We start from the raw sequence: 114,444 nt of genomic DNA, 5'->3' as shown, positions 1-114,444 counted from the left end.
CCCTGTTCTGCTGGAAACCGAAGCGCGCACCCTGGCGCCTGACGAGATTGCACAATGACGTTTACTGCGATAATCCCCGCCCGGTTTGCCTCGACCCGTCTGCCCGGCAAGCCGCTGGCGGATATCAATGGCAAGCCGATGGTCGTGCACGTCATGGAGCGTGCGCGCGAATCCGGCGCCAGCCGCGTCATTGTGGCGACCGATCATCCCGATGTGGCGCAGGCGATTGCGCAGGTCGGCGGCGAAGTGTGTCTGACCAGCCCGGATCACGCCTCCGGTACGGAGCGACTGGCTGAAGTCATTGAGCGTTACGCCTTCGCCGACGATGAAATCATCGTGAATGTACAGGGCGATGAGCCGATGATCCCGCCGTCGATTGTGCGTCAGGTGGCGGAGAACCTGGCCGCCAGCCGGGCCGGGATGGCGACGCTGGCGGTGCCGATTACCACCAGTGAAGAAGCGTTCAACCCGAATGCGGTAAAAGTGGTGACGGACGCTGAAGGGTATGCGCTCTATTTTTCTCGGGCGACCATTCCCTGGGAGCGCGACCGTTTTGCGGTCAATCGCGATACGATCGGCGATCATTTTCTGCGCCATATCGGTATCTATGCTTATCGCGCCGGCTTTATCCGCCGCTATGTCGGTTGGGCGCCGAGCCAACTGGAGAAAATCGAGATGCTGGAGCAACTGCGGGTGCTCTGGTACGGCGAGAAAATCCATGTGGCGGTCGCGCAGGAAGTGCCGAGCGTCGGTGTGGATACCCCGGAAGATCTGGCGCGTGTCAGGGCGGCGATGACGCGGCGTTAATCCATCACGACCTTTACTCTGTCGATAACGGGCGATTGCTGCAAGAATCGCCCGTTTTTTATGGCGTGATGAGACGCCGGCCATGAAGGCCCGACCTACGCGGCGTGCGAGGCGTTATCGACGGTGCCGGCAGAAGGCTGATGCGGTGTGGTTCCGCGTAACTCTTATGGCATAAATTATTACCCATCGGGCTAACATTTTTATCAGTCTCTCCTTTTTGAAACGGTATTTCATATGTCAATGTTAACGGTGGCTTATCATTTGGCCGTCTGACGTTTACGGTTGTTTCACTAAGGATGGAGTTACGCAATGAAAATGAACACACAAGTCGTACCGGTTGTGTTGGGATTGATGGCGGCGGGGTATGCCGCCGAAGGGCTGGCGGCGGAGTATTACTTGTCCGCCAGCGGCAGCGACAGTGCCAGCGGCAGCAAGAGCGCACCCTGGAAGACGTTTGCCCGAGCGCAGGAAACCCTGAGTGCAGGGGATACGTTATGGATAAGAGGGGGAACCTACGCCATCACCGCCGGGCTGAACACCTGCAGTAGCCAAACCGATACGGTGAACGCGATCACGCTTAGCAAGAGCGGTTCTTCCGGTAAACCTATCGTGTATCAGGCATACAGCGGCGAAACCCCAATAGTTGATTTCAGCGGTATGACGGATGATTGCCGCGTCAAAGGGTTCAACGTGGTCGCCAGCTGGATCACGCTAAAAGGGCTGGAAATCAAAGGCGTTCCGCAAAATAACAACAAGAACCACGAATCTTGGGGGGTGTGGATCAACGGCAGTCACAACATTTTCGAGCGGCTGAATATCCATCACATCATGGGAACCGGCCTGTTTTTGAAAAACGGTTCCTATAACACCATTCTCAACAGTGACTCCCACCACAATTACGATCCCCTTACCTCCAATGGCGCTGGTCAGAGCGGTGACGGCTTTGGCGCGCATGTTTCCGCCAATATGCCGGGTAATATTTTCAGCGGTTGCCGGGCGTGGTGGAATTCGGATGACGGCTTTGATCTGATCAACGCTTATTCGTCGGTGACGATTGAAAATTCCTGGGCCTGGTTGCATGGCTATCTGCCGGGCACGACCACCTCTCTGGCGGCCGGCAACGGCAATGGTTTTAAGGCGGGCGGCTATGCCGGCGTGTATGTCAGCAACGGCGTGAAGCACACGGTGCGTAATTCGGTGGCGTTCCTTAACAAAGCCTCCGGTTTTTATGCCAACCACCACACGGTCGCTAACGACTTTTTCAACAACACTGCGTACAAGAACAAGATTAATTTCAACATGTTGGGGATAGATTCCAGCGGCAGCGATACCAACCTGGGGACGCTGCGTAACAATATCTCCTACGCGGCGACGTCCAGTTCGTTGTCCAATACCAGCGGCGCCAACCTGCGCTACAACTCGTGGAACTTCAGCAACGTACTGTCTGATACCGAATTCCAGAGCGTTTCCACCAGCGGGTGGGATGCCGCGCGGCAGTCCGACGGCAGTTTGCCGGTGCTGAAAAGCCTGCATCTGGCTTCCGGCAGCTGGATGATCGACAAGGGCGGCGATGTGAAAATCGCCTATCAGGGCTCGGCGCCTGATTTGGGCGCATTTGAATTGAAATAACGACCACGGCCCCGTCGCGCGTGATAGCGATGGGGCATCTGGCGTGCCTGAGCTGCCGGTGTTATCTCCCGTCTTATCCCACTTTCCATACGTCAACCGCTCGGAACGGCGTCCATCCCGGTATTTTTTGATCTGCATTGAAGAAATCAGCAGGGCATCGCCGCATGATGATTCAGGCTGTATCCGTAATAGCGCGTGGCTGAAAGTCACGTAACCCGCAGTACAGCACGCTGCCTGACACCGTGACCAATAGCACCATCCTGTGTCGTGCGGTGTAAGCAAAACTCCGCTGCGTGTCGTTGGCTGTCTTGATGGCGGGAACGATAGCGCCAGCGACATCACTACAGCGAGCACAACTACAGCGAGCACAACTACAGCGAGCACAGCCAGGGGATCCTGACTGGCCTGTGACTCAGGATTGCGCCGGAGTCAGGCCGTGATGGTGATGAGCCGGGCCCGATGTCGTGCGTGTTAATCAGCGAGGTAAGCCGCCAATGGAATTGTTGAAAGCGGAATTGAGTACGGTGCTGGGAGAGTCGCTCAGTCGGCTTGAGCGCATTAGCGAACAACCCTACGCGCACTTATATGCGTTGTACGATGGCGCCGGCAATGCGATGCCATTGTTAGCTAAAAGCTATGTTTGTCAGGGGGTTGCGGCACAGGAAGCCTACAAGCTCAGTATGCTGGCCCGTGAAGGCGAGGTACGGCTGCCGACGGTATACGGCGTGGTGCTGACCCATCAGGCGCCGTACAAGGAACTGCTGCTGCTTGAGCGGTTGCGCGGCGTATCGGTGGAAGCGCCGTCGCGATCGCCGCAGCGCTGGGAATTGTTGATGGATCAAATTCTGGAGAGCATCACCGCCTGGCATCGTATCGACAGTCACGGCTGCGTCGGCACCGTCGACAGCACGCAGGAGAACCTCTGGCCGCACTGGTATCGGCAGCGGCTGGAGGTCTTGTGGTCGACGTTGCAGAAGGTCAGCGCGCCGTTGCTGACGATGGAGGATCGCGCGCTACTGTTTCGCACCCGTCAGAACCTGCCGGCATTGTTCGCCGATTTTGACAACAACTGCGTGCTGGTGCACGGCAACCTCACGCTGCGCAGCATGCTGAAAGACCCGCGCACCGACCAACTGTTGGCGATGCTCAACCCTGGCATGATGCTGTGGGCGCCCCGCGAATACGACCTGTTCCGGCTGTGCGAAGAGCCCGGCATGGCGGAACAACTGCTCTATCGCTATCTGAGCCGCGAGCCGGTTTCCGAATCGTTTGTTTACCGGCGTTGGCTGTATATCCTGTGGGCGGCGATTGCCCGCTATATCCACACCGGCCAGCTTGATCGTGAGTTGTTCGATAATGCCGCCAGACAGTTACAACCCTGGCTGGAATGACCCCCTCCGCGCCGATGTCAGGATGATGGCGGCGGCGCGATGCCTTTAAGCCGTTGCCACAGTAACCCTAATTCCTCGTACCAGGCGCGCTCGGCATGTGAGAGATACAGCGGCGAGGGGAAAATGCGCTCCCACAGATTCAGCGGCGAGGTGATGGCCAACTGGTTGGCGGGCGCGGGAATCGGATGCAGCCCCTGGCTGAGAAAGAAATTCATCGCGCGCGGCAGATGGTTGGCCGACGTCACCAGCAGAAACGGTTGTTGGCCCACCAGCCGCGCCGCGTCCCTCGCCTCCTCCTCGGTATCGTGCGCCTGATCCAGCAGCAGGATATCTTGCGCCGGCACGCCCAGACTTTCCGCCACCCTGGCCGCGGTACGCGCGCTACTCACGGTGTTGCCCTGTGCCGCCGCGCCGGTAAAGATCAGTTTTGCGCCGGGGTTGGCGCGATACAGTCGGATCCCTTCCGTCACGCGGGGCAGGCTGTTGCTGAGCAGGTTAGCGCTGGGCGCCCAGTCGGGATTGAAGGTATAACCACCGCCCAGCACCACGATGTAGTTCACCGCCGGAAATGAAGGGTTCCAGGTGGGATAGCGCGACTCTAACGGTTGCAGCAGGCGGTCGGCGACGGGTTGCAGACTCAGCAGCAACAGCAGCAGCCAACTGCCGGTCAACATCAGCCGGGCGGTTTTTTGCCAGCGGGAGAACCACAACAGCGCGAGAGCAACACCTGCGACCAACATGATCAACGGCAATGGCAGCAGCAGGCTACCGATGTATTTTTTGGCGGCAAACAGCATAAAATAGCGTCCGTATTGGGTGAAAAAACACCATATGGGCAAAAATCGCGTTGTCAGACCATTTATTCCGGGCCTGCCTGTGACAGAATATCAGGTTCAGAGAAAAACAGCCGTTTATGTTGTTTCGACGTTCGGTAAACCGCTGGTTGGAACAACCGGGCGGCTGTTAGCCATCACGCGGAATGTGGAATGCAGGATCGTAATTTTAACGACATCGCCGATAAGTTCGCCCGTAACATTTACGGCACCACCAAGGGAAAGCTGCGACAGGCGGTACTCTGGCAGGATCTGGAAACCTTGTTGCCGACATTGCCGCAACGCCCGCTGTACATTCTGGACGCCGGCGGCGGCGAGGGCGCAATGTCGCGTCGGCTGGCGGCGCTGGGGCATCAGGTGTTGTTGTGCGACCTGTCCGATGCGATGATCCAGCGCGCTCAGGCCGCCGCCGAGGAAGACGGCGTCGCGCAGAATATGCGTTTTGTGCGTTGCGCGGTGCAGGACGTCGGGCCCCATCTGGCGCGCCCGGCGGATCTGATCCTGTTTCATGCGGTGCTGGAGTGGGTGGCGGATCCGTTGCAGGCGTTGCAGGCGTTGAGCGCCTGTCTGGCGCCGGGCGGCGCGTTATCGCTGATGTTCTACAACCATGACGCGCTGTTGATGCGCAATATGGTGTTGGGAAACTTCGGCTTTGTCGATGCCGGCATGCCCAAACGCAAACGTCGCTCGCTCTCGCCCGATCATCCGCTTAATCCGCCGCAGGTCTACCAGTGGCTGGCGTCGTTGGGGTTGGAACTCGGCGGCAAGACCGGCGTGCGGGTGTTTCATGACTATTTACAAAACAAGCAACAACAGATTGACGATTTCGACATACTGCTGGCGCTGGAGCAGCGCTACTGCCGTCAGGAACCGTTTGTCAGCCTGGGGCGTTACATCCACGTCATGGCGCACAAGCCCTCTTTGAAGGATGCATTATGAGTGATTTTTCCCAGACCGTACCCGAACTGGTTGCCTGGGCGAGAAAAAATGACTTCTCCATTGCGTTGCCGACCGAACGTCTGGCGTTTTTGCTGGCCATCGCCACCCTGAACGGCGAACGCATGGATGGGGAGATGAGCGAAGGGGAGCTGGTGGACGCATTTCGTCACGTCAGCCAGGGGTTTGAGCAAACCCACGAAACCATACCGGTGCGCGCCAACAACGCCATCAACGACTTGGTGCGGCAACGGTTGATCAACCGTTTCACCAGCGAACTGGCGGACGGCAACGCCATCTATCGCCTGACGCCGCTCGGTATTGGCATTACCGATTACTATATTCGCCAGCGCGAGTTCTCCGCGCTGCGTCTTTCCATGCAGCTCTCGATGGTGGCTCAGGAACTGGGCCGGGCGGCGGAGGCGGCGGAAGAGGGCGGCGACGAGTTTCACTGGCACCGCAACGTGTTCGCGCCGCTCAAATACTCGGTGGCGGAAATCTTCGACAGCATCGACCTGTCCCAACGTAGCATGGACGAGCAACAGCAATGCGTGAAAGACGATATCGCCGCGCTGCTGAATCAGGACTGGCGCGCCGCCATCGCCAACTGCGAACGCCTGCTCAGCGAAACCTCCGACACGCTGCGGGAGTTGCAGGACACGCTGGAAGCGGCGGGGGATAAACTGCAGGCCAGTTTATTGCGCATTCAGGACGCCACGCTCGGCAAAGATGAACTCGCCTTCGTGGACAATCTGGTGTTCGATTTGCAAGGCAAGCTGGATCGCATCATCAGTTGGGGGCAGCAGACTATCGATCTGTGGATCGGTTACGACCGGCATGTCCACAAGTTTATCCGTACCGCGATCGACATGGACAAGAACCGGGTGTTTGCCCAGCGCTTGCGCCAGTCGGTGCAGAGCTATTTCGAGGCGCCGTGGGCGTTGACCTACGCCAACGCCGAGCGGCTGCTGGATATGCGCGACGAGGAACTGGCGCTGCGCACCGAGGAAGTTACCGGCGAGCTGCCGCCGGATCTGGAGTACGAAGCCTTCAGCGAAATCCGCGAGCAGATCGCCGCGAGGGTGGAACAGGCGCTGGAAAAATATAAACAGCAACATATTCCGCTTAATCTGAGTGAGGTGATACGTGACTATCTGACACAGTATCCCCGCTCGCAACATTTTGATGTTGCCCGAATTGTGGTCGACCAGGCGGTACGTCTGGGGGTGGCCGACGCTGATTTCACCGGATTGCCGGCCCTGTGGCAGGCAATCAATGAGTACGGAGCCAAGGTGCAGGCCCATGTCATCGATAAATATTGATCAAAACATTTCCGCCCGGCTGATGAACGCGCTGGCCAACACGCTGTTTCCCGCGCTGGACAGCCAACTGCGCGCCGGGCGTCACATTGGCGTGGAAGAGCTGGAAAACCACGCATTTCTGATGGATTTTCAGGACGAACTGGAACACTTCTACGGCCGTTACAACGTCGAGCTGATCCGCGCGCCGGAAGGCTTTTTCTACCTGCGGCCGCGCTCCACCACGCTGATCCCGCGTTCGGTGCTGTCCGAGCTGGACATGATGGTGGGCAAAATCCTCTGCTATCTCTACTTAAGCCCGGAGCGCCTGGCGCACGAGGGCATTTTCAGCCAGCAGGAGCTGTATGAAGAGCTGCTGAGCCTGGCGGACGAGAGCAAGCTGCTCAAGTTGGTGAACCAGCGCTCCACCGGCTCCGATCTCGACCGGCAAAAATTGCAGGAAAAAGTGCGCACTTCGCTTAACCGCCTGCGGCGCTTGGGGATGATCTATTTTATGGGCGCCGACGGCAGTAAGTTCCGCATTACCGAGGCGGTGTTTCGCTTCGGCGCCGATGTGCGCAGCGGGGATGACCCGCGTGAAGCGCAGTTGCGGATGATTCGCGACGGCGAGGCGATGCCGGTGGACGGCAGTCTGTCGCTGGACGACAGCGATGATGGCGCGAGCGGTGATGACCCACGAGTTGAGGATGAACAGGAATGATTGAACGCGGAAAATTTCGCTCGCTGACGTTGGTCAACTGGAACGGTTTCTTTGCCCGCACCTTTGATCTCGACGAACTGGTCACGACGCTGTCCGGGGGCAACGGCGCCGGAAAATCCACCACCATGGCGGCGTTCATCACCGCGATGATCCCGGATTTGACGCTGCTGCACTTCCGTAATACCACCGAGGCCGGCGCCACCAGCGGTTCCCGCGACAAAGGGTTGCACGGCAAACTGCGCGCCGGGGTGTGTTATTCGGTACTGGACGTGGTCAACTCTCGCCATCAGCGTGTGCTGGTGGGGGTGCGGCTGCAACAAGTGGCCGGGCGCGATCGCAAGGTCGATATCAAACCGTTCTGTATTCAGGGATTGCCGATTGCGACCTCGCCGACCCAGTTGCTGACCCAGTCGGTGGGCGACCGTCAGGCGCGCGTGCTGTCGTTGCAGGACGTCAAAGACCGGGTCGACCAGATCGAAGGCGTGCAGTTCAAACAGTTCAACTCGATTACCGACTACCACGCCTTAATGTTCGATCTCGGCGTGGTGCCGCGCCGGTTGCGCTCCTCGTCCGATCGCAACAAGTTCTACCGCCTGATTGAGGCCTCGCTGTACGGCGGGATCTCCAGCGCCATCACCCGTTCGCTGCGCGACTATCTGCTGCCGGAAAACAGCGGCGTGCGCAAGGCGTTCCAGGATATGGAAGCGGCGCTGCGGGAAAACCGCATGACGCTGGAGGCGATCCGCGTGACCCAGTCGGATCGCGACTTGTTCAAGCATTTGATTTCCGAAGCGACGTCCTACGTGGCGGCGGATTACATGCGCCACGCCAATGAACGCCGCATCCATCTCGATGGCGCGCTGGAGCTGCGCCGCGACCTGTTCGGCAGCCGTAAACAGCTGATTGCGGAGCAGACCCGCCATGTGGAAATGGCGCGCGAGTTGCAGGAGCAAGCCGCAGCGGAAAGCGATTTGGAAACCGATTATCAGGCCGCCAGCGATCACCTCAATCTGGTGCAGACGGCGATGCGTCAGCAGGAGAAGATCGAACGTTACAGCGCCGATCTGGACGCGCTGAACTACCGGCTGGAAGAGCAGAATGAGGTGGTGGAGGAAGCGCGCGAGCAGTTGGAAGAGCGCGAAGCCCGCGCCGATGCCGCCGAACAGGAAGTGGATGAACTGAAAAGCCAGCTGGCCGACTACCAGCAGGCGCTGGACGTACAGCAAACGCGCGCGATTCAGTACAACCAGGCACAGCAGGCGCTGGAACGCGCCCGGTCGTTGTGCCAATTGCCGGCGCTGACGGCGGATAACGCCGAACAGTGGCTCGATAACTTCCGCGCCAAAGAACAGGAAATCACCGAACTGTTGCTGGAGATGGAGCAGAAACTGAGCGTGGCGGACGCCGCCAACAGCCAGTTCGAGCAGGCGTATCAACTGGTGTGCCAGATAGCCGGCGCGGTCAGCCGCAATGACGCCTGGAGCACCGCGCGGGAACTGCTGCGCGACAGCGCGTCCCAGCGCTATCTGGCCGAACAGGTGCAGCCGCTGCGGCTGCGGTTGTCCGAACTGGCGCAGCGCCTGCGGGAGCAGCAGGAGGTACAGCGGCAGTTCCAGGAATTCGCCAAACGTTGCGGCCAAACCTATGAGCCGGAAGATTTGGAAGCGTTGCAGGCGGAACTGGAGGCGCGCATCGAGGATTTGTCCGAGCGGGTGGCCGCCGCCGGCGAACAGCGTCTGGCGCTGCGTCAGGAACTGGAGCAGGTGCAACAGCGTATCCGCGAGCTGACGGCGCGGGCGCCGGGTTGGCTGGCGGCGCAGGAAGCGCTGTCGCAGCTTGGCGAACAGAGCAGCGAATCATTTGGCGATAGCCAGCAAGTGACTGAATTTATGCAGCAATTGCTGGAGCGTGAACGCGAAACCACGGTTGAGCGCGACGAGGTCGCCAGCCGTAAACGTCAGGTTGATGAGCAGATTGAGCGCCTCAGCCAGCCGGGCGGTTCGGAAGACCCGCGCCTGAATGCGCTGGCGGAGCGTTTCGGCGGCGTGCTGTTGTCGGAGATTTACGACGACGTCACGCTCGATGACGCGCCATACTTCTCCGCGCTGTACGGGCCGTCGCGTCACGCCATCGTGGTGGCGGATTTGTCGCTGGTGCGCGAACAACTGGCCGGTCTGGACGACTGCCCGGAAGACCTGTACCTGATCGAGGGGGACCCGCAGTCGTTCGACGACAGCGTGTTTGCAACCGAGGAGCTGGAAAAAGCGGTGGTGGTGAAGATCGCCGATCGCCAGTGGCGTTACTCCCGCTTCCCGGAGGTGCCGCTGTTTGGCCGCGCCGCCCGCGAGCAACGGCTGGAAGGCCTGCGTGAAGAGCGCGAAGCGCTGGCCGAACGTTACGCCACGCTCTCCTTCGACGTGCAGAAGATTCAACGTTTGCATCAGGCGTTCAGCCGCTTTATCGGCAGCCACCTGGCGGTAGCGTTCGAGGACGACCCGGAAGCGGATCTGCGCCAGTGCAACAGCCGCCGTGGCGAGCTGGAGCGCGCTATCGGCAATTTCGACAGCGAAAATCAGCAGCAACGCCAGCAGTATGAACAGGCCAAAGAGCAGATGACGCTGCTCAATCGCTTGATGCCGCGCATCGGCCTGTTGTGCGACGACGGGTTGGAAGACCGGGTGGATGCGCTGCGCGCCGAACAGGACGAGGCGGAAGAGGCCGCCCGGTTTGTGCAGCGGCACGGCGCATCGCTGGTGAAATTGGAGCCGCTGGCGTCGGTGCTGCAAAACGATCCGCAACAGCATGAGCAACTGCGGGAAGAGTATGCGCAGGCGCAGGCCGGCCAGCGCACGGCCAAGCAACAGACCTTCGCGCTGACGGAGGTGGTGCAGCGGCGCGCCCACTTCAGTTATACCGATTCGGCGGGCATGCTCAACGCCAACGCCGATCTGAACGATAAACTGCGCCAGCGCCTGGATCAGGCGGAGCAGGAGCGTACCCGCGCCCGCGAGCAGTTGCGCCAGCATCAGGCGCAATTGACCCAGTACAGCCAGTTGCAGGCGTCGCTGAAAAGTTCCTATGACGCCAAGCGCGACATGCTCAAAGAGCTGACGCAGGAGTTGGCGGATATCGGCGTGCGCGCCGATGCGGACGCCGAAGCCCGCGCCCGCACGCGACGCGATGAGCTGCACGCGGCGCTGAGCGCCAATCGCGCCCGCCGCAATCAACTGGAAAAACAGATCACCTTCTGCGAAGCGGAAATGGACGGTTTGCAGAAGAAATTGCGCAAGGTGGAGCGCGACTACCACACCATCCGCGAGCAGGTGGTGACGGCGAAAGCCGGCTGGTGCGCGGTGATGCGTCTGGTGAAGGACAACGGCGTCGAACGCCGCCTGCATCGCCGCGAGCTGGCGTACCTGAGCGGCGACGAGCTGCGCTCTATGTCGGATAAGGCGCTGGGGGCGTTGCGCCAGGCGGTGGCGGACAACGAACACCTGCGCGATGTGCTGCGCCTGTCGGAAGATCCGAAGCGGCCGGAGCGCAAAGTGCAGTTCTATATTGCGGTCTACCAGCATCTGCGCGAGCGTATCCGTCAGGATATCATCCGTACCGACGACCCGGTGGAAGCCATCGAGCAGATGGAAATCGAACTCAACCGGCTGACCGAAGAGCTGACCGCGCGCGAGCAGACGCTGGCGATCAGTTCGCGTAGCGTGGCAAACATTATTCGCAAGACCATCCAGCGCGAACAGAACCGCATCCGCATGCTTAACCAGGGCTTGCAAGCGGTGGCGTTCGGGCAGGTGAAGAGCGTGCGGCTCAACGTCAACGTGCGGGAAACCCATACCACGCTGCTGAACGTGTTGTCCGAACAGCAGGAACTGCATCAGGATCTGTTCAACAGCAATCGCCTGACCTTCTCCGAAGCGTTGGCGAAGCTCTATCAGCGCCTCAATCCGGAAATCGACATGGGCCAGCGCGCGCCGCAGACCATCGGCGAGGAGTTGCTGGACTACCGCAACTATCTGGAGATGGAAGTGGAGGTTAACCGCGGCGCCGACGGCTGGCTGCGGGCGGAGAGCGGCGCGCTGTCCACCGGCGAGGCCATCGGTACCGGGATGTCGATTCTGGTGATGGTGGTGCAGAGCTGGGAGGAAGAGTCCCGGCGGCTGCGCGGCAAGGACATTTCGCCGTGTCGTTTGCTGTTCCTCGATGAAGCGGCGCGGCTGGACGCCAAATCCATCGCCACGCTGTTCGAGCTGTGCGAGCGGCTGGAGATGCAGTTGATTATCGCCGCACCCGAGAACATCAGCCCGGAGAAAGGCACCACCTACAAGCTGGTGCGTAAGGTGTACCAGAACCACGAGCATGTGCATGTGGTCGGCCTGCGCGGCTTTGCCACCGACACGCAGGACAGCCCGACGCACTAATCTCTGCGCCGTATGACATGCGCCCTTGCTAGACAGGGCGCATGGTCAAACATCCCACGGTGTGTTGTGCTAACGCTCGTGCCCATGTTGAACCCCTCTTGACCATCTTGTGCCGATACGGCGGCTGCCTTTGTCGTTGCCGTGTGGGCCTATCCATGCGCGTTTTCCCCTGTGAGGCGCCGTGTTTCGCCGAGCCATCCCCGCCCGCATAACGTAATTTCCCGATGGACGCCCGCGTGGCGATGGTTGTTCCCGCGCCATGCCGGTAAGGCTATTCCGATAGGCAAATTCCTGGAGAAGACGATGGTAGACAGACTGATACCTTATGCACTGACGTCACAAGCGAGTGATGCGGAAGTGTCGAGTTATGTGAAGAACGTCAGCAATTATGTGATGAGCCACAACCCCGATGCTGGCGGCTATATCGCCCAGCACAAGTCGGGTATTTTGTTGCAGACGCATGCGCAGAAACTGTTTGGTCACACGGGCATTTCCGCCAACAAAACCGTGGGTACGATCCTGATCATTTCCAACCAACTGATGAGCGGCTTGGCAACCATGAAAGCCTGGGCGAAGACGCTGAGTGATGCCGCGACGTCGAATGCGGTGAAATTTCAGAACGTGGAATGGCTGATTCATCTTCACCTGAATTCGCCCCTGATGACCGACTGGGTGATCACGACCGGGGCGGCCAATCTGATCAAAGAGCTGGATGCGCAGGGGAAGGGCGCGGTAAAAATCCGTTTTGCCATTGATTGCAGCGCCTGGTTGATGAACCAGGAACATCAGAAATTGTCTGATGCCGCCGTCCCCGCCGACGTTGATTCCTCGCCAGTGAAAGGCCAGTTGGCGCTGAGAGCGAGCCGGTTGAAAACCATTCCTTATGGGTTGCTGCGATCGTTCGGGTTACATAAAGCGCTGCGGCTGAATCAGTTGAGTGCCGACACCAAAAAAGACCTGTATCTGGTTGTCGATGTGGAGCCGGGGGAGGCATTGGTGCCCACGAAGGAGACGCCGGATAAAGACATCGCCAGTAATCGGGCGAAATGCTTTCTGGCCACCTGGGAGATGCTGAACAGTGGTAAAAAAGTGGTTTATAACTGTCTGCAATGGCTGCCGCACTATGCCGGTACCATGGCGTCGGAATGGTACAACATCAAATACCCTGACGGTGCGCCGATGGATAAGGTGGATGGCAAAGATGTCCGGGTTATCAAGACCGATGAAACCAAGCTGAAAGTGGAGCTGGCGGTGACAACCTGCATGGACAAGCTGACGGCGTATCTGAATACCGCCGGCAAAGACAGCCCGTATCCCAGTGAACCTATGCTGGGCTTCAGCATGAAGGATTACGTATCCCCCCAGTTGATCAGCGTGATGCCGGGAGCCATCAACTCGTCGAAAATCGGCGGCGAACGGGAGTTCCTGCTGGGCGGCAAAAAAGTCGCTTATGTGGAAGTGTGCGATGTCATGGGGATCGGCGCCGGTGAGGGCGCGTCGCTGAAGTCACATGTGGGAAACAATAACGCGGATAAGACCAACACCCGGGTCTGGACCTCTTCGTGGGGAGCCTTAAAGGATATTGTCGGCAACAAGCTGAATCTGGTGCGCTCGACCAGCGGCGCGGTCAGCTATACGCCCAAAGCGAAGATCACCGTGCAGGATCTGAAAGATATGGGCGGGGTGTATGTGGGCAATGAGGCGGGAACAACCGTCATCGTCGAGTTCTGACTGACACCTGCCGTCGATGAAGCGGTAGGCGGCGGATAACAAACCTGGCGGGCTGTGTGATGCAGCCCGTTTTTCATGGTGCAAAGGGTTGTTATGAGGATGAGCGCGGTGATGGTCATGATTGTTGTGATGCGATGATTACCGTGATGCCGGTTGCGGCTCCACCCGGTTTGCACGGCATCGGGTGGCACATGCGCCTCCAGCGGTCACATTTTTCCATGCCGGGACGGAAAGGCTTGACCTTACGGCTACTGGAAGGTCAGCCTGACAGCCTGAACGCAGAGGAGGAATCCTGAAATGTATCGTCGCGACTTTCTGAAATATACCGCCCTGCTTGGCGCTGCCAGCGCGCTGCCAGGGTGGATCGGCCGGGCATGGGCGGCAGCACCGGTGGCGTTGCCCATTCCGCCGTTGTTAAAACCGGATGCCGCCGGGCATATCGCTCTGCACATTCAGGCTGGCGTGATGCGCTGGTTGCCGGGCATAGACACGACGACCTGGGGCATCAACGGCCCATTGCTGGGGCCGGCGTTGCAACTGGAGCAGGGGCAGTCGGTCTCGGTAACAGTGACCAACCGGTTAGCTGAAACCACCACCGTGCACTGGCACGGCATGGAAGTTCCGGGCGACGCCGACGGCGGCCCGCAGGCGACGATCGCCCCTGGCGCTAGCTGGGATGCGCGCTTTACGGTCGACCAGCCCGCGACGACCGCCTGGTTTCATCCGCATACGCACGGCGTCACCGGGCGTCAGGTGGCGATGGGGCTCGGTGGGCTGATTTTGGTGCAGGATGCCCCCAGCCGTGCCTTGCCGCTCCCCAATCAATGGGGGGTGAATGATATTCCTTTGATTTTGCAGGATAAACGGCTGAACGCTAGCGGCCAGATTGACTATCAACTGGATGTGATGACGGCGGCGGTGGGTTGGTTCGGCGATCGTATGTTGACCAACGGCGTTGTCGCACCACAGCATATCGCGCCGCGTGGCTGGTTGCGCCTGCGCGTGCTGAACGGCTGCAACGCCCGCTCGTTGACGTTGGCGGCCAGCGATGGCCGAACACTGTATGTGATTGGTAGCGACGGCGGCCTGCTGGCGGAACCGGTGGCGGTGCAGCAGTTGCCGATGCTGATGGGGGAACGCTTCGAGGTGTTGGTGGACGTGCGCGACGGCAAACCGTTTGATGTGGTGACGCTGCCGGTTAGCCAGATGGGGATGCTGCTGCCGCCGTTCGATCAGCCTTTGCCGGTGTTGCATATCCAGCCGGGAACGGAAATGGGTGCTGGAACGCTGCCGGATCGGCTGGCGACGCTGCCGCCGTTGCCTGCGACGGATGGGCTGAAATGGCGTCGATTGCAATTGTCGATGGATCCCCAATTGGATAGGCAAGGCATGCAACTGCTGATGCAACGCTATGGCATGCAGGCGATGGCCGGCATGATGATGGGGGGCAACGGCGCGATGACGGGCATGTCACACGGAAATATGCCGCATGGGAACGGCGCCATGCCGATGTCGTCGCCGAGCGGTATGAATCACGGCAACATGAACCACAGCGGTATGAATCATGGCGGCATGGCGACGCCGGCACCGAGTGGAACATCGTCGAGCGCCGGCGGGCTGGACATCATGACCAGTAATCGCATCAACGGCGTCGCGTTCGAGATGGGCAAACCGTTGTTTGACGTCAAACGCGGCGAGGAGGAGGTCTGGGAGATCTCCGGTCAGGGCGACATGATGTTGCACCCGTTCCATATTCACGGTACGCGGTTTCGTATCCTGTCGGAAAACGGCGCTGCGCCTGCCGCGCATCGGCAAGGGTGGAAGGACACCGTGCGGGTGGAAGGCGGCGTCAGCCGGGTGTTGGTGCGGTTCAATCACCTGGCGCCGGCGCAACGGGCCTATATGGCCCACTGCCATCTGCTGGAGCACGAAGATACCGGCATGATGATGGCGTTTACCGTGTCGTAGCGCGTATTCGGCATCGGCGATGCCGGCTTTGCTGGCGGGGAGCGGCGCTCACAGTGCCGTTTCGAGCGTGTCGACCGCTTCCTGCTCGCCGGCCGCGCGCCGATCGAAATCCTCCCGCGCTTTTTCCACCTGCGGCAGATACTCCACCGTCCAACGATAAAGCGCCTGAAATGGCTCTTTCAACGTGTGCCCCAGCTCCGTGGTGTGATATTCCACAGCGATGGGAGAAGCGGTCAGCACCCGACGTTCAACGATGCCGTTGCGCTCCAGTTTGCGCAGGCACTGCGTCAGCGCCTTCTGGGTGATGCCATCCAGCCGACGTTTGATCTCGTTAAATCTCAGCGGGTGTTCGCACAGCGTCGCCAGCACCAGCACTGACCATTTGTCGGCAATCTGCTCCAGCAGAAAACGGCTGGGGGAGTTGGCATGGCAAAAAGGGGAAAGACGGGGTTTGGTCATTGTGGTTTCCTGTAGGCTACCTGGTTGCATTAAAGTGCCTGATTGACACCAGGTTTACATTGTATACCATCAAGTCATCATACCCAAGGAGATGAATGGCATGGCTAATATTGATGTCCTGTTTCGCCCGTTTTCACTCAAAACGCTGACCCTGAAAAACCGTATCGTGATGGCGCCGATGACCCGTACCTTTTCCCCTGACGGCATCCCCGGCGACGATGTTGCGGCCTATTACCGGCGCCGTGCCGAAGGTGACGTCGGGTTGATTTTGTCGGAAGGTACCGTGGTCGATCGCCCCGGCGCGCGTAATCATCCCGGTATTCCGGTGTTTCATGGCGATGCGGCGTTGCAGGGCTGGCAGAACGTGATCGATGAAGTACACGCGGCGGGCGGGCGGATGGGGCCGCAGATATGGCACGTTGGCTCGGTACCGCTGCGAGATGTGACATGGGAGCCTGACTATATCGAAAGCCCGTCCGGGTTGGTTATGCCGGATGTGGAGCGCGGCCACGCCATGACGGACGAGGATATCGCCGATACCATCGCGGCGTTTGCCCGCGCGGCGGCCGACGCCAAACGCCTGGGGTTCGATACGCTGGAACTGCACGGGGCGCACGGCTATCTGATCGACCAGTTCTTCTGGGGTGAAACCAACCAGCGCACCGATGCTTTCGGCGGCGCGACCATCAAACAGCGCGCCCGCTTCGCCGCCGAAATCGTCAAAAGCGTGCGTCAGGCGGTGGGGCCGGACTTCCCGCTGATCTTGCGCGTTAGCCAATGGAAACCGCAGGACTACAACGCACGTCTGGCGCCGACGCCGCTGGCGTTGGAAGACTGGCTGGCGCCGCTGGTGGCGGCGGGTGTGGATATTCTGCACTGCTCCCAGCGTCGTTTCTGGGAACCGGAATTCCCGGAAGTGGATGGCGAAAACGGGCTGAACTTTGCGGGATGGACCAAGAAAGTCACCGGCGCGGCCACCATCAGCGTGGGTTCCGTTGGGCTATCGGATGAGTTTATCAGCACGTTCTCCGGCAAGAGCGCCGGGGTAGCCAGCCTGGACAACCTGCTGGAGCGGCTGGAGCGTGATGAGTTTGATTTGATCGCGGTAGGGCGTGCGCTGTTGAGTAACCCGGACTGGGCGGCAAAAGTGCATCGACAAGAACTGGATAGCCTGCACGGTTTCGACCCGGCGTCGCTCGGACAGTTGGTTTAACACGCACAAATGCCTGCTGACGGCGGGCTGATGGCGTGCCATCAGCCCGTCTGTCGCGAGGTGAAATTACAACAGCCGGATGGCTGAACTCACCACAAAGCGGCTTTCTTCGCTAATCGGCCAGTCGTCGGGGATCTCCGATGACTGGCGCACAATTTGCCAGGCATCGTGCTCTTGCGGGCACAGGCAGATCGCTTCCGGCGCCACATCCACCAGGAAATTCCACTGCCGCACTTTTTCCGGCTTGCCCGCTTGGTTCGTCGTTTCCAGCGAATAGTCAAAAAAACCCAGATAATGGCGGATGTAGCTCAAACGCAGCCCGGTTTCTTCATGCAATTCGCGCATCAACGTCGCCAACAGATTGTGGTCGTTGGGGGTGCGGCCGCCACCGGGTATTTCCCAATATCCCGGTAGCCTCGGGTCATTGGCGCTACGCCGTACCAGCAGTATCCCACCGTTAAACACCACGGCGGCGCCAAGTGTCTGACGAGTAATCCCTTCCTGCTGAGCCTGTGATTCAAACTGCCGCAACATCTTGCTGTATGCACTGTCCTGGGGTGAAAACAAAAACATGTCATTACCTGTCTGTGTCGAGTTCGGCGCTAACCCGGCCGCTGGTGAGGCCTCTCTCGTCATTACTTGTCCGCGCTCGTCGCGAGAAGACCGCGTAATGGCGGACATAGCCTAGTTGTTATCGATGACACTGATATTTCATCTTGTTAATAAATACAAATATGATTTTTTCATATAAAAATACTTTCGATTGGGTATCAATCTGCTACATCAAAACTACAAAAAAGGTAACTAAATGTAATTTATTCTGAGGCGGGGACGCCTGCGTCAGTGATCGGGCACAGGACGAAGGCGTCAGATGGGGTTAGCGGACGTTCGGGATCCGAATATCGCCGGCAGGACAATTGGATGTGATGTTGGAGGCGCAGGACTGGAATTTCAGTTGCTTATCCAGACAAACGCGGACTTCCGACAGTTCTTTCTTGTTACAGGCCACGACCAGGCCGTCGGCCGGAATATCGGGATTGCTCTGGCGGAATGCAGCCAGGATCTTGTCGGCGGAGAGGAATAGCGGTTTGTGCGGCGCCTGGAGTTCGGGCGGTACTTTGACGTGGCTTAGGGCCTGGTCGGCCGCATCCAGATAGCCTTTAGCGCCGAGCCCGCTACAGGTGCCGTGTTTTTCCCACTCATGGGTCAGTAAGTCATCTGAGGGAAAAATCATATCGCCTTGTCGGCGCTCTTCCGGCGTCAGTGCCGTGATGGGCGGACAGTTTTCCGGCCATCCGCCCTTGGTGTACTGGGGCCACAGGCCATGCAGGACGAAACCGTAGCCTTTGGTACATTGCGGGTTGTCTTTGTGGGTCAGGCAAAATGTGGGCGACCATGACAGCGTCAGCAGATAGTAGTCAAACACGCCGGCCTGGTTTTTATTCTGTGCCAGAGACGGCGCGCTCAGTAAGCTGCCTGCCAGCAGCAGAGTGACCAGTATTGAGAAGACTTTGCTCATAAAACACCTCGAAAAGTAGGATATACCCACCATATTTCAAGTTGCAGGTATATCGGCTGCGTGACTCGGCCCATCAATGGGCCTTGCCCTAAAGGGCCAACGCGCCAGCCGGTTGTCCCGTAACTCGAATTATTTTGGGGATATGACCTCAAAATATGTGCCTAACATCGGCTCGTGATGTTATTGCGCCCGCAGTTTCCGCCATCGTGTACGCAATTTCCAGGCAGAAAAAATAAGGAATGTGATCTTCGTGCGGCAGGCGCCACGGTGCAGCCCGCCGCGTCGGGATCGGTAATCAGGCTAACGATGTCTTGCGAGATCATCAGGCGGTATACCGACGGAGCCTATTAAGCGATAGCGCGAGTCGGTGAAAAGTCAAACCGGGAGCAGGTTTCCCGGCGCGGTGTAAGGCGATGCCGACCGCGCCGGAATGGTCGGGTTTTCCCCATCAAATGCTATCGTTGTCAACACGTTGCCGCAGCGCGACGTATTGCACCAGCATGATGGTTTTGGCATCGGCCAGTCGGCCGGTTTCAATGGCATGCAGCGCCTCCGGCAGCGTCATTTCCAGTGTTTCCACATCTTCCCCTTCTTCGTGCAGACCGCCGCCGGCGCCGACACGCGAGGTATCGTCGTATTCGCCCACAAAGAAATGCAGTTTTTCAGTCACCGAGCCGGGGCTCATGTAGCACTCCATGACTTTTTGCACGTTGAATACCCGGTAGCCGGTTTCTTCTTCCGCTTCGGCACGAATGCGTACCTCGGGGTCGGCGTTGTCCAGCAGACCGGCGGCGGTTTCAATCAACATGCCATCGTGGCCGTTGATGAACACCGGAAAGCGAAACTGCCGCGTGAACAGCAGTGTCTGTTTTTGTCGATTAAACAGCAGGATAGTTGCGCCATTGCCGCGGTCGTAGGTTTCGCGGCTTTGTCGCTGCCAGGAGCCATCGCGACGCAGAAAGTCAAAGGTGGTTTTTTTCAACAGATACCAGTCGTTAGCGAGGACAACGCTGTCGATAATGCGAACCCGATCTTTGGTGGTATGCATGATGATGCTCCTGGTGGTGAAGGGAGTCTGCATCCTAAAATAGGTCATCGTGCGATATCAAGTCATTTCATGCATTTTCGTGTAATCAGTGGCGAGTGAATCTGCACGTTTTTGGTCGGTTTTCACTAAAAATGACAATGAAATGACGGATGACGGACTTTTCGTGTAAATTCATGCATATTCAATCATGAGAAAACGGGCGGAAATGTGGAGCCAACATGCTGACGACAAAACGTAAACAACAGATTCTGGCGCAGTTGGCGGCAGAGGGGCAGGTGCTGGCAAAAGCGCTCAGCGAACAGTTTGGCGTCTCTGAAGACACCATCCGCCGGGATCTGCGCGAGCTGGCGCGTGAAGGCCGTTTGCTGCGGGTACATGGCGGCGCGCTGCCGGCATCGGACACGGTGGTGAATTTCGCCGCCCGCAGCCAGATAGCGATGGATGAAAAACAGCGTCTCGCCCGTACCGCGGCGGCGATGATTGCGCCGGGACAGGTGGTGATGATCGATGGCGGCACCACCAGCGGCGAGCTGGTGAACGCCCTGCCGGCGGATCTGGCGATCACGGTGGTGACGCACAGCCCCAGCGTGGCGGTGGAGTTGGTGAATTATCCGGCCATCGACGTCGTATTGATTGGCGGCAAACTGTACAAGCATTCGCTGGTGACGGTGGGGGCGGCGGCGGTAGAAGCGATGTCGCATATTCGCGCCGACCTGTTTTTTATGGGCGTGACCGGCGTTCACCCACAGGCGGGGTTTAGCACCGGCGATTTGGAAGAGGCGTACATCAAACGGGCGTTGGCCGCACGGGCGGCGGAAACTATCGTGATGGCGACGCGAGACAAGCTGAATGTCGCATCACAATACGCCATTGGCGATCTGTCGCTGGCCAATACGCTGATTGTGGACGACGACGTGCCGGACACATTGACGTCGTCGTTCGAACAGAGAGGGTTGGCCGTGGTGCGACATAGCCGATGAAATGACCTTGGATCCAACCTGCCATCCTGGTTGATATGCCGCTGCCGTGGCCTTCGGCATGGGGGTTGCCTCGCTGGGCAAATGTGCGTAATGTTAGTTGTACTATGCAACTATTTGGGGTCGCGATGACTGATATCTCGCCTGATCTGCTGATTACGCCTATTCGAGAAGCTTCTCGCCGGTTAGTGCGGGAGCTGGGGTTTATGAAACCTTCGCTGGCAGATACGACGATGCCGCCGTCGTTCGTCCACGCGCTGATTGAAATTGGCGCGTCGGAAGGCCTGACGGCATCGGTACTGTGTGAACGGCTTAATCTGGAGAAATCCACGGTCAGCCGGATGGTGAGTAAATTGGTCGCCGCCGGGCTGGTGCAGGACAGCGCACAAGAGGACGATGGCCGGTGTAAACCCTTATCGCTTACCGATGCCGGGGAGCAGGTGCTGGAGGGTATCAATGCTTTCGCCAAAGGGCAGGTTTCCTCGGCATTGAACCGGCTGACGCCTGCGGCGCAGCGTAGCATTGTCACCGGCCTGAACCACTATGCCGGCGCGCTGGAGGCATGCCGTACCGGCGTCAATGCCGCGCTGCCCGCCGTCAGTATTGTGGCCGGTTATCGACCGGGACTGATCGGCCGGGTGGTCGAGATGCACGCCAGTTACTATACGCGCGCCGTCGGATTCGGCGCATTTTTTGAAAGCAAGGTGGCTGCGGGCCTGGCGGATTTCATGCCTCGCCTGACGCAAGGCGGCAACGCCGTCTGGCTGGCGCTCGATGGGGAACGCATTATCGGCTCGGTGGCGATTGATACGGAGGATTTGGGCGAAGGCCGCGCACATTTGCGCTGGTTCATCGTCGAAGATGGCTGGCGTGGCGCCGGGGTTGGCCGTCGTCTGTTGGCGGAAGCCGTCGCGCACTGCGACCATCTCAAGCTGGCGGAAACCCACCTTTGGACATTGCGGGGGCTGGATGCTGCCCTTCGCCTGTATGAGCAGGCGGGCTTTCAACTGGCCGAGGAGTATGCCGGCCAGCAGTGGGGGGCGGAAATGGTGGAGCAGCGTCTGGTGCGGGCGCTGCCGCAATGACCCGCTCGCGGGGGGAAACGCCATGCCGGCAGTGAGGTTCGCGACGGGATCGTGAAAGATTCAGCACCTGGTTATGTCAGGTGCAGAATTTCTTGCAGTTCGTCGCGGTCAATACAGGTAGCGTCACGTTCAAACAGTTGCGGTATCGCGTGCTTAAGTTTTGTTTTCAACGTATTCAGTTCGAACGGGCGTTGATACCGATTCCGGCGATACGAATAGAGGAAGTGGCGCCCCTCGCTGTAAATAATTCTATCGAATGTATAAAAATCGATATAACTTCCACGGTGATTGGCGCAAAGCACCACATCGCCCTGTTGGAAGGGCAGTTCATCTTGCTTGGCGTCGTATGTGAAAAAATCCCTCAGCAGGGGGGGATCCGCTTCCGCCGATTCTGCTTGCAACAGCTGAGTGGCTTTGGTTTTGGTTTCCGCTGAATGGCGCTTACACCAAAGGAACAACGGTAGCGTCTGATTGCTTTCATCTAATAACCATGCCTCGGCGCTGGAATAATGCCGAGACCGTGCCAATCCCGCCTGGGTTTTATTATGGTTGCGACGATAATGATTAAAGGCGAATTGGAATGCTGATGATTTATCTGCTTTGATGACCGATTTCGCGGTTAATAATTGTCTAAAACGCCGCACGTATTCAGTATACAGACCGATATTTTCCATGACCACGCAAGTATCTCGCCGAAGGGATAAGCCAGTTTTTGTAAAATTGGCGCTGCCAATGACAACAATATCCGGTTCGATTAAATACAACTTCCAATGAATACTTGATTCATAACCAAAATCCACGAAAGTGCGAAAATTATTCCGGTTGTGCTCGGCGCAATATTCAATGAATTTTGGCGCAGTGAAAGCATTAATTGTCCCAACTAATAATTCAATGGTGTTGTTATTATCCAATAATGCGGAAAGGATCTCTTCTGTACCGCTGGCAAAGGCGGTAATGATGTTAATCTTCTTTCCCCGGTGTGATTTTAAATAATCTTCCAGGCATGAGGTGTCATCAAGTATGTTCATATTTTCTCGTGGTAAATACCCTAAATAATTGGGTGCCCACGCAATGATGGTGGGCACTCACAGTGTTGATACCGGTAAGTTTGATACCGGTTGCCTGTCATGACATCACTGCGCATCAGGGGAGGATGCCACAACCGCCGTGCCGTCCATCATACAGAGGCAGTTTTCGCTGATAAAATCAGTGAACACCGTCATCCGTGCTGGATAATGGCCATCGGTGAAAAACTCGCGGAAAACGTCCCGAACCGCGGGGAAATCCTGGCGATGCTTGAGATACAGCGTTAATTGAACCATGTCATTGAGGCTTGCATCGACAGATTGTAACGTTCGACTCAGGGCTTTCAGAGACGCTCTTGCCTGAAACACCGCATCCGCTTTTTCATGACCGCCGCTGTGGTGTGCCAGGAAAATAAATCCGCCAGCGACGACGCATGCCGGGCAAGTATCATCTTTTGTGTGTGGTGCCGCTCTCATAATCATCATAATATCCTCATCATTAGTGGTGTTTTTACTGTATTCCCATACAGTGGTCGTGACAAGCCTGATCGGTATCAGGTTATTTGCGAACAGTCACATTTATTAAAAATGAGGGGGGCGCGGCGTGAATATACTCTTTGATCTGGACGGAACCATCATTAATTCTCTCCCCGGCATCAGCGCGAGTTTAGTGTATGCCATTCGCCAGCAAGGCCATGCCGTTGATGAAAATAGGGATATCACCGCGCTGGTTGGCCCGCCCATGAATAGTATTGTCCGTACCTTACTGGCGCCGTATGGCGATAACCGCGTGGCTGAAACGGTGAATATCTATCGGGAGCATTATGGCCAACACGGGCTTTATAATAGCGTGCCTTATCCGGAAATTCAGGCATCGCTTAGCCAGTTAAAAAGTAATGGGCATCATTTATTTGTGGCGACGTCGAAGAGACAGATGTTTGCAGAGAAGATACTGGTGAATTTAAAACTTGATTCGTTTTTTACCGATATTATGGGCACGCTCGCAGACGGTAGTTTAGATGATAAAAGCCAATTGTTATCGGCCCTGATAAATAAACATACGTTGGATAGAAAAAAGACCGTCATGATAGGGGACAGGAAAGAGGATATTATCAGTGCGCATAATAATGGTTTATTCGCCATCGGTGTGCTGTGGGGGTATGGTTCCTATGATGAGTTGCGGGATCATGGCGCGGATATGTATTGCCAGTCACCTTCACAGTTATGCGCGCAGTTGGAGGAACGGGGGCGTGGTCGGCAGAACCATTAACGGCGGCGATGCCCTTGATGACCTCGAGTGACGTTGAGGGTCGTTACCACTATGGGCAAACCGGTATGGATGTAAAAAATGCCGAAAATGGGATGCTGTAAACCGCGAGGGCGCTGCATCATTTATGCGTGAATGCGTGAATGCGTGAATGCGTGAATGCGTGAATGCGTGAATGCGTGAATGCGTGAATGCGTGAATGCGTGAATGCGTGAATGCGTGAATGCGTGAATGTGTGAATGTGTGAATGCGTGAATGCGCTCTGACGACGCGACGCCGGTTTTTCCACCACCCATCACCGGTTAAAAAACAAAAACCCCAGACCTAAGCCTGGGGTTTTTGTTGTTAATCTGGCGGTGAGGGAGGGATTCGAACCCTCGATACGTTTTCACGTATACACACTTTCCAGGCGTGCTCCTTCAGCCACTCGGACACCTCACCGTAGCCGCTGTCTCAGCGACGGGCGCTACTGTAGGGAAATTCCGTTGTAGCGTCAACAAACTTCTTTTATAAAAACGCGCGTTTAGCCAAACTTCAAGCAATCTGCTGCTTTGCTCGCCAACGGGGAGGGTGTCGCAATGTGCGCGGTTGAGAATATGTCGGCTGCGTTAATTTAATGTTATTGATTCTCATCGCCGCTGTGCCACGGAGGGATAAATGCTATGCTTGCTTATCAATGCCACACCAGGAGAAATCATGTATCCCGTTGATTTGCACATGCACACCGTCGCCAGTACCCACGCCTACAGTACGCTGCATGACTATGTTGCCGAAGCGAAAAAGAAAAACATTCGTCTGTTCGCCATTACCGACCACGGCCCCGATATGGCGGATGCGCCGCACTACTGGCACTTCATTAATATGCGTGTCTGGCCGCGAGTGGTTGACGGCATCGGCATTCTTCGCGGGATCGAATCCAATATCAAAAATCTGGATGGCGACATCGACTGTACTGGCCAGATGCTGGAGACGATGGATCTGATCATCGCCGGGTTTCACGAACCGGTCTTCCCGCCGCAAAATCAGGCCGTTCACACCACGGCAATGATTGCTGCCATGGCGCAGGGGAATGTGCACATGATAAGCCACCCCGGCAACCCCAAATTTCCCATTGATATCCGCGCCGTGGCGCAGGCCGCCGCCGAGTACAACGTGGCGCTGGAGCTGAACAATTCCTCGTTTGAACACTCCCGCCGGGGCAGCGGGCCGAATTGTCGGGCGATTGCCGAAGCGGTCCGTGACGCGGGCGGTTATCTGGCGCTGGGGTCTGATTCGCATATCGCCTGGTCGATGGGGGAGTTTCCCCACTGTGAGCGCATATTGCAGGAAGTTGATTTTCCGCAGGATCGTGTGTTGAATGTCAGCCCGCGCCGGGTGCTGGATTTTCTGCAATTACGCGGTAAGCCTGCTATTCCCGAATTTGCGGATTTGTGACACCGTCACTCATTATTCACAAGGTAATAACATGAATGAATTCTCCGTGGTGTGCCGCATCCTCGGTTCACTGTTTTATCGTCAGCCGCAGGATCCGCTGCTGGCGCCGTTATTGACGCTGATCCAGCAAGGCAAAATGCCGCAGCACTGGCCGCTGGAGCAGGATGACCTGCTGGCGCGCTTAGAGAAAAGCGTCGATTTGCCGGCGCTGACGGCGGATTACGTCTCGTTGTTCGGTGATGACCCGGCGGTGGCGCCGTGGGGATCGGCCTGGGAAGAGGGCGTGCCGGAGGCGGAAGTGCGGGCATTTTTACAGCAGCGAGGTATGCCGTTGGGCGAAGGCCCGGCCGACCATTTCGGTGGGTTGCTGCTGGCGGCGTCCTGGCTGGAAGATCAGGCGCAGGACGATGAAACCGCCGCGCAGATTGCGTTGTTCGACAACTACTTGCTGCCCTGGAGCGGACGTTTTCTGGGGAAAGTCGAGAGCCACGCCGTCACGCCGTTCTACCGCACATTGGCGATAATTTGCCGTGAGGCGCTGGATGCGATGCGAGATGAGCTGGCGGAGACAGACGACGATAACCGTCAGCAAGATGCCTAATCGCCGTTATCGTGTCAGCCTGGGCATGTCGGTGACTGACATGCCCGGAATGAGCGCGACGGCATCAGTCGGTGAGCAGGATCACCAATTGCCCGGGTTTAACCTCAATACCTTTCGCCAGTTTTTTCGCCAGCGCTTCCTTGTTGCTGTGCTCCGGGTTCAGCACATAGGCGGGTTTCTGGTCGAAGTAATTCTTCAGCGACTGATTCAGATAGGGCGTCAGCGTCTGCAACAGCGACTGTAATTTTTCCGGTTCGACCTGGTAGTTCACCAATTCCAGATCTTTCAGATAGATGGCACCTTGCTCTTTATTGAACACCGGCTGGGCTTTCAACGTCAGTTTCATGTCGGCGGTCTGGTTGCCGAGCAGCGAGGCGATATTCACTTTGGCGTTGCCGCTCAGCGTCACTTTGCCGGGCTCGGTGCGGCCGATTTGGCTATTGAGTTCGGTCAGCACGATGTTGGCGTCGATCACGCCGGGGACACCGAGCTGTTTCTGATAATCATTATGCTGTTGCAGGTATTGGTTGATTTCCTGCTCGCTCAGGGAATATTGCGTCAGCGGCCCGCAGCCGCTCAATAATAACGAGCCAAGCAGCGCCAATGCGGCCAGTCCTGAAAATTTCATCCTATAACCTCTTGTTTTTAAAGTGCTCCGAACCACCGAAGCCTGCTGGCAGGGTGCGACAATCGGGGGATATCGCCAATCGGAATGTACTGAAACGCGCCTGCCCGCAGGCAGGCGGCGTGATTACTGCGCCTGACCGGCCAGCAAGCTGATGTTGCTCAGCCGCGCCATGGCGTCACGGTAGGCGGCGACCTGGGGAGGAACGGCGACATTGGCGACAATGCTCAGCGAACGCAGCAGCGGGAACAGGTTGATATCGTCCAGCGACAGCGCGCCGTTGCAGGCGTCGGCGCTGACGATCAGCGGTTCCAGCGCCAGCAGGTCATGCTCCAGCCGGGCGACCAGCGCCTCGGTTTGGGCGAAGTGCCCGGCAAAGCTGCCGATCTGGCCCTCTTTTTTGTGGATGAAGTAGTTGCGGCCAGCCTCGGTGGCGAACTCTTCAAATCGAGCGCGGGAAAAACGGGGGATCAGCAACTGGCCCGCGTACAGGTAAACCTGACGGATCCAGTCATCAATGGCCGGGTTAACCGCGCCGTTCAGTACCGGTTTGCCATCCAGCCCGTCGACGTATCTCACGATATCCAGACTTTCCGGCATATAGCCGCCATCCGCTTTTTGCAGAATCGGCACCATCTTCTGTCCCACCATGGAAATGGGCGTCGCTTCGTCGTCATTGGACAGTACGGTCACGTCTACCGGCAGAGACTTCAGGCCGAAAATCATGCGGGCCTTCACGCAAAACGGGCAGTGTTCATAGATAAAAAGCTTCATACCAGATCTCCTGTAGTGCGCATGACCTCAGCCTGCGCGTGACTGTTCCAGCGCCGGATTATCCATGGTCGTGGTGTGGTACGTCCATGCTGTTTGTGCCGGTAAATGTAACGAAATCGCCTCCGTCGCTGGTCGGCAGGCAATACGTGCAACCACCTATGCGGCGGGTGGGCGCTAGGGCGGCGGGAGAAAGCGTGGTGGATAACTCGGGGTCAGTGCCATGCCGTCAGGAAGAGACTTGGCGGGGAGAACAGTGGCGCCCATGACGGGCGCCGGTGAAATCAGTGGTCGCGCAAGATGGCGGGTTCGAGACGTTTCAGGTGGAACTGCCAGTAGAGCGCCGCCAGCGTCAGCATGCCGACAATGCCGAGCATACACCAGGGCAATGCCGGTTGGTTGAGCGATTTGCCCATATCGAACAGCCAACCGCCGCCGCTGTAACCCAGCGCGCCGCCCAGCGCCAGCCCCATCCGGCTAAACCCCATATAGCTGCCGCGGGCGCGGGCGTCGGACAACGACGCGCTCAGGGTTTCCCGCGCCGGTTCGGCGATGATCGAGCCCAGGTAAAAAATACCGATCAACAGCAATAGCAACCGGATATGCGTCACCATGCCCATCGGCAGCAGGCTCAGGGTCATGATGAACAGACCTAACATCAAACGTTGTTCCAGGCGGTAGCGTTTTTCGCTCCAGCGGGCGATGGGATACAGCAGCGACAGCGACAGCACCGCCTCGATGGCGTACATCCACTTGACGGCCGAAGGCGTCCCCGCCAACTCATTGACCATGATCGGCATCATCAGCAGTACCTGTACGCTCAGCATGTAGTAGCCGGTCAGCGTCAGGACGTAAGTCACAAAGCGCCGATCGCGCAGTACCCGCGACATACCTTCCAGAATCGGCGTGCGGGTGGTGGAAATCCGGTAGGCGGGCAGAAGCCATGCATTCAATAGGCCGATCAGCACGAAAATGGCCGCGCCGGTCCAGCACACCACATTGAAATTGTATTGCATCAACCAACTGCCCAGTAGCGCGCCCAGCACCGCGCCGGCGTTATCCTGCATCATCAACAGCGAGTAGAACCGGCTGCGCTCGTGCGGGCGGGTGAGTTTGATGACGATGGCATTACGCGGCGGCTCGAACAGCGTGCCGCCCAGGGCGGATAAAATGCAGGATAGCATCAGCAAGAGCGGTGTTTCCGCCAATGCCATCAGTACGAAGCCGGACGCGCGCAGCAACATGCCGGCGACGATCATCGGTTTGGCGCCGAACCGGTCGGCGATCGCGCCGCCGAAAATCCCCAGCCCTTGTTGGGTAAACTGCCGCAGGCCAAGCGCTATCCCTACCGTCAGGGCCGCCCAGCCCATCTGATCGACAAAACGGATGGAAATCAACGGGAAAACAACAAAGAAACCTAAAATTACCAGCATGTTGTCCAGCAGCAGGAAGTATTTTCCCAGGCTGCGGGCTTGCGTCATCAACGGCATGTTTCACCACAAAGGAAGCAGAGGAAGGCGTATGGATCTGATGAAGGACAGCCGGCGAAATGTGCGTCAGCGCAATGTGTGTGGCGGGTTTTTCGCATCCCTGCCGGTCGGCGGCTGGCTGACTTCAGATCTCTCGTCGGCGCTATTGTCTCGCCTCTTGATGAAATGTGATAGGGCGCGCGCTAATAATTTTTTTTCATTAAACAACTGTTATCTGGGCGACAGTTTGAGAAAAAAAGCCGGCAGGATGACGTGATTGCACAATAACTCGGCGCCGGCGATTTTACGGCGTGGAAGCGATGTGGTTATAGTAGATTGTAAAATCATGGCTTTCGGCGGGGCATTTCCGCCGGTGCAATACATTTGACTTATCGACAATCTGTCCGCCTGGGGGGGAGACATGTTTGGCTACCGTTCCGCGTCAACGAAAGTCCGTCTGGTGACAGACCGGCTTGTAGTCCGTCTGGCACATGAGCGAGATGCCTGGCGTCTGGCTGAATACTATGCGGAGAATCGGGAATTTCTGAAGCCCTGGGAGCCGGTGCGTGACGCCAGTCACTGCTATCCTTCCGGCTGGCAGGCGCGCTTGAGCGTGATTACCGACATGCATAAACAGGGCAGCGCTTACTATTTTTTGCTGCTCGACCCGGATGAAAACGAAGTACGCGGCGTGGCTAATTACAGCAATGTGTTGCGCGGCGCGTTTCACGCCTGCTATCTCGGCTACTCGCTGTCGGCGAAGTGGCAGGGGCAGGGGCTGATGTATGAAGCGTTGCAGGCGTCATTGCGTTACATGCTGCGCCAGCAGCATATGCACCGCATCATGGCCAACTACATGCCGCATAACCACCGTAGCGGCGATCTGCTGGCACGGCTGGGTTTTGAAAAAGAAGGTTACGCCAAAAACTATTTGCTGATTGACGGCAAATGGCAGGATCACGTACTGACCGCCCTGACCAATACCGAGTGGACACCTATGCGTTAGGCTGCGCCCCGCCCCGGTTTCCCGACGAGTCGCGATAGCGTCGACGCGCCGTCCGGCGTCGGCGGATCCTGAACCTCGCCCCGATAATGCACAAGGAGCACGCGAATGAAATACGAGTTGAACACCCGTGAAGCCAGAGTGATCGGCTGCATGCTGGAGAAACAGATCACCACGCCGGAGCAGTATCCGCTGTCGCTGAACAGCCTGACGGCCGCCTGCAACCAGAAAACCAACCGCGAACCGGTGATGGATTTGAGCGAAACCGAGGTGCAGCAAACGCTGGACGTGTTGGTGAAACGGCATTTCCTGCGCACGGTAAGCGGCTTCGGCAACCGGGTGATGAAATATGAGCATCGGTTCTGCAACTCGGAATTCGGCGATCTGAAATTCTCGGCGGCGCAAGTGGCGTTGGTCGCCACCCTGCTGCTGCGCGGCGCGCAAACGCCGGGCGAACTGCGTACCCGGGCGGCGCGGTTGTATGAATTCAGCGACGTGTCGGACGTGGAGAACACGCTGCAACAACTGTCCGCACGCGAGGACGGGCCGTTCGTGGTGCGGCTGGCGCGGGAAGCCGGCAAGCGCGAAAGCCGGTTTATGCACCTGTTCAGCGGCGACGTGAGCGGCGATCCCGAGCCCGAGGTGGAAAGCGCGCCGGAAAGCGCGTCCTTGCTGGCGCGGGTGGAGACGCTTGAACAGGAAGTGGCGGCGTTACGCCAGCAACTGGCGGCACTGCGCCAACCATCGGACGCCTGAGCGCGTCGGCCGTTAACCGAATAATCACTGAGGATCGCCGATGTCATCGCTACGTATCGGGATGGTGGGGCTGGGCGATATCGCCCGCAAGGCGTATTTGCCGGTGCTGTCGCAGCAGCTGAACTGGACGCTGGCGGGCGCGTATTCGCCCAATCAGCAGAAGGCACACTCGATCTGTGAGCAGTATCGCATGCCGTGCGCCGCCAGTTTGTCCACGCTGGCCGAACAGTGCGATGCGGTGTTCGTGCACAGCAGCACCGCGACCCATTACGAGGTGGTGCACGCCTTGCTGATGGCGGGCGTGCATGTGTATGTCGATAAACCGCTGGCGGAAACGTTGGCGCAGGCCGAGGCGCTGGTGGCGCTGGCGGCGAAGCGCCGCCTGACGCTGATGGTCGGTTTTAATCGACGGTTCGCGCCGCTGTATCGGCAATTGGCGGCGCTGGCGCCGTCGCCGGACAGCCTGCGGATGGAGAAACACCGCATCGACCACGTCGGCCCGCAGCCGGCGGCGTTTACCCTGTTGGATGATTATCTGCATGTGGTGGATACCGCGCTGTGGCTGGCGGGATCGTCAGACGCATCGCTGAGCGGCGGCACGCTGCGCTGTACGCCGCAGGGCGCGCTGATCTACGCAGAGCATCACTTCCGGGCGGGCGACTGTCTGGTGACGACCAGTATGCACCGGCAGGCGGGTACCGGCCGCGAAGCGGTGCAGTGGGTGGGCGCGGGCGGCTGGTATCAGGTGGACAATCTGCACGACTGGAAAGAGGAGCGGGACGGCGTGATCGTACAGCGCCCGGCGCCGTCCTGGCAGAGCACGCTGGAACAGCGGGGGTTCGCGGGGGCGATTGCGCATTTCGTCAACGCGGTGGTATCGCAGACGCCGCCGTTAACCAGCGGCGATCAGGCGCTGCGCGCGCAGCGGGTGGTGGACAGCCTGCTGGGAAAATGCTGAAAAAGAACGCAGTTGCGCGTTTGTTCGGTAGCTATTGAACACGCAATGCGTAGACTAGGCGCACACTATCAGGCGGGAGCGCGGTTTGTTTCCGTCTGCGACGCAGCGATACCGGTGGCGTCCGGCGGGGCGACCGCCGGCAGTCCTTAAGCCGCGCCGCCCGTGATGTTGCGGCGGCGTCCGGTATCCCCGATTTTCCCTATCCAGAAAAAGCGAATGAATTTACTGAAATCACTGGCCGCGGTCAGTTCCATGACCATGGTTTCCCGAGTGCTGGGGTTTGTGCGCGACGCGATCGTCGCCCGCGTGTTTGGCGCCGGTATGGCGACCGATGCGTTTTTCGTGGCCTTCAAACTGCCTAACCTACTGCGGCGTATTTTTGCCGAAGGCGCGTTTTCCCAGGCGTTTGTTCCCATTTTGGCGGAATACAAGAACCAACAAGGTGAAGAGGCGACCCGTACCTTTTTAGCCTACATCGCCGGTATGTTGACGCTGGTGCTGGCGTTGGTGACGGTGGCGGGGATGTTGGCTGCGCCCTGGGTGATCATGATTACCGCGCCGGGATTTGCCGATACGCCGGATCGTTTTGCGCTCACCGCGGCGCTGTTGCGCGTCACCTTTCCTTATATTTTGCTGATCTCGCTGACGTCGATGGTGGGGTCGGTGTTGAATACCTGGAACCGGTTTTCCGTGCCGGCGTTTGCGCCGACGCTGCTCAACGTCAGCATGATCGCTTTTGCGCTGTTCGGCGCGCCGTTGTTTCATCCGCCGGTGATGGCGTTGGGGTGGGCGGTGGTGGTCGGCGGCGTGCTGCAACTGGGTTATCAACTGCCGCATCTGAAGAAAATCGGCATGCTGGTACTGCCGCGCATCAAGTGGCGCGAGCCTGGCGTCGCCCGGGTGATGAAGCTGATGGCGCCCGCCATCCTTGGCGTCTCCGTCAGCCAGATTTCGTTGATCATCAATACGATATTCGCCTCTTTCCTCAGTCAGGGCGCGGTGTCCTGGATGTATTACGCCGACCGGCTGATGGAGTTCCCCTCCGGCGTGTTGGGCGTGGCGTTGGGCACCATTCTGTTGCCGTCGTTGTCGAAAAGCGTCGCCAGCGGCGATCAGGTGGAGTATTCGCGTTTGCTGGACTGGGGGCTGCGGCTGTGCTTTTTGCTGGCGTTGCCCGCGACGGTAGCGCTTGGCGTGTTGGCGCAGCCGCTGACGGTGGCGCTGTTCCAATATGGCAAGTTCAGCGCCTTTGACGCGCTGATGACCCAGCGCGCGCTGGTCGCTTACTCCGTCGGCTTGATGGGATTGATTCTGGTTAAAGTGCTGGTGCCGGGGTTCTATGCGCGGCAGGACATCAAAACGCCGGTGAAAATCGCGATGGTGACGCTGGCCATGACCCAGTTGATGAACCTGGTGTTTATCGGGCCGTTGCAGCATGCCGGGCTGGCGCTTTCCATCGGGCTGGCGTCCTGCATCAACGCCGCACTGCTGTACTGGCAGCTGCGCCGTCAGCGGTTATTTCAACCGCAGCCGGGGTGGGCGGCATTTCTGGCGAAACAGGCGATCGCCGTGGTGAGTATGGCGCTGGTGCTGGTGCTGATGTGCTACTGGATGCCCGCCTGGGATCAGGGCGGCATGGCGGCGCGTCTGCTACGGCTGATGGCGGTGGTGGCGGCCGGCGGCGGCAGTTATTTCGCCGTGCTGGCGCTACTGGGATTCCGCCCGCGAGATTTCGCCCGCCGCAGCGTCTAAGCCTGTTCTGTTACCCGTTTTCTCCTTTCCCGCGTTGCCTTCATATCCCGCCGTCGGCCTTATCGGTCGTCAGCGGGATGAGTTGCCGTTTGTTTTCCTCTTTTTGTCCTCTTGTTTCCTGAAAAAACAGCACATCGCCTGATAATAGGCAGTTTGTTTAGCATTACTGATCAGTGCTACACGAAGTTGTACAAGTCAATCGCAGAATATAGGCCCGGAATTATGCGTTGTTTGGACGAATGAATTGCGGTTATGTGACTGTTTTATGAGTTCATTTAACTAATTAAGTGCAATGTTTTGTCGATAATAAGTTATCAGTGCATACATTACTGATGCTTTAAATAAGAAACACAATAACCGTATGTAAATAAAGGAAAAGAAGATGACGATTTTCCAGAAATTAACAATAGCTATCACCATTTTCGTACTGTCGCTCATCGGTGTGGGCGGGTATGGCATTAAAGCGCTCGGGGAGTCAAAGGATCGGGTTGAATACGTCACGGGAAATACGTTGCCCAGTCTTACTTTATTGTCTAACTCGAACATCAATGTACGTGAAGTACGGGCATCGCTCAGCTCGCTGAGCAACATGGAGGATCAGGGGCAACGTGTGGCGCTGTTGAAATCCACGCTGGACAAGCTGACAAGCGTGGACAAGTTCATGGCGGACTACAAGCAGAACTATATTGCCGATGCTCACGACGCGCAGATGACCGATTACATCATTCAACAACTGACGTTGTACCGTCAGGCTATTGATAATGTTTATAAAGGCGGAACCCAGCAGAGCACCACGGACACCGCAGCGGAAAATACTAAAAAGCAGGTTGAGCAGGCATTGATTAAAGCGTTGCAGGATCAACGTGATTACAACCTGAAGCTGGCCGATACACAGGAAAAATCTAATGAGGCGAGTTATCGCGCCGCGCTGTATACCTTTGTCGGCCTGATCGTTGCCTCGGTGGCGGTGGCCGGTACGCTGGCGTTGATGATTTTGTTGTATGTCCGTCGCAGCCTGAATCATCTGCAACATACCTTGCTGACGATCAGCGACAATCTCGATCTCACGCTGAGAGCAGACGACAGCCGTCATGATGAAATCGGCAAGACTGCGCAGGCGCTCAACAACCTGACCGACCGTTTCGCCACCGTACTGGCGGATGTGCGGATGTCCAGCGAGAGTGTGGCGACCGCATCCAGCGAGATTGCCGCAGCGAATATTGATCTGTCGTCCCGCACCGAAGAACAGGCCGCGTCGCTGGCGCAAACCGCCGCCAGCATGCATGAAATCTCCTCCACCGTGGAAAGCAACGTCGAAAATGCCCGGCAGGCCAACCAGCTTGGCCAGAAGGCGGCGGAAGCCGTGACCCACGGCGATGTGTCGGTTGAACGCATGATGCAGGCGATGAAAGGCATTGCTTCCGGGTCGGAAAAAGTGGCGGAGATCACCAACCTGATCGAAGGCATCGCTTTCCAGACCAATATTCTGGCGTTGAACGCGGCGGTGGAAGCAGCGCGCGCCGGCGAGCATGGCCGCGGCTTCGCCGTGGTGGCAGGCGAAGTGCGCACGTTGTCGCAACGTTCCTCTTCCGCCGCCAGAGAAATCAAAACGTTGATAGACAATGCCATTGCGGCCGTGAGAAACGGCTCGCAGCAGGCGGATGATGTGCGCGAGGCCATCGGTAATGTCAAAACCCTGATCACAAACACGTCATCGCTGGTGGGTGAAATGTCGCTGGCGTCGGAAGAGCAGAGCCGCGGCATCAGCCAGATCAACGTAGCGATCAACCAGATGGAGGCGGTAACGCAGCAGAACGCCGCGATGGTGGAACAGGCGTCGTCGGCGGCGGAATCGCTGAACGATCAGGCGACGAGATTGCGTCAGTTGGTGGAAACGTTCCGGCTGAGAGAGGGGGGCGCGCACGCATCGTCGGATGACGCTTTGTCGTCTCGGTTGGCGTTAGGGATGAAATAACCGACTAACGTCGGAGACGCGGCGGTAACGTCGCGTTTCTGGCGTGGATGGGGCAGCAATTTCATCACTATTGTTCGTGAATAACGCCAAGTTATTGGTTGAATGATTGAGCAATTGTTTCAACAATGTGCGATTAGCGTCAAAATATAAGTTCTTATTATTCAGGTATGGATAATGCGGGATTATCTGGCTATAGTTTACAAGGTAAATTAATGCATTCAGAAAATAAAACGTGATAATAAATATCATTTTTATAGCGCAGCGTGAGTGAATAACATAATGATGAGTTGGGTATAAAGAGAAATTAATTTCGGCCGTGATAAATAAAACAAGAAGGTATGATGATAACTATTTTCTCTTACGCATGTGCGTTCTTCCGCATGCAATATAACCAATAATCGGGGGGCATATGTATTCATTCGTTGCGCGGCAGCCTATATTTGACAGGCACCTGAATACGGTAGCCTATGAAATTTTTTTTAGAAATGGCTTGACCAACGCCTTTCCCAATGTGTCCTCCGAGTATGCGACGGCCCAGATCATTTCGGATCAGTTCCTGTGTGCGGCGCCGTCCCACCTGGTTGGGCATTATTCCGCATTCGTTAATTTTCCCTATCAATTGATTGTTAACGGCGTCGCGCATGCGTTGCCGCGTAGCAAAGTGGTGATTGAAGTATTAGAGCAGGCGACACCTGATGACGACTTATTGAAGGCGGTGCGAAAACTACATGATGATGGGTTTCGCATCGCACTGGATGACTTTTCTTTAGACAGTGCCTGGGATCGGTTCATCCCCTACATTCACATCATCAAATTTGATGTGCAGAATACTGAGTTTAGTGATATCGACCGCTATCTCAGTAAACAGGGTAAAAAATGAACCATGTGACGCTGTTGGCTGAAAAAATAGAGTCGCATGTCGATTTTGAACGATATAAAAAATATGGCTTTGATCTTTTTCAAGGCTATTTTTTTAGCAAGCCGGAAGTGATCAAAAATCGCAGGTTATCACAGAATGAGATCGCCACGTTCCAATTGGTAAAAGCGGTAAGCGACGAAGAGATTGATTTTAAAAAAGTGGAGATGTTGATTAAGGGTGATGTCTCTCTTTCCTATAAAGTCATGCGCTACGCAAAAAATATTTTATACCGGACGGTCGGCGCCAGTAATTTTAAATGCCTGTCGTTGAAAGATATCGCCATGTACCTCGGTAAGAATGAACTGCGCCGTTTTGTGGCGATTGCCTGTTTATCCGCTGCGGGTGATATCGAGGTGGAGGAACTCTATCAAGTGAGTTTGACCCGCGGGCGGTTCTGCGAACTGGCGGCGGAAAAAATGGGCTGTCAATCGTCAATGCCGGATGCGTTTTTATGCGGGTTGTTCTCACTGCTGGACGTGATCCTCGATCTCCCGCTGAAAGATATTTTTAGGCATATCACCCTGTCTGAAGCGGTAGCCAGGGCCTTGCTCCAGCATGAAGGTAAACTTTATGCGCTATTACGGCTGTCGCAACTGTATGAGCAAGGCTTATGGGAAGGCGTTGGCGAGATGGCGAAATCGATGCAACTGTCGGAGCGCAGTGTCATTACGGCAATGGACAGCGCCACCCGGTGGGCGGATGAATTCAGTATTTAGCCGTTGCGAAGGGTGACAACCGCGAGTGAGGGATTCGGGCCGACGGCAATGGCATCGGCCCGGTGACGATTACATCTTCTCGACGGTCTGGATACCCAGCGTGTCCAACCCGGTTTTCAACGTCATCGCCGTGAGCTGCGCCAGCTTCAGGCGGCTTTGACGCACGCTGTCGCTGTCGGCGTTGAGGATCGGGCAGTGTTCATAGAAACTCGAGAACAGCCCGGCCAGATCGTACAGGTAGGCGCACATGACGTGCGGCGTGCCTTCACGGGCCACGGTAGTGATGGTTTCTTCAAATTGCAGCAGGCGGGTCGCCAACGCCAGCTCGCGTTCATCATCCAGTATGATCGGCTGCGTCAGGCTGCCGTCGTCCACCCCGGCGCGTTTGAAAATGGACGCCACGCGGGTATAGGCATATTGCATATACGGCGCGGTGTTGCCTTCGAACGCCAGCATGTTATCCCAGTCAAATACATAGTCGGTGGTGCGGTTTTTGGATAAGTCGGCGTATTTCACCGCGCCGACGGAAACCACCTGCGCCAGTTGTTCCAGCTCGGCGCGCGCCATCTGCGGGTTTTTCTCGGCAATCAGCGCCAGGGCGCGGTCGTAGGCTTCATCCAGTAACTCGGACAGCTTGATGGTGCCGCCGGCGCGGGTTTTGAACGGCTTGCCGTCTTTGCCCAGCATCATGCCGAACATGTGGTGTTCCAGGCTGACGGCATCCGGAACGTAACCGGCTTTGCGCACGATAGTCCAGGCCTGCATCAGATGCTGATGCTGACGGGAGTCGATGTAATACAGCACGCGGTTGGCGTTCAGCGTTTCGTACCGGTATTTGGCGCAGGCGATGTCGGTGGTGGTGTAAAGGTAGCCGCCGTCCTTTTTCTGGATGATGACGCCCATCGGCTCGCCTTCCTTGTTCCGGAACTCTTCCAGATAGACCACGGTAGCGCCTTCGCTTTCCACCGCCAGACCTTTGGCTTTCAGATCAGCGACGATGCCCGGCAGCATGTCGTTGTACAGGCTTTCGCCCATGACATCGTCTTTGGTCAGCGTGACGTTGAGGCGATCGTAATTGCGCTGGTTCTGGCTCATGGTGATATCCACCAGCCGGCGCCACAGGGTGCGACAGTATTCATCGCCGCCTTGCAGTTTCACCACGTAGCCGCGCGCGCGCTCGGCGAAGGCGGCATCGTCGTCGTAATGCTTTTTCGCTTCCCGATAGAAGGCTTCCAGATCGGAGAGTTCCAGATCGCCGGCGTGCTCGTTCTGCACTTTTTCCAGATAGGCGATCAGCATGCCGAACTGGGTGCCCCAGTCGCCGACGTGGTTGGCGCGGATCACCTTGTGGCCGAGGAATGCTAACGTGCGTACCGCCGCATCGCCGATGATGGTGGAGCGCAGATGGCCGACGTGCATCTCTTTGGCGACGTTGGGGGCGGAATAGTCGATGACGATGGTTTGCGGTTCAACGCCGGCGATGCCCAGCTTCGGCGCGCTCAGCGCGTGCTCCAGCTGCGCGGACAGCCACTGGCGGTCGAGGAAAATATTGATAAAGCCGGGCCCGGCGATTTCCGTTTTGGCGGCGATGCCGTCCAGTTGCAGCAGCTGCACCACCTGTTCGGCCAACTGGCGCGGCGGCATGCCCAGTTTTTTAGCCACAGCCATGATGCCATTGGCCTGATAATCGCCAAACTGTGCCTTGGCCGACTGGCGAACCATCGCTTCGCAGTCAGCGCCCGCGCCCGCCGCAACCATGGCCTGACGGACTTTTTCGGAAAGAAGAGCCTGAATATTCACCGGGGTACCTTAATTGACAAAATAAGCTGCCTTTTATATCACAAAGAGGTTGGCTCGTCAGCAGCACAACCCCGGCCGGGCGCGGCTGTACAGGGAATAAAGATGGCGGCGTTCGGGGGGAATGTGTAGATTGGCGCCCATATTTTTTTACCCGGATGAGAACCCCATGACCGCACTGCTACCCGCATCATTACGCGACGATCTTTCCCGCTTTGAAAACGAACTCTGGCAGTTGGCGGCGCAACTGCAACTGAATCTGGCGGATTTTCAGGCGGATCACCTTGCGCTGCGTTGTCACCAATACAGCACGGCGGAGCGCTGGCGCGAAGCGCTGCTGACGAGCGGAACCTTGCTGTCAGAAAAGACCATTAACGGACGTCCCATCTGCCTGTTCACTTTGCACCAGCCGCTCACGGTCGGGCCGTGGCGGATCGACTGCGTGGAACTGCCGTGGCCCGGCAACCGTCACTATCCGCACGAAGGCTGGGAGCATGTGGAACTGGTGTTGCCCGGCGATCCGGCCACGCTGCATCAGCGCGCGCTGGCATGCTTGTCGGACGAGGCGCTGCAAGCGCCGGGTATCAAACTGAAATTCAGCCATCCGCAGGGGGAACAGGAACGTTTACCCAATCCTACGCTGGCGGTGACGAACGGCAGCATCACGCTCAAGTTTCATCCGTATAGGATCCAGGACGTCGTCGCCAGCGAGCAGGATGAAGACGCGGCGGGTGAGAAATAAGCGCGCTGCTTTCAGGCTTAACTGCATGGTATGGCTGATAAATTGTGTCGTGGCTCATATTTTGCCGCGAAATGCCCGAACCAGTGTGATGCGGCTCTCTTCCTCAGGCCGGGGCCGATGCCATAGTGAGCCGGGACAGATTCCCTGCTATCAAAAACATTCCCGATAGCCTGCGACCGTGGGAACGCCCGCCGCGTCGCCGCCTTGCGCCTGTGTTGCGCGCAAGCGGGACGCCCGGTTTTTTTATCATGTTGATTTTCTGGCGGATACAGCGGTCGGCCACCATGCTTCACGCGAGGATGCGCGTGGTGATCACCGCTGTAAATGGCCATATTTGTGGGAGGAAGGTATGCCAAAACTGGAGGTGTGTTGTTACAGCATTGATTGCGCGTTGACGGCCGAGCAGGCTGGCGCGGATCGGATTGAACTGTGCGCCGGATTGCGGGAAGGCGGTCTGACGCCCGGTTACGGCGTACTACGCCAGGCGCGGGAAACGCTGAGTATTCCGGTTCATCCGATGGTGCGTCCGCGCGGCGGCGATTTCTGCTACAGCAGCCGTGAGTTCGCCGCGATGCTTTATGACATCGACCAAATCCGTGAAATGGGGTTCCCCGGTTTGGTGGTTGGGGTGCTGGATGAGGAAGGCCACATCGATCTGCTGCGGATGCGGCGGGTGATGGCGCATTGCAGCGGGCTGGCGGTGACGTTTCACCGTGCATTCGATATGTGCCTCAATCCTCGTCATGCGATTGATCAATTGGCGGATTTGGGCGTGGCGCGCGTGCTGACTTCCGGCCAACAACCCAGCGCCGAAAACGGATTGCGGCTATTACGGGAACTTAATGATGTCAGCCGGAGTCCAATCATTATGGCTGGCTCCGGCGTGCGCTTGACCAACCTGCACAAGTTCCGCGATTGCGGTATTCAGGAGGTGCACAGCTCGGCCGGGCGCTGGTTGCCGTCACCGATGCGTTACCGCAAAGTCGGGGTGACGTTGTGTAGTGAAGGCGATATGGACGAGTTCCAGCACTATTGCGTGGATGGCGACATGGTCGCAGCGATGAAGAATGCGCTGAGCCCGTCATCCATTGATGTTCCGCTTTCCAGCGGGTGATCGCGGTCGGTGTCGTTGCGGCGAATCATCAGCCACAAACAGGCGGCGGTGATGCCGTCGCGCAGGCCGTTGAGACGGAAAACGTTTGCCGCGCAGCATTCCCCTTACGGTCTGCTTGCGAGTACCAGGCCCCGGCGTGTTGCCGGGGCTTTTTTTCACTACCGCGGCGGCGGTTTTTCAGCTTCGCGGCAATCGGTAATTGCCGGAAGAACGCAACAGAACCAGGGCATAAGCATGAATTGTTATGCACTTAGCGTTTATTTCCGCTGGCAGGTGCTATGCTCAACACTCTCACTGTGGAATAAGGAATCCTGCTATGCGTGGAATCGTTGTGCATCATGAACATCGCATTGGTTTCATCGTTATCCGCGATCCTGATGGCGCGTTTATCGTCGCCAAATTAAAGGAGAACTACGATATTGAGCGGGGTGATGCGGTCTCCGGCGAATTGCATACCGCCGGGCACACCGTGTTATTAAATGAAACCAACGGTGAAGAGATCCCGGCTGATATTCAGCAGGGAACGATGACCGAAGAAGAGGCCATCAACCTCATCGTTAAAACCGCTAACGCATAAGTCGCAACAGTATTCTGCGTATGGCGCAGGAGTAGCGCCTTTTTCACCGGTCTGGCCGCCATTTACCGATGACGGCCAGCATTTTTTATGGCTTCTGCGCCACCAGCACCGCTCGCAACGGTGCCGGGTAGCCTTCCACCGTTTTGCTGTGGTCAGCGGGGTCGAGAAAATCGGCCAGCGACTCGCTGATCATCCAGTCGGTGCGGCGCTGTTCCTGCACGGTGGTTACGCCTTGATCCACGACGCGGATATTGCAAAAACCACATTTCTCCAGCCACTGAGTGAGTGCCGCCGCCGACGGCAGGAAATAGACGTTGCGCATTTGGGCGTAACGTTCGCCCGGCACCAGCACGCAATGCTCGTCACCTTCCACCACCAGTGTTTCCAGCACCAATTCGCCGCCGGAGACCAATTGGTTTTTCAATTGCCAGAGATGATCGAGCGGCGAACGGCGGTGATAGAGCACGCCCATGGAAAACACGGTGTCGAACGCATTGAGCGCCGGCAACTGCTCGATACCAAGCGGCAGCAGGTGCGCACGCGGGTCATCGCCCAGCAATTTACGCACCGCTTCAAATTGGCACAGGAACAGTTGGGTGGGATCGATACCCACGGCCATGCGGGCGCCGGCGCCAATCATGCGCCACAGGTGATAGCCGCTGCCGCAGCCGACATCCAGAATCAGCCGATCCTGTAGCGGGCTGATGTGCGGCGCAACGCGATCCCATTTCCAATCGGAACGCCATTCGGTATCGATATCGACGCCATAGAGCGAAAACGGGCCTTTGCGCCATGGCATCAGGTTGCGCAGCAAGCGCTCGATGCCCAGACGTTGCCCTTCGGACAGCGGCGTATCCATGGCGGCGCTAACGCCATCGACCAGCTCGAGCCGATCTGGCGTTAAGGCCGGCAGATGTTCCACGGAATTGAGCCACTGCCTGAACCCGCCGTGCAGTGAGGACTGCTGCCACTCGCTGATTTGGGCAGGCAGCGTATTCAGCCAATGGCTGAGCGGCCCGATGGCGATCTGCTGATAGAAACGGCCGAAATCGATCATGCGGCGTCCTCGGGTTTTATCGCCACCAGCGAGCCGAAGTTAAAGCACTGGAACCAGACTTCGCTGTGGGCGAAACCGGCTTCCCGCAACCGGGCTTTGTGGGTTTCCACCGAGTCGGTGATCATGACGTTTTCCAGCATGCTGCGTTTTTGGCTGATCTCCAGCTCGCTGTAGCCGTTAGCGCGTTTGAAATCCAGGTGCATATTGAACAGCAGTTCGCCGATGGCGGCGTCTTCAAAGCTGAATTTTTCCGACAGCACCAGCGCGCCGCCGGGGCGCAACCCTTGCCAGATACGGCGCAGCAGAAGCAAACGCTGCTCCGGCGTGATGAATTGCAAGGTGAAGTTAAGCACCACCAGCGAGGCATTATGGATGTCGGTGTCGAGGATATCGGCTTCGCACACATCCACCGGGGTGTCGGCGCGAAAGGCTTCGATATGGCGACGGCAACGCTCCACCATGGCGGGCGAGTTGTCGACGGCGATAATCCGACAGCCGGGGACATGAATGTTGCGGCGCATTGACAGTGTCGCGGCGCCCAGCGAGCAGCCCAGATCGTAAACCCGGCTATCCGGGCGGACGAAGCGTTCCGCCAGCATGCCGATCATGGAAATAATATTCGAGTAGCCGGGCACGGAGCGCTGAATCATGTCGGGGAAGACTTCAGCGACGCGCTCATCAAAAGTCCAGTCGCCCAGGTTGGCGATGGGGGCGGAAAAAAGCATATCGCGGTTTGACATAGCGGAAACAAGCACACAGGAAAAGAACAGGGGCGCATTCTAGCAGAAAGTGCGGCGGTTGATGAACGAAAGACGGTAAGGGGGGGCGCCCTTACCGTCGCAGATGTTGCGTATTCCTGCTGCTGGCGAACGCGGTTATCGCAGCGTAAACACCAGCTCCCAGGGCAAATAATAGAGATTGAACACCACCATCAGCACCAACGACACATAGGTGGCCGCCATACCGGAACGCCGCCAACCGAACTCCCGATGCCGCAAACCATAGTAATGACACAGCCGACCCAGCATCAGCAGAATGCCGCACAGATGAACCATGGCGTTTAAGGCGCCGTTCATCTCCATCAGCACCAGCATAATGGCGCCGATAGGGATGTATTCCACTGCGTTACCGTGGACGCGGATCGCGGTTTGCAGTTCATAAAAACCGCCATCGCCATACGCCACACGGTACTGCATCCGCAGCTTCACCACATCTATCGACAATTTGATTAACAAGATTGCGCCGAGTACCACATAGAGCGCACTGACCATATTACACTCCACTCCCTGACCAAACATGTCCGCAGCGCCGAAAGCCGGGGCGTCGGACTGACACCGCATAAAACAGGCGCGCACATTGTAGGTGATTTTTCGTGGAGAAAGGAGTCATCCCGGCGGCTCTGGCGTAATAAAAATCGACATGCTCAAACAGGCGGCCCGCGCATCTGCAATGCGAAATATGGCGGATATCAATGCCGGCTAACCCGCCTCTCGATGCCATTTTTATCTTCGTTTAGAAATAACATTATTCACCGACAGGTGGATTCACCGGGGTAAATTCAGAATGACGTTGTTAATGATGAAAAGGAGATTTTTATTTTATTGTTAATTCTGTTGTGATCATGTTGGGAAATAATGGCTGTAATATCATGCAATAAAAATAAGAAAATCCTATGGTAATAAATAAACTATTCATCACGAATAAACGCGCAATGTTTAAAAAACGACATGATAAATAAAATATTGCTGCTTTTAATGCGAGTAATACCCAGATGCTTATTGTGATTTATTGATTATACGGGATGGAATAAATAGACGCCTAAGTAATGATTAATGACGAATGTATGAATTATAAAAATACGCTTGACTCGTTTTTTGAATAAGAGTATCAAATTCAGGCTGGTAATATGCGTATTGGATGGCTATTTTTATTCAGTGATTTTTACGTGATGATTTCTTATGCGATGAGTGTTTTTGCGTGATCATCGTTTTTATTTAACAGCCATTTTTATTAAATGGCTATGTTCGTTAAATGGCTGTATTTATCAAATGGCCATTAAATGGCTGTGGTTATTAAATAGCTGTAGTTATTAAATAGCTGTGGTTATTAAATGGATGGTTATCTTTCATCTTTCGTCTTGATTTATTAGGAATGGTTGCATGAAATTGTGCGATATAGGAAATACGGCACTAGTGGAACTATCAAATTTAGCGTTCAATGGGAATAGGTTGTTTGCTAAATGTGAATTCCAGAATCCGACCGGTAGTCATAAAGACAGGACGTTTCTGCATATTATTAATACGCTTGAACGCGAAAATAAAATCGCCCCAGGAATGACGCTGGTTGATTGCTCCACGGGAAATGGCGGCGCAGCGTTAGCGTGGATAGGGCAGCAGAAAGGCTATCGTGTGGTTGTGTTCATGCCTGAAGGTATGACGGCGGAACGGCTTGAACAGATCAGAATGTTTGGCGGCACCGTCGTAGAAACCCCCAAGGAGAAATTTCTGAATGGGTCGGTTGAAGCCGCCCTTAACTATGTTGAGACCAACCAGAATACGTTTTATCTCAATCAGGCTGGGACGACGTTAAATATGAAAGCATGGTTTTCCTGCGGCCAGGAAATTATTGCTCAGTTACGAGAAAAAGACGTAAGCCCTGATTATTTTGTCTGCTCAATTGGCACCGGGGGAACATTCTCCGGCATCGCTAAGGTTTTAAAACAAGCATACCCTGATATTAAAACGATAGGGATTGAAGTGGATAAATCAGCCCCTGTCTATGCGAAAAGGAAGGGCATCACGTTTAAGCACCATAGCCACAATTTAATGGGGTTGGGCGCGGGGGTATTATCGATAAATACCGATTTGGATTTAATCGATGAAATTAAAGTGGTTAATGGCGAGCTTGCCTGGGAGAGAATGCGGGCGTTTATCGACAGCAATGGATTGGGTATCGGCCCTACGTGTGGTTCGAATATTGTGATGAGCGAAAGCTTGATGGAAGATATCCATAATAAAATCATAGTTACATTATTTTTTGACAGCGCCTGGAAGTATAAGAGCCGCTGGGATGGTATTTATCCGGAATATTCAAAGTAAGGACGATGGCATGTTATTAAAGGAAATTTATACCCAAGCCAGAGTGGTGAATTCAGGGAAGTCGTTGACGACGGTGAATGAGTTTACTGACCAACTCCCGGCATTAAGGCCACAGGTGCTTATGGAAGTGGCGTATGAGATATTAAAACACCTCAATATCGATTTTGACAAAATCATTACGGAAGAAGATAAAGGCGCACCTTTAGCGACCACTCTATCATTGCTGACCGGGAAGCCGTTAGCCATGGCGAGATGGTATCCCTATAGTCTTAGCGAGCTTAATAATAATGTCGTTGAGATTAAATCAGAATATTTTGAAGGGAAAATGTATTTGAATGGTATTAATCAAGGCGACCGCGTTATTGTGATTGATGATACCTTAAGTACAGGGGGCGCCGTGATCTCATTAGTCAATGCGGTCGAAAATGCAGGCGGGAAAATTGAAAAGATCATTTGTGCGGTAGAAAAAATACAAAACCACGGGCGGGAAAAAGTCAGAACACAAACCGGTCATGAGATTACGTCTATTTTGAAGATCCATGTCACAGCAGATAAAGTCACTGTGGTGAAATGATGAAGTATAGCAATGAGGAAGCATTAGATAACTATCTGGGAATCAAAGCGTCGGTTGAGGCGGTTTCCAGAGCGGCGAGGTTGTTGGTGGTGTCTAAATTCCACACCATGGATAAAATACAGCCATTAATCCATGCAGGCCACCGCTGTTTTGGGGAAAGCCGGGTTGATGAAGCGATAAATAAATGGGACGCACTCAGAAATCAATATGAGGATCTGGAGTTACATTTTATTGGTGGTTTACAATCGAGAAAAGTCGCCAAAATTGTAGAGTTTTTTGATGTGATTCAATCTGTCGATAGAGCGTCGTTAGCTGACAAGATCTCATCCTGCGCAAAATCGCTGGGTAAAACGCAAAAAATATTTATCCAGATAAATATCGGCGATGAGCCACAAAAAAGCGGCGTCAGTGTTAATGACTTTGACGATGTGTTTGCTCATGTCTCCCGTCTGGATAATATCTGTATTGAAGGGGTAATGTGTATACCGCCTAACGAAAAGGATGTCAGTGTCTATTTCAGTCAGATGAGCGCTATTACTGAGAAATACCATTTCCCACAATTAAGTATGGGAATGAGTAATGATTATAAACTCGCGTTGTGCTATAACTCGACGATGGTTCGGGTTGGTAGCGCCATATTTGGCGAAAGGTCATAACGCATGAATAAGAATAGCGTGCTCATCGGGGTGGTTTTTGGGGTGGTCTTTTGCATCATTAGTGCGGCTTTTGATGTTTTCGTGGCGAATATCACCCAGCGCCTGAATCCAGCTGTATTCATTGTTTATTGTTTTATATTGTCAATGGCGTTTTTTATTACGCTGTCGGTGGTAAAGAACCGCCAGGGTTATCTCCAAAAAGTCAAAACCAGCATTCCGCTCCTGTTGTGGGTGAATGTTGCCGTGTTGCTTAATTGGGGCGGGTTGATTATTTCGCTGAAATACCTTGAACCGGCGGTGGTCGGGATCGCTTCCGTTGCCTGTGGGCCGGCATTAACCATTATTATTTCACGCTATTTCATCACCGGGGCCTCGACGCCAACCAAGCTGGAATCCGTTGTCGCATGGGCGGTGATGGCCGGTGTCATTGCGATGCTTCTCAATTCCTATCTGGGAAAAAGCGGGGTGACGAATACGACGCATCTTGAACGAACCATCGGGATTATCTGTGTGATATCCAGCGCAATCGGCACGGTTCTGTATACCTTTTTCTCAAAAGATTTAAGTCAAAAGCGCTGGAAATCCTATGAGATATTAGGGTTTAGAAATGTGTTAATGCTATTTTCCGCGTTGGTTTATTGCTCGGTGAGTCAAATTTCACTATGGCCAGGCACTGATCTCTTTATGATCGTCCTGGCGTTGTCGGTTATCGGGCATATTATTCCTATCTTTTTGATACAGAGCTCCATCAGTGTTCTGGATCCGATACATGTGTCTTTATTGTTGTTGCTGCTGCCGGTCTTTACATTAGCCTTTCAGTTTATTGATCAACGTATTTTTATCTCCTGGGAAAGTATTACTGCGGTCGTCGGCATCCTTATTTTACTGGTGGTGTTAGGGGCAAGTAAATTTCAGATGGGCAATAAACAGGAGGCAAAATGAAAAAAGTGGCGGTGGTCGATGGTTTTTCATCGGGAAAATTTATTGCTAAAGAATTACACCATAGAGGCTGTGAGCTGGTTCATATTTCATCCAGCGCGCAGCTGGATGATTATTATTATAATGGTTTTGATTTTTCTATTTATGAAAACGCACTGGTTCATGATGTTATGGATCAAACGCTGGCCTTTATTAAGAAATTCGGCGCCGAGGTTATTATCGCTGGCGCTGAAAGCGGCGTGATGTTAGCAGACCAATTAAATCATGCGTTGGCGCTGCCTTATCAAAATGATTTTGCCAAAACGTCGGCGCGACGCAATAAATTCGATATGATCGAAACACTCCGGGCGGGCGGCCTGAAAGCGGCGCAGCAAATAGCCGTCAGTACATGGCAAGATGCACAAGCATGGCTTGATGCTCAACATTATCCGGTCGTGTTAAAACCGCTGGAAAGTGCAGGTTCGGACGGCGTGTTTATTTGTAATAGCCGTGAAGAGACACAACGCGCATTTGAGCAAATATCCAAAAAGAAAAATAAGCTTAATATTATTAATGAGGCAGTTCTTTTTCAGGAATATCTGAAGGGGACTGAATATGTGGTGAATTTTGTGTCGCTCGCCGGGAATATTCTGGTGACGGAAATGGTTAAGTATCATAAGAAAAAGCTGGATTCAGGCAATATTGTTTACGATATCGATGAAATTATTGATGCGTCTTATCCGGAATTCAACGCGCTGGCGGACTATACCCGAGGTGTGTGCGCGTGTCTGGGGATTAAAAACGGCCCCAGCCATGCCGAAGTCATGCTAACGGCCGATGGGCCTTGTCTGGTTGAAATTGCGGCCAGAAGCGACGGCATCTTACGGCCCGATGTCGCGTGCGTCACCACGGGGCTTGGTCAACTCCTCGCAACCGCGATAGCGATTACCGACCCTGAAAAATTTATGGCGCTGACGGTTGCGCCCTATTATCGGCTGAAAAACCATTCCTTTAATGTCTGCCTGATCAGCCCTGAACAGGCTGTTTTCGCACCGGATGGGTCTGTGTCGCAGTTGCAGACATTGGGCTCGTTCAAAAAAGTGGAAATGTATGTCGCTGACGGCAATAACGTCGAGCAGACTAAAGATGTTTTCAGCCAGCCTGGCACCGTCTACTTAGTCAGCCACCAAAAAGAGCAACTCTGGCAGGATTACGCAACCATTCGCGGGCTGGAATCCGCCGGGGCTTATTATCAACACGCCTGAGATGACAAGCCTGGAACGACATGTCTGATACTACGCACCTGGGACTACGCGCCTGATATCACCACGGCCTGATATCACCACCGCTTGAATGTGACGGGTGGCAACCCGGCATGAATATACGGAGAACGGCGTGGCGGGCATGTTGCTCCGACGCCGCTCGGTTTCCCCGTGAAGCCCCTTCGCAAGCCGACCGGGAGGGCGCGAAATCCTGCATTGTGGCGCCGTTGCGTCGCTACCGGTCAAAACAGCGACGACTGCTGCGGCCAGTCCGGGCAGGGCGGCAGGCCGGGAATGGCGGCATCGAGCTGCGGCCATAACGCTTGCGCCAATGCCGGCGCGCTGGCGGTACCGGCGGTATGGATGAACAGATAGGGGGAATGCGCCCGCCATGCTGCCAGTTTGTCGATCCAGGGCGTGAACCAGCGCAGGTTGTCCGCCGGGTCTTCATTGCCGATAAAACGGATCAGCGGTTCGTCGGCGGTACGAACCACATGCAACGGCACCTTCGGTTTTTTACGCTGGGCGTCCCGCAACGCATCGCTGGTGGGTTGCGCGTGATGAACCGGTCTGCTGTCCATGATCACCCGGTTGATACCACGCTGATGCAATCCCTGATTCAGGTGCCTTTCGGCATCCCCCTTGGCGAAAAACAGCGGATGACGCACCTCCACGCCGTAGCTGAACCCCGTCGGCAACGCCGCCATAAATTGCCACAGCACCTCTAGCTGATCCGGGCCGAACGCCGCCGGTAACTGAAGCCAGAGCTGCCCCAGCCTTGGGCCGAGCGGTTCGATGCAGCGGAAAAACTCCGCCACCGGCTGCTGGCAGTGGCGCAGCGCGGCCTGATGGCTGATAACGGCGGGGAATTTGAAACAGAAGCGGAATGCATCGTGCGTCATGTCACGCCAGCGCAGTACCGACTCGGCGGCGGGCAGGGCGTAAAAGGTGGTGTTGCCTTCGACGCAGTTGAAATAACGGGCGTAATCCGCCAGGTCGTGCAAACCCAGTCGGCTCCATGCCGGGTGCTGCCATTGCGGTAAACCGATGTACATAACGTTCCGTTCCGAGGGTTTCTGAGGTGTTGCTCGAATGTAACAGGTTGATGGCATCATACCCCGCAATTGTGTAGCCGGCAGCCAAACGCAGGAAAAAAACAAAAAAGTGTGTGCGGGGCGGCGTACAGACCGCTACCATCGTATTTATTGCGAGGGGGAAATGCCTTTATAATGTTCCCCTTTTTTTATTGGACACAACTCCAGAAAAATCATGCCGACCAGCCTGACAGCCTCAATTCGCCGCCGACAGGCGCGCGTGATGGGATCGGCGGCGGTGTAAAAGGACATCGTAATGCGTACTGAATATTGCGGGCAGTTGAATTTGTCCCACGTGGGCCAGGAAGTAACGCTGTGCGGCTGGGTTAACCGCCGCCGTGATCTGGGTGGTTTGATCTTCATTGACATGCGCGACCGCGAAGGTCTGGTGCAGGTGTTCTTCGACCCGGATCGTCAGGATGCGTTCACGCTGGCTTCCGAGCTACGCAACGAATTCTGCATCCAACTGACCGGCACCGTGCGTGCTCGTCCTGATAGCCAAATCAATAAAGACATGGCCACCGGCGAGGTGGAAGTGTTTGCCTCCGCGCTGAGCATCATCAACCGCGCCGAGCCGCTGCCGCTGGACTCCAACCAGAACAACACCGAAGAAGCGCGGCTGAAATACCGCTACCTGGATCTGCGCCGTCCGGAAATGGCCCAGCGCCTGAAAACCCGCGCCCGCATCACCAGCTTCGTGCGCCGTTTTATGGACAGCCACGGTTTCCTTGATATCGAAACCCCGATGCTGACCAAAGCCACGCCGGAAGGCGCCCGCGACTATCTGGTGCCGAGCCGCGTGCACAAAGGCAAATTCTATGCGCTGCCGCAGTCGCCGCAGCTGTTCAAACAGTTGCTGATGATGTCCGGTTTTGACCGCTACTACCAGATCGTCAAATGTTTCCGCGACGAAGACCTGCGCGCCGACCGTCAGCCGGAATTTACCCAGATCGACGTGGAAACCTCGTTCATGACCGCGCCGCAGGTGCGTGAAGTGATGGAAAAACTGGTGCGCGAACTGTGGCTGGAGATCAACGGTGTGGATCTGGGCGACTTCCCGATCATGACCTTCGCCGAAGCCATGCGTCGCTTTGGTTCCGACAAACCGGACTTGCGTAACCCGCTGGAACTGGTGGACGTCGCTGACCTGCTCAACGATGTCGATTTCAAAGTGTTCTCCGGCCCGGCCAACGATCCAAAAGGCCGTGTGGCGGCGATTCGCGTGCCGGGCGGCGGCCAGCTGAGCCGTAAGCAGATCGACGAATACGCCAAGTTCATCGAAATCTACGGCGCCAAGGGGCTGGCTTATATCAAGGTCAACGAGAAGGCCAAAGGGCTGGAAGGCGTGCAGAGCCCGGTCGCCAAGTTCCTCAGTGAGGCGGTTCTGGCGGCGTTGCTGGATCGCACCGCGGCGCAGGACGGGGATATCCTGTTCTTCGGCGCCGACAGCGCCAAAGTGGTGACGGATGCATTGGGCGCGCTGCGTCTGAAACTGGGGCGCGACCTGAAAATTACCAACGAAAACAGCTGGCAGCCGCTGTGGGTCATCGACTTCCCGATGTTTGAAGACGACGGCGAAGGCGGCCTGGCGGCGATGCACCATCCGTTTACCGCCCCGCGCGATATGGCGCCGTCCGAGCTGGCGGCCAACCCGACCGCCGCTATCGCCAACGCCTACGACATGGTGCTGAACGGCTACGAAGTCGGCGGCGGTTCAGTGCGTATTCATCACGGTGAGATGCAGCAGACGGTGTTCCGCATTCTCGGCATCGACGAACACCAGCAGCGCGAAAAATTCGGCTTCCTGCTGGACGCGCTCAAGTTCGGTACCCCGCCGCACGCCGGTCTGGCTTTCGGGCTGGATCGTCTGGTGATGCTGCTGACCGGCACCGACAACATTCGCGATGTTATCGCCTTCCCGAAAACCACCGCGGCTGCCTGTCTGATGACCGAAGCGCCGAGCTTCGCCAATCCGGCGGCGTTGGAAGAGCTCTCCATCGCGGTGGTGGGCAAGGGCAAAGCGGCGCAGGATGCCGCCGAGAATGGCTCAGAGAATCATTGAGATGAACTATAAGCGCCCCGTATCGGTTCTGGTGGTGATTTACGCCCGTGATACCGGCAGGGTGCTGATGCTTCAGCGCCGTGATGACCCAAGCTTCTGGCAATCGGTCACTGGCAGTCTGGAGGCGGGCGAAACCGCAAGGTGTGCCGCGCTGCGTGAAGTAAAGGAAGAAGTCGATATCGATATCGCCGCCGAGGCGTTGCCGCTGATTGACTGCCATCGCAGTGTGGAATTCGAGCTTTTTGCTCATTTAAGACGTCGCTACGCGCCGGGCGTAACGCACAATCTGGAGCACTGGTTCTGTCTGGCGTTGCCAACAGAACGTGAGGTGATCATCAGTGAACACCTTGCTTACCAGTGGCTGGATGCCCCGGCGGCGGCTCGGTTGACCATATCCTGGAGCAACCGGCAGGCGATTGAAGAATTTGTTATTTGTCCAGCCTGACCTTCGTGGCACCCGCGTGATGTTAAGGCGGCGACCGGGCGGAACGTCGGTGGTTTATCAAAACACACCGGGGTAAGCGACGGAACCGACGCAACAATCGCGTGGGGGATCACGGGGATACAGGCCTTTTTCGGAGATTTTTATGGCAGGTCATAGTAAGTGGGCCAACACCAAACATCGTAAAGCGGCGCAGGATGCCAAGCGCGGCAAGATTTTCACCAAAATTATTCGTGAGCTGGTGACGGCGGCCAGGCTGGGCGGCGGCGATCCCGGCTCCAACCCGCGCCTGCGCGCCGCTGTCGATAAAGCGCTGACCAACAACATGACGCGCGACACCCTGAACCGCGCCATCGCCCGCGGCGTGGGCGGCGATGATGACGCCAACATGGAAACCATCATTTATGAAGGCTACGGCCCCGGCGGTACCGCCGTGATGGTGGAATGTCTGAGCGATAACCGTAACCGTACCGTGTCCGAAGTGCGTCATGCGTTTACCAAATGCGGCGGCAACCTCGGTACCGACGGCTCGGTAGCCTATCTGTTCAGCAAGAAGGGCGTGATCTCCTACGCACCGGGCCTGGACGAAGACACCCTGATGGATGCGGCGCTGGAAGCGGGCGCTGACGACGTGCTCTCCTTCGACGACGGCGCGATCGATGTCTTCACGCCGTGGGAAACCTTCGGCCAGGTGAAGGATGCGCTGGACGCCGCCGGGTTTGTGGCTGAATCCGCCGAAGTCTCCATGATCCCGTCCACAAGGGCGGATATGGATGCGGAAACCGCACCGAAACTGATGCGGCTGATCGATATGCTGGAAGACTGCGACGACGTGCAGGAGGTTTACCACAACGGTGAGATCTCCGACGAGGTAGCGGCGCTGCTGTAATGGCGTGCGATCCCTGCCACGGTGAACCGGGAGCGTGACGATGAGTATTATTCTCGGCATTGATCCCGGTTCGCGCATCACGGGGTATGGCGTGGTGCGTCAACAAGGCCGGCAAATCAGCTACCTTGGTAGCGGTTGTATCCGCACGGTGGTGGACGACATCCCCGGCCGGTTAAAGCTGATTTTTGCCGGCGTCAGCGAAATCATTACCCAATTCCAGCCGGACTGCGTGGCGATTGAACAAGTGTTCATGGCGCGTAACGCCGACTCGGCGCTCAAGCTGGGCCAGGCGCGCGGCGCGGCGATAGTCGCGGCGGTTAACCAGTCGTTACCGGTGTTTGAATACGCCGCCCGGCAGGTGAAGCAGACGGTGGTCGGCACCGGGGCGGCGGAGAAAAGCCAGGTGCAGCACATGGTGCGCTCGTTGCTGAAACTGCCCGCCAACCCGCAGGCGGACGCAGCGGATGCGCTGGCCATCGCCATCACCCATTGCCATTTCAGCCAAAACCTCACCCGTATCGGTAGCGACCGGCTGACGCTGGCGCGCGGTCGATTGCGTTGATAGTCGATGGCGTTGACGGTCGATGTTCCTCGCTATCCCCTCGGCGCCGTGGGCGTCGCTCGTCAGGTCAGGGGCGAGGCCCGATCATCGGTTTCCCATCGGCCGCCATGCGCGGCCGCTTTTCAGCAGCGCTATTTCGCCTGTTCCAGGTTCAGCACCGTGCGGGCATTGCTGGCGCTGGTGGCGATCACATCGATAATCCCGGAGCGTAAAGCCGCCAGTATCGCGGTGGCCTTGGTATTCTCGGCGGCGATGGCGATGACGCAGGGGATTTTGCGCAACTGTTCCGGGCTGAGCCCAATCACCCGGTCGTTCATCACGGTGTCCACCGGCGTGCCCTGCATATCGAGGAAAGAATAACCGGCGATATCGCCGACAACGCCCTGTTCCTGGCGTGCGGTGATGATCTCCTGCGAGGTAAACCAGCCCAGTTGCACCATAAAACTGTTTTCGTTCATGTCCCCCAACCCCACCAGCGCGATGTCCGCCTTGCTGGCGCGATCCAGCGTTTCGCTAATCAAGCGGTTCTGCATGAAGGCGGCTTTCATCGCTGAGTTTTCCACGTAGGCCGGGGCGTACAGGGTTTCGCTGCTGGCGTTGAACTTGCGCGCCAGATGCCGGCTGATGTGGTCGGCGTCGATCAGCTCGCCGTCGCGTTTGGTGCCGCCGATGCCGCAAATGAACCTGCACTGCCGTTCGGGAAAGACGCCGACATGGCTGGCGACGGCGGCGACGTTGCGGCCTTGCCCCACCGCAACCGTCATGCCGTTTTTGATGATGCTGGACAGGTAGGTGGAAACCAACGACGCCACCTGCTGACGTTGTTCTTCTTCATCGTGATGGTCGAGGGCGATCAGCGCGCGTTTGATGCCGAAACTCCGGATGAACTGCTGTTCGATCTGCGAACTGAAAACCGGGTGGTAGCGCACATTGATTTCGACGATACCTTCCGCGCGCGCGCGTTTCAGCAGGCGCCCGACCTTGATGCGGGAGATACCGAAACGGCTGGCGATCTCTTCTTGCGTCTGTTCGTTTTCGTAATAGGCGACGGCAATTTCCGTCAGCAGTTCGCTGTCTGAATCGAATTCACTCATGGGTTAACTCGCCATTGTAGGGTTGCAGTGAGGCACCAGGTCGTGTCTCGCCATTATTCCTTCGCCGACCGCCATCGACAGGGGCCGGCGTGCAGGATCCTTCTGACTGAATGTGGGCTGCGGCTCACGCGGGCGACGACATGTGCAATGACGCCGGTGCAGCGCCAACGCAGGCGCGACGGTAGGTTTAACGTTCCCGCCACGTCGCGGCGTTGTGCGCCAATCGACAAAAACCCTCAGCGTCCCATGCCGAGCGGCCGATGAATAATCCATCGATATCAGGGCATTGGATCAGCGCCGAACTATTATGCGGATTTACGCTGCCACCGTACAGCAACGTCACGTTTTCCGCCGTGTCCGGGCCGTAGGTATCCGCCAGCGCCTGCCGCAGGGCGCGGTGTATGGTTTGCGCTTCATCGGCCGTCGCCGGGGTGCCGCCGTCGCCGATCGCCCACACGGGTTCATACGCGATGATCACCTGTTCAACCTGCGGGCGCGCCAGCCCGGCCAGGGCGATTTTCATCTGACGCACGACGGTTTCAATCGAGACCCCCCAGCCTTTTTCCTGCGCGCTGTCACCGACGCACACCAGCGGCCGTAGCTGATAGCGTAGCGCGGCCTGTACTTTTTTTCTGAATATCCGCGTCATTTTCGGCAAAGTCGCGCCGCCGTTCCGAATGGCCCAGCTCCACCAGCGTCGCACCGCAGTCGCGCACCATGGCCGGTGAGATTTCCCCGGTCCAGGCGCCGGCATCGGCATAGTGCATGTTCTGGGCGCCGGTCAGGCAGTTGACGCCGCCCTGACGCAAGCGCGTCGTCACCTCACGAATCAGGGTAAAAGGGGGGATGACGAATGGCTGGATGTGGGGGCCGGCCGCCGCATTGAGCCGATTAACCAACACATCGCAATAGGCGTTGGCCTCTTCCAGGGTTTTGTTCATTTTCCAACTGGTGCCCAGCATCAGGTTTCTCATTAATCACTCCCGTTATCACTATTCGTCTGCGGTGAGGGTAACAAAAGTCCTTATCGCGTTACTTATAATCATGACCAAAACAAATGTTCGATCACACATTTCTCCGGTCAAGGATATTTCTGTATGAAACGTGACCTTATTCAAGGTTATTTGTTTTTCTTACCGTAAACTGCCACCTAACAAAAGTTATTTAAGTGAACATATGAACATTTGGTTGTTCTGGCCATATGAAAAAGGTGAAAAATATGTCGGTTGATAACAAACCTGTTGTTGATAACAAACCTGTCGTAGCCCTTACCATCGGCGACCCGGCGGGCATTGGCCCGGAAATCTCCGTCGCCACCATGATGAATCAAGCGGTGTATGAGGAGTGCCGGCCGTTTTTGATCGGTTCAGTGCCGATCATCCAACGGGCGATGGCCATCTGGAACTGCGACTTCGCCATCAACGTGATTCACTCGCCGGCCGAAGCCCGCTTCACCTGGGGAACGCTGGATGTGCTGGAGACCGGCGACTACGACTGCGACAGCATCGTCTGGGGGAAAGTGCAGAAACTGGCCGGCCAGATGTCGCTGGATTACGTGATGAAATCCATCGCGCTGGGCATGGCCGGCGAGATTGACGTGGTCTCCACCGCGCCGATCCATAAAGAAGCCATCAAACTGGCGGGCTGCAAGCTGCCCGGCCATACCGAGATCTATCAGGTGGAAACCGGCTCCGATTACGGTCTGACCATGTTCCATGTGCAGAAACTGCGCGTGTTCTTCGTCAGCCGTCATATGGCGCTGAAAGACGCCTGCGACTATGCCAACAAAGAACGGGTACTGGCCTGCGTACAGCAGATCCACCATGAATTCACCGCGCTGAATATCCCGCAACCACGCATCGCGGTCGCCGCGCTCAACCCCCATGCGTCTGACAACGGGCTGTTCGGGCATGAGGAGAAAGACAACCTCATTCCGGCGGTTCAGGCGGCGCAGGCGCTCGGTATCAATGCGATCGGGCCGGTTCCGGCCGACTCGGTTTTCCACCAGGGCAAACTGGGGCATTACGACGCGATCCTTTCTCTCTACCACGATCAGGGGCATATCGCCTGCAAGACGCTGGACTTCGAGCGCTCGGTCACTATCACCTTCGGCCTGCCGTTTATGCGCAGCTCGGTTGACCACGGCACGGCGTTTGATATCGCCGGTACCGGCAAGGCCGGCACCGTCAGCATGCTGGAGTCAACGCTGGTGGCGGCACGCTACTGGAAGATGAAACACCGATAACCGCAGGCAGGTACCCGCAAGCCGGGTACACGCCTTCCTGAGCAAGGAGAACCGCATGAAACGTTATCTGGAAATTACCCGCGGCAGCAAAGGCTGGGGCGGGCCCTTGAGCCTTGAAGTAACGGCGGGGAAAAAGATTGCCTATATCACCGGAGGTATTCGCCCGGCGGTGGTGGATCGCTTGATGGAGTTGACCGGCTGGGACGCGGTGGACGTGTTTAAGCACGGCGAACCGGAGGAGCAGGAGATCGGGCTGGTGGTGATCGATTGCGGCGGCACGCTGCGCTGCGGCCTGTACCCCAAACGCGGCATTCCCACCATCAACCTGCACCCCACCGGCAAAACCGGGCCGCTGGCGGCGTTTATCCGTGACGATATTTACGTGTCCGGCGTCACGCCGGCCGGGGTGCAACTGCGCAGCGAAGGCGGGCAGGGCGACCGGCTGGGCATCGTGGCGGATGACCTGACCGGCGCGACCACCGTCGGGGTGTTGCTGGCGCGCAGCGGCATCAGAACCGCGGCCTTTTTTGACGCGGATTCCTTCGACGCCTGCGATTCAGACTGGCAGGCGATGGTGATCAGCAGCAATAGCCGGCCACTGCCGAAAGCGGAAGCGCAACAATTGGTGCGCCAGGCCACGCTGTCGTTGCAGGCGCGCGGGGCGCGCTACTTCACCAAGCGCGTCGATACCACGCTGCGCGGCGGCATTGGCTATGAAATCGATGCCATGCTGGAGGTGTTGCCGCAGGAAACCGTGGCGGTCGTCGTGCCGGCGATGCCGCAATCGCGTCGGATTCTGGTGGGCGGCTACTCGGTCATCGACTCGGTGGCGCTGTCGTGCACCGATGTGGCTAAAGACGTGCGCACCCCGGTGACGGAAACCTTTGTGCCGGAACTGCTGGCCGCGCAGACGCACCACCACGTCGGCCACATCGCGTTATCCTGCGTGCTCAAGGGGTACGACGCGGTCAGCCAGGCGCTGAGCCAGTTGCAGCAAAACGGCTCGCGCATCATGGTGGTGGATGCCATCTCATTGGCGGATGTCGAAACCATCGCCCGGGCGGTGACGCTGCTGAACTGGAACGTACTGGCGGTGGATCCGGGGCCGTTTACCGAACGGCTGGCCTGGGCGCGGGAGATGATCCGCGATGAACCGCGCCCGGAAGCAACGCCGGTGCCGGTGAGCCAACAGCAAGGGTCGGTGGTGGTGGTGGCGGGCAGCGCCACGCCCGTGACCAAACGCCAGCTAACCCGGCTGATCGAACAGGACGCGCGCGTGTGCCATATCCCGGTGGATGCGGAACTGCTGATTGACCGGGAACACTCGGCCGAGATTGAAGTGCAGCGGGTGGTGCGTCAGGCGCAGGAGTGCGTGCGCACACATCGCAATGCCATTTTCGTGTTCGAATCGGCGCTGACCGGGCGGTTGCTGGATTTAGCACAGGAGGAGCAACGCTTTGGGCTGGCGCACGGGCAGGCGGCCGACAATATCAACCGTGGGCTGGGGGATATCGTCCGGGCGGTGCTGGATGCCGGCGGCGGCGAAATTCGCGGGTTGTACATGACCGGGGGCGACACCATGGTGAACGTGCTCAGACGATTGGGCGCCAGCGGCATCGAAATGGTGGATTACGTGATACCGCAGACCGATTTGGTCAGGATCATCGGCGGTGATTACAACGGGTTGGTGTGCGTCGGCAAAGGCGGGCTGACCGGCTCGGATGAGGTGATTCATACCATCGTTGAACATATTTATCGCGAAGCGACGCAGTAACATAGCTGAAAAATAACCTATCCGCGGGTGAATAGTTCGGTATTGATTCAGTGCGCGGATACCCTGAGCCTATTTTTCGCTATGCGTATTATTCAGGATATGGGCCGAATCTATTTAATAAAAATAGGCCTGATGTGACTCTACCCTACAAAAGAGAAACACCATGAAAAATATAAATCTGTTTGACAAGATGAATAAGTTCCCCGGCGGGTTGATTATTATTCCATTAATCCTTGCCATATTAATTAATACCTTTTTCCCGTCGATGTTAAAAATAGGCGGCCCGACGACGGCATTATTTAAAGCCGGTTCCAGCGCGATGATGGGGATATTCCTGCTGATTTGCGGCGCGTCGATCAATATTCGCCAAGCCGGGCTGCCGTTATATAAAGGCGCAGTCTTGTTGATGCTGAAATTTGCCGCCGGCGCGCTGGCGGTGTGGATTATGGGCGCCATGTTCGGGCCGGCGGGCTTCGTCGGTATTTCTACGCTGGCGTTGGTGGCCTGTATTACCAGCTCCAACAGCTCGTTGTATATCGCGCTGTGCAGCAACTATGGCGACGCCAGCGACGCCGGGGCCATTTCCGTGTTCTGCATCAAGGATGGGCCGTTCGTCACCATGGTGGTATTGGGGGTCAGCGGGTTGGCCAATATTCCGTTCGAGGCGTTGCTGTCGATGCTGGTGCCGCTGCTGGTCGGGATGATGTGGGGCAATATTGATGAGAAATTCAAACAGTTGTGCGCCGCCTCCCAGCCGCTGATCATCATCATCATGTCGTTTGCGATCGGCGCCAACTCCAGCATGAATACGGTGTTCAGCGCCGGGCTGTCCGGCATCCTGTTAGGCGGCATTTCCGCCCTGACCGCGATTGTCTTCTACTTCTTGTACAACCTGTTTTTGAAGAAGAAAACCGCACTCGGCGCGGCGCTCGGCACCACGGCGGCCAGTTCGGCCTTGACGCCGGCGATGGTGGCCCAGGCAGACCCGACGCTACAGGCATTCGTTGATGCCGCCACCGCGCAACTGGCGACCGCCAGCATCATCACCATGCTCACCGCGCCGGTGCTGGTGGCCTGGTTTGACAAGCGCCTGCGTAAAACCGATGCCGAAGCGCCGGCAACGCAAGCGGCGGGGCAGCCGTTCAACTCGCCGGCGGATAAAGCGAAATGAGGGGGCAGGAATGAGACATGTCGTGTGGCAAGCGACGATCCGCGCCGTCGGTCAGGAGGCGGAGGCGATGCGGCAGGACAATCGCGTGATTCTGTTCAGCGATTGCGTGCCGCCGGATCTGGGGGCGTACTGCCTGCTGCATCAGGATGATGAATGGTTCCAGCCGCTGGCGGTGGATCAGCAGTTGGAATTAGACGGCAAGAATTATGTGATTACCGCCGTCGGCGATGTCGCCAACCATAATTTACGCGAGCTGGGACATATCACGCTGTTATTCGACGGCAGTGCCACGGCGGAATTACCGGGGACGGTACATGTTAAGGGGAATATACCGGATAAATTACCGGGTTCAGGAAATATCATTATTTCTGAACCGTGCTGAAAATTCGACTGAATTAAAATTTCATTAATCTGAAGTAAGGATGTTAATCATGAAACCAATCGCCATTGGTGCGGATGACGCTGCGTATGAATTACGCAGTACCATTACGAATTATCTCGATTCGCTCAATATTCCCTGGGTGGATTTCAGCAGCGATAAAAATGCGGATAACCGTTATTACCCGGATGTGGCGCACGCCGTCGCCATGTCGATTAAAGCCGGTCAGCAGGATCGCGGCATTTTAATCTGCGGCACCGGCATTGGGATGAGCATTGTGGCGAACAAAGTGCCGGGCATTCGTGCCGCGCAGTGCCACGATACGTTCTCGGCGGAGCGGGCGCGGAAAAGCAACAACGCGCAGATCGTCACGTTGGGCGCCCGGGTGATCGGCGCTGAACTGGGCAAGCAGATTATTCGCGCCTGGCTGAATGCCGAGTATGAAGGCGGCGGCTCGGCGGCGAAGGTGGAACGTATCGATTACTATCAAAATCAACATATTGCCGAATAGTCCGTCGCAAGACCTGGCGTAGGGGAATAACCATGAACCAACTGGATGCTTTAAAACAGTACACGGTAGTGGTGGCGGATACCGGCGATATCGACGCCATCCGGCAGTTCGCGCCGCAGGACGCTACTACCAATCCCTCTTTAATCCTCAAGGCGGCGCAATTGCCCCAATATCAGAGCCTAATCCGCGATGCGGTCGGGCAGGCGCAGCGGCAGGGCGGCAGTGACGCCACCCGGTTGCTCAATGCGTGTGATCAGGTGGCGGTCAACATCGGCGCGGAAGTGCTGCGGCAGGTGCCCGGCCGGGTATCGACCGAGGTGGACGCCCGCTTGTCTTGGGATCGCGGTCTGTGCGTCGCCAGAGCGCGGCGGCTGATCGCGCTGTATCAGGAACAGGGCATCGACCGCTCGCGTATTCTGATCAAACTGGCGGCGACCTGGGAAGGGATCCGCGCCTCCGAAGAGTTGGAGCAGGAGGGCATTCAATGCAACCTGACGCTGCTGTTCTCCTTTGCGCAGGCACGAGCCTGTGCGGAAGCCGGCGTCTACTTGATCTCGCCGTTCGTCGGGCGCATCTATGACTGGTATCAGGCCCACCCCGCGCAAACGTCGGCGGAGCCCGGCGACGATCCGGGGGTGGCCTCGGTGCGGCGCATTTACCAGTATTACAAAACGCACGGTTACGACACCGTGGTGATGGGGGCCAGTTTCCGCAAGAAATCGCAGGTGACGGCGCTGGCGGGCTGCGACCGGCTGACCATCTCCCCGGCGCTGCTCAACGAGCTGAAGGCGTGCGATGAACCGCTGCCGCGCCAATTGTCCGTCGAGGCGGTCAGCGAAACACGCCCCAGCCCGATGACGCAGGCGGAGTTCCTGTGGCAGCACCACGACGACCCGATGGCGGTAGACAAACTGGCGGAAGGTATCCGGCTGTTCGCCGCCGATCAGATTCGGCTGGAAAATATGCTGCATAGCCTGATGTAACGCGCCGGGAGACAAACGATGACGCACTCTGATTACACCGCACGGCCATTAGCCAATGCGGTTCGCGCACTGAGTATGGACGCGGTACAGCAGGCCAATTCCGGCCACCCCGGCGCGCCGATGGGCATGGCGGATATGGCCACCGTGCTGTGGCGCGAGTTTCTGCACCATAACCCCGCCAACCCCGATTGGCCTAACCGCGACCGGTTTGTGCTCTCCAACGGCCACGCCTCGATGCTGCTTTACAGCCTGCTGCATCTGACCGGCTATGCGCTACCGCTGGAGGAGCTGAAAAATTTCCGGCAGATGCACAGCAAAAACGCCGGGACACCCGGAGGTGGACGTCACGCCCGGCGTGGAAACCACAACCGGGCCGTTGGGGCAGGGCATCGCCAACGCCGTCGGGATGGCGCTGGCCGAACGTACTCTGGCGGCGCAGTTCAACCGGCCGGGGCATACCCTGGTCGACCACTACACCTATGTGTTTCTGGGCGACGGTTGCATGATGGAGGGCATTTCCCACGAGGTGTGCTCGCTGGCGGGGACGCTGAAGCTAGGCAAGCTGGTGGCGTTTTACGACGACAACGGCATCTCCATCGATGGTCATGTCGACGGTTGGTTTACCGACGACACCGCCGCCCGGTTTGAGGCTTACGGTTGGCATGTAGTGCGCGGCATTGACGGGCACGACGAGGCGGCGATCCGTGCGGCGATCAACGCCGCGCGCGCAGTCGGCGATAAGCCGTCGCTGCTGATGTGCAAAACCGTGATTGGCTTCGGTTCGCCCAACAAGGCCGGCAGCCACGAGTCCCACGGCGCGCCGCTGGGGCCTGCGGAGGTGGCGGCGGCCCGCGAAGCGCTGGGCTGGCCATACCCGCCGTTCGTGATCCCGCCGGAAATCCGTGCGCAGTGGGATGCGCGGGAGGTTGGTCAGGCAAGGGAAAACGCCTGGGCGGCGCGGTTTGCGGATTATGCGCGCGCGTTTCCCGCGCTGGCGGCGGCGTTTACCCGCCGTATGCGCGGCGAGTTGCCGTCAACATTCGCGGATGACGCGCAGGCGTTCATCGCCGGCTTGCAGGCTAACCCGGCGGAGATTGCCAGCCGCAAGGCCTCGCAGAACGCCCTGAATGCCTTTGGCCCGCTGTTGCCGGAGCTGGTGGGCGGCTCCGCCGATCTGGCGCCGAGCAACCTGACGCTGTGGTCCGGCTCCCGGCCGTTGAATGAAGATCCGGCCGGCAACTATGTGCACTACGGCGTGCGGGAGTTCGGCATGACCGCCATCGCCAATGGGATGGCGTTGCACGGCGGTTTCCTGCCGTATACCGCCACCTTCCTGATGTTCGTCGAATACGCCCGTAACGCGGTGCGCATGGCGGCGCTGATGAAGCAACGTCAGGTGCTGGTCTACACCCACGACTCTATCGGGCTCGGGGAGGATGGCCCGACCCACCAGCCGGTGGAACAGCTGGCGATGCTGCGGGTGACGCCGAATCTCAGCGTGTGGCGCCCGTGCGATCAGGTGGAAACCGCGGTGGCCTGGCAACAGGCGGTGCAGCGGCATGACGGCCCGACGGCGCTGATCTTGTCGCGCCAGAATCTGGCGCAACAGCCGCGCAACGACGCGCAACTGGCGGCGATCGCGCGGGGCGGCTATGTATTGAAAGACGGTACGCTGCCGCCCAGGCTGATTGTGATCGCCACCGGGTCGGAAGTCGCGCTGGCGGTGGCCGCGTGGGAAGTGCTGTCGGCGCGCGGGGTGGCGGTTCGGGTGGTGTCGATGCCGTCTTGCGACGTGTTCGACCAGCAGGATGCCGCTTACCGCGAAGCGGTGCTGCCCTCAGCGGTAAGCGCACGCATCGCGGTCGAGGCGAGCATCGCCGACTACTGGTACAAGTATGTCGGGTTGCACGGCGCCGTGGTGGGGATGCGCGACTTCGGTGAATCGGCCCCGGCCGGGCAACTGTTTGCGCGCTATGGCTTTACCCTCGACAACCTGCTGCATCAGGCGGAAGCGCTGCTGGCGCGCTAACGCTATTTCACTGCAATAGACCGGGCTCCCGTCAGTCGGCGGGGGTCGGTTTTCCTTGATTGCCCCCATGCCGCCCGAATGGCGTGATGCCTCGGGTGGTGGGCCCGGTTTTCCCTTATCGGGCGCCGTGCGGGTCGAACGGTTTGACGCACCGGGCGGCGGCCCGGCTTTCCTGCGGCGGGGAAGCGGTGTTTATCTTGCCGGTGCCGACGTTCCACCCGAAAATTCCGCCCGTCTTTGATCTGCGACAACATGCGGTTGTATGAAAAATCCATAAACTTTCATACTCACTGTTTCCCCGACGACACCTGCCGCCGGATCGATTGGAAGGGTTCTCATGTTGTCTTCGTTACTGCGGAAAAACCCGCGCGCTGTGGTTATTTTAGGCTGTCTGGTTGTTATCAATGTGGCGGTATGGCTGCTGGCCGTGGCGATGTTTCACGACAATGCTGCGCTGGTGGCGACCTGCCTGCTGGCCTGGTGTTTTGGGCTGCGTCATGCGGTGGATGCGGATCATATCGCCGCCATCGACAGCGTGACCCGCAAAATGATGCAGGAAGGGAAGCGTCCGCTGGGCGTCGGCACCTGGTTCTCGCTCGGCCACTCCACCATCGTGGTGCTGGCGTCGCTGGCGCTGGCGGCAACGGCGACGGCGTTTCAGGACGATATGACTTGGTTCCACGACGTGGGCGGCGTGATCGGCACCTCGGTGTCCGCCGCTTTCCTGTTGCTGATGGCGGTAGTGAATCTGGTGATCCTGCGTAGCGTCTGGCGCAATTTCCAGCGCTTCAAACAAGGTCAGCGCCTGACGCCGGAAGTGATAGCGGCGGCGCCGGCCTCCGGCGTGCTGGGGTGGTTGTTCCGTTCCACATTCCGGCTGGTGAACAAAAGCTGGCACATGTACCTGGTGGGGTTCCTGTTCGGGTTGGGGTTTGATACCGCGACGGAAATCGGCGTGCTGGGCCTCTCGGCGGCGGGCGCCTCGCAGGGCATGTCGATCTGGTCGATCATGCTGTTTCCCGCGCTGTTCACCTGCGGCATGGCGTTGGTGGATACGCTCGATAACGTGCTGATGGTGGGCGCCTACGGCTGGGCGTTCAGCAAGCCGCAGCGCAAGCTTTACTACAACATGACCATTACCGCGTCGTCGGTGGTGGTGGCGGTGTTTATCGGCGGGCTGGAGGCGCTCGGCCTGTTGGCGGACAAGTTTGACCTGCATGCCGGCGCGTGGCGTCTGGTGGATGACATGAACGACCAACTGGGCAACGCCGGTTTTTACGTGATCGCGCTGTTTATCGCCTGCTGGGTGATTTCGCTGTGTAACTACCGCTGGAAAAAGTACGACGCGCTGGATAATCAGGCCGCCTGACGCCGTCGGTTCGGCGCTGGCCGTATAGCTTGACTCACCGGGCGACGCGCCCGGTTTTCCCTCATCGGGGGTGGCGCTGGCCGAGCGGTCGGATTGACGGCGCGGCGCCCCCTTGTTCGGCTTCCCCCATCCTGTGCAACGCCCGTCATTCGGGCCTTTAAACGGCGAGCGGCATCGCAATCTGGATATGCATACAGCTTTTGTGTATGCGCCACTTTTTTTGTGTTATAAGCTATACGCCAACATTTAGTGCTATTGGAAAGAGGAAAAACCGCGTGATAGGTCGTCTGAGAGGCATCGTATTGGAAAAGCAGCCGCCGCTGGTGCTGATTGAAGCCGCCGGGGTGGGCTATGAAGTGCATATGCCGATGACCTGCTTCTACGAGCTGCCGGAGCTCGGTCAGGAAAGCGTGATTTTTACTCATTTCGTGGTGCGGGAAGACGCGCAACTGCTGTTCGGTTTCAACAATAAGCAGGAGCGTTCTCTGTTTCGCGAGCTGATCAAGGTCAATGGCGTCGGGCCGAAGCTGGCGCTGGCGATCCTCTCGGGGATGTCGGCGCAGCAGTTCGTTTTCGCCGTGGAGCGTGAAGAGATCGGCGCGCTGGTAAAACTGCCAGGCGTCGGCAAGAAAACCGCCGAACGTCTGGTGGTGGAGATGAAAGATCGCTTCAAAGGGTTGAATGGCGATCTGTTTACCGCCGCCAGTGATATCTCGCTGCCGGCGACGGCCGGCAAGGCCGACGAACCGGATCCGCAGGCGGAAGCCGAGGCCGCGCTGGTGGCGCTGGGCTACAAACCGCAGGAGGCGGCGCGGATGGTCAGCAAGGTGGCGCGTCCGGACGCCGATTGTGAAACCCTGATCAGGGAAGCGCTGCGCGCCGCGTTGTGAGGTAAACATGATTGAAGCCGACCGTCTGATTTCACCCAGCGTCATCGCCGAAGAGGAAGTACAGGATCGCGCCATTCGCCCCAAGACGCTGGCTGAGTACGTCGGGCAACCGAAAGTGTGCGAGCAGATGGAGATTTTTATTCAGGCGGCCCGCAAACGCGGCGACGCGCTTGACCATCTGCTGATTTTTGGCCCGCCGGGGTTGGGCAAAACCACGCTGGCGAATATCGTCGCCAACGAAATGGGGGTGAATTTGCGCACCACTTCCGGCCCGGTGCTGGAGAAAGCAGGCGATCTGGCGGCGCTGCTCACCAACCTTGAACCGCATGACGTGCTGTTCATCGACGAGATTCATCGTCTTTCGCCGGTGGTGGAGGAGGTGCTCTACCCGGCGATGGAGGATTACCAGCTTGATATCATGATCGGCGAAGGCCCGGCGGCGCGATCCATCAAACTGGATTTGCCGCCGTTCACGCTGGTCGGGGCCACCACCCGCGCCGGTTCGCTGACCTCGCCGCTGCGCGATCGCTTCGGCATCGTGCAGCGTCTTGAGTTCTATCAGGTGGCCGACTTGCAGCACATCGTGCAGCGCAGCGCCCAGTGTCTGGGGCTGGAGATGACGGACGAAGGCGCGCTGGAAGTCGCCCGCCGTTCCCGCGGCACGCCGCGTATCGCCAACCGCCTGTTGCGGCGGGTGCGCGATTTCTCCGAAGTGAAATCCGACGGCGTCATCACGATGGAGGTGGCGATGCAGGCATTGGATATGCTGGCGGTGGATGCGGAAGGTTTCGACTATATGGATCGCAAACTGCTGCTGGCGGTGATCGACAAATTCATGGGCGGGCCGGTGGGGCTGGATAATCTGGCCGCTGCGATCGGCGAAGAACGTGAAACCATCGAAGATGTGCTGGAGCCCTACCTGATTCAGCAGGGCTTTTTGCAGCGCACCCCGCGTGGACGCATCGCCACGCAGCACGCCTATCGTCATTTCGGCCTGAGCCGGGAAGAGTAGGTTCAGCCGCTACCCGCAGGAAAAATAGCCGTCCGCCTTTCCTTGTTCCCGCCTTGTTCCCGCCGGCCCATCGGCTGACGGGAAACCCGCCAAGGTTAAAACACACCGATACTGATTTGCTCTTCATGCATTGAGGGCCGGACGGGCTGCGTCAGGCCGATTGTTTTTTCAGCAGGCTGAGTATGAACAGCAGCGATGCGCACAGTACCACCGACGGGCCCGCTGGCGTGTTGGCGTCGGCGGAAAAGGCCAGCCCGCCAGTGACCGCCAGCATCCCGACGGCGATGGCGAGCAGCGCCATCTGTTCCGGCGTGCGCGCGAAGCGGCGGGCGGTGGCCGCAGGAATGATCAGCAATGAGGTGATGATCAACGCGCCGACGAATTTCATCGCCAGGCCGATAGTGAGCGCGGTGATCAGCATCAACAGCAGTTTGGTTCGCTGGATCGAGACGCCGTCTACGTGCGCCAGCTCCGGGCTGATGGTCATGGACAGCAGCGAACGCCATTGCCAGCACAGAACCATCACCACCAGCAATACGCCGGGGCCAATCATCCACAGATCGTCCGTCGTGACGGACAACAGGTCGCCGAACAGGTACGCCATCAGATCAATCCGGATAGTGTTCATCAGACTGACCACCACCAGCCCCAGCGATAGTGCGCTGTGCGCCATGATCCCCAACAGGGTGTCGATCGCCAGCCAGGGGCGGCGCTCCAGCCAGACCAGCCCGCAGGCCAGCATCAGCGTGACGGTTATCACCGCATAAAACAGATTGATGTCCAGCAACAGCCCCAGAGCGATGCCCAGCAGCGAGGCATGCGCCAGCGTATCGCCGAAGTAGGACATGCGTCGCCAGACCACAAAGGAACCGAGCGGGCCCGCCGCGATGGACAAAAACATCCCCGCCAGCCAGCCGGGCAGCAGTAGTTCAATCATGCGTTGTTTCCGTCCTGTCGTTTCAGAATGATTTTGCCGTTCAGGTCATGCCGGTGGTTGTGGTGATGACGGTAGATGGCCAGCTGTTCAGCCCCCCGATGCCCGAACATGGCGAGGAATTCCGGATGCAGCGAAACCACTTCCGGCGCGCCGGAGCAGCAGACATGCTGATTGAGGCACAGCACTTCGTCGGTTTTGGCCATCACCAGATGCAGATCATGGGAGACCATCAATACGCCGCACTGGTACTCCTGCCGCAGCTGGTTGATCAGTTCGTACAGCGCCAGTTGGCCGTTGACGTCGACACCCTGGGTCGGTTCGTCCAGCACCAGCAATTGCGGCTGGTTGAGAATGGCGCGTGCGAGCAGAACGCGCTGGGTTTCGCCGCCGGAGAGTTTTTGCATCGGTTGTTCCAGCAGGTGCCCCGCCTGTACGCGCTTGAGGGCGGGCATGATGTCGTCGCGTTTGACGCCGGGGCGCAGCCGCATAAAGCGATTGACGGTCAGCGGCAGCGTGACGTCAAGATGCAGTTTCTGCGGGACATAACCGATGCGCAGGTGGGGCGCGCGCTCAAGACGGCCGCTGGTGGGGGGCAATAATCCCAACACCACGCGCACCAGCGTGGATTTGCCCGCGCCGTTGGGGCCCAGTAGCGTCAGAATGCGGCCGGCCTGTAGCCGGAGGGTGATATCGGTGAGTATCGGACGGTTGCCGAACTGTACGCCGATATTATCCAGTGAAACGAGTGTTGCCATAGATTTTGGGTTGCAGAGAATACGTGACGTTATAATATAACCGTTTTTCGTATAAAAATCGATGGATGAAGGGTTATGCTGCGCTCTACTCATGATAAATGGCTGAAAACCATACTCGCCGCCGGCGTGTTGCTGACCGGGGTATGCGCCTCGTCGGCGGCGTCCTCCGCGGTGTTGACGTCAATTCGCCCGTTGGGGTTTATTGCGGCGGCCATCACCGATGGCGTGACCACAACCGACGTACTGCTGCCGGATGGCGCGTCGCCGCACGATTATGCGCTGCGTCCGGCGGATGTTCAGCGGTTACAACGCGCCGATCTGGTGGTGTGGATTGGGCCGGAGATGGAAGCGTTTTTACAAAAAGCCCTGCAACCGCTGCCTGCCGAGCGCAATCTGGCGCTGAGCTCGCTTCCTGCGGTGCGTGATAATTTGTTGCGCGAATCACATCACGACGATGATGAAGAAGAAAACACGGCTTCCCATGACGTTGATCATGATATGCACGCCAAAGACGGGCATTCTCATGATGTCGGCCAGAATTCGCATGATAATGAAGCAGATGAGCATCATCATGGCGAATTCAATATGCACATCTGGCTGTCGCCGGAGATGGCGCAGGCTGTCGCTGTGGCGATCCACGACCGATTGCTGGAACGCATGCCGCAGAATAAAGACAAACTGGACGTAAATCTGCGTAATTTCACTGAGAAACTTGCGCAGGTAGATAAAAATGTTGTTAATATGCTGACGCCTGTGCGAGGCAAGGGCTATGTTGTGTTTCATGATGCATACAGCTATTTCGAGCAGCATTATGGACTACGCCCGTCGGGATATTTCACTATCAACCCGATCATTCAGCCCGGTGCACAGCGCTTACACCAAATTCGAACACAGTTGGTTGAGCATAAAGCGGTTTGTATTTTTGCTGAACCACAATTCAGGCCAGCGGTCATCAATGCTGTCGCCAAGGGAACTGACGTGCGCATCGGCGTGCTGGATCCATTGGGAAGTGACATCACCCTGGATAAGGACGGTTACGTAAACTTTTTACGCCATTTGTCCGAGCAGTATCTGAGCTGCCTGAATGAAAGGAGATGAGGATAGGAACAAGTGCAGCAGATAGTCCGAACTATCACTCTGGCGTATAACAGTCTGCCCCGACCCCATCGCGTGATGCTGGGGTCGTTGACTTTTATCACACTGGCTGCCGCAGTCTGGCGGCCAGTGACATATCCGCCGGTTAACGATGCGCCCGCCATGGTGAAAGACATCGACGGCGACATCAATCATTACCAGACGCTCAATCCTCCCGCCAGCGAACCGCTGGATACCACGCCGGTTCCGCCGCTGGGCGAGGGGCGCAGCGCCTCCACGCCGAACATTAACACCGCGCCCGAGGCCACTGCGTCAGGCGCCGCTGCCAGCGTCAGCGCGTCGGCTGCCGCGCCGATGGCCGACAGCGAACCGCTGGATCAGCCCTCCACTACGCAAGGCATCCCGGACGGGAAGTCGGAAGAAGAAGACGATGGCAGTCATGAATATGTCGTGACGTCCGGCGATACGCTGAGCAGCATCCTGACCCAGTATGGTATTGATATGTCGGATATTTCCGCGCTGGCGGATCGGCATACTTCGTTGCGTAACCTCAAGATCGGCCAGCAATTGTCCTGGACGCTTGATGACGACGGCGCGTTGCAGACCCTCAGCTGGCAGGTCTCCCGCCGTGAAAGCCGCACGTATACTCGTAAAGGCAATATCTTCACTGAAGAAGTGGAAAATATTGAGGGCGACTGGCAGGACAAGGTCTTTACCGGTCGGATGAACGGCAGTTTTGTCAGTAGCGCGCAGTCCGCCGGCTTGACCGCCAATGAGGCCCGGGAAGTGATTCGTGCCTTGCAGTGGCAACTGGATTTGCACAAGGTGCGCAAAGACGACGAGTTTTCCGTCCTGACGTCCCGCGAAATGCTGGATGGCCACACCGAACAAACCGAATTGCAGGCGGTGCGTCTGCGTACCGGCGGCAAGAATTACTATGCATTCCGTGCCGACGACGGCAAATTTTACGATCGTGAAGGCGCCGGATTATCGCGGGGTTTCCTGCGTTTCCCGACGATGAAGCAGTTCAAAATCTCCTCCAACTTTAACCCGCGCCGCCTGAATCCGGTGACGGGGCGAATCGCACCGCATCGCGGCGTCGATTTCTCCATGCCGGTGGGGACGCCGGTGTTGGCTGCCGGTGATGGCGAAGTGGTGGTGGCCGAGCGTGATAGCGAAGCCGGCAATTACATTGCGATTCGCCACGGCCGCCAATATACCACCCGTTATATGCATATGACGCGGTTGCTGGTGAAACCGGGTCAGCGGGTGAAGCGCGGTGATCGTATCGGCCTTTCCGGCAATACCGGCCGTTCGACCGGCCCGCATCTGCATTATGAAATCTGGATCAATCAGCAGGCCGTGAACCCGCTGACGGCCAAGTTGCCGCGCTCCGAAGGGCTGGTGGGTAAAGACCGCCGCGAGTATCTGGCGCGCGTCAAAGATTACCTGCCGCAGTTGAAGTTTGATGATTAACGGTATTGCCTCTGATAACAGCCGGTAGCCAGTGCTGCCGGCTGTTTTTTTTGCCGATGGAAAAATACGCTCCAGAGGTTCAGCCGTGTAAATTGCAAACCCCCTCTCAGCCATTATGATTGGCGGAGGCAGTAACAAAGAGTCGTCGCATGGAACAGGAAAAGAAAGAAAGAAAAAGCAACGCCGAATTTATCCCCAGCTTCAAGCCGGCTTTTTTACACCCGCGCTACTGGGGTGTCTGGCTGGGGGCCGGTGTGATGGCCGCAGTGGCCTGCGTTCCGCCGCGGTGGCGCGACCCGGTGTTGGGCGCGTTAGGCCGGCTGGTCGGGCGCTTATCCGGCGGGGCGCGTCGGCGGGCGCGCATTAATTATTGCTGTGTATGCCGGATCTGTCGGAGGCGCAGCGCGAGCGGATTATCGATGACATGTTCGCTACCGCGACACAGTCGATGGTGTTGATGGTGGAGCTGGCTATTCTGCCCGGCAGGCTTGCGGGCGAGCGGGTGCGTTGGCATGGCATGGAGATGATCGAACAGTTGCGTGAGCAGCAGCGCAATATCATTTTTCTGGTGCCGCACGGGTGGGCGATAGACATTCCGGCGATGCTGATGAGCCAGCGCGGGCATCAAATCGCCGCCATGATGCACAACCAGAAAAATGCGTTGGTCGACTATCTGTGGAATAAGCTGCGTCTGCGGTTCGGCGGGCGTCTGCATACGCGCAACGATGGCATCAAACCCTTTGTCGGGTCAGTCAGGGATGGCTTTTTGGGCTACTATCTGCCTGATGAAGATCACGGCGCGGAGCACAGCGAATTTGTTGATTTTTTCGCTACCTACAAGGCGACCTTACCGGCGATTGGCCGGCTGATGAAGGTGTGTCGGGCGGAGATCGTGCCGCTGTTTCCGGTGTATGACAGCAAGACGTCGCGGCTGGATATCTTGGTGCGCCCGGCGATGCGGGATCTGGCTGGCGCCGAGGATAGCTACATTGCCCGGCGCATGAATGAAGAAGTTGAAGCATTGGTCGGCCCGAATCCGGAACAGTACACCTGGATCCTCAAATTGCTGAAAACACGCCAACCGGGCGAAACCGAGCCTTATCTGCGCAACGATCTCTACCCGCGCTAAGCGATGCAATCCGGGTGTCCCGCACCGCTCCCTCGCCGGGACACCCGCCAACCGTTTTGCCAAACCGCCCGGTACGCGGCAATTGGCCTCCCTCCGTGTAGCACCGCGGTATCCTCCCCGATTTAGCGCCGATAGCGCGACGCGAGCAGCTTGCCTGAAGTGAGGTGAGGGCGGCGTTTACGCCATGATGCCGCGCTGTAATGCGCGAACGGGTAACGTTTATTTTGCAGCGCGACCAAGGGGGCAACGATTTGCGACAAGCATTTGTGGATAACTTTTCGGTTTTCAACCCACTGAAGCAGAATTAATACCTATTCATGAAATTTAAAATAACCTGTAATAGTTAAATTTGATCACCCAAACGAGGAAGTGGAACTTATAAAAAATCCGATAAACAGGGTTTTTATCCCCGGTATTTATTCTAGGAATATTCCCTGTTCTTTTTATTTTTCATTTTGATTTAATAGCCACGAAGCCAAGCGATACCGGCTTCAATCATTAGCCAGGACAAATAACGCAACGTATTCAGACGGCTTATTTGGTGGGGCTAATAAAAAAAGATTCTCTTTTAAAGGATATTCACAATGAATATGAAACCACTGTTTTTAGGCGTTTTACTGGCAACAGCGTATGTCTCTGCCAATGCTGCAACCACCACGGTGGAAAAAAGCGCGAATGACGCCGTAGCAGCCACCAGTGCAAAACCGGCATCTGCTGAATCCGCATTGGGCAAAGCGGTGGATAAAGCCAATACGAGCGCGGCGGCTAAGCCCGAAACCGATGCCGCCGTCATCAAAACCCCGGTTGGCGCCGCCGGCAAGATGAAGGCGGAGAAAACTGTCGGCACGATGGAAAACACGGCAGCGAAGACCACCGCAGCGAAGAAAGAGCAAAGCGAACATAAAAACCCCATGAAACAACATCAGGCGGAAAAAGAGAGTCAGTCGGCGGTTAAAGACAGCGTGGCTGAAAAATCCAGCCCGGTCAAAAATGAAGGCGTCACCACGCCGAAGAGTAGCGTACAGTAATATTCCCGGCTAAAAGCGAATCGGAAAAATTATTTTAACGAAATAATGGTTTTTATATAAATAACCATGCGCGGGCGGAAAGGATGCCGCCGCTATTATTCTGAATGACTCGAACCGTTAGGCGCTCAATAATTTTAATTGAGAGGGCAGCGAATTTCCGTTATTAACTAAGCCAGGTCATCGTCGTTACCAAACGATGTTATTGTGACCGATGTTATTGCGGTAAAACGACGGTGCCATAGCGGTAAACAACAGTGCCATAGAGCAGCATGGCATAGCCTTGGTTGCAGCCCTGAGAATACGTCATCGGGACAACACACCGGCAATGTGAAATTCGGCGGATATAACATAAAAAAGCGGGGCATATATCACCCCGCTTTTTCTTTGTCGGCGTCCCGCAATGGAACCGCCGGCGTATCGGCCTTATTCGACGCGCAGAATACGGACGGTATTGGTGGTGCCTACCGTGCCCATCACGTCGCCTTGGGTGACGATCACCAGATCGCCGGACATCAGGAAGCCTTTGTCGCGCAGTAACAGCACCGCATCATTGGCGGCGGCGACGCCGTCCGTGTAGCTGGAGAACTGCACCGGCGTTACGCCGCGGTACAGTGCCGTCAGGTTCAGCGTGTGCTCGTGGCGGGACATCGCGAAGATCGGCAGGCCGGAACTGATGCGGGACATCATCAGCGCGGTGCGGCCGGATTCGGTCATCGCAATGATGGCCGTTACCCCTTTCAGGTGGTTGGCCGCGTACATGGCGGACATGGCGACGGATTCTTCAACATTGTCGAACTGGATATCAAGGCGGTGTTTGGAGACGTTGATGCTGGGGATTTTTTCCGCGCCGACACAGACTTTGGCCATCGCCGCTACGGTTTCCGCCGGGTATTGCCCCGCTGCGGTTTCCGCCGACAGCATGACGGCGTCGGTGCCATCCAATACCGCGTTGGCCACGTCCATGACTTCGGCGCGGGTCGGCATCGGATTAGTGATCATCGATTCCATCATCTGGGTGGCGGTGATGACCGCACGGTTCAGCTTACGGGCGCGACGGATCAGTTTTTTCTGAATACCGACCAGTTCCGGGTCGCCGATTTCCACGCCCAGATCGCCGCGCGCCACCATGACGACGTCAGAGGCCAGGATGATGTCGTCCATGGCGTCATCGGTGCTTACCGCTTCGGCGCGCTCCACTTTGGAAACAATCTTGGCCTGGCAGCCGGCTTCGCGAGCCAGCCGACGGGCATAATGCAAGTCTTCGCCGGTACGGGGGAACGAGACCGCCAGGTAATCGACGCCGATTTTGGCGGCGATGATGATGTCGGCCTTGTCTTTTTCCGTCAACGCTTCCGCCGACAAGCCGCCGCCCAGTTTGTTGATGCCCTTGTTGTTAGACAACGGGCCGCCTACCGTCACCTCGGTGTAGACTTTCATGCCGTCCACGCCCAGGACTTTCAGTTGCACACGGCCATCATCCAGCAGCAGGATATCGCCGGGAACCACGTCGTCCGGCAAGCCTTTGTAGTCGATGCCGACTTTTTCTTTATCGCCTTCACCTTTGCCGAGGTTGGCATCCAGCAGGAATTTATCGCCCACATTGAGGAAAATCTTTCCTTCCCTGAACGTGGATACACGGATTTTCGGCCCCTGCAAGTCGCCCAAAATGGCGACATGACGACCCAGTTTCGCTGCGACTTCGCGCACCCGGTCAGCGCGCAGCTGATGGTCTTCCTGAGTGCCGTGGGAGAAGTTCAGGCGGACTACGTTAGCGCCTGCGGCGATAATCTTTTCCAGATTATTGTCGCGGTCGGTAGCCGGCCCCAGTGTGGTAACGATTTTGGTTCTTCTGAGCCGTCTGGACATGTATAACTCCGTTGACTGGTGAAGCGTGTTTGTAATGTGGTAACGGCAGGAGGAGGGGAAAGGCGATGCTTGCCTGTACGCGCCCCCGGCCGGATGCCGTGCCTGGTTTTAAGGTAACGGGCTGGCGCTCCATTCCGGGGAGCGGCGCCGCAGTCACCCGATATTACGACAAACTAGTTAAAAGGACTGCTGAATCGTTCTTCCTTATCAAAACGCGATTCTTTTAATGCTTCTTTGACGCGCTTCAAGTTATCCCGGAATTTCGCGCCGCGCCGCAGCGTAAATCCGGTGGCCAGCACATCGATCAGCGTCAACTGCGCAATGCGCGACACCATCGGCATATACATGTCGGTGTCTTCCGGCACTTCGACCTGCAACGTGAGCGATGCTTCCCGCGCCAGCGGCGAACCGCCGGAGGTGATGGCGATGACGGTGGCGTCGTTCTCCCGCGCCAGCCGCGCCATTTCAACCATGTTCTTGGTGCGACCGGTGTGGGAAATCAGCACCACCACGTCGCCTTCGCTGGAGTTCATGCAACCCATGCGCTGCATCACCAGATCGTCAAAGTACACCACGGGAATATTGAAGCGAAAGAACTTGTTCATGGCGTCATGGGCGACAGCCGCCGAGGCGCCGAAACCGAAGAAGGAAATTTTCCGCGCCTGGGTCAGCAAATCGACCGCCCGGTTGACCGCCTGAACGTCGATGTTGGATTTGGCGTATTCAAGACCCGCCATCGCCGACTCGAAGATTTTGCTGGTATAGGACTCCACCGAATCGCTCTCTTCCACATTACGGTTCACGTAAGGCGTGCCGTTGGCCAGGCTCTGCGCCAGATGGAGTTTGAAATCGGGGAAACCTTTGGTGTCGAGACGACGGCAGAAACGGTTGACGGTGGGCTCACTCACTTCCGCCAAGCCGGCGAGGGCGGCGATACTGGCATGGATGGCTGTCTGCGGCGAGGCGAGAATGACTTCCGCCACTTTTCTTTCCGATTTACTCAACAGCTCTAGATGACTCTGGATTTTTTTCCAGCATATTCATATAACAGTGACCATCTATGGTATTTTCATTGGCTGCCTTGGGGTAAACCAATGCGGAATGGATGAAATATACTACGGGCGTCCGGCCGTTGCAGAGGGCTGAGTAACACGCCGCCGGCTTTTTTTGTCAGAATATGACTTGTGTCTAACTTTCAAAATAGTAATTCATTGTCAGAAAAGACAGAAAATTTCTTTTTTGGGCAGATGCCAGATAGGTTTTGCTGCGGTGCCCAATGACATCTTAAGCCTTGTCGTACCAGCAAATAAGCAGAATGTGGTTTTTTTTCAGGTTTACTGGGTAAAGTCAAAAAGAGTACATTAGTTCTGTAATAAAATTACAGTGCCCTGCAATGAGGAGATTGAAAATGGCGGTAACGTCAACGGCTCAGGCGTGTGACCTGGTGATTTTCGGTGCGAAGGGCGACCTGGCGCGCCGTAAGTTGTTGCCTTCACTGTATCAACTGGAAAAGGCAGGCCATATTCATCCGGAAACCCGCATCATCGGGGTGGGACGTGCGGACTGGAGTAAAGCCGATTACGTTAAAGTAGTGCAGGATGCGCTGGACACCTTCCTCAAGGAGCCGGTGGATGCAACATTGTGGAGCACCCTGAGCGAGCGGCTTGACTTCTGCAATCTGGATGTGGAGGACACCGCCGGTTTTGCCCGTCTCGGCGCCATGCTTGACCAACAAAACCGTGTCACCATCAACTATTTCGCCATGCCGCCGAGCACGTTCGGCGCCATTTGTCGCGGGTTGGGCGAAGCCGGGCTGAACAAAGAGCCGACCCGGGTCGTGATGGAAAAACCGCTGGGCACCGATCTGAACTCCTCCCGCGCCATCAACAATCAGGTGGCCAAATATTTCGACGAATGTCAGGTCTACCGTATCGACCACTATCTGGGCAAAGAGACGGTGCTCAACCTGCTGGCGCTGCGGTTTGCCAACTCGCTGTTCGCCAACAATTGGGATAATCGCACCATTGATCATGTGCAGATCACCGTGGCGGAAGAAGTCGGCATCGAGGGGCGCTGGGGTTACTTCGATAAGGCCGGACAGATGCGCGATATGATCCAGAACCATTTGTTGCAGATTCTGACCATGATCGCCATGTCGCCGCCGGCGGATCTCTCGACCGACCGTATCCGCGATGAAAAAGTAAAAGTGCTGCGCTCGCTGCGCCGTATCGATCGCTCCAACGTGCACGACGTCACGGTGCGCGGCCAGTACACCAGCGGTTTCGTGCAGGGTAAAAAAGTGCCGGGTTATCTGGAAGAAGAGGGCGCCAACAAAACCAGCAACACCGAAACGTTTGTGGCGATCCGCGTCGATATCGACGACTGGCGCTGGTCGGGCGTGCCGTTTTATCTGCGCACCGGCAAACGCCTGCCGAGCAAGTGTTCGGAAGTGGTGGTGTATTTCAAAAACCCGGCGCTCAACCTGTTCAGCGATTCTTATCAGCAACTGCCGCAGAACAAACTGATTATCCGCCTGCAACCGGATGAAGGGGTGGAGATTCAGATTCTGAACAAGATCCCGGGGCTGGATCACAAGCACCGGCTGCAAACCACCAAACTGGATTTGAGTTTTTCGGAAACGTTCAATCAGCAGCATCTGGCCGATGCCTATGAGCGTTTGCTGCTGGAAACCATGCGCGGGATTCAGGCGTTGTTCGTCCGGCGCGATGAAGTGGAAGAAGCCTGGAAATGGGTGGATTCCATTATGGATGCCTGGTCGATGGATAACGACTCGCCGAAGCCGTATCAGGCGGGAACCTGGGGGCCGGTGGCGTCGGTGGCGATGATCACCCGTGACGGCCGCTCCTGGAACGAAGTGGAATAAGCGGTTTTGCCCCGTCGCTGTGGCGGGGAAAACCGTTAGCAATAAACAGGCGAATCGCCTGGGCTGACGGTGCGGTCGGACGTTCGCGGGTCTCCGCGGATCCCTGTGGCAGGGGCGCGCCAGATCATTAATTGATGCCCATTGGGCATGACTGGAGAAGATTCTCAATGAAAAACTGGAAAACCAGTGCGGAAAGCATTCTGACAGCCGGTCCTGTTGTTCCTGTCATCGTGATCAACAAACTGGAGCACGCGGTACCGATGGCGAAAGCGCTGGTCGCGGGCGGAGTGCGCGTGCTGGAGCTGACGTTGCGTACCGACTGCGCCGTCGAGGCTATTCGCCTGATCGCCAACGAAGTGCCGGACGCCATCGTGGGCGCGGGGACGGTGCTGAACCCGCAGCAACTGGCCGAAGTGACCGACGCCGGCGCGCAATTCGCCATCAGCCCAGGCCTGACCGAGCCGCTGCTGAAAGCCGCCGTCGCGGGCACCATCCCGTTGATTCCGGGTATCAGCACGGTGTCCGAATTGATGCTGGGCCTGGATTACGGCCTGAATGAATTTAAATTCTTCCCGGCGGAAGCCAACGGCGGCGTCAAGGCATTGCAGGCGATCGCCGGCCCGTTCGGCAAAGTGCGCTTCTGCCCAACCGGCGGCATTACGCCGAAAAACTACCGCGACTATCTGGCGCTGAAAAGCGTGCTGTGCGTAGGCGGTTCCTGGCTGGTGCCGACGGATGCATTGGAAAGCGGCGAATATGCCCGCATTACCGATCTGGCGCGCGAAGCCGTGGCCGGCGCAACCGCGTAAGCGACGTCAACCTGGCTGACACCACGATATTCATACTATCGTTTCAGGGTGTCGTATTATCACCGCAGGTATCCCCTGCGGTTTTTTTATTTCAGCGTATTCGGGGGGCGATGTTTTCTGGCGAGTCGCGTTGGCGATATTGCGGGTCGCGTTGGCGGCGTTGTTCATTCCAATCACTTGCCGCAGTCAATTTATCGGTATTTACCTCTCTGTCCTAAAGCGCCAATACCTGGCGTTGTTTAACACGTCAGCCGGTTATTCGGCAATGCGAATTATTTAGGGGATAGATCTTTAATCTTTAGATAAAATAATTATAGGTCTGAGCTGGAAAACAATATAGAAATGAAATATAAATGAGCTGCCATTTCAATTTACCATGAGATGGTTTTATGTTTTATTTTTATCGTTTTTTAGGAATGAATAAATTCATTATTTCCTGTTTTTTCCAATAATCATGTTATTAAGGATGAATACGATGAATGGAAAGGTAAATGACTGGGTACGTCATTGTTTACGTGCGACGGTTCTGGTTTCGGCCACCACCATCGCACTGTCTGTGCATGCGGCAACAGTAAGTATTGATGCGGATGTTAATTATCAGACAATTCAAGGGTTTGGTGGGATGAATGGCGTTGGGTGGATTAACGACCTGACGACAGATCAAATTAATACTGCCTTCGGGAATGATACCGGGCAAATCGGGCTCTCTATTATGCGCATACGCATAGATCCGGATTCCAATAAATGGAATAAGCAGGTATCGAGCGCACGTCAGGTGTCTACGTTGGGCGCAAAAATAATGGCGACGCCCTGGACACCGCCGGCATATATGAAAAGTAACAATAGCCTGATCAATGGCGGGCGTTTACTGACAGAGCATTACTCCGGCTATACCTCGCATCTTTTAGATTTTTCAAATTATATGCAAAATCAGGGTGCGCCTATTTATGCTATTTCTATACAAAACGAACCTGACTGGAAACCTGATTATGAATCGTGTGAATGGAGTGGTGATGATTTTAAAAATTATCTCAAATCACAGGGCGCTAAATTCGGTTCCCTTAAGGTTATTGTCGGCGAGTCATTAAATTTTAACCATAATTTAACCGACCCGACATTAAATGACAGCGATGCGTCACAATACGTAGCAATCGTCGGTGGGCATTTATATGGCACAACGCCTAAATCTTACCCGTTAGCGCAAAATGCCGGTAAACAACTTTGGATGACGGAGCATTATGTTGATTCAAAGCAATCTGCCAATAACTGGTCATCGGCGCTTGATGTCGCCACTGAACTGAATGCCAGCATGGTCGCCAATTATAATGCGTATGTCTGGTGGTATATCCGCCGCTCCTATGGGTTATTGACCGAGGATGGCAACGTCAGTAAACGTGGTTATGTGATGGCGCAATATGCCAAATTTGTTCGCCCTGGGTTCCAGCGTATTCAAGCCACGGAAAACCCCCAGACAAATGTTCACCTTACTGCCTATAAGAACGCAGAAGGGAAGATGGTTATTGTGGCAGTCAACACGAACGACTCAGATCAACTGTTAACACTGAACATTAGCCACGCGGATGTCGGTAAATTTGCAAAATACAGCACATCAGAGACGTTGAATGTGGGATATGGCGGGTCATATCAGGTTGATAACAGTGGAAAAACAAACGTATGGCTCAATCCGCTGAGTGTGACAACCTTTGTGAGTCAATGACGATGTAATGAGGGTTTATTCTTGCGCCGCAATCGACTTGCGGCGTTTTTAATGTTAGCAAGCTGCCTCTTCACGGCTATCCGGGCGGGCAGGCGGTTCCTTTCCGGGGTTGGGGCGTAGAGGCGCGTCGCGCGCGCCTGGGTTGGCGGCGTATTCGTAATCCCGGCGGTAGTCCGAGCCTTCGCCCAGATGCTGGCTGAGAAAGTCGATGAACACCCGCACTTTAGCCGGCAGGTGGCGCCGTTCCGGGTAAACCGCGTAGATACTGTGTTCCGGCAGGCGGTACTGCGGCAGCACCTCCACCAGCCGGCCTTCGCTCAACGCCGGCCCGACGATGAATTTGGGTACCTGGCAAATACCGACGCCCGCCAGCAGCGCATCGAACAACGCTTCGCTGTTATTAGCGCGATAATTGCCATGAGGCTGAAAGCGCACCGGGCCGTCCGGGCCCTCGAAACTCCATTCAACCCCACCTTTGAAATAGAGATAAAACAAACAATTGTGGTGCTTCAGCGCATCGATATGCTGAGGGACGTCGGTACGTTGCAGGTAATCCGGCGCGGCGCACAGCACACTGAAACACGGGGCGAGCCGACGGGCTATCAGGCTGGAATCCGGCAACTGGCCGATACGTACCGCTAAATCGAACCCTTCGCCCACCAAATCCACCACCCGATCATCCATCAAGAGATCGACACTGACCTCGGGATAACGGTGCAGAAATATCGGCAACAGGGGAGAAATATGACGCAGCCCGAACGCCATCGGCGCGCTGACGCGCAATGTTCCCTGAGGCCGTTCTTGCAACTGTGTAACCGCGTCTTCCGCCTGCTGCGCCAGTTGCAGTGCCCGTTGCGCGTAATCGTAGTAATCGCTGCCCGCCTCCGTCAGGCTGAGCTGCCGGGTGGTGCGATGCAGCAGGCGAACGCCCAGCCGCTCTTCCAGCTGGCTCAGGCGTTTACTGACCGCTGATTTTGACAGATTCAGCCGTTTGCCCGCCGCTGAAAAACTGCCGCTTTCCACCACGGCGACGAACACCGGCAGAGAAGAAAAATCGTTCATAGGATTGTTGCCTATAGATAAACAATCAGTTTCGTATGGGATGGATTATAGAGGATGTCGTCACCCGCTAAAATGCCTGCCGAAATCCATAACGAGGATCATGTATGCGTATGAATATTGGGTCAGGCGGGCTGGCGATCGGCGCCGGCGCATTGCTTTCCGCCATGATTGGCCTTAACAGTCAACTGGCGGTTTACAGCTCACCGGCCGCGGCGTCCTGGGTTGCTCATGGCATCGGTACGCTTGCTGCGGGCGTACTGTTGCGAGGATTGTGTTTTTTGGGGCAACAATCGGCTGTGTCGTCGGGCCAGCCTGCGCCCTGGTGGGCATGGTTAGGCGGCATTCCCGGCGCGATGACGGTTCTGCTGGCGGCCATCACCGTCAATAGCCCGTTGGCGCTGTCCGGATCGCTGGCGCTGATGTTGCTGGGGCAGATGCTGTTCGGTATGGCGACGGACGTGTGCGGCGGGTTCGGCATGGCTAAACGCCGGCTGACGCCGCGTGATGGCGGCGCATTGCTGTGCGTGTTGGCGGGGACGCTGCTGCTGATCATGGCGGGACGGTGACATGGCTATCATGATGATACTGGCGGTGCTTAACGGGGGATGCATCGCCTTGAGCCGGTTGTTGAATGGACGACTGGGTATGGCCCGAAGCGCGTTTTTTGCGTCGTTTTGGAATCATCTACTGGGGTTTTTATTCCTGACGCTGACGTTGTGTTTGTCCGGCGATCTGCGCAGCGCGGTGCCGAGCGGCGCCCCTGCCTTCGCCTGGTTGGGGGGCGTCATCGGCGCATTGTTTGTCGCCGTCAACAGCTACGTATTGCCGCGGTTGGGCGCGATGAAGGCCACGCTGCTGGTGATTGGCGGCCAAATGCTGACCGGTGTGTTGGCCGACGCATTCAGTCATGCGACGACGGCGCCGTGGGTGCAGATAGGGGGCGTCGTGCTGATTCTGGCGGGGCTGTTTCTCTCCAAAACGCCGGCGACAACGTCGGGTGAACATCGGCGGGAGCAACGACAGGTGTGGTGGTGGAAGCGCTAGGCGGCGCCTTTAATCACGGATGGCGTGGGTATCGCGCCACGGTTTCATGCGGTGGCACGGGCCGATAGCCATCACTAGCGGCCCGCTGCGGTATTAGCCGCTGACGTTGACGGCGGCAGCGACGGCTTTAGCCAGCGCGACGGCTGCGTCGGTGCTGTCGGCGACGGCGAGCGCCACGCCCATCCGGCGTTTGCCGGCGATGTCCGGTTTACCGAACAAACGGATTTGCGTATGCGGTTGCAGCGCCTGTTCAAGCCCCTGATAACGCACGTCGCTGCTGGTCAGTTCAGGGAGGATCACCGCAGAGGCCGACGGGCCGTACTGACGAATGGCGCCGATCGGCAGCCCAAGGAATGCGCGCACATGCAGCGCGAACTCGGACAGCTCCTGGGAAATCAGCGTAACCATGCCGGTATCGTGCGGGCGCGGCGACACTTCGCTGAAAATCACCTCATCGCCGCACACAAACAACTCCACGCCGAACAGGCCGTAACCGCCGAGCGCGCTGACCACCTTGCCGGCGATCGCTTTGGCGCGCTCCAGCGCCAGCGGGCTCATCTGCTGCGGCTGCCAGGACTCACGGTAGTCGCCATCTTCCTGCCGGTGGCCGATCGGGTCGCAAAAATGCAGGCCGTCGGCGGCATGGATAGTGAGCAGGGTGATTTCGACGTCGAATTTGACCACCCCTTCAACAATCACCTTGCCGCCGCCGGCACGGCCGCCTTCTTGCGCGTAGCGCCAGGCATTTTCAAGCTGATCGGCGCAGCGAATCAGGCTTTGCCCCTTGCCGGAAGAGCTCATCACCGGCTTGACGATGCAGGGATAACCCAGCTCGTCGGCGGCCTGACGAAACGCACGCTCATCGGCGGCGAAACGGTAGGTGGAGGTCGGCAAACCAAGGGTTTCAGCCGCCAGCCGCCGAATGCCTTCCCGGTTCATGGTCAGACGGGTAGCTTCGGCACAGGGCACCACTTTTTGCCCCTGTTGCTCCAGCGCCACCAGGGTTTCCGTGGCGATAGCTTCGATTTCAGGCACGATGTAGTCAGGGCGCTCCAGCGCCACCAGCTGCGTCAGCGCGTCGCCGTCCAGCATATTGATGACATGGCTGCGGTGGGCGACCTGCATGGCAGGCGCATCGGCGTAGCGATCGACCGCGATCACCTCAATCCCCAGACGTTGACACTCAATCGCCACTTCTTTTCCCAGCTCGCCCGAACCCAGCAGCATAACGCGGGTAGCGCCGGGGCGCAGGGCTGTTCCCATTGTTAACATAAGCCTGATACCTGATGGTGTTGTGAAAAAATCAAAACGGGTAATCCGAACCGCCCGAAGTATAAGCGAAAACGTTTGCGTGCGCATCCGCTCAGGAATCTGGCGCAAGCCTCGCGATACCGGCAGGACAAGTGCGGTGCCATAACCGGAGCAGAAACATCCGCCATCCGCTGGGATGCGTATCGTAAACGCGGAGTAGAACGGTTAAACAGCGGATAAAAAATGCGGAGCCGCTTCAGGAAAATCAACGGACAGCCCGGGCAGGCTGGATCCAGCGATTGATCCGTGGCACGCTTGCGCCCAATCCAAACCGGCGCGTCAGCACAGGAGTCCCCTCATGAAAGCCCCCATCGCCGAGAAACGTCCCCATGCTTTAACCCTGCACGGCGATACCCGTATCGATAACTATTACTGGATGCGTGATAACGATCGCGAAGACCCCGCCGTGTTGGCCTGGTTGCAGGAGGAGAATCGCTACAGCGAGCAGGTGATGGCGCCGTTCGCCGCCGTGCGGCAATCGCTGTATGACGAAATGGTGGCGCGCGTACCGCCGGCGGATTGGTTGGTGCCTTATGTGAAACGCGGCTACCGTTACCAAAGCCGGTTCGAGCCGGGTAAAGAGTACGCCATTCACCAACGTCAGCCGGAGTCGGAAAGCGACGCCTGGCAGATTTTGCTGGATGGCAACCAGCGGGCCGCAGGGCATGAATTTTATCAGTTGGGGGCGCTGGCCATCAGCCCGAACACCCGTCTGATGGCAGTGGCGGAGGATGTGCTGTCGCGCCGTCAGTACCGTGTCACGGTGCGCGATCTTGCCAGCGGCGAATGGCTGGCGGACACGTTGGAGAATGTCTCTTCCGCCGTCGAGTGGAGCGCGGATTCGCAGACGTTGTATTACGTTCGCAAGCATCCGCAGACGCTGTTGCCTTATCAGGTCTACCGTCACCGGCTGGGGGATGACCCGGCGCGGGATGTGCTGGTGTATGAAGAGGCGGACGATGCGTTCTATTTAAGCCTGGATAAAACCTTTTCCGAGCGCTATATCCTGATCTATCTCAGCAGCACCACCAGCACGGAAATCCTGCTGTTGGATGCGGACGACCCGCATGCGGTACCGCAGGTCTTTGTGCCCCGCCGGCCTGATCACGAGTACGAACTCGACCACCTTCACGATCGCTTCTATGTCCGCTCCAACCGCGGCGGCAAAACGTTTGGGCTGTATCGCGCCCTCGATGCCGGAGAGGATGCCTGGGAAACGCTGGTGCCGCCGCGGGCCGAGCGGGTGCTGGAAGGGTTCGTGCTGTTTGATGACTGGTATGTGCTGGAAGAGCGGGAACAGGGGTTGACGCATCTGCGTTATGTGAACTGGCAGACGGGGAGTGATCGGGCGATCGCCTTCAACGATCCGACATACGTCGCCTGGCTGACGTTTAATCCGACGCCCGAGACATCGCGGTTGCGCTATGGCTACTCGTCCATGACGACGCCGTCCACCGTGTATGAGCTGGATATGGCTACCGGCAACCAGCAGGTGTTGAAACAATCGGACGTCAAGGGGTTTAGCGCGGATGACTATTGCAGCGAGCGGTTGTGGATCGCCGCCCGCGACGGCGAGCCGATCCCGGTATCGCTGGTGTATCACCGTCAGCACTGTCAGTTGGGCAAAAATCCGTTGTTGGTTTACGGCTATGGCGCCTACGGCAGCAGTATGGATCCGGAGTTCAGCATCAGCCGGTTGAGTTTGCTGGATCGTGGTTTCGTCTTCGCGCTGGCGCATATTCGCGGCGGCGGCGAGTTGGGGCAGCGCTGGCATGACGGCGGGCGTCTGCTTAACAAGATGAATACGTTCACGGATTTCATCGATGTGACGCAGGCGCTGGTGGCGCAGGGGTATGGCGACGCCGGGCAGGTGTTCGCCATGGGCGGCAGTGCCGGCGGTTTACTGATGGGGGCGGTGGCCAATATGGCGCCGTCACTGTACCGGGGAATGGTGGCGCAGGTGCCGTTTGTGGATGTCGTGACCACCATGCTTGATGAGTCGATTCCGTTGACCACCGGGGAATATGACGAGTGGGGCAACCCCAATGAAGAAGCCAGCTATCGCTATATTCTCCAGTACAGCCCGTATGACGGCGTGACGTCGCAGGCGTATCCGCATGTGCTGGTCACGACCGGGCTGCATGATTCCCAGGTGCAGTATTGGGAACCTGCCAAATGGGTGGCGAAACTGCGCGAATTGAAAACGGATGATAACCTGCTGCTGCTCTGCACCGATATGCGAGCCGGTCATGGTGGTAAATCTGGCCGTTTTGCTGCTTTCGAGGATATTGCGCTGGAGTATGCTTTCTTGCTGATGGTGCGCGGGCAGGATGCGGCGGGGGCTGGCGGGCCGGCCTGACACTATAGCGGAGCCGGGCGGTGCATCAAACCCGACACGGCGTGTCAGGCGGATTCGCCGTCCGGCCCCTCACTGCATGAGGCGATACAGGGATAGCATAATGCAGGTTCCGCAATTTGACTGACGCACACGGGTGCTGGTGGTTGTCTCGATCAGTCAGCGCCATTCAGCGGCAGGGCAGGTCATTCGGGCACCGAAGTGCGGGGAGGGCGCTGTCGTCGCCGGGTGACGGCCGGTTACGCAGGGAACTCAGTTGCTGTCGGGTTGCGGCTGAGCTCGTTTGGCACGCTTTTCCGCCCGCTTTTCTGCGGCGGTTTTCAACGGTTTTTTCTTGCCGTCTCGCTTGCGATCCATTCCTTTACTCATTTTCGTTGCCTCGCTTGATAAAAGGTAGGTTTGCCCGTTTATTAACCTCCTGTTCGTTGGGCGATGCAAGTAAAAAAATGCGCTTTACCGGCGCGGAATATTCTGGAATGACAGGGTGTTTGTAGTGATTTAATCCTGCGGATGAAGGATGAAGGATGAAGGATGAAGGATGAAGGATGAAGGATGAAGGATGAAGGATGAAGGATGAAGGATGAAGGATGAGGGATGAGGGATGAGGGATGAGAGATGAGGGATGAAAATACGCCCGCTCGGGCTGGTGAAAAAGGCGTTGGCTATCAATGGGGCCGTAAACAGTGTGTCGGCGACGGCGCTTTCATCCGCCGGTGAGCGCCGTCGTGAGGAGGAGCCCGCCGACGGCGCCGGGTGTTAAGCGGATTATTTCGCTTCAGGATCGTAGGGCAGGGTCGAGAACTGATGGGAGATTTCCCGATAATGGGCAAGCCGTTCGCGGAAATAAGCGCGCAATGCTTCGGGCTGTTGTTGTTCTATCTCTGCCGCAATCACCGGCATATTGTAGCGCTCGCGAAAAGCAATACCGGATGCCGCCAGATCCACATTCACTCTCTCCATCTCTTCGAAAGAAAGCTCGGCCAGATTTTGTGTCATGATCTCCTCCTGTCGGTTGCGCCACAAGGTAATGCAGAACGTGGAGGTTGGCAAATGCTGCGTCGACACACCAGAGAGAAGTGCGTATGCTGCGCCGTTAATGATGATGCCTCCCCCGAAGAACAGACAATGCCGAAGCCTACGTTTTCTTTCTGGATGAACGACGCCGGGCGGCGTCGCCAGCGTGTATTAACGGCCGGTGATGCCCTGGCCGTCGTTGTGATGTGAAGTGAACCATGACGCCGGAATGGTTTTATGTGCTGTTGCGCTGGGTGCACGTTGTCGCGCTGATGTTGCTGGCTGGTGGTGCCTGCTATGGCGCCCTGTTGGCCCCGCCGGCGTATCGCGCTCGTCTGCAATATCAGTTGCGGTTCCTGCTGATGATCTGTTGCGGCGTCACCTTGTTGAGCGCCGGGGCATTGCTGGCGCTGCAACTGGTGTTGATGAGCGGCGACTGGCTGAATCTGCGTGATCTTGCGGTGTGGCAGGCGGTGCTGGATACCCGGTTCGGTCAGGCATGGCGCTGGCAGCCGATCGCCGCGCTGCTGGGCTGCCTGTCGCTCTTGTCGCCGGGAATGATGCGGCAGCGGCTGGTGTTGCTGGCGGCGCTGGCGCAGCTGGTCGGCATGGCGTTCACCGGGCATGCCGCCGTGCTGGAGGGCGGGCCGGGGATGTTGCAGCGCGCCAATCAGGCGTTACATCTGATCTTTACTGCGTTCTGGGTCGGCGGGTTGCCGCCATTGTTCTGGCTGGTAAGGGCGTCAACGCATCCGCAATGGCGGGCTATGGCGATCCGCACCATGTTGCATTTTTCCTGCGTGGCGCACTTCGCCGTGGCGGGCTCGATCTTGACCGGGATGATAAACGTCGGCTTTATTGCTGGCTGGCCGCTGGATTTTTCTTTGCGGTATAACCAGTTACTGGCGCTTAAAGTCGTGCTGGTGGCGTTGATGGTCGGCATAGCACTGTTTAACCGCTACCGGGTTGTACCCCGATTTCGTGGCTGTACTCGCTGGGCGGAGCGTTGGTTTTTCCGCCTGACGAGTACAGGCATGCTCCTGGCGTTACTGGTGTTGTTGCTGGTTAGCGATTTTGCCACCCGTTCTCCCGGCTAAGTCGCCGTCGCGTTTCCTGCCTGCTGCTGTATGTGGTGGCATCGCGACTGAATAATCCGGAGAGGTTTTTTTATCAATGGGCGACTCCCGCAATAACAATAATTACCACCGGGCAAGATGCGTCAAATATAGCCGTCATACTGCACATTGCAGGCGTATTGGTTGCGTTCGTTCACCCGAATCTTTTATCCGGGGGAGTTCATCGGGATTCACTCTCTGGTTGACTTCCGGCAGCCAGAATTATTTTGGGGATAAATGATGAGGGATCAGAAAAATGAAAATAATTATCAATGAAAAGTGATAACGTTTTGAATTTAAGTTGAATTGCTTGATGCTTTGGTTAATTTTTGTTTGTGGTTTTGTTGTTTCAATGCATAATTTCCCGTGTCAATCACCTGCCAGTAAAATAAGGAACGGCTATGTTAAAAAAAGAAATGATCCAAAAGTTGAATGAACAACTTAATCTGGAGTTTTATTCAGCCAATTTATATTTGCAAATGAGCGCCTGGTGCGGCGACAAAGGGTTTGAAGGCGCCTCCGGTTTCTTGAAAAGTCATTCCCGTGAAGAAATGGAACATATGCAGCGCCTGTTCGATTACCTGGATGACACGGGGAGTTTACCGGTGCTGGGCGCTATTGCCGCGCCGCCGGTGGATTTCGCCTCATTGCAGGAGGTTTTCACATTGACTTATGAGCATGAACAGTTGATTACCAGCAAGATTAATGAACTGGCCCATGCCGCCATCACGTTGCAGGACTACTCCACCTTCAATTTCCTACAGTGGTACGTCGCCGAACAGCACGAAGAAGAGAAACTGTTCAAATCGATCCTCGACAAACTGGGTATGGTCAACGCCAACGAAGGCGGGCTGTTCTTTATCGATCAGGATCTGAAAAAGATGGCGACGCCATCAGCATAACCGTGTCGTGCGGCAATACCGTCGGTGGTCGTCGGTATTGCCCTGTTTGCGCCATGACGTCGCCGTGCCGTAAGTTTTCCCCTCCCGCCTTGTCGTCCATGCTGTCCATGTCGCCGTTGGCTCGACTTCCCCCGTAGCTGCCGCTATCATCCGCGAAAACCGTATACATGGAATGAATGATGAAAAAGTTCGTATTGAAAAGGTTCGTGATGAAAAGGTTCGTCTTGTCACTGGTGCTGACGACGCTGTCCGCCAGCGTGTGGGCTGCGCCCAGGATTGCCAATCTCAGTAAACTGGAATATGGCGCCCGTTGGGCGTTCAATCGGGAAGAGGTGCAGTTGATATGCCGCCCCGGTAATGCGTTGTATGTGATAAACCCCAGTACGCTGATGCAGTATCCGCTCAACGACATCGCACGCGAGCAGGTTCGCTCAGGCAAGGTCAACGCCGCCGCATTGGATGTGATACAGCTGGACGACCCGGCGCAACCTGGCCGAAAAATCAGCCTGCAGCCCTTTATTGAGCGTGCGCAGATGCTGTGCCAGTGAAAGCAACGCCCCTGTTTCAGTATATGCCAAACACGAGATCCGCAGAATGCGAGCCTGAAATGGCAATCATTTCAGCTTTGCGCGTGTTGTCACAGAGTGTACTGAATGTTGCGGAAAGGTGCGGGGGGAATAATGGGAAACTGGAAATTGGAAACGAGTCGTCTACGCTTAAGGAGCGGGTCAGAACATGGCCTGCACAAATGCCAACTTTTAGCGCACGGCTCTCTCCTAAGAGCCATTTCCCTAGACCGGATACAGGAATCGTATTCGGTCTTTTTTTTATCCATTGATTCTTAAACTAAAAAGAATCATTCCCGCCTCTGGACGGAAATGCTGCCTCTGGGCTAAAGGGTGATTTATTTTTTTCACGAAGATCGGGAGAGTCATCCTCCACCTGCATAGCGTTATCACCGACCAATTTTGGCATGCATCCGTTTTTCGCATTCATTTCTGCCGGCGACCCGGCTGGCCATGGCGTCATGAAACGTAGATAAATAGGCTAATGCTAACCTGCAATTTTTCCTAAACCCTGTTGAAATGCAAGGAGAATAATGCCGAACAATATCCCGAAGGCGGTAAAAACGGATCGTGCCGTTATTGCATTTTTAATTAAAATAAAAAGAAATCTTGCTAAAAATAATTATACATGCGTTAATGCTGCGTCGGTTTGATATACAGACATTAAAGCACGTTAGTAAAGCAGCCATAATTCAAGAGTTATCCATAGATACCCCTTCTTTTTGTGCCTCCTATATTTAAAACGCTAATTAAAATCTGTCATGCAGGCCATATCGCCGGAAGGCTCTATATATTAAAGGTAATCTCTATGTCTAATAAAATGACTGGTTTGGTAAAATGGTTTGATGCGGGTAAAGGCTTCGGTTTTATTACTCCGGATAACGGTAGCAAAGATGTATTCGTACATTTTTCCGCTATCCAGTCTGATGACTACAAAACGCTGTACGAAGGCCAGAAAGTGGAGTTCGTGATTCAGCAAGGCCAGAAAGGGCCTGCGGCTGGCAACGTTACCGTACTGTAACACTGAGCAATGAGGCTTAACTTGCGATAGCGATGAGGGTTTAAACCGGAGCAGTCAAGATAAGTTTTCTATTAAACCCTGGCGTAAAGCCGGGGTTTTTTGTTGTCTATTTACAGTGTAATGAAACAGTGAAATCGAAAATGATGACTTCCTGCAAGGGTAATTGCGATTTTCGTCAACCGAGCATATTTTTCGCGATGAGTAGAGAAACTAAAAATAACGGGAAATTCGGTTACGATCCGGTTTTCGGGACGACATGATATGCGGTTAAACGGGGCGGATTTATTATGACAAATAATTCGATTGAGCGTTCAGACTGACATTGTCTAAGCAACCGGATATTGGTGTAACCAACAATATTTTCATGACCGAAGGCGGCTATTCGCAACGTGTCGGTGGTCATCATCGCTATAACAATAATGCTATTAGACGCATTGAGCTCCAAATGCCGTTATCACAAGAAGAGCCCGGTACCGTCGGCCAACAACGTTTTTGCCATTCGGTCGCCTGGCTGGCGGCATGACCGGCGCATCGTGCACCGGTAGCTGCACCCGGAAGTCATCATCCCGGTATGAACTTATGCATACAGCGATTTTTCGCCCACCGGCCGGGTTTTAAAACGCCGGTGAATCCACAGGTATTGCGCCGGTGCGCGCAGGATTTCTTTTTCAATCACTCGATTTATATACGCCGCGGCGGCGGATTCGTCATTCTTGGGATAATCCATCAGTTCCGGTTCGATGAATAGCCGATAGCCGCTGTTGTCCGATTTTCGAATCAGCGTGATGGTCAAAATGGCGGCATTCGAGAGCCGGGAGAGCACATAGGTGCCGTTGGTGGTGGCTACGCTGTTGACGGCGAAAAACGGCGCGAAGGTGCTGCCTTTAGGGCCATAGTCCTGATCGGGCGCAAACCAGACTGCTTCGCCCTGTTTGAGGGCGTTGACCATTTCTTTCAGATTGCGTCGGTCAATCATCGCTTTATTCGAACGCATCCGGCCGCGTGTCTGCACCCATTCCAACAACGGGTTATTGTGCGGGCGGTACATGGCCATCATGGGTTGACACAGCCCCATCACCCGGCCGCCGAGATCCAGCGACATAAAATGCACGCCGACGACCATCACACCGCGCTTATTCTGCTGCGCGTCACACAGGTTGCCGTAACCCTGCACATCGAACCAACGACGGATGCGGCGATCCGGCCAGAACCAGGCCATGCCTGTCTCCACCAGCGCCATGCCGAGAGAAACGAAATTTTCATCGATCAGTTTTTCCTTTGCGGCGTCGGAATAGGTTGGGAAACACAGATCGATATTCCGCCTGGCGATGCGTTCCCGCCTTTTCAGCAAGGGGCGTGCCGCTTTTCCGGAATATTTACCCACGCGCACCAACCAGGGGTAAGGAAGCTGAACCAGCAGAAACAGAACGATAAGCCCGCACCAGAGCAGCCAGTAACGGGGGTGGAAGAAAGCGCCTGAAAAACGAACCGCTTTGTTCATGGTATTCCTTGTATCATCAATGAGGTATGACATGAAAAGCTATACAGCATGGTGAGTTATGTTGGGTGTTAGAGTATGCCTGTCGCATAAGATTCCATGGTGCAATGTGGAGAATTAAGAAAGAGGGATTGGGATGTGCTGAATGAATCCAACGTGCTTTGATTTTCCGTGCGCACGATAGCACAAAATGCGTATTCGGCGATAAGTCCGGAGCGGGCGATTACGTGAAATTTACATTGGCTCTGCAGCGCGTTGGGTGGCGCGTATCGCGGCTGTTCGCTGGAGTGGCGCTGGGTGGAATACTCCCAAATAGGGCGGGGTACACATTTTTTCCGGGAGGAATCGACTAGGCTTTATTCTGTTGCTTGTTGATGTCAACGCGGTAGGCAACACGTTTGCGGTTAACCATGACTAACCAGAGGACGTTTCATGTTTCCAGAATATCGCGAGTTGATCTCTCGTCTTAAACTCGAGCACCCCCGCTTTATGCTGTTGTTTGAACAACATAACCAGCTTGACCATGATATCGCCCGGCTTGAAGGGGCTAACCGTCAGGGGTACGGCGATGAAGTCGTCAGGCTCAAAAAAGAGAAGCTGCATCTGAAAGATGAAATTTACAAGATCTTGCAGGAGGAAAGTGTTCATCCTACGGCCTGATTTTGTTGGCTTTTGGGTTTATTGATAATGAAACCGCCGCGTTGCCCAGCCTGCGGCGGTTTTTTATGGCCCACTCAACCGCCTTGTGGGCGTGGTCATCAACAGGTTTCGGCGCGGCCTGATTGTCGTTGGCGTTAAATCAAACAGAATGTCAGCGGTTTCTTTTTAACGTATTAACTATACCCCTTGAGACGCAATCAACATCGCCTTCGGTGACGGCGGAATGCTTGTCATCACTCTTGTTCGTGTAAATATTCGAATTGCTATTCGCCTTATCAATACTTATTAATCATGCCTGACTATTGATTGTTTTTTGAGAAATATCACGGCAGGTGGTCGGTATTATTACTTTTAATATAATGGCAATTATTTTGCCGTACAGGCTAATACTATTTTCTTCTGGAGGATGAAATGAGACGAATTATGCTCACGATAATGTTTGCGGTGACTGCTTTTCTTTTCCTGAATCAGGCTGAGGCGCGAAATATGCGACTCAGTGATGATCAGGTTAAACAAAAAATAATCGATGAATCGATAGCCGGGTATTCCGGCACATGCGCCTGCCCGTATAATTCAGCCAGGAACGGCAGCACCTGCGGCGGTCGCAGCGCCTGGAGCCGCAAAGGTGGCGCCGCGCCGACGTGTTATAAAAATGAAGTGACAAAAGAGCGCGTAACCCGATGGCGCCAGCAAAATAACGCCGCACCGCAGTGATACCGATACCCCTGTTATCCCGCACCTGGCACGGTAAATCTGCACGGAGTAATGATGACAGTGATCGTTATTCGCCTGCTATGTCATGGATAATGCGAGTTGCAGGCAATGACGCCGAATCCCTGTTGCTTACGGCGATAAGCGACAGGGACGCCTGAGTAACATCCGCGTATTAGCAACGTGAACCCCGTGAATAACATGATGAGCAAAACAATCCGATGGGGCAGGCGTTAACATCATCGTCATGTCGGCCAGATCGAGTATGAGGCGTTATCAATCTGAAATGTCGGATATATTATCGGGTCAATAGCATTGATGGATTGCATAAATAGGTACGGCGTTGTGATTTTTTGATTATTCAGTGATATTACTTTAAGAGGATATATTTAATATCATGCTAATTATTCATTATACCCGTCATACTTCACGTTGCCGGTGTGTTGGCGGCGTTTGCTCACCCGAATCACTTACCTGAGTAAGCGCATCGGGATTCGCTCTCTTGCCGCGTTACAAGGCTCTTACGAGCCTTGCCCTAAAGGGCCAACGCGTGGCGTTGTTCAACACGCGAGCGTGTTGTCCTGCAACTCGAATTATTTTAGGTATAGATCAATATTTATCGTTAATTGTCATCGTCTGGAATAACTGTCCGTCGGAATAACGACAATACCATTCATGGATGAAGGAAATAACATGGATTATTATTCGCTGAAAAAGATATTCTCTGGGCTTCCTCATGCTGATGAACCAAATTTCAAAGAATTAGAAAAATTTTATGACCACCACAAAGTCAGTATTCTCTCCACATTGCCCTGGATGATTTCCGAACTGATTGAGAATGACGGTTTCGATTGTATGTCGGAATTTGTTCGTCTTCATGGCGGCAGTCGCCTATACCTGAATAAGGATCGCATTCGGTTTATAGAAAAAACCGGGATCGCCATTTCTGAAAAAACCTACGCGACCTTTACCCGCAATACGGCGCCGAGCGGCGTATTGGATATCCCTTCCGCATGGGGGATATTCCTGGGGTTAAGGAAAGTCGCCGTCAAATCCGTGCTGGCTCAGGGCATCGGGATGCATCAGATCGCGCGGGATTTTGGTGTCACCGCGCGTTCATTGCGCAAAATGCTGCGGATGGACGGCCTGTAACCGCCGCGTCGCGCCAATAACGCCTGCCGGGAGGGACTTTATGCGGGGCGGGCGAATGGCGCCCGCGCCAGCTGCTGAGCGTATGACCCGCCCCGGCAACGGTTTCCGATATCCGAAGCGGGCGTAATGGTGAGACCTCCTTAGAGTTCACCGTCGAGACGGTGACGCCAGGGGAAACGTTCCGCGAACGTGATCGGCTTGCGGAACAGCGCGGAAACGCTGCACAAGATAGCCACGACATAACGCGCCAGCGTAAAAATAACCATCCCGGTAATGACCGCCACGGCGGCTTGTTCGCCCAGCGCAATGACCCAGGCAGCCATGATGCTGGCGGCGACAACCCAGAAAATCAGCATACCATCACGAATCATTGACCAGCGCCGCGTGGTTTTGCCATGCAAAAGCCCCTTCGTTCCCCAACTGGTATCGCTGAAATTGGCCAGCGCATAGCTGGTGAGATAAAAACTGAAAGAGGTAAACAGCGGGAAATAGAGCAGGATAAATCGCCAGAGATTATGAAAATGATCGGGCGAATGCAGCGCAACGGCCAGTAATACAAGCGCCAGCAGCGATAACGACCCGCCGGGATAATGCCAAAAAAGCTGAAGCACCGGGCCGGTGACTAACAGCAGATTGATTGTCACCGCCAACAGTGAAGCCAGGAGTCGGTGCAGGCGTAATCCCCACGGGCTGCTCACACTGTAAATTCGGCTGCACAGCAGGATGCCGGCCCAGAACAGAATAAATCCGCCGGCGGCGAAAGAACCCAGCGGCTGCGATGCGGGCAAGCCATTCATGGATGCCGGTACCAGGCGGTTAACGGTCAACGAGCAGATAACCGCCATCAACGCGGGGAAAACAAACAGCGTCAACAACTGGCTGTAATTCCACAGCATCGACAGCAGGATTTCCAGCTTACGCATTGGCGAGAGCGCTGCATGCCGGAGTAGCGCCGGCAGCGCCGATAGCGTAGCGATCCTGACGGCTAACGTGCTGTTGATCCAGCGGCGACGTTGACGTACCAGTTCGGCGAACGTCGGGCAGGGATCGGTTTCCAGTACGGCGTTGGGCTCATATTCGGTGGTGGCCTGATGGTGTGGCGCGTTAACGATTTCAAACCCCAGCACCCGGTCTTCGGCCAAAAACTGATTGCGTTCGAGCAACCCTTGCGCAGCCAGACCGCGTAAATAGCGATGCATGGGCGTTGCCACGGCGTCGTGGGAAGAGCAGAACGTGGAATAACGAATCAGGCTGCACTGGCCCGGCACCACTTCCATATAGCGCAGCAAGTTGCTGACCGGCCAGTCGGTTATTTTTTCCCAGATAAAATCGCCATATTGCCAGTTCGTTACCGGGTTGAGCCCCGACGGCGGGCGTGTAACGATTCTGGCCGCCAGCGCGCCGCAGTCGGGGCGCAGCGCCATGTGATCCAGTAATAGCGGCAGACAATTCGCAGCAGGAATGGAACCGGCGTCGATCTGCAAAATATAGTCCGGCGTAATAAGGCGGCAGATATGGCGGAAAAACCAGGCGTGCGAATCCAACTTGCCGCGGTTGTGTTGTTTGGCGGCAATCAGCAGGGGCATCGGGCGCGCATCGCCGTCGGCGGGGAGATTCAGCGCCGTATGGAGCGTATCCAGAGACAGGGAGAGGTGCTGAATATGGACGCTGTTGTCGTCCGACGGGGCCGCAGGAAAAGACGGCGTCCAACCCAGCGCAAGCAGCAGCGCCCTAACCTCCGGGTGAAGATGCGCCTCGCCATCAATCAGGAGGCACGACACCAACGGTTCCCCGGCCGGCCGGCGTGTTTTCATGTGATGATGGTTTTCGATAAGCGAGATGAGCGTCGGCAATAAAACCCGCAGGGGTTCGTTGTACAGCGTAATGCAGGCGGTAACGTGGCTGCGGAGCGGCAATTCCGGGCCGGATAGCCACATATTTTGCCTGATGCAGGTGGCTGTTCGTCCGGGGTAAGGCACCGGCACGGGAGGCGTATATTCCCGGCTTGCGGGGGGTGTGTGTCTCATAAGCACGAGCTCCAATTTGTCAGAGAGTTATAACCGGAACGCCATCGGGGGGAACCCTTCCGCCGCCAGCGGGTTTTCCGGTAGTCGCCAGAACCGGGAGACGATGCTGGAGTAGATCGTGCGAAAATCGGTGGTGAAATACGGATTGCCCACGCCGTCCAGCGTCTCCAGACCGCTACGGGTGCCGTACAGTCCTCCCTCCAGCGAACCGCCCAGCAGCAGCACGACGCCGCTGGATCCGTGATCAGTCCCGCCGGACGCATTTTCCGCCGGTCGACGGCCGAATTCGGATTGCACCAGGATCAGCGTGTTGTCCCAGACGCCCATCGCTTTCAATCCCTGACGCAGCCCCAGCAATACGCGCTCGACGCTAGCCAGCAATGGCCCGTGCTGCTGCGCAAGTTGGGTGTGCAGGTCGAAGCCGGACAGGCCGATTTTAAATACCGGCGTTTCAACGCCGCTGTCGATCAACCACAGCAGTTGCGCCGCCTGCACGTAAAGCGGTTCGAGGTAGCTTTGGCCCGGGTATTTGAACAGGCGCTCAAAGCTATTGTCGCCTTTGAGTTTTTGGCGGATGCGATCGGAGATAAGACGGTGATTTTTCAGTAGGTTGGAAAGATATTCCGTTGACGGATTGACGGCCAGATGGTCGGTATTCAGCTCGCCGTAAGCGGGGCGCAACAGCGCTTTGGCATCTTGAATTTCCAGCGGCCTGACGCCTTTTTCATCCATAAAAATGTTCGAACCGGAAAGGATGATGCCGTCGGCGTCGTTTTTTTCCGCCCAGCGCGGATTGTCCCGCACCACCCGACCAACCCAACCGGATCGCACGGCGGCGTCGGTGATCGCCGTACCCCAGATCGTGGTCGAATCAAAGTGCGACAGGCTGTTATTGGGGTAGCCGACCTCCTGAACGATCGCCATCTCGCCCGACTGAAAAAGGCCGTTCAATGTTTTCAGCGCGGGGTGCAAGGCCAGCTCATCATTGAGGGGAATGACGTCACGCACCGGAAGCGACAGGGTAGGCCGATAGTGTGCATACAGCGGATCCCGGTAGGGAATCAAGGTATTGAGGGCATCGTTGCCGCCGAACAGTTCGACGATAATCAGCCGACGGGCGCCAATGCGCTGGCTGATGTCCTGTGGCGCGTTGGCCTGCAATGCCCCCGGCAGTAACGAAAGCAGCGAGACGCCGCCGAATAATTTCAGTAATTCCCGGCGTGAGTATCGATAGGATGAGCGCATAACGTTCTCCGGTGGCTATTTGAGGTGATAAGCAGGATCGAAGGTGTAGGCGCGAAAGGCCTCTTCGCGGAGCCGGTCAATGTCCTGCGCCGTCTGTATCAGCACCGGCGCCGGTGTGGTGTCCGACGCGCGTGCTGGCAGGCCATGCGGCCGGTCGCCGGTCGTCGGCGTCAGTTGCAGGTGGGCGGTGCCGTACTCGATGTTGGCGTTGAGCGGTGCGTGCAGATCGGCCAGCGTCGCCTGATCGTTATCGATGGGCGTCAGGTCGAACTGTAATTTTGCCGGGCAATAAAATGCGCCCCGCGGTACGTCGGTCGGGCATCGGCCGCGCTCTGCACCCACCCAGCGAGCATTCATGGGCGAGTAGCGTCGGCCGTTTAACGCGATCCAATTAATGAACAGGTGAGTGTCCGTATCCGGCGGAATAAATTCAATCGTCATGCTACGTGGATTGGCGGGTAACGCGGGCAACGGGATGACGGCGTTTTCCCACATAGGCTTCAACGCGCCGGATTCGTTCGAGGCTTTCTCATCCTCCAGAGTGCGGAGCCCGGCGGCGGCGGTAATGGTGCCGACGGGGACGCCATCCATGTTGACGGTGAAACGTGCCGGCGTGGCGCGGTACTCCGAACTGAAACGCAGACGGAGCCCGGCTGTGACGTCGGGCGGGTATTGGCGTGATTGCGCCACCGCCACCCAGAGGCGGCGCATAACACGCGCACGGTTGACCAGGCTGCTGATGGAAAGCCAATGGTTGCCGCCTTTCCAGCCGGAGACATCCGGCGCCATGAAGGCGCTCTGGCCGAGCATGTCGGCATAATCCACCAGAATTTTGTAGTCCGGCATCCGTAGCTGGGTGGTGCGGGCGAAACCGACGATCAGCTCCAGCGGCGATTTGATCAGGCTGAGACGGTTCTGGGGCCGCCAGAATGCGTCGCTGGACAAGAGCGCACGCAGGAACACCGTCAGATCATAGTCGCTATCACGCAGGATGGCCGCCAGACGGGTGATCTCTTGCGGGTCGGGCTGTGGCGCGACGAAGTCGAGGAAGAATTTTTTGGCGATGAATTCCGCCGTTTGCGGTTGTGCCAGCAAAATATCCACCAGATCGTCGATGGCGTCGGTTTTGCCGGCGGCGAGAGTCCGGCCCAGAATGGTTTTTTCTCCGCTGTCGGCGTCGGCCTCGTTCAGCCGGTAACGCCAGCCGTTTTCTCTCTCCACGGAATGGCCGGCCAGCAGCCGGGCTACCGTTTTAACATCCTGCTCGGTGTAGTTTCCCACGCCCAACGTGAACAGTTCCATCAGCTCTCTGGCCAGGTTTTCGTTAGGGTGCGAGCGCGTATTTTGGACATTGTCCAGGCCGCTCAACATCATCGGATCCCGCAAGATTGCCCGCAGTAGCTCGCGAAAATTGCGACCGCCCCACTGGCGAAATACCTGTAGTTGATCGTAGAAGGGCGCGGAAATGCGGGTGTTTTGAAAGCGGGAGACGAAATGGCCGTGCCAGAACAACGCCAGCCGATCGGCAAACGGCGTTGGGGTTTCGATCATTTCCTGCATCCACCCGCTCTGTAACTGCTGAATTTCATTGATGCGGTAAAAAATAACCTCGTTGCTTTCCCAGTTATGGCCCCAGTAATTGGGTCGCGGTTGAGAAACGAAACGCGGCGGCTGCAAATAGGGAGGCGCGGTGAGCGAATCGAGTAGACGCTCTACCGCCTGTTCGCGGGTCAGCGGCAGGTAAGCGGCCATCTCCTGCGTGTCGGCGCCGAAGCTGGTGCGTCCGAGCAAATGCGCGGCGTCGTCCGGTGTCAGCGCCTGAGCGGCGCTCGACAGCAACAGCGCGGCCGGCGCCGCAAGATGGAAAGTGCGCAGCAACGCCCACCAGGGTACCAAAGCCATATCGCGGATTCCTTTTATGCCAGGGGAAGGGGGGGTTCGAACCGTAAGCGAGGGAAGCATCCATGTGTTCGTCGGGGCCGACAATGGGGAACCGTTCCTCTCTGGGGAACGGTTCCTTCGTTGCGTATTGCGAAGCGCTACCAGAAAACCGCGCGTGCAGATTGCCATGTCCGCCGTTCCGGGACACCATGACGGCTCTGGTTGTCAACGAAGAAGGAACGGGCATGAAGGGTGAACATCGCTATGCGGTCAAGGTAACGTGGGAAGGGAATGTGGGCGCCGGTACGGAGGACTATCGGGCTTACGGTCGTCAGCACCGAATCAGCGTACCGGGCAAACCGGATATTCCCGGTTCGGCAGATCCGGCGTTTCGCGGCGATGCCGGGCGCTGGAACCCGGAGGATCTGCTGGTGGCTTCGTTAAGCGCCTGCCATAAACTCTGGTATCTCCACCTGTGCGCCACCTCCGGCATTTCGGTGCTCGCCTATGAGGATGAGGCGCTGGGCGTCATGCAGGAGGACGCGGCGCGCGGCGGTTATTTTTCCGGCGTGACATTACGGCCGGTAGTGACCGTGCGTGATGGCGACGATTTGGCGCTGGCGTTGACGCTGCATGAGCAGGCGCACCATCTCTGTTTTATCGCCAATTCGGTGAACTTCCCGGTGTCCTGCGAACCGCAGGCGCGCTATGCCGCGTGAGAGTGAAAAGGCCGCCGGGCGGCGCTGGCCACCCAGTTAAGCGTGGTTGCACCGGGGAAGCGCAGAGGGAGATTTCCGGCGGGATACGTTGCCCTATCGCTCGCGCCAGCGGCGTCTGAGGGGCCAGTAACAAGCATGACCGCCGGGCGGCGGTCATGGCAGGTATGACAGGTATGGCAGGGTAAGTCTGCGGTGCCGGGCGGGACGCTCAGCGGCGCCCGATGAGACGCTCAGATGTGCCGGGCGGGAAGGGCGGCGGCGCTGGCCTGTTGCTGGCAGGCGATGATGCTGTCCACCTGATCGGCGCAGTCGGCCAGCGCGGCCTCGGTGTCGTCCAGTTGGCTATTCAGATCGCCGTTGGTCTGTGGGCTGGCCGCCGGAAAGCGACAGGGCATTAGTCTGGGACAGCCATTCACGGTAAGCGTGACCGCCGGTGAGGACGGGGCGCTGGCGCAACCGGATAATATCAGCAGGCAGAGCGGTATCAGCCCAGCGTTTAAGTGCATCGTTCTCATGTTGTAACCTCGCAATGGTTTTTTGACGTTCGGAGAGCGCGGCCTGGGTATCGGCCGCCCGTTCGCGCAGTCGCGCTTGCTCGTTGTTGGTCTGTTCGGCCTGAACGGCCAGTGTGGTGAGTTGACGGGATGTTTCGTCCAGTGTGGTTTGTTGCAGTGCCAGCGTTTGCGCCTGCTGTTCGTTGAGCAGCCGTGCATTGTGCAGCCGCCAGGATTGCAGGGCGATACCGGAAAACAACGTCAGCGCCGCTGCGGCGGCAATCAACCAATCTTTCATGCCAGCCTCCCGCCGGATTGTTGATAACAGGTCAGCAGCCGGTCGAGGTTGTGCTCCCGCTGCCCGTAACCCGCGCCCGGCAACGATGCCCAGATGTTGTTGCACAGGCCGATGGCACAGGCGATGCGGCCGGCAATCACGGCGTCCAGCGCTTTTTGTTCGCGGATGAGTTGGATCGCCAGGGTGTCCTGCGAGGCGGGGCTGAAATCCGGCAGCCGGAGTCGGTTCTTGTAAGCGGGCCAGTAGCGATAGAGCTGCTGGTAGCGGCCGGCGGCGGTGGAGCGCTGCCCCTGACGGTTGAAGACCTTGGCGGGGCGTCCGTCGGCGAAGGGATGGTCGTGATAGTCGGTAAAAATTTCCGGCTTGCCGTCAATGCCGGTGACGATCACGTCATAGCCGCGGTTTTGCGTCAACGGGTGTGTGGCGGTGCCTTCGGAAAATGCCAGCATGTCGAGGAAGGCGGTGATGTTGGGGCTATTATTGCTCATCGTGTTTGTCCTCCTGGTTGGCGTTTTTTTCATTCAGTTGCCGGATGCGGCGCTGGATGATCAGTTCGATGGTTTGGTAGCCGGCGATGCCCAGCGCAGCGCCGATACCGTTAATCGCCACGGGCGACAGGTCGGGAAACTGCACCAGCGCGATCCCGGCCATCATCGAGACAAAGCCGCCCAGCAATACCCGGCCGACGAACAGCCGTAGTGTGATGGGCTCGCTGCCTGCCAGCACTTTGCCGACGGCAATCAACATGCCGATGATGAACAGGGAAATGAGGTTTTTGTCTGTTTCGTTCATGGTTGGGTCCGGTAGTGAGAAGGTTGCGGTGTTGGCACAGCGATATCCGCACGAGAATTGCGCCGCATATTGTTGGGCTGTGCACAGACCTGCATTAAATCAGTTCGCTGCCGGGCGGGGGCGCGATGGCGGTTGGTTTGTTATCCAGCAAACAACGGACGGCGTGGGTGAGCGCGAGTCACGCTCAATACGCTGCTTTTTTCTTCAAAAACAGTAGGGTATCGGTCGAATGGTGGACGATGGGCCACGCGGCGGGCGATGAGGATGACGCGAGCGGCGTGCAGGCGAAACCGTCTGGGCGGTGATAACGAAAGGCCGGGCGGTGGGGCCGCCCGGTGCGCGGTTCAGTTCGTCAGGTCAAGCCGGGCGGCGGCCTGTTCCGTCATCTGGCGCCGATGTGCGGTGAAGTCGGCGATACTCGTTTGAACGCTATGGGTGATGTCCACGGGCGCGGTGCGAGGCGAACCGGCATTGAACGGCGGGTGTGGATCGTACTCCATTTGTAGCTGGATGCGCTGGGCAAGCTCTGCCCCGTAAATATCCGCTACGACGCTGAGGGCAAAATCGATGCCGGAGGTAACGCCCGCGCCGGTGATGCGGTTCCTGTCCCGTACGACTCGCTCGGCGACCGGCTCCGCGCCGAGTAACGCCAGCTGATCCAATGCCGACCAGTGGGACGTGGCCCGGTATCCCCGCAGCAGGCCTGCGGCGCCAAGTACCAGCGAACCGGTGCATACCGAGGTGATCCATCGGGCCTGCGCCGCTTTGTGCCGGAGGAACGTCAGCGTTTGGTCATCCGCCATCAGATCAATCTGGCCGGGGCCGCCGGGGACGCAGATCAGATCAAGGTCGGGGCAGTCGTCGAAGGTGGTTGACGGCATCAGACCCAGCCCGCGATCGGCGCTGACCGGCGCACGATCTTTCCAAATCAGATGCACGCTCGCCTGCGGTATTCGGGCGAATATCTCGTAAGGGCCGGTCAGGTCGAGCTGCGTTAAGCGGGGAAACAGCAATAGTCCAATGGACAACGGGGGAATAGGTGACATGGGTGTGATCCTTAGGCGGTCTGGCGCCGTGCGATACTGGCAACGTCATCGGGGATGGCGACTCGGAGTGAACGGCGCATCGTCAAATCGACACCGTGTCGCCGCCCGATGCCGACGAATAGACGAATATCGGTTCGGAGCATGATGTCATTTTCGGGAACACGACACAAAGGCTACCGTCTCCGGGCGCTGGCGTCGGCTTTCTGACGCCGGCATCACGGCAACGTCGCAGCGTTCTGACGGGAGGCCGGCGCCGCTGACGTGCGGAAAAAACAACGCCGGGCAGGAGGGGCGCCCGGCGGTACAACGACGCGCATGGATGCCTGCGCGTCGGGCGATCAGAACGTTTCCCAATGGGTGTCATGGGATGCCTGGGGGGGCTGAACCGGGGCGTTGGCGAGCATCCTGGGCGCCGGTCGGCGTGTTTTTTCACCGATGGCGGCTGTCGGCATGCCGGACAATTGGAACAGTGCGACCGACTGGTTAAGGCTGTTGCTCTGTTCTTCCAGCGACACGGCGGCATTAGCCGACTCTTCCACCAGCACGGCGTTTTGTTGCGTAACCCGATCCATCTCGCTGACCGCCTGGCTGATCTGGTCGATGCCGCGGCTCTGTTCTTCGGACGCCGAGGAAATCTCGCCCATGATGTCCGTCACGCGGGTGACGGCGCCAACCAGTTCGCCCATCGTCTCTCCGGTGGAGGAGACCAACTCATGACCTTCCCGCACGCGATTGACGGAATCTTCAATTAATCCTTTGATTTCGCGGGCGGCATCGGCACTGCGGGTGGCCAGATTGCGGACTTCGCTGGCGACCACCGCGAACCCGCGCCCTTGTTCGCCGGCACGCGCCGCTTCTACCGCCGCATTGAGCGCCAGAATGTTGGTCTGAAAGGCGATGCTGTCGATAAGCCCGGTGATGTCGCTGATTTTCTGGGAGCTGGTGCTGATTTGCCCCATGGTGTTGATCACGTTATCCACCATTTTCAGCCCTTTATGCGCGGTTTCCGATGCGCTCAGCGCCAGTTGGGAGGCATGTCGCGCGTTCTCCGCATTCTGTTTTACGGTGGCGGTCAGTTGTTCCATGCTGGCGGCCGTCTCCACCAGCGAGGCGGATTGCTGCTCGGTACGGGAAGAGAGGTCGCTGTTGCCGTTGGCGATTTCGCTGGCGCTGCGATAAATCTCGTCGGCGCTGGTGCGTACTTTATCGACGGTCGCCGTCAGCGATGTTTGCATATGTCGCACGCTGTCGGCTAATTGGCCGATTTCATTGCTGTTCGCCAGTGCCAGCGATTGGGTGAGATCGCCACGGGAAATATGGTTCAGATGCACGATCACCTTATTTAGCGGCTTCAATAATACATGGCGGATATAGCGCCAGCTGCCGGTTGCGATGACGACGAGAATAATCACACAAACAGTAATGATAATAACGCTGTAATCATAATTCTGGCTGCTGCTGGAGACGGATCTGTCATTCAGCGCGTCGTTCTGTTTTTGATATTCTTCAAAAGATTTCTGAAACTGATCCTGTATTTTCTGTGTCGGTAATGCCTGAATGCCTTTAAGGTCTAGCGCTTTAATCAACCCCACGATCTGCTGCAATACGTTTCTTAGCGCTTGATAGTTTTCAGCAATATTTTTCGTCAGCTCGGCGTTCTGTTCCGGCAATGGCGTAATTTGACTGTAGGCGGCAAATTTTTTGTCCGCTTCAGCCAGCGATTGGCTAACCACTGCAATTAATTCAGCGGATTTACCGCTGCTGGGAATGTTGTTGGTTTCCGCAATCATACGGGCGATGGCGCGGTTGATGGTATTGCGAGTCTGGATAAGCGCTATCCAGGAGGCATTGAGTTCGTTGCCCTGTTTGCGCAGGGTTTGCGATACCACGAAGTTATTCCGATCATTCTTCATGGCGCCGAAGAAAAAACCGAAACTGGAGAGTTGAAGCACGCCTAATATCAGCAGTAATGAAAATAACCCGGTGACAAGTTTTATATTCCTGAACATATTCGCTACTCAATAGATGTGATTTTTTTGTAAAAAATACATCGGCATTGTAATGAGCGAGCTTTAGCCTCTTTGTATTTTTAATCACATGAATTACTTATATCTGCGGCAGCAGGATAATTGTTGTTATCAATAAAAATATCTGGCTTAAACAACCGGTGATGAGAAATTTTACGGGATTTCATTATTCTGTTTATGGCAAATCCTTCTGCTATTTTCGGCAATGTCGCCGAAAACGCCGCCGCGCCGATTAACCCCAGCATGATGAATGCCGCCGGCTGGCTATTCTTTCTCGGCGCGGTTCGGTTCGTCGGCTGGTTCCTTTATTGGGCGCTGGAAACGCCGTTTATCCTCGTACATGGCCGCGTCGGCCTGGCGTATCAATTCGTTGATGTTCAGCGTTGCACCTTGAGGCAGGAAAGCGGTACCGATACTGGCTGACAGCGTGATGGTTTGATTGAAGATTTTCACCGGCTTTTCAATCCGATTTTTCAATTTTTCACCGATGATCTGTACTTCTCTGGGCAGACAGCTTTGCTCATGGATGACCATGAGAAATTCGTCGCCGGAAAGGCGCCCGATGAAGTCATAGGCACGGGTATTCCGGCGCAGCAGGCGGGCAAAAACCTTGATCACCCGATCGCCGAACCCATGCCCGAATTGATCGTTGTAGTGCTTGAAGTTATTGATGTCGAAAAATAACAGCGCCAAGGGTTTACGGTGCTTTTTGTTGATGATGCGCGTCAGATGGTTGATGACGGCGCGGCGATTCGGCAGGCCGGTGAGGTGGTCGTGATTCGCTTCGAACACCAACCTGTCGCGCAGTGCCGTCAATCGGGAGATGTCGGTTGACAGAATATAGGTGCCATCCTCCGGCCGGGCTGCGGGCACCAGCTCGGTATGGTAGGTAATAAACTGGTTGTTCAGGGTATGTACGGTGTGTTCGAAAGACATCGGCAGCCGTTTTTGCCGCGACTCCTCCAGCCGGGGAAGAAATAGTGCTAACTCGGGCGGCTGCATGATGTTGTGAATATCCTGCTGGTAATAATCCTGCTGCTCGTCGCCCAGCAGTTTACGCAAATGGCGGTTGGTAAACGTGAAGTGGTTATCCGGGCTGATGCAGGAGACCAATGCCGGGATATGATCGGTGATGTCTTGGATGAATTGATGGCTAAGCATGAGCTCCTGCGTTCGCTGTTCTACGCGCTGTTCAAGCTCCTGACTCAGTTCACGCAGCGCCTGTTCGGTGGCTTTTAATTGGCTGAGATCGTGCAGCGCCACCTGCAGCCCGAAGATGCTGCCGTTCGGATTGTAGAGCGCGGAAATGGAGACCAGCATCCAGATGACGCTGCCGTCTGCGCGGAAATAACGCCGTTGCGCCATATCCTGGGATATTTCTCCCGAGAGCAGCCGTTGGTGGGTGGCGATAAGCGCCGGGAGATCGTCCGGATAGACGACCTGTTCCACCGGGAGCGTCAACAGTAGCTCCTCGCTGTATCCCAGTATGTTACAGAGTGCGGCGTTGATTTTTACTGGTTTCATGTCTGGCATGATCAACGCCAGTCCTACCGCAGCACGGGAGAATATCTGCTGATTGATGGATTCCATGTGTTGGAATTTTTCCCGCACCAGTTCGGCGTTTGCCTGCATTTCTACCTTTTGCAGGGTGGTTTGCACGATGAAAGCCAGGTCGCCCAATTGCTCTAGATCAGGCGGGCTGAATAGTCGCGGTTGATCGTGATACAGGCATAACGCACCGAACGCTTTGCCTGTCGATAGGTGGAGCGGGTAGCTGGCATGAAAACGTACCCGCGGTTCCCCGGTGACGAGAGGGTTGTTGGCGAAACGCCGGTCTTCCAATGTGTCGGGGACGATCAGCGGCGCATCGCCGTCGACGGTGTGGACGCAGAAGGAATGGTTGATCGGCGGTTCGGGCAGTGAAAAGTTGCAGTGATACAGGAACCATTGCCGATGGTCGTCTAACAGTGAGATCACTACGCTTTTTACCTGGAAATAGGATTGAACGATACGAATGAGCCGTTGCAGTTCTTCGGCCGGCTGAGACTCAAAAATTTTCAGCATACGCGCAAGGACGCGCTGTTGATGTTTATCGCTACGGTGGCGTAAGGGACTCATGGAGCAACCTTTATCAATGACAACGAGACGGCCGCAGTTCCCTGACCCAATGTTCTGACAGCAATGGATGTCCTGCTGCTGACAGGTGAAACTCGTTCAAGCTAATTCGGCAGCACCTATGGCGCGTACCGCAACCCTAAAGACAGTTATCGAACATCTTGACCGATGATTGTGTTTTTTTTTAAGAATTGTGTATCCGATCACCGATTAGACGCGAGTATCGTCTTTACCTGCTGCCTGCGTTCGCGAAGGCATGCGCTTAATCATTCGTTAAATAGGATAAGTGCTGAAAGCGTGAGTGCGCGTAGTAAGTAACTAAAAATAATACAGAATATTAGAATTATAAACCGGGTTTTTATTTGACGTCACCCGATTATTTTGTGATTTATAATTCACTTTTTGTGTTTTTTATCTTCAATGTTTTTGTGTGTTTCATAAAAAACCCGCCTGGCGGCGGGAAAACGGTCTGAGAGAAACACACAGCGAAGCGTGGAGCAGATATTAAGGATTGGTGGGCTCTTCAACGGGTTCGGTTTTGCCTGGACGCATGATGGAGCGAGTGACGGCTTCCAGGGTGACAAAGGTATGACCGCAATTCACGTTAGTGCACTGGTGGTAACGTTCTTTCGTATTTTCAGACAGGTAACGACTTGAGCGGGCATGCGCTGCGTGGCGACACAATGGACAATGCATCATTTTGAATTCACCTTATGTGTTCGGGTTAACGAAATATCTTACCCGTACACTACACATCAAAATTCGAATTTGCAAATTATAAATTCGATAAGTGATCTACGTGGATGAGGAGTTAACGACCACGTCATAGCTGATTTCGTACTCTACATCCAGCAACGCAGCCTCTAAATCAATACTTGTTTTGAAGCCTGATGTGTTCACGGAATGTGTGATGGTTTTGATTGACCAGCGTTTTTCATCAATCACTTTTTTGAAACCTTTCACGTTGACTAATCCCCCAGGTTTGAGGTGTTCCTGGCCTTTGGCTAGCGACAGCTTTAGCGTGACGCCCTGTCTCTGAACTTCACGCCATTTGCTTATCGCGGCTTGGATAGCTTCTTGCTGTGTGGCATAGGTTTTTTGGAGCGCTTGCTGGTTGTCTTTCGCTCCTGCGGTGTAATCGCTAGACTGCGTGCCTGTTGTGGCGTCGGTGGTCGATTTTGCCTGTGGATGCGTTGATTGCGTGGATGTGGAGGATTTATCCACCCGACTGACTTTCACATTATGTGTTTTGGCATCTTGATTATTATGCCAGTTGGCGAGCACGGTGCTGTTGAGTGGGCGGTCAGCAATCGTGAAGGAAAAAGAGTCACCATCACTGCGTTCAATGAGATACGTTGGCATGTTACTGCCATCACTGTTTATGCCTTTTCCTTCTGTAAACAAATGAAGAGTGTCATTTTTAATCGTGGCGATAGCATCATTTTTTTTTGCCAATCGAGTGATGAATGTAATATCAGACTCTTTCGACTGATGTTCGCTATCGATATTTTTTTTCGATATAGCTTCCTCAATAGAATAAAGTAAGTCATTGCGTTCTGCTATTGCGCGGGCGATGTCACCCAATGTTGTATCGTTATATGACGTTTCTATCGGGGTAGTAAGAGAACCTCGAAAATTGACGCTGTGTGCGTTGACATCTATTTTATCTGGCGTGCCAGAGTACGTTACTTTATCGACGATGTAACTTCCCATAAGTGTTAACGGCTGACCTTTCCAGCCAAGGCTAACAATTATCTTATGCCCACGTTCTGGTAGTAGCAGTTTCCCATCACTGTCATTCAGTGTGATTTTTAGTGAATCAGCTTGTGTGCCGGAATTATCAGTAATGCTCAAATCTATAAGGCGATCATTTAATTTAAAATCGGTATGTTTGGCCTGTGATGTATTATTGCTTTCGTCACTTGTTTGTGATTTATCAATCGTGATATGAAAATCAGGTGCCAGACTGGTCGCAATACCAATGCGATTGTTAATAATCATAGTGAAATACTCTCCACCGTTGCCTTCAGTGATGTTAAGGCGGGCGTTACCTTGGTGTCATATAATTCCTTGGCCTGCTCGTAAAGATCGCCAAACATATCACTCAATGATTCATCTACACGTTTCAGTGTTAGGCTAAAATCAATGCTGCGTGCGCTACCATCGGAAAATAACTCACTATTGGTATAGTTAAAGCTATCAATAATATACATGCCATAAATTTTGCCGCTGCCTTCTATTAATGGCCAGGCCCGGCCTGATGCAGCCATGTACTCCAGTGCAAACAGAGATAACTGGCTACTTATTCCAGATATTTCGGGTGAAACTTTCCCAGAAAGAGTAATTAAATCATCCCCTTTCCCCAAATACTGGTAAGCGCTGCGTAATCCAATGCGTTTATTTTCCGCCCAGTTATATTTTAGATCTCGCTTCAGGGAGGAATAGGGTAATGTCTTTAGGTGGAAAACGAATAATCCTAATGCCAACATCATGATATATTTCTCCTCAATCTAACAATCCAGCGCTCATTGAACCTAATTGCATGTCTTGCTTCCGTTGTGCCTGGTCATTTAATGCGGAATTAATATGTTGTTTGACCTGTTCGTCACTGTAGCCCGGTGGAACCGTGATTTGTATATTATTATTGATGACGCTATTGTCACTGTAGCTCTTGCTATTATTCCCGGAGGTGATTGCATTGTAGTTTGGAACAATTCGCTCTCCATCAGGTAGCGGTAATTCCGGTTTATCTTCTGCTTTGGTAGCGCTTTTCCCTGCTAACCAAAGTAATGCGTTTTTAGTTATTTCAATTTTATCCAGTATCCATTTGATCGCATTAATGGGCGCCATCAATATGTCGCCTAACACTCTCCCTACTATCTCACCGGCTTGCCTGAACTCCCCCAACTGTTCCTGAGACATTTTGATGGGGGAAATCAGATCCTTGAAATAATTAAACAGACCACCAACCAACTTAAATAATGCGTCGAATGGAATTCTAAGTTGTTCAAACACCCCCTGAAGCGGGGAAAATGCTGCAACGAACCCATCAAAAACACCGGAAAGAAAAGCACCAATAGGTTGCCAATACTTATAAATTAAGGCTGCCCCTGCCGCGACCAGTGCGATAATACCAATAATGGGTAAACTGATTGCCGATATTGCAGAAATAATCGTACCGCCGATCACCATAAATAGGGGTGAGAGGAACTCAAAAATAGCAATAAGATTGCCTACGTTACCCGCCACGATAGAGACGAATGAACCGATAGAACCTATTACGGAAAAAATATTTTCGCTGGTACTTAGTACACTATCAATCGTATCAAGCAAGCCTGGAGCGGTCTGAGTGCAACTTTGCAAACTGGCCTGACATTGCTGTGCGGCCTTACTCAGGCTACTTGCACTGCTTTCCTGTCTGGCTAGTGTATTTCCCGCAGAAATATTCGCCGATTGAGAACCGCTGATGCCCGAAGCATCAATGGCTGATTGTTGTGCGCTGGTACAGAGGCAGTTAATGGTTAGCGCCGGTTTTAGCATATTCAACGCGGTGTTCGTTGGTTCGGTAGACGGTGCTGCGGTGAGGCCATGTTGCGTGAGCGCGTTTTGCTGATCACTGTTCATCAATACAGTGGATGCCGCCTTATTTTGTGCGTCTGGCGCGCGGTTCGATCCGCCGTCTGTCCCCTGATTGTTGGGGAATATGTTGGGTATGGTTTTGGCTGGGGCAACAGCCAGATTAGCCGCCTTTGCCGCGGGCTCCACTGCTAATAAGGTGGTGCGAAAATCATCTACGGATGTTTTGCTGTACTGCAACGTGCCTGCAATTGTGTCACTGAGGTAAGTCAGTTCCGCACGCAGTAGGGCAAAAGCCAATCTGACTTGCTGCAATGAATTTGTTATCACACTGGTGTCACTGTCATATTTCGGCGACGGGTTTTCATTTGACGGTAGTGGTTGTTGGATTTGGGGTTGCACTGCAGGTTGTATGGCTGTTGTCGCTAATGCTGACGAGGCGTTTGATAACGTTGACGTATCATTTACAGAGGCAGGAAGTGTCTGCTCTGGCGTAAATAAGGTGCGTAGTTCGGTGTATTTTTGATGTAAGCCCTTTGTCAGTTCGGCCCCTTTATTGCCAAAATCCTTGACGATGTCACCAGATTTACCCGCCTGAGCAAGTATACGCCCTGAAGGGTTTCCCGTTTTAGGTGATGCCTGAGGCGCATTTTTTATGGGCGGCTGGTCTGGTGATGATAACGGGGTTGAGGTGTTGTCGGCCGGAACCAGCGATTTTATTTCATTCAGACGTTTGATGGCCTGATAGCGGAGGGCGACTTTGGTACGCCCTGATGAGTTTCCCGTTTTGGGTGATGCCTGAGGCGCATTTTTTATGGGCGGCTGGTCTGGTGATGATGACGAGGTTGAGGCGTTGTCAGCTGGAACAGGCGTTTTCATTCTATTCAGACGGTTGATGGCCTGATAGCGGCGGACGACTTTTTTTCCAGCCAACGTCGTGTCTTTAGTTTTATTAGCTAAATCAACGAGATCATCAGTTTGTTTGGCTGCCCCCTCGATGAGGGAAGCCAGCGCATCCATGCGCTGACTGAACGAGCGTTCATCCTTATTGGCGGATGCCATACCCGTTTGGGCCAGGTATAGCTGATCGCTGATGTGAGCGGCTTGTGTTAACAAGCCACTGAGGCTAGCGAGTTTACTCATTGGGTTGTCCACTTCGTTCTAATGCCTTGGCACGCCAGTGAGTAAGCTCCGCCAGGCTCATGGGGAAAAGTTCTGACGGCGGCCAGTGAAATACCACGGCGATATCCGCCATCAGATCGTCAACGGTAAGGCGCTTCGGCAATGTTACTGTGCCGAGCTCGGCGCCAAAAAACCGATCACCTTACCGGCAAACAGCAACAGATCGGACAGATCCATCGCCATGACATCGGCCTCGGTGAGAGAAGGGGTGGTCATACGAGGAAGCACTTTGATCAATGCTTCTACGTCAGCATTCGCTAACGCCGCCAGGCCGATGCCGCGCAGTGTGCCGGCCGTGGGCTTTAGCAGCGTGACTGATTCGATCAGCGTTTCACCACGTTTAATCGGGGTGTGCAGTGAAATTACGTTTTCTTGCACAGTGACTTCAGCCGTCATGTTAAATACTCCAAATTGGTTTCAAAGCAATTCTGGCCAGCCATAGCTGGCCAGTAAGGTGGATTAAAGACCGATGTTGGTACGATGCTGTTCCAGCCGATCTTCACCGTTGACTTTTTCGATCATATTGATGGTATCGATCTCAATCATTTCGGTGCCATCGATGATCAGTTTGTAGTAAGTACATTGGGTGGAGATTTTCACGTCGGTTTCTTCACCCTGTTTGGATTCACCACTGTCAATCGACTTGTGACGACCACGCAGGACGATTTCGACAGCGCTGATGTCGCCGGTATCGTCACGTTGGTAAGAGCCGGCGAAGCGCAGGGGGACTGCATCGGCACCCGGTAGTGCGTATTGGCTCCAGAAAGTCGCGTCAGGCAGGCCGCCCATGCTCCATTCCAGAACCAGTGCTTCGTCATCCAGGCCGAAATCTATCGGTGCGGCGCCGTTCATACCGCCGCCGCGGTAGTTTTCCAGTTTTCGGGTCAGTTTTGGCAGAGTGACCGAGTTCACCTGACCCATGTAGCTCATACCGTCGTTAAACAGGTTGAGATATTTCAGTTTGCGAGGCAGTGCCATGTGTCTGTGGCTCCTTAGCTGTTAACGGATGCGGCCAGGTTCACCAGATACTTGTCGGTGATGCGCTGACGCAGCGTGAGGTTTTCCAGTGGCGGTACCGGCGTGTACTCGTAGTCGATGTACAGCTTGCCCGCTTTCAGCGTGCTCTGGTCGTTGGCGCTTTCATCGAACCAACAGTCGGCATCAATGATGTAACCGTTGGATTTCAGTTCGCGGAACTTGGCTTTGATACCTTCGATAATGTCGCGGATCAGCGTGGCAGTAACCGGTTTGTCCACTGCCCACATATGCGCCTCAGCCATGGTGTCGGCCAGAACCTGGGCGGTGCGGGTGTAGTTT

106 protein-coding genes, 1 tRNA gene and 5 pseudogenes (2 of these 112 cut by a window edge) are annotated in these 114,444 nt (G+C 56.2%); 66 read left to right on the top strand and 46 right to left on the bottom strand.

The features are described from left to right. From DPA2511_RS11340 to DPA2511_RS11325, 4 genes are all read left to right on the top strand, one after another. Positions 1-58: the 3' portion of a Trm112 family protein gene (locus DPA2511_RS11340; protein ID WP_015853902.1), read on the top strand. Its footprint begins 125 nt before the window's first position; the window shows 58 of its 183 coding nt (coding positions 126-183); its start codon lies beyond the left edge, outside the window; the stop codon is at positions 56-58. Next, positions 55-807, top strand: a complete 753-nt coding sequence (gene kdsB, locus DPA2511_RS11335) for a 3-deoxy-manno-octulosonate cytidylyltransferase (protein ID WP_015853901.1) — start codon at positions 55-57, stop codon at positions 805-807. The genes DPA2511_RS11340 and kdsB overlap by 4 nt, the downstream gene beginning before the upstream one ends. A 309-nt stretch (positions 808-1,116) precedes the next feature. Then, on the top strand, positions 1,117-2,436 hold the full coding sequence (gene pelN / locus DPA2511_RS11330) for a pectate lyase PelN (RefSeq protein ID WP_015853900.1): 1,320 nt from the start codon (positions 1,117-1,119) through the stop codon (positions 2,434-2,436). 494 nt (positions 2,437-2,930) lie between these two features. After that, a complete protein-coding gene (locus tag DPA2511_RS11325; protein WP_015853899.1) occupies positions 2,931-3,827 on the top strand; it encodes a YcbJ family phosphotransferase in 897 nt (298 codons plus the stop codon). A gap of 17 nt (positions 3,828-3,844) precedes the next feature. On the opposite strand, the gene elyC is transcribed toward DPA2511_RS11325, so the two are convergent. Beyond that, positions 3,845-4,624 carry an envelope biogenesis factor ElyC gene (elyC, locus tag DPA2511_RS11320; protein WP_015853898.1) on the bottom strand — a complete coding sequence of 260 codons (780 nt, stop codon included), beginning with the start codon at positions 4,622-4,624 and terminating at the stop codon, positions 3,845-3,847. Positions 4,625-4,813: 189 nt separating this feature from the next. Between elyC and cmoM the strand changes: the two genes are divergently transcribed. The 6 genes from cmoM to cueO all read left to right on the top strand — a co-directional run bounded on the left by cmoM (position 4,814) and on the right by cueO (position 15,744). After that, the gene (cmoM, locus tag DPA2511_RS11315; protein ID WP_015853897.1) at positions 4,814-5,599 is read left to right on the top strand and encodes a tRNA uridine 5-oxyacetic acid(34) methyltransferase CmoM; all 786 of its coding nucleotides are present in this window, start codon (positions 4,814-4,816) and stop codon (positions 5,597-5,599) included. Then, complete coding sequence (mukF, locus tag DPA2511_RS11310; protein ID WP_015853896.1) at positions 5,596-6,918, top strand: chromosome partition protein MukF; 1,323 nt, start codon at positions 5,596-5,598, stop codon at positions 6,916-6,918. Before cmoM ends, mukF begins: the two co-directional genes overlap by 4 nt. Beyond that, positions 6,899-7,615, top strand: coding sequence for a chromosome partition protein MukE (gene mukE, locus DPA2511_RS11305; RefSeq protein WP_015853895.1), 717 nt, complete (start codon positions 6,899-6,901; stop codon positions 7,613-7,615). The genes mukF and mukE overlap by 20 nt, the downstream gene beginning before the upstream one ends. After that, complete coding sequence (mukB, locus tag DPA2511_RS11300) at positions 7,612-12,045, top strand: chromosome partition protein MukB (RefSeq protein ID WP_015853894.1); 4,434 nt, start codon at positions 7,612-7,614, stop codon at positions 12,043-12,045. The genes mukE and mukB overlap by 4 nt, the downstream gene beginning before the upstream one ends. Before the next feature lie 303 nt (positions 12,046-12,348). Further along, a complete protein-coding gene (locus DPA2511_RS11295; protein ID WP_015853893.1) occupies positions 12,349-13,776 on the top strand; it encodes a hypothetical protein in 1,428 nt (475 codons plus the stop codon). A 297-nt stretch (positions 13,777-14,073) separates the two neighbouring features. Then, on the top strand, positions 14,074-15,744 hold the full coding sequence (gene cueO / locus DPA2511_RS11290; protein ID WP_015853892.1) for a multicopper oxidase CueO: 1,671 nt from the start codon (positions 14,074-14,076) through the stop codon (positions 15,742-15,744). 48 nt (positions 15,745-15,792) lie between these two features. On the opposite strand, the gene DPA2511_RS11285 is transcribed toward cueO, so the two are convergent. Then, positions 15,793-16,203, bottom strand: a complete 411-nt coding sequence (locus tag DPA2511_RS11285; protein WP_015853891.1) for a winged helix-turn-helix transcriptional regulator — start codon at positions 16,201-16,203, stop codon at positions 15,793-15,795. 100 nt (positions 16,204-16,303) lie between these two features. Here DPA2511_RS11285 and DPA2511_RS11280 point away from each other — a divergent pair, with 100 nt between their 5' ends. Next, positions 16,304-17,416 carry an NADH:flavin oxidoreductase gene (locus DPA2511_RS11280; RefSeq protein WP_015853890.1) on the top strand — a complete coding sequence of 371 codons (1,113 nt, stop codon included), beginning with the start codon at positions 16,304-16,306 and terminating at the stop codon, positions 17,414-17,416. A gap of 66 nt (positions 17,417-17,482) precedes the next feature. Here the strand turns inward: DPA2511_RS11280 and DPA2511_RS11275 are convergent, their stop codons facing one another. From DPA2511_RS11275 to DPA2511_RS11265, 3 genes are all read right to left on the bottom strand, one after another. Continuing rightward, positions 17,483-17,989: an NUDIX hydrolase gene (locus tag DPA2511_RS11275; RefSeq protein WP_015853889.1), complete on the bottom strand. Its 507-nt coding sequence runs from the start codon at positions 17,987-17,989 to the stop codon at positions 17,483-17,485. 304 nt (positions 17,990-18,293) lie between these two features. After that, positions 18,294-18,935 carry a ribonuclease T2 family protein gene (locus tag DPA2511_RS11270; RefSeq protein ID WP_015853888.1) on the bottom strand — a complete coding sequence of 214 codons (642 nt, stop codon included), beginning with the start codon at positions 18,933-18,935 and terminating at the stop codon, positions 18,294-18,296. A 448-nt stretch (positions 18,936-19,383) separates the two neighbouring features. Further along, the gene (locus tag DPA2511_RS11265; RefSeq protein WP_015853887.1) at positions 19,384-19,983 is read right to left on the bottom strand and encodes an NUDIX domain-containing protein; all 600 of its coding nucleotides are present in this window, start codon (positions 19,981-19,983) and stop codon (positions 19,384-19,386) included. Between the two features lie 218 nt (positions 19,984-20,201). Between DPA2511_RS11265 and DPA2511_RS11260 the strand changes: the two genes are divergently transcribed. Both DPA2511_RS11260 and DPA2511_RS11255 read left to right on the top strand, forming a co-directional pair. Further along, positions 20,202-20,963 carry a DeoR/GlpR family DNA-binding transcription regulator gene (locus DPA2511_RS11260; RefSeq protein ID WP_015853886.1) on the top strand — a complete coding sequence of 254 codons (762 nt, stop codon included), beginning with the start codon at positions 20,202-20,204 and terminating at the stop codon, positions 20,961-20,963. A gap of 125 nt (positions 20,964-21,088) precedes the next feature. Beyond that, entirely contained in the window at positions 21,089-22,045 is a 957-nt protein-coding gene (locus DPA2511_RS11255) for a bifunctional helix-turn-helix transcriptional regulator/GNAT family N-acetyltransferase (protein ID WP_023638328.1), read from the top strand. 71 nt (positions 22,046-22,116) lie between these two features. Here DPA2511_RS11255 and DPA2511_RS11250 read toward each other — a convergent pair whose 3' ends face one another. Further along, positions 22,117-23,073, bottom strand: coding sequence for a phospholipase D family protein (locus DPA2511_RS11250; RefSeq protein WP_015853884.1), 957 nt, complete (start codon positions 23,071-23,073; stop codon positions 22,117-22,119). 105 nt (positions 23,074-23,178) lie between these two features. Further along, positions 23,179-23,556: a RidA family protein gene (locus tag DPA2511_RS11245; protein WP_015853883.1), complete on the bottom strand. Its 378-nt coding sequence runs from the start codon at positions 23,554-23,556 to the stop codon at positions 23,179-23,181. Positions 23,557-23,674: 118 nt separating this feature from the next. Here DPA2511_RS11245 and DPA2511_RS11240 point away from each other — a divergent pair, with 118 nt between their 5' ends. Further along, the gene (locus DPA2511_RS11240) at positions 23,675-24,340 is read left to right on the top strand and encodes an HAD hydrolase-like protein (RefSeq protein WP_015853882.1); all 666 of its coding nucleotides are present in this window, start codon (positions 23,675-23,677) and stop codon (positions 24,338-24,340) included. Between the two features lie 348 nt (positions 24,341-24,688). On the opposite strand, the gene DPA2511_RS11235 is transcribed toward DPA2511_RS11240, so the two are convergent. After that, positions 24,689-24,778 (bottom strand) — tRNA-Ser (locus tag DPA2511_RS11235). Positions 24,779-25,033: 255 nt separating this feature from the next. Between DPA2511_RS11235 and DPA2511_RS11230 the strand changes: the two genes are divergently transcribed. After that, the gene (locus DPA2511_RS11230; protein ID WP_015853881.1) at positions 25,034-25,771 is read left to right on the top strand and encodes a phosphatase; all 738 of its coding nucleotides are present in this window, start codon (positions 25,034-25,036) and stop codon (positions 25,769-25,771) included. A 31-nt stretch (positions 25,772-25,802) separates the two neighbouring features. Further along, positions 25,803-26,372, top strand: a complete 570-nt coding sequence (locus tag DPA2511_RS11225; protein WP_015853880.1) for a TorD/DmsD family molecular chaperone — start codon at positions 25,803-25,805, stop codon at positions 26,370-26,372. 64 nt (positions 26,373-26,436) lie between these two features. Here DPA2511_RS11225 and DPA2511_RS11220 read toward each other — a convergent pair whose 3' ends face one another. The 3 genes from DPA2511_RS11220 to mdtH all read right to left on the bottom strand — a co-directional run bounded on the left by DPA2511_RS11220 (position 26,437) and on the right by mdtH (position 29,258). Next, positions 26,437-27,000, bottom strand: a complete 564-nt coding sequence (locus tag DPA2511_RS11220) for a lipoprotein (protein WP_015853879.1) — start codon at positions 26,998-27,000, stop codon at positions 26,437-26,439. 123 nt (positions 27,001-27,123) lie between these two features. Next, a complete protein-coding gene (grxB, locus tag DPA2511_RS11215) occupies positions 27,124-27,771 on the bottom strand; it encodes a glutaredoxin 2 (protein WP_015853878.1) in 648 nt (215 codons plus the stop codon). 281 nt (positions 27,772-28,052) lie between these two features. Further along, the gene (gene mdtH, locus DPA2511_RS11210) at positions 28,053-29,258 is read right to left on the bottom strand and encodes a multidrug efflux MFS transporter MdtH (protein WP_015853877.1); all 1,206 of its coding nucleotides are present in this window, start codon (positions 29,256-29,258) and stop codon (positions 28,053-28,055) included. Positions 29,259-29,289: 31 nt separating this feature from the next. Here mdtH and DPA2511_RS11205 point away from each other — a divergent pair, with 31 nt between their 5' ends. The 8 genes from DPA2511_RS11205 to DPA2511_RS23200 all read left to right on the top strand — a co-directional run bounded on the left by DPA2511_RS11205 (position 29,290) and on the right by DPA2511_RS23200 (position 37,316). After that, a complete protein-coding gene (locus DPA2511_RS11205; RefSeq protein ID WP_015853876.1) occupies positions 29,290-29,514 on the top strand; it encodes a hypothetical protein in 225 nt (74 codons plus the stop codon). A gap of 144 nt (positions 29,515-29,658) precedes the next feature. Next, positions 29,659-30,243 (top strand): ribosomal protein S5-alanine N-acetyltransferase, encoded by a 585-nt coding sequence (gene rimJ / locus DPA2511_RS11200; protein ID WP_015853875.1) that lies wholly within the window; start codon positions 29,659-29,661, stop codon positions 30,241-30,243. Between the two features lie 105 nt (positions 30,244-30,348). After that, positions 30,349-30,996 (top strand): YceH family protein, encoded by a 648-nt coding sequence (locus DPA2511_RS11195; RefSeq protein WP_015853874.1) that lies wholly within the window; start codon positions 30,349-30,351, stop codon positions 30,994-30,996. A 40-nt stretch (positions 30,997-31,036) separates the two neighbouring features. Then, positions 31,037-31,954, top strand: a complete 918-nt coding sequence (locus DPA2511_RS11190) for a Gfo/Idh/MocA family protein (RefSeq protein ID WP_015853873.1) — start codon at positions 31,037-31,039, stop codon at positions 31,952-31,954. Positions 31,955-32,170: 216 nt separating this feature from the next. Next, complete coding sequence (gene murJ, locus DPA2511_RS11185; RefSeq protein ID WP_015853872.1) at positions 32,171-33,706, top strand: murein biosynthesis integral membrane protein MurJ; 1,536 nt, start codon at positions 32,171-32,173, stop codon at positions 33,704-33,706. Between the two features lie 382 nt (positions 33,707-34,088). Beyond that, the gene (locus DPA2511_RS11180; RefSeq protein ID WP_015853871.1) at positions 34,089-35,681 is read left to right on the top strand and encodes a methyl-accepting chemotaxis protein; all 1,593 of its coding nucleotides are present in this window, start codon (positions 34,089-34,091) and stop codon (positions 35,679-35,681) included. A gap of 409 nt (positions 35,682-36,090) precedes the next feature. Then, the gene (locus DPA2511_RS23205) at positions 36,091-36,561 is read left to right on the top strand and encodes an EAL and HDOD domain-containing protein (RefSeq protein WP_051122249.1); all 471 of its coding nucleotides are present in this window, start codon (positions 36,091-36,093) and stop codon (positions 36,559-36,561) included. Then, the gene (locus DPA2511_RS23200) at positions 36,558-37,316 is read left to right on the top strand and encodes an EAL and HDOD domain-containing protein (protein WP_051122248.1); all 759 of its coding nucleotides are present in this window, start codon (positions 36,558-36,560) and stop codon (positions 37,314-37,316) included. Before DPA2511_RS23205 ends, DPA2511_RS23200 begins: the two co-directional genes overlap by 4 nt. A 69-nt stretch (positions 37,317-37,385) precedes the next feature. Here the strand turns inward: DPA2511_RS23200 and argS are convergent, their stop codons facing one another. Beyond that, positions 37,386-39,116, bottom strand: coding sequence for an arginine--tRNA ligase (gene argS, locus DPA2511_RS11170; protein ID WP_015853869.1), 1,731 nt, complete (start codon positions 39,114-39,116; stop codon positions 37,386-37,388). Positions 39,117-39,282: 166 nt separating this feature from the next. Here argS and DPA2511_RS11165 point away from each other — a divergent pair, with 166 nt between their 5' ends. The 3 genes from DPA2511_RS11165 to DPA2511_RS11155 all read left to right on the top strand — a co-directional run bounded on the left by DPA2511_RS11165 (position 39,283) and on the right by DPA2511_RS11155 (position 41,546). Further along, a complete protein-coding gene (locus DPA2511_RS11165; RefSeq protein ID WP_015853868.1) occupies positions 39,283-39,855 on the top strand; it encodes a VOC family protein in 573 nt (190 codons plus the stop codon). 349 nt (positions 39,856-40,204) lie between these two features. Continuing rightward, positions 40,205-40,969 (top strand): copper homeostasis protein CutC, encoded by a 765-nt coding sequence (cutC, locus tag DPA2511_RS11160; RefSeq protein ID WP_015853867.1) that lies wholly within the window; start codon positions 40,205-40,207, stop codon positions 40,967-40,969. 316 nt (positions 40,970-41,285) lie between these two features. Further along, positions 41,286-41,546, top strand: a complete 261-nt coding sequence (locus tag DPA2511_RS11155) for a hypothetical protein (RefSeq protein ID WP_015853866.1) — start codon at positions 41,286-41,288, stop codon at positions 41,544-41,546. Positions 41,547-41,631: 85 nt separating this feature from the next. On the opposite strand, the gene cmoB is transcribed toward DPA2511_RS11155, so the two are convergent. From cmoB to DPA2511_RS11140, 3 genes are all read right to left on the bottom strand, one after another. After that, positions 41,632-42,603: a tRNA 5-methoxyuridine(34)/uridine 5-oxyacetic acid(34) synthase CmoB gene (cmoB, locus tag DPA2511_RS11150; RefSeq protein ID WP_015853865.1), complete on the bottom strand. Its 972-nt coding sequence runs from the start codon at positions 42,601-42,603 to the stop codon at positions 41,632-41,634. Beyond that, positions 42,600-43,343 carry a carboxy-S-adenosyl-L-methionine synthase CmoA gene (cmoA, locus tag DPA2511_RS11145; protein ID WP_015853864.1) on the bottom strand — a complete coding sequence of 248 codons (744 nt, stop codon included), beginning with the start codon at positions 43,341-43,343 and terminating at the stop codon, positions 42,600-42,602. The genes cmoB and cmoA overlap by 4 nt, the downstream gene beginning before the upstream one ends. A gap of 135 nt (positions 43,344-43,478) precedes the next feature. After that, positions 43,479-43,874 (bottom strand): MAPEG family protein, encoded by a 396-nt coding sequence (locus tag DPA2511_RS11140; RefSeq protein WP_015853863.1) that lies wholly within the window; start codon positions 43,872-43,874, stop codon positions 43,479-43,481. A gap of 888 nt (positions 43,875-44,762) precedes the next feature. On the opposite strand from DPA2511_RS11140, the gene DPA2511_RS11135 reads away from it, so the two are divergent. From DPA2511_RS11135 to DPA2511_RS11115, 5 genes are read left to right on the top strand one after another with little or no spacing between them, the layout of a single operon-like run. Further along, positions 44,763-45,701, top strand: a complete 939-nt coding sequence (locus DPA2511_RS11135) for a cysteine synthase family protein (RefSeq protein WP_015853862.1) — start codon at positions 44,763-44,765, stop codon at positions 45,699-45,701. A 10-nt stretch (positions 45,702-45,711) separates the two neighbouring features. Then, positions 45,712-46,275, top strand: coding sequence for a phosphoribosyltransferase family protein (locus DPA2511_RS11130; RefSeq protein ID WP_015853861.1), 564 nt, complete (start codon positions 45,712-45,714; stop codon positions 46,273-46,275). Further along, complete coding sequence (locus tag DPA2511_RS11125) at positions 46,272-46,931, top strand: YggS family pyridoxal phosphate-dependent enzyme (protein ID WP_015853860.1); 660 nt, start codon at positions 46,272-46,274, stop codon at positions 46,929-46,931. Before DPA2511_RS11130 ends, DPA2511_RS11125 begins: the two co-directional genes overlap by 4 nt. Positions 46,932-46,934: 3 nt before the next feature. Continuing rightward, positions 46,935-47,873, top strand: coding sequence for an EamA family transporter (locus DPA2511_RS11120; protein WP_015853859.1), 939 nt, complete (start codon positions 46,935-46,937; stop codon positions 47,871-47,873). Then, positions 47,870-49,114: an ATP-grasp domain-containing protein gene (locus DPA2511_RS11115; protein WP_023638324.1), complete on the top strand. Its 1,245-nt coding sequence runs from the start codon at positions 47,870-47,872 to the stop codon at positions 49,112-49,114. Before DPA2511_RS11120 ends, DPA2511_RS11115 begins: the two co-directional genes overlap by 4 nt. A gap of 239 nt (positions 49,115-49,353) precedes the next feature. Here DPA2511_RS11115 and DPA2511_RS11110 read toward each other — a convergent pair whose 3' ends face one another. Next, positions 49,354-50,166: a DUF72 domain-containing protein gene (locus DPA2511_RS11110; RefSeq protein ID WP_015853857.1), complete on the bottom strand. Its 813-nt coding sequence runs from the start codon at positions 50,164-50,166 to the stop codon at positions 49,354-49,356. Between the two features lie 295 nt (positions 50,167-50,461). Between DPA2511_RS11110 and aspS the strand changes: the two genes are divergently transcribed. The 4 genes from aspS to ruvC all read left to right on the top strand — a co-directional run bounded on the left by aspS (position 50,462) and on the right by ruvC (position 54,160). After that, positions 50,462-52,267, top strand: coding sequence for an aspartate--tRNA ligase (aspS, locus tag DPA2511_RS11105; RefSeq protein WP_015853856.1), 1,806 nt, complete (start codon positions 50,462-50,464; stop codon positions 52,265-52,267). Between the two features lies 1 nt (position 52,268). Further along, positions 52,269-52,712 (top strand): dihydroneopterin triphosphate diphosphatase, encoded by a 444-nt coding sequence (gene nudB / locus DPA2511_RS11100; RefSeq protein ID WP_023638323.1) that lies wholly within the window; start codon positions 52,269-52,271, stop codon positions 52,710-52,712. 142 nt (positions 52,713-52,854) lie between these two features. Further along, entirely contained in the window at positions 52,855-53,598 is a 744-nt protein-coding gene (locus tag DPA2511_RS11095) for a YebC/PmpR family DNA-binding transcriptional regulator (protein WP_015853854.1), read from the top strand. Positions 53,599-53,638: 40 nt separating this feature from the next. Beyond that, positions 53,639-54,160, top strand: a complete 522-nt coding sequence (gene ruvC, locus DPA2511_RS11090) for a crossover junction endodeoxyribonuclease RuvC (RefSeq protein ID WP_015853853.1) — start codon at positions 53,639-53,641, stop codon at positions 54,158-54,160. Between the two features lie 131 nt (positions 54,161-54,291). Here ruvC and DPA2511_RS11085 read toward each other — a convergent pair whose 3' ends face one another. Both DPA2511_RS11085 and DPA2511_RS21600 read right to left on the bottom strand, forming a co-directional pair. Next, the gene (locus DPA2511_RS11085) at positions 54,292-55,254 is read right to left on the bottom strand and encodes a sugar-binding transcriptional regulator (RefSeq protein ID WP_015853852.1); all 963 of its coding nucleotides are present in this window, start codon (positions 55,252-55,254) and stop codon (positions 54,292-54,294) included. A 187-nt stretch (positions 55,255-55,441) separates the two neighbouring features. Beyond that, a pseudogene (locus DPA2511_RS21600) lies at positions 55,442-56,228 on the bottom strand (triose-phosphate isomerase). 245 nt (positions 56,229-56,473) lie between these two features. Between DPA2511_RS21600 and pdxA the strand changes: the two are divergent. The 10 genes and pseudogenes from pdxA (at position 56,474) to ruvB (ending at position 67,617) form a co-directional block, all read left to right on the top strand. After that, entirely contained in the window at positions 56,474-57,499 is a 1,026-nt protein-coding gene (pdxA, locus tag DPA2511_RS11075; RefSeq protein ID WP_015853850.1) for a 4-hydroxythreonine-4-phosphate dehydrogenase PdxA, read from the top strand. A gap of 55 nt (positions 57,500-57,554) precedes the next feature. Continuing rightward, complete coding sequence (locus tag DPA2511_RS11070; RefSeq protein ID WP_015853849.1) at positions 57,555-59,273, top strand: four-carbon acid sugar kinase family protein; 1,719 nt, start codon at positions 57,555-57,557, stop codon at positions 59,271-59,273. A 163-nt stretch (positions 59,274-59,436) separates the two neighbouring features. Next, positions 59,437-60,444 carry a 2-keto-3-deoxygluconate permease gene (locus DPA2511_RS11065; RefSeq protein ID WP_015853848.1) on the top strand — a complete coding sequence of 336 codons (1,008 nt, stop codon included), beginning with the start codon at positions 59,437-59,439 and terminating at the stop codon, positions 60,442-60,444. 10 nt (positions 60,445-60,454) lie between these two features. Next, entirely contained in the window at positions 60,455-60,826 is a 372-nt protein-coding gene (locus tag DPA2511_RS11060; protein ID WP_015853847.1) for a PTS glucitol/sorbitol transporter subunit IIA, read from the top strand. A gap of 49 nt (positions 60,827-60,875) precedes the next feature. Further along, a complete protein-coding gene (locus tag DPA2511_RS11055) occupies positions 60,876-61,334 on the top strand; it encodes an RpiB/LacA/LacB family sugar-phosphate isomerase (protein WP_015853846.1) in 459 nt (152 codons plus the stop codon). A 32-nt stretch (positions 61,335-61,366) separates the two neighbouring features. Further along, a complete protein-coding gene (tal, locus tag DPA2511_RS11050; protein ID WP_015853845.1) occupies positions 61,367-62,317 on the top strand; it encodes a transaldolase in 951 nt (316 codons plus the stop codon). Between the two features lie 18 nt (positions 62,318-62,335). Next, positions 62,336-64,346: pseudogene (gene tkt, locus DPA2511_RS21595) on the top strand (transketolase). 337 nt (positions 64,347-64,683) lie between these two features. Then, positions 64,684-65,715, top strand: coding sequence for a HoxN/HupN/NixA family nickel/cobalt transporter (locus DPA2511_RS11035; RefSeq protein WP_015853843.1), 1,032 nt, complete (start codon positions 64,684-64,686; stop codon positions 65,713-65,715). 275 nt (positions 65,716-65,990) lie between these two features. Further along, positions 65,991-66,605, top strand: coding sequence for a Holliday junction branch migration protein RuvA (gene ruvA / locus DPA2511_RS11030; protein WP_015853842.1), 615 nt, complete (start codon positions 65,991-65,993; stop codon positions 66,603-66,605). A 7-nt stretch (positions 66,606-66,612) separates the two neighbouring features. After that, positions 66,613-67,617 (top strand): Holliday junction branch migration DNA helicase RuvB, encoded by a 1,005-nt coding sequence (ruvB, locus tag DPA2511_RS11025; RefSeq protein ID WP_015853841.1) that lies wholly within the window; start codon positions 66,613-66,615, stop codon positions 67,615-67,617. A gap of 151 nt (positions 67,618-67,768) precedes the next feature. On the opposite strand, the gene znuB is transcribed toward ruvB, so the two are convergent. Beyond that, positions 67,769-68,554 (bottom strand): zinc ABC transporter permease subunit ZnuB, encoded by a 786-nt coding sequence (znuB, locus tag DPA2511_RS11020; protein WP_015853840.1) that lies wholly within the window; start codon positions 68,552-68,554, stop codon positions 67,769-67,771. Then, positions 68,551-69,309, bottom strand: coding sequence for a zinc ABC transporter ATP-binding protein ZnuC (znuC, locus tag DPA2511_RS11015; protein WP_015853839.1), 759 nt, complete (start codon positions 69,307-69,309; stop codon positions 68,551-68,553). Before znuC ends, znuB begins: the two co-directional genes overlap by 4 nt. Before the next feature lie 75 nt (positions 69,310-69,384). Here znuC and znuA point away from each other — a divergent pair, with 75 nt between their 5' ends. The 4 genes and pseudogenes from znuA to DPA2511_RS23920 all read left to right on the top strand — a co-directional run bounded on the left by znuA (position 69,385) and on the right by DPA2511_RS23920 (position 74,037). Then, positions 69,385-70,407: a zinc ABC transporter substrate-binding protein ZnuA gene (znuA, locus tag DPA2511_RS11010; protein WP_015853838.1), complete on the top strand. Its 1,023-nt coding sequence runs from the start codon at positions 69,385-69,387 to the stop codon at positions 70,405-70,407. A 12-nt stretch (positions 70,408-70,419) separates the two neighbouring features. Further along, positions 70,420-71,880: a murein DD-endopeptidase MepM gene (gene mepM, locus DPA2511_RS11005; protein WP_015853837.1), complete on the top strand. Its 1,461-nt coding sequence runs from the start codon at positions 70,420-70,422 to the stop codon at positions 71,878-71,880. 149 nt (positions 71,881-72,029) lie between these two features. Next, a pseudogene (gene lpxM / locus DPA2511_RS21590) lies at positions 72,030-73,009 on the top strand (lauroyl-Kdo(2)-lipid IV(A) myristoyltransferase). A gap of 584 nt (positions 73,010-73,593) precedes the next feature. After that, positions 73,594-74,037 carry a hypothetical protein gene (locus DPA2511_RS23920; protein ID WP_015853835.1) on the top strand — a complete coding sequence of 148 codons (444 nt, stop codon included), beginning with the start codon at positions 73,594-73,596 and terminating at the stop codon, positions 74,035-74,037. Positions 74,038-74,460: 423 nt separating this feature from the next. Here DPA2511_RS23920 and pyk read toward each other — a convergent pair whose 3' ends face one another. Both pyk and DPA2511_RS21580 read right to left on the bottom strand, forming a co-directional pair. Then, positions 74,461-75,903, bottom strand: a complete 1,443-nt coding sequence (pyk, locus tag DPA2511_RS10985) for a pyruvate kinase (protein ID WP_015853834.1) — start codon at positions 75,901-75,903, stop codon at positions 74,461-74,463. A 173-nt stretch (positions 75,904-76,076) separates the two neighbouring features. Next, positions 76,077-76,947, bottom strand: a pseudogene (locus DPA2511_RS21580) (MurR/RpiR family transcriptional regulator). Between the two features lie 364 nt (positions 76,948-77,311). Here DPA2511_RS21580 and zwf point away from each other — a divergent pair. The 3 genes from zwf to DPA2511_RS10965 all read left to right on the top strand — a co-directional run bounded on the left by zwf (position 77,312) and on the right by DPA2511_RS10965 (position 81,313). Next, entirely contained in the window at positions 77,312-78,787 is a 1,476-nt protein-coding gene (gene zwf / locus DPA2511_RS10975; RefSeq protein ID WP_015853832.1) for a glucose-6-phosphate dehydrogenase, read from the top strand. Positions 78,788-78,954: 167 nt separating this feature from the next. Then, positions 78,955-79,596, top strand: coding sequence for a bifunctional 4-hydroxy-2-oxoglutarate aldolase/2-dehydro-3-deoxy-phosphogluconate aldolase (locus DPA2511_RS10970; RefSeq protein ID WP_015853831.1), 642 nt, complete (start codon positions 78,955-78,957; stop codon positions 79,594-79,596). Between the two features lie 475 nt (positions 79,597-80,071). Further along, complete coding sequence (locus DPA2511_RS10965; RefSeq protein WP_015853830.1) at positions 80,072-81,313, top strand: glycoside hydrolase family 30 protein; 1,242 nt, start codon at positions 80,072-80,074, stop codon at positions 81,311-81,313. Between the two features lie 54 nt (positions 81,314-81,367). On the opposite strand, the gene DPA2511_RS10960 is transcribed toward DPA2511_RS10965, so the two are convergent. Then, complete coding sequence (locus DPA2511_RS10960; protein WP_015853829.1) at positions 81,368-82,375, bottom strand: LysR family transcriptional regulator; 1,008 nt, start codon at positions 82,373-82,375, stop codon at positions 81,368-81,370. Positions 82,376-82,479: 104 nt separating this feature from the next. Here DPA2511_RS10960 and DPA2511_RS10955 point away from each other — a divergent pair, with 104 nt between their 5' ends. Continuing rightward, positions 82,480-82,941, top strand: a complete 462-nt coding sequence (locus DPA2511_RS10955; RefSeq protein WP_015853828.1) for a DMT family transporter — start codon at positions 82,480-82,482, stop codon at positions 82,939-82,941. A gap of 1 nt (position 82,942) precedes the next feature. Beyond that, positions 82,943-83,419 (top strand): DMT family transporter, encoded by a 477-nt coding sequence (locus DPA2511_RS10950; RefSeq protein ID WP_015853827.1) that lies wholly within the window; start codon positions 82,943-82,945, stop codon positions 83,417-83,419. Between the two features lie 93 nt (positions 83,420-83,512). Here DPA2511_RS10950 and purT read toward each other — a convergent pair whose 3' ends face one another. Further along, positions 83,513-84,691: a formate-dependent phosphoribosylglycinamide formyltransferase gene (gene purT, locus DPA2511_RS10945; protein WP_015853826.1), complete on the bottom strand. Its 1,179-nt coding sequence runs from the start codon at positions 84,689-84,691 to the stop codon at positions 83,513-83,515. Between the two features lie 337 nt (positions 84,692-85,028). Here purT and DPA2511_RS10940 point away from each other — a divergent pair, with 337 nt between their 5' ends. After that, positions 85,029-87,089, top strand: coding sequence for a S9 family peptidase (locus DPA2511_RS10940; RefSeq protein ID WP_015853825.1), 2,061 nt, complete (start codon positions 85,029-85,031; stop codon positions 87,087-87,089). Positions 87,090-87,708: 619 nt separating this feature from the next. Further along, the gene (locus DPA2511_RS23465; RefSeq protein WP_015853823.1) at positions 87,709-87,846 is read left to right on the top strand and encodes a hypothetical protein; all 138 of its coding nucleotides are present in this window, start codon (positions 87,709-87,711) and stop codon (positions 87,844-87,846) included. 5 nt (positions 87,847-87,851) lie between these two features. On the opposite strand, the gene DPA2511_RS10925 is transcribed toward DPA2511_RS23465, so the two are convergent. Beyond that, on the bottom strand, positions 87,852-88,082 hold the full coding sequence (locus tag DPA2511_RS10925; RefSeq protein WP_015853822.1) for a DNA polymerase III subunit theta: 231 nt from the start codon (positions 88,080-88,082) through the stop codon (positions 87,852-87,854). 236 nt (positions 88,083-88,318) lie between these two features. Here DPA2511_RS10925 and copD point away from each other — a divergent pair, with 236 nt between their 5' ends. The 5 genes from copD (at position 88,319) to DPA2511_RS23460 (ending at position 92,227) form a co-directional block, all read left to right on the top strand. Further along, entirely contained in the window at positions 88,319-89,197 is an 879-nt protein-coding gene (copD, locus tag DPA2511_RS10920; RefSeq protein ID WP_015853821.1) for a copper homeostasis membrane protein CopD, read from the top strand. A 419-nt stretch (positions 89,198-89,616) separates the two neighbouring features. Then, complete coding sequence (gene ftnA, locus DPA2511_RS10915; protein WP_015853820.1) at positions 89,617-90,117, top strand: non-heme ferritin; 501 nt, start codon at positions 89,617-89,619, stop codon at positions 90,115-90,117. 209 nt (positions 90,118-90,326) lie between these two features. Next, positions 90,327-90,665 (top strand): YebY family protein, encoded by a 339-nt coding sequence (locus tag DPA2511_RS10910; RefSeq protein WP_023638320.1) that lies wholly within the window; start codon positions 90,327-90,329, stop codon positions 90,663-90,665. A gap of 826 nt (positions 90,666-91,491) precedes the next feature. Then, positions 91,492-91,704, top strand: coding sequence for a transcription antiterminator/RNA stability regulator CspE (gene cspE / locus DPA2511_RS10905; RefSeq protein WP_015853818.1), 213 nt, complete (start codon positions 91,492-91,494; stop codon positions 91,702-91,704). 322 nt (positions 91,705-92,026) lie between these two features. Further along, positions 92,027-92,227: a hypothetical protein gene (locus DPA2511_RS23460; RefSeq protein WP_155961687.1), complete on the top strand. Its 201-nt coding sequence runs from the start codon at positions 92,027-92,029 to the stop codon at positions 92,225-92,227. A 54-nt stretch (positions 92,228-92,281) separates the two neighbouring features. On the opposite strand, the gene lpxP is transcribed toward DPA2511_RS23460, so the two are convergent. Continuing rightward, entirely contained in the window at positions 92,282-93,205 is a 924-nt protein-coding gene (gene lpxP / locus DPA2511_RS10895) for a kdo(2)-lipid IV(A) palmitoleoyltransferase (protein WP_015853817.1), read from the bottom strand. A gap of 429 nt (positions 93,206-93,634) precedes the next feature. Between lpxP and DPA2511_RS22845 the strand changes: the two genes are divergently transcribed. From DPA2511_RS22845 to DPA2511_RS10875, 3 genes are all read left to right on the top strand, one after another. Beyond that, positions 93,635-93,862: a YdcH family protein gene (locus DPA2511_RS22845; RefSeq protein WP_015853816.1), complete on the top strand. Its 228-nt coding sequence runs from the start codon at positions 93,635-93,637 to the stop codon at positions 93,860-93,862. A gap of 435 nt (positions 93,863-94,297) precedes the next feature. Then, on the top strand, positions 94,298-94,576 hold the full coding sequence (locus tag DPA2511_RS23915; RefSeq protein ID WP_404821626.1) for a hypothetical protein: 279 nt from the start codon (positions 94,298-94,300) through the stop codon (positions 94,574-94,576). 690 nt (positions 94,577-95,266) lie between these two features. Next, entirely contained in the window at positions 95,267-95,725 is a 459-nt protein-coding gene (locus tag DPA2511_RS10875) for a hypothetical protein (RefSeq protein WP_015853814.1), read from the top strand. A gap of 140 nt (positions 95,726-95,865) precedes the next feature. On the opposite strand, the gene DPA2511_RS21575 is transcribed toward DPA2511_RS10875, so the two are convergent. From DPA2511_RS21575 to DPA2511_RS10860, 3 genes are all read right to left on the bottom strand, one after another. Beyond that, positions 95,866-97,662, bottom strand: a complete 1,797-nt coding sequence (locus DPA2511_RS21575; protein ID WP_051122247.1) for a glycosyltransferase family 2 protein — start codon at positions 97,660-97,662, stop codon at positions 95,866-95,868. A 117-nt stretch (positions 97,663-97,779) separates the two neighbouring features. Continuing rightward, positions 97,780-98,997 (bottom strand): DUF1501 domain-containing protein, encoded by a 1,218-nt coding sequence (locus tag DPA2511_RS10865; protein WP_015853812.1) that lies wholly within the window; start codon positions 98,995-98,997, stop codon positions 97,780-97,782. Between the two features lie 15 nt (positions 98,998-99,012). Next, the gene (locus tag DPA2511_RS10860) at positions 99,013-100,899 is read right to left on the bottom strand and encodes a DUF1800 domain-containing protein (protein ID WP_015853811.1); all 1,887 of its coding nucleotides are present in this window, start codon (positions 100,897-100,899) and stop codon (positions 99,013-99,015) included. Positions 100,900-101,123: 224 nt separating this feature from the next. On the opposite strand from DPA2511_RS10860, the gene DPA2511_RS10855 reads away from it, so the two are divergent. Next, on the top strand, positions 101,124-101,597 hold the full coding sequence (locus tag DPA2511_RS10855) for an OsmC family protein (protein ID WP_015853810.1): 474 nt from the start codon (positions 101,124-101,126) through the stop codon (positions 101,595-101,597). 230 nt (positions 101,598-101,827) lie between these two features. Here the strand turns inward: DPA2511_RS10855 and lysC are convergent, their stop codons facing one another. The 17 genes and pseudogenes from lysC to DPA2511_RS10780 all read right to left on the bottom strand — a co-directional run. After that, on the bottom strand, positions 101,828-102,112 hold the full coding sequence (gene lysC / locus DPA2511_RS23910; RefSeq protein WP_226376588.1) for an Rz1-like lysis system protein LysC: 285 nt from the start codon (positions 102,110-102,112) through the stop codon (positions 101,828-101,830). Continuing rightward, positions 102,039-102,389 (bottom strand): annotated as a pseudogene (lysB, locus tag DPA2511_RS10845) (Rz-like lysis system protein LysB); the annotation flags it as partial. The gene lysC and the pseudogene lysB, both read right to left, overlap by 74 nt. Beyond that, positions 102,386-102,877, bottom strand: coding sequence for a glycoside hydrolase family 24 protein (locus tag DPA2511_RS10840; protein ID WP_015853807.1), 492 nt, complete (start codon positions 102,875-102,877; stop codon positions 102,386-102,388). The gene DPA2511_RS10840 and the pseudogene lysB, both read right to left, overlap by 4 nt. After that, positions 102,867-103,181, bottom strand: coding sequence for a phage holin family protein (locus tag DPA2511_RS10835; protein WP_015853806.1), 315 nt, complete (start codon positions 103,179-103,181; stop codon positions 102,867-102,869). The genes DPA2511_RS10840 and DPA2511_RS10835 overlap by 11 nt, the downstream gene beginning before the upstream one ends. A gap of 344 nt (positions 103,182-103,525) precedes the next feature. Further along, positions 103,526-104,227 (bottom strand): DJ-1/PfpI family protein, encoded by a 702-nt coding sequence (locus tag DPA2511_RS10825; protein ID WP_015853805.1) that lies wholly within the window; start codon positions 104,225-104,227, stop codon positions 103,526-103,528. A gap of 11 nt (positions 104,228-104,238) precedes the next feature. After that, positions 104,239-104,370, bottom strand: coding sequence for a hypothetical protein (locus DPA2511_RS24115; RefSeq protein ID WP_264176037.1), 132 nt, complete (start codon positions 104,368-104,370; stop codon positions 104,239-104,241). Between the two features lie 195 nt (positions 104,371-104,565). Continuing rightward, on the bottom strand, positions 104,566-106,236 hold the full coding sequence (locus tag DPA2511_RS10820) for a methyl-accepting chemotaxis protein (RefSeq protein ID WP_015853804.1): 1,671 nt from the start codon (positions 106,234-106,236) through the stop codon (positions 104,566-104,568). A gap of 80 nt (positions 106,237-106,316) precedes the next feature. Further along, complete coding sequence (locus DPA2511_RS23450; RefSeq protein WP_153247096.1) at positions 106,317-106,499, bottom strand: hypothetical protein; 183 nt, start codon at positions 106,497-106,499, stop codon at positions 106,317-106,319. A 19-nt stretch (positions 106,500-106,518) separates the two neighbouring features. Next, positions 106,519-108,372: a sensor domain-containing diguanylate cyclase gene (locus tag DPA2511_RS10815; protein WP_015853803.1), complete on the bottom strand. Its 1,854-nt coding sequence runs from the start codon at positions 108,370-108,372 to the stop codon at positions 106,519-106,521. 501 nt (positions 108,373-108,873) lie between these two features. Then, positions 108,874-109,068, bottom strand: coding sequence for an ogr/Delta-like zinc finger family protein (locus DPA2511_RS22835; RefSeq protein ID WP_015853802.1), 195 nt, complete (start codon positions 109,066-109,068; stop codon positions 108,874-108,876). Between the two features lie 96 nt (positions 109,069-109,164). Then, positions 109,165-110,370: a contractile injection system protein, VgrG/Pvc8 family gene (locus DPA2511_RS10805; RefSeq protein WP_015853801.1), complete on the bottom strand. Its 1,206-nt coding sequence runs from the start codon at positions 110,368-110,370 to the stop codon at positions 109,165-109,167. Further along, positions 110,367-110,861, bottom strand: coding sequence for a phage tail protein (locus DPA2511_RS10800; protein ID WP_015853800.1), 495 nt, complete (start codon positions 110,859-110,861; stop codon positions 110,367-110,369). Before DPA2511_RS10800 ends, DPA2511_RS10805 begins: the two co-directional genes overlap by 4 nt. A gap of 13 nt (positions 110,862-110,874) precedes the next feature. After that, a complete protein-coding gene (locus DPA2511_RS10795) occupies positions 110,875-113,088 on the bottom strand; it encodes a phage tail tape measure protein (protein ID WP_015853799.1) in 2,214 nt (737 codons plus the stop codon). Next, positions 113,081-113,200 (bottom strand): GpE family phage tail protein, encoded by a 120-nt coding sequence (locus DPA2511_RS22830; RefSeq protein WP_023638314.1) that lies wholly within the window; start codon positions 113,198-113,200, stop codon positions 113,081-113,083. The genes DPA2511_RS10795 and DPA2511_RS22830 overlap by 8 nt, the downstream gene beginning before the upstream one ends. A 32-nt stretch (positions 113,201-113,232) precedes the next feature. Next, the gene (locus DPA2511_RS10790) at positions 113,233-113,523 is read right to left on the bottom strand and encodes a phage tail assembly protein (RefSeq protein ID WP_015853797.1); all 291 of its coding nucleotides are present in this window, start codon (positions 113,521-113,523) and stop codon (positions 113,233-113,235) included. Positions 113,524-113,586: 63 nt separating this feature from the next. Further along, positions 113,587-114,105: a phage major tail tube protein gene (locus DPA2511_RS10785; protein WP_015853796.1), complete on the bottom strand. Its 519-nt coding sequence runs from the start codon at positions 114,103-114,105 to the stop codon at positions 113,587-113,589. Between the two features lie 14 nt (positions 114,106-114,119). Beyond that, positions 114,120-114,444, bottom strand: the final stretch of a protein-coding gene (locus DPA2511_RS10780) for a phage tail sheath protein (RefSeq protein ID WP_015853795.1). Its footprint extends 845 nt past the window's final position; the window shows 325 of its 1,170 coding nt (coding positions 846-1,170); its start codon lies beyond the right edge, outside the window; it ends in the stop codon at positions 114,120-114,122.

Origin of the sequence: Musicola paradisiaca NCPPB 2511, assembly GCF_000400505.1 — a bacterium.
Lineage (GTDB): Bacteria > Pseudomonadota > Gammaproteobacteria > Enterobacterales > Enterobacteriaceae > Musicola > Musicola paradisiaca.
Note: the sequence above shows the minus strand (reverse complement) of the source record. Positions and strands in the feature narration are given on the sequence as shown.

Bases quoted from the DNA above. Each gene is read 5' to 3' on its own strand.
- kdsB (WP_015853901.1), top strand. From the start codon at position 55: ATGACGTTTACTGCGATAATCCCCGCCCGGTTTGCCTCGACCCGTCTG.
- pelN (WP_015853900.1), top strand. From the start codon at position 1,117: ATGAAAATGAACACACAAGTCGTACCGGTTGTGTTGGGATTGATGGCG.
- DPA2511_RS11325 (WP_015853899.1), top strand. From the start codon at position 2,931: ATGGAATTGTTGAAAGCGGAATTGAGTACGGTGCTGGGAGAGTCGCTC.
- elyC (WP_015853898.1), bottom strand. From the start codon at position 4,624: ATGCTGTTTGCCGCCAAAAAATACATCGGTAGCCTGCTGCTGCCATTG.
- cmoM (WP_015853897.1), top strand. From the start codon at position 4,814: ATGCAGGATCGTAATTTTAACGACATCGCCGATAAGTTCGCCCGTAAC.
- mukF (WP_015853896.1), top strand. From the start codon at position 5,596: ATGAGTGATTTTTCCCAGACCGTACCCGAACTGGTTGCCTGGGCGAGA.
- mukE (WP_015853895.1), top strand. From the start codon at position 6,899: ATGTCATCGATAAATATTGATCAAAACATTTCCGCCCGGCTGATGAAC.
- mukB (WP_015853894.1), top strand. From the start codon at position 7,612: ATGATTGAACGCGGAAAATTTCGCTCGCTGACGTTGGTCAACTGGAAC.
- DPA2511_RS11295 (WP_015853893.1), top strand. From the start codon at position 12,349: ATGGTAGACAGACTGATACCTTATGCACTGACGTCACAAGCGAGTGAT.
- cueO (WP_015853892.1), top strand. From the start codon at position 14,074: ATGTATCGTCGCGACTTTCTGAAATATACCGCCCTGCTTGGCGCTGCC.
- DPA2511_RS11285 (WP_015853891.1), bottom strand. From the start codon at position 16,203: ATGACCAAACCCCGTCTTTCCCCTTTTTGCCATGCCAACTCCCCCAGC.
- DPA2511_RS11280 (WP_015853890.1), top strand. From the start codon at position 16,304: ATGGCTAATATTGATGTCCTGTTTCGCCCGTTTTCACTCAAAACGCTG.
- DPA2511_RS11275 (WP_015853889.1), bottom strand. From the start codon at position 17,989: ATGTTTTTGTTTTCACCCCAGGACAGTGCATACAGCAAGATGTTGCGG.
- DPA2511_RS11270 (WP_015853888.1), bottom strand. From the start codon at position 18,935: ATGAGCAAAGTCTTCTCAATACTGGTCACTCTGCTGCTGGCAGGCAGC.
- DPA2511_RS11265 (WP_015853887.1), bottom strand. From the start codon at position 19,983: ATGCATACCACCAAAGATCGGGTTCGCATTATCGACAGCGTTGTCCTC.
- DPA2511_RS11260 (WP_015853886.1), top strand. From the start codon at position 20,202: ATGCTGACGACAAAACGTAAACAACAGATTCTGGCGCAGTTGGCGGCA.
- DPA2511_RS11255 (WP_023638328.1), top strand. From the start codon at position 21,089: ATGACTGATATCTCGCCTGATCTGCTGATTACGCCTATTCGAGAAGCT.
- DPA2511_RS11250 (WP_015853884.1), bottom strand. From the start codon at position 23,073: ATGAACATACTTGATGACACCTCATGCCTGGAAGATTATTTAAAATCA.
- DPA2511_RS11245 (WP_015853883.1), bottom strand. From the start codon at position 23,556: ATGATGATTATGAGAGCGGCACCACACACAAAAGATGATACTTGCCCG.
- DPA2511_RS11230 (WP_015853881.1), top strand. From the start codon at position 25,034: ATGTATCCCGTTGATTTGCACATGCACACCGTCGCCAGTACCCACGCC.
- DPA2511_RS11225 (WP_015853880.1), top strand. From the start codon at position 25,803: ATGAATGAATTCTCCGTGGTGTGCCGCATCCTCGGTTCACTGTTTTAT.
- DPA2511_RS11220 (WP_015853879.1), bottom strand. From the start codon at position 27,000: ATGAAATTTTCAGGACTGGCCGCATTGGCGCTGCTTGGCTCGTTATTA.
- grxB (WP_015853878.1), bottom strand. From the start codon at position 27,771: ATGAAGCTTTTTATCTATGAACACTGCCCGTTTTGCGTGAAGGCCCGC.
- mdtH (WP_015853877.1), bottom strand. From the start codon at position 29,258: ATGCCGTTGATGACGCAAGCCCGCAGCCTGGGAAAATACTTCCTGCTG.
- DPA2511_RS11205 (WP_015853876.1), top strand. From the start codon at position 29,290: ATGGATCTGATGAAGGACAGCCGGCGAAATGTGCGTCAGCGCAATGTG.
- rimJ (WP_015853875.1), top strand. From the start codon at position 29,659: ATGTTTGGCTACCGTTCCGCGTCAACGAAAGTCCGTCTGGTGACAGAC.
- DPA2511_RS11195 (WP_015853874.1), top strand. From the start codon at position 30,349: ATGAAATACGAGTTGAACACCCGTGAAGCCAGAGTGATCGGCTGCATG.
- DPA2511_RS11190 (WP_015853873.1), top strand. From the start codon at position 31,037: ATGTCATCGCTACGTATCGGGATGGTGGGGCTGGGCGATATCGCCCGC.
- murJ (WP_015853872.1), top strand. From the start codon at position 32,171: ATGAATTTACTGAAATCACTGGCCGCGGTCAGTTCCATGACCATGGTT.
- DPA2511_RS11180 (WP_015853871.1), top strand. From the start codon at position 34,089: ATGACGATTTTCCAGAAATTAACAATAGCTATCACCATTTTCGTACTG.
- DPA2511_RS23205 (WP_051122249.1), top strand. From the start codon at position 36,091: ATGTATTCATTCGTTGCGCGGCAGCCTATATTTGACAGGCACCTGAAT.
- DPA2511_RS23200 (WP_051122248.1), top strand. From the start codon at position 36,558: ATGAACCATGTGACGCTGTTGGCTGAAAAAATAGAGTCGCATGTCGAT.
- DPA2511_RS11165 (WP_015853868.1), top strand. From the start codon at position 39,283: ATGACCGCACTGCTACCCGCATCATTACGCGACGATCTTTCCCGCTTT.
- cutC (WP_015853867.1), top strand. From the start codon at position 40,205: ATGCCAAAACTGGAGGTGTGTTGTTACAGCATTGATTGCGCGTTGACG.
- DPA2511_RS11155 (WP_015853866.1), top strand. From the start codon at position 41,286: ATGCGTGGAATCGTTGTGCATCATGAACATCGCATTGGTTTCATCGTT.
- cmoB (WP_015853865.1), bottom strand. From the start codon at position 42,603: ATGATCGATTTCGGCCGTTTCTATCAGCAGATCGCCATCGGGCCGCTC.
- cmoA (WP_015853864.1), bottom strand. From the start codon at position 43,343: ATGTCAAACCGCGATATGCTTTTTTCCGCCCCCATCGCCAACCTGGGC.
- DPA2511_RS11140 (WP_015853863.1), bottom strand. From the start codon at position 43,874: ATGGTCAGTGCGCTCTATGTGGTACTCGGCGCAATCTTGTTAATCAAA.
- DPA2511_RS11135 (WP_015853862.1), top strand. From the start codon at position 44,763: ATGAAATTGTGCGATATAGGAAATACGGCACTAGTGGAACTATCAAAT.
- DPA2511_RS11130 (WP_015853861.1), top strand. From the start codon at position 45,712: ATGTTATTAAAGGAAATTTATACCCAAGCCAGAGTGGTGAATTCAGGG.
- DPA2511_RS11125 (WP_015853860.1), top strand. From the start codon at position 46,272: ATGATGAAGTATAGCAATGAGGAAGCATTAGATAACTATCTGGGAATC.
- DPA2511_RS11120 (WP_015853859.1), top strand. From the start codon at position 46,935: ATGAATAAGAATAGCGTGCTCATCGGGGTGGTTTTTGGGGTGGTCTTT.
- DPA2511_RS11115 (WP_023638324.1), top strand. From the start codon at position 47,870: ATGAAAAAAGTGGCGGTGGTCGATGGTTTTTCATCGGGAAAATTTATT.
- DPA2511_RS11110 (WP_015853857.1), bottom strand. From the start codon at position 50,166: ATGTACATCGGTTTACCGCAATGGCAGCACCCGGCATGGAGCCGACTG.
- aspS (WP_015853856.1), top strand. From the start codon at position 50,462: ATGCGTACTGAATATTGCGGGCAGTTGAATTTGTCCCACGTGGGCCAG.
- nudB (WP_023638323.1), top strand. From the start codon at position 52,269: ATGAACTATAAGCGCCCCGTATCGGTTCTGGTGGTGATTTACGCCCGT.
- DPA2511_RS11095 (WP_015853854.1), top strand. From the start codon at position 52,855: ATGGCAGGTCATAGTAAGTGGGCCAACACCAAACATCGTAAAGCGGCG.
- ruvC (WP_015853853.1), top strand. From the start codon at position 53,639: ATGAGTATTATTCTCGGCATTGATCCCGGTTCGCGCATCACGGGGTAT.
- DPA2511_RS11085 (WP_015853852.1), bottom strand. From the start codon at position 55,254: ATGAGTGAATTCGATTCAGACAGCGAACTGCTGACGGAAATTGCCGTC.
- pdxA (WP_015853850.1), top strand. From the start codon at position 56,474: ATGTCGGTTGATAACAAACCTGTTGTTGATAACAAACCTGTCGTAGCC.
- DPA2511_RS11070 (WP_015853849.1), top strand. From the start codon at position 57,555: ATGAAACGTTATCTGGAAATTACCCGCGGCAGCAAAGGCTGGGGCGGG.
- DPA2511_RS11065 (WP_015853848.1), top strand. From the start codon at position 59,437: ATGAAAAATATAAATCTGTTTGACAAGATGAATAAGTTCCCCGGCGGG.
- DPA2511_RS11060 (WP_015853847.1), top strand. From the start codon at position 60,455: ATGAGACATGTCGTGTGGCAAGCGACGATCCGCGCCGTCGGTCAGGAG.
- DPA2511_RS11055 (WP_015853846.1), top strand. From the start codon at position 60,876: ATGAAACCAATCGCCATTGGTGCGGATGACGCTGCGTATGAATTACGC.
- tal (WP_015853845.1), top strand. From the start codon at position 61,367: ATGAACCAACTGGATGCTTTAAAACAGTACACGGTAGTGGTGGCGGAT.
- DPA2511_RS11035 (WP_015853843.1), top strand. From the start codon at position 64,684: ATGTTGTCTTCGTTACTGCGGAAAAACCCGCGCGCTGTGGTTATTTTA.
- ruvB (WP_015853841.1), top strand. From the start codon at position 66,613: ATGATTGAAGCCGACCGTCTGATTTCACCCAGCGTCATCGCCGAAGAG.
- znuB (WP_015853840.1), bottom strand. From the start codon at position 68,554: ATGATTGAACTACTGCTGCCCGGCTGGCTGGCGGGGATGTTTTTGTCC.
- znuC (WP_015853839.1), bottom strand. From the start codon at position 69,309: ATGGCAACACTCGTTTCACTGGATAATATCGGCGTACAGTTCGGCAAC.
- znuA (WP_015853838.1), top strand. From the start codon at position 69,385: ATGCTGCGCTCTACTCATGATAAATGGCTGAAAACCATACTCGCCGCC.
- DPA2511_RS23920 (WP_015853835.1), top strand. From the start codon at position 73,594: ATGAATATGAAACCACTGTTTTTAGGCGTTTTACTGGCAACAGCGTAT.
- pyk (WP_015853834.1), bottom strand. From the start codon at position 75,903: ATGTCCAGACGGCTCAGAAGAACCAAAATCGTTACCACACTGGGGCCG.
- zwf (WP_015853832.1), top strand. From the start codon at position 77,312: ATGGCGGTAACGTCAACGGCTCAGGCGTGTGACCTGGTGATTTTCGGT.
- DPA2511_RS10970 (WP_015853831.1), top strand. From the start codon at position 78,955: ATGAAAAACTGGAAAACCAGTGCGGAAAGCATTCTGACAGCCGGTCCT.
- DPA2511_RS10965 (WP_015853830.1), top strand. From the start codon at position 80,072: ATGAATGGAAAGGTAAATGACTGGGTACGTCATTGTTTACGTGCGACG.
- DPA2511_RS10960 (WP_015853829.1), bottom strand. From the start codon at position 82,375: ATGAACGATTTTTCTTCTCTGCCGGTGTTCGTCGCCGTGGTGGAAAGC.
- DPA2511_RS10955 (WP_015853828.1), top strand. From the start codon at position 82,480: ATGCGTATGAATATTGGGTCAGGCGGGCTGGCGATCGGCGCCGGCGCA.
- DPA2511_RS10950 (WP_015853827.1), top strand. From the start codon at position 82,943: ATGGCTATCATGATGATACTGGCGGTGCTTAACGGGGGATGCATCGCC.
- purT (WP_015853826.1), bottom strand. From the start codon at position 84,691: ATGTTAACAATGGGAACAGCCCTGCGCCCCGGCGCTACCCGCGTTATG.
- DPA2511_RS10940 (WP_015853825.1), top strand. From the start codon at position 85,029: ATGAAAGCCCCCATCGCCGAGAAACGTCCCCATGCTTTAACCCTGCAC.
- DPA2511_RS23465 (WP_015853823.1), top strand. From the start codon at position 87,709: ATGAAAATACGCCCGCTCGGGCTGGTGAAAAAGGCGTTGGCTATCAAT.
- DPA2511_RS10925 (WP_015853822.1), bottom strand. From the start codon at position 88,082: ATGACACAAAATCTGGCCGAGCTTTCTTTCGAAGAGATGGAGAGAGTG.
- copD (WP_015853821.1), top strand. From the start codon at position 88,319: ATGACGCCGGAATGGTTTTATGTGCTGTTGCGCTGGGTGCACGTTGTC.
- ftnA (WP_015853820.1), top strand. From the start codon at position 89,617: ATGTTAAAAAAAGAAATGATCCAAAAGTTGAATGAACAACTTAATCTG.
- DPA2511_RS10910 (WP_023638320.1), top strand. From the start codon at position 90,327: ATGAAAAGGTTCGTCTTGTCACTGGTGCTGACGACGCTGTCCGCCAGC.
- cspE (WP_015853818.1), top strand. From the start codon at position 91,492: ATGTCTAATAAAATGACTGGTTTGGTAAAATGGTTTGATGCGGGTAAA.
- lpxP (WP_015853817.1), bottom strand. From the start codon at position 93,205: ATGAACAAAGCGGTTCGTTTTTCAGGCGCTTTCTTCCACCCCCGTTAC.
- DPA2511_RS22845 (WP_015853816.1), top strand. From the start codon at position 93,635: ATGTTTCCAGAATATCGCGAGTTGATCTCTCGTCTTAAACTCGAGCAC.
- DPA2511_RS23915 (WP_404821626.1), top strand. From the start codon at position 94,298: ATGTTTGCGGTGACTGCTTTTCTTTTCCTGAATCAGGCTGAGGCGCGA.
- DPA2511_RS10875 (WP_015853814.1), top strand. From the start codon at position 95,267: ATGGATTATTATTCGCTGAAAAAGATATTCTCTGGGCTTCCTCATGCT.
- DPA2511_RS21575 (WP_051122247.1), bottom strand. From the start codon at position 97,662: ATGTGGCTATCCGGCCCGGAATTGCCGCTCCGCAGCCACGTTACCGCC.
- DPA2511_RS10865 (WP_015853812.1), bottom strand. From the start codon at position 98,997: ATGCGCTCATCCTATCGATACTCACGCCGGGAATTACTGAAATTATTC.
- DPA2511_RS10860 (WP_015853811.1), bottom strand. From the start codon at position 100,899: ATGGCTTTGGTACCCTGGTGGGCGTTGCTGCGCACTTTCCATCTTGCG.
- DPA2511_RS10855 (WP_015853810.1), top strand. From the start codon at position 101,124: ATGAAGGGTGAACATCGCTATGCGGTCAAGGTAACGTGGGAAGGGAAT.
- lysC (WP_226376588.1), bottom strand. From the start codon at position 102,112: ATGAGAACGATGCACTTAAACGCTGGGCTGATACCGCTCTGCCTGCTG.
- DPA2511_RS10840 (WP_015853807.1), bottom strand. From the start codon at position 102,877: ATGAGCAATAATAGCCCCAACATCACCGCCTTCCTCGACATGCTGGCA.
- DPA2511_RS10835 (WP_015853806.1), bottom strand. From the start codon at position 103,181: ATGAACGAAACAGACAAAAACCTCATTTCCCTGTTCATCATCGGCATG.
- DPA2511_RS10825 (WP_015853805.1), bottom strand. From the start codon at position 104,227: ATGTCACCTATTCCCCCGTTGTCCATTGGACTATTGCTGTTTCCCCGC.
- DPA2511_RS24115 (WP_264176037.1), bottom strand. From the start codon at position 104,370: ATGCTCCGAACCGATATTCGTCTATTCGTCGGCATCGGGCGGCGACAC.
- DPA2511_RS10820 (WP_015853804.1), bottom strand. From the start codon at position 106,236: ATGTTCAGGAATATAAAACTTGTCACCGGGTTATTTTCATTACTGCTG.
- DPA2511_RS23450 (WP_153247096.1), bottom strand. From the start codon at position 106,499: ATGCTGGGGTTAATCGGCGCGGCGGCGTTTTCGGCGACATTGCCGAAA.
- DPA2511_RS10815 (WP_015853803.1), bottom strand. From the start codon at position 108,372: ATGAGTCCCTTACGCCACCGTAGCGATAAACATCAACAGCGCGTCCTT.
- DPA2511_RS22835 (WP_015853802.1), bottom strand. From the start codon at position 109,068: ATGATGCATTGTCCATTGTGTCGCCACGCAGCGCATGCCCGCTCAAGT.
- DPA2511_RS10805 (WP_015853801.1), bottom strand. From the start codon at position 110,370: ATGATTATTAACAATCGCATTGGTATTGCGACCAGTCTGGCACCTGAT.
- DPA2511_RS10800 (WP_015853800.1), bottom strand. From the start codon at position 110,861: ATGATGTTGGCATTAGGATTATTCGTTTTCCACCTAAAGACATTACCC.
- DPA2511_RS10795 (WP_015853799.1), bottom strand. From the start codon at position 113,088: ATGAGTAAACTCGCTAGCCTCAGTGGCTTGTTAACACAAGCCGCTCAC.
- DPA2511_RS22830 (WP_023638314.1), bottom strand. From the start codon at position 113,200: ATGGCGGATATCGCCGTGGTATTTCACTGGCCGCCGTCAGAACTTTTC.
- DPA2511_RS10790 (WP_015853797.1), bottom strand. From the start codon at position 113,523: ATGACGGCTGAAGTCACTGTGCAAGAAAACGTAATTTCACTGCACACC.
- DPA2511_RS10785 (WP_015853796.1), bottom strand. From the start codon at position 114,105: ATGGCACTGCCTCGCAAACTGAAATATCTCAACCTGTTTAACGACGGT.